This is a genomic window from Natrinema pellirubrum DSM 15624, from assembly GCF_000230735.2.
Classification (GTDB): Archaea; Halobacteriota; Halobacteria; order Halobacteriales; family Natrialbaceae; genus Natrinema; species Natrinema pellirubrum.
Genome location: NC_019962.1, coordinates 503,541 through 614,476, shown reverse-complemented (window position 1 = coordinate 614,476; position 110,936 = coordinate 503,541). Strand labels below are relative to the sequence as shown.

106 protein-coding genes and 4 pseudogenes (2 of these 110 cut by a window edge) are annotated in these 110,936 nt (G+C 66.5%); 52 read left to right on the top strand and 58 right to left on the bottom strand.

Translation table 11 applies throughout. The annotated features are described in order from the left end of the window. Nucleotides 1-2,996: the 3' portion of a UvrD-helicase domain-containing protein gene (locus NATPE_RS03010; RefSeq protein ID WP_006180806.1), read on the top strand. It extends 763 nt beyond the left edge of the window; only the last 2,996 of its 3,759 coding nucleotides appear in the window; the start codon falls outside the window, past its left edge; its stop codon occupies nucleotides 2,994-2,996. 27 nt (nucleotides 2,997-3,023) lie between these two features. On the opposite strand, the gene folP is transcribed toward NATPE_RS03010, so the two are convergent. Continuing rightward, on the bottom strand, nucleotides 3,024-5,543 hold the full coding sequence (gene folP, locus NATPE_RS03005; RefSeq protein ID WP_006180805.1) for a dihydropteroate synthase: 2,520 nt from the start codon (nucleotides 5,541-5,543) through the stop codon (nucleotides 3,024-3,026). 192 nt (nucleotides 5,544-5,735) lie between these two features. Here folP and NATPE_RS03000 point away from each other — a divergent pair, with 192 nt between their 5' ends. Further along, entirely contained in the window at nucleotides 5,736-6,107 is a 372-nt protein-coding gene (locus tag NATPE_RS03000) for a cupin domain-containing protein (RefSeq protein WP_006180803.1), read from the top strand. A 61-nt stretch (nucleotides 6,108-6,168) separates the two neighbouring features. Here the strand turns inward: NATPE_RS03000 and NATPE_RS02995 are convergent, their stop codons facing one another. Together NATPE_RS02995 and NATPE_RS02990 are read right to left on the bottom strand one after the other, a co-directional pair. Then, entirely contained in the window at nucleotides 6,169-6,411 is a 243-nt protein-coding gene (locus NATPE_RS02995) for a hypothetical protein (protein WP_006180802.1), read from the bottom strand. A 186-nt stretch (nucleotides 6,412-6,597) separates the two neighbouring features. Further along, nucleotides 6,598-7,377: an ABC transporter ATP-binding protein gene (locus NATPE_RS02990; RefSeq protein ID WP_006180801.1), complete on the bottom strand. Its 780-nt coding sequence runs from the start codon at nucleotides 7,375-7,377 to the stop codon at nucleotides 6,598-6,600. 212 nt (nucleotides 7,378-7,589) lie between these two features. On the opposite strand from NATPE_RS02990, the gene NATPE_RS02985 reads away from it, so the two are divergent. Then, nucleotides 7,590-9,260, top strand: coding sequence for a hypothetical protein (locus tag NATPE_RS02985; protein WP_006180800.1), 1,671 nt, complete (start codon nucleotides 7,590-7,592; stop codon nucleotides 9,258-9,260). Between the two features lie 90 nt (nucleotides 9,261-9,350). Continuing rightward, the gene (locus tag NATPE_RS02980) at nucleotides 9,351-10,151 is read left to right on the top strand and encodes an alpha/beta fold hydrolase (protein WP_049804868.1); all 801 of its coding nucleotides are present in this window, start codon (nucleotides 9,351-9,353) and stop codon (nucleotides 10,149-10,151) included. A gap of 19 nt (nucleotides 10,152-10,170) precedes the next feature. On the opposite strand, the gene carB is transcribed toward NATPE_RS02980, so the two are convergent. Then, the gene (carB, locus tag NATPE_RS02975; protein WP_006180798.1) at nucleotides 10,171-13,347 is read right to left on the bottom strand and encodes a carbamoyl-phosphate synthase large subunit; all 3,177 of its coding nucleotides are present in this window, start codon (nucleotides 13,345-13,347) and stop codon (nucleotides 10,171-10,173) included. 266 nt (nucleotides 13,348-13,613) lie between these two features. Between carB and NATPE_RS02970 the strand changes: the two genes are divergently transcribed. After that, nucleotides 13,614-16,004, top strand: coding sequence for a hybrid sensor histidine kinase/response regulator (locus NATPE_RS02970; protein WP_006180797.1), 2,391 nt, complete (start codon nucleotides 13,614-13,616; stop codon nucleotides 16,002-16,004). Here NATPE_RS02970 and NATPE_RS02965 read toward each other — a convergent pair. The 4 genes from NATPE_RS02965 to NATPE_RS02950 all read right to left on the bottom strand — a co-directional run bounded on the left by NATPE_RS02965 (nucleotide 15,999) and on the right by NATPE_RS02950 (nucleotide 19,146). After that, nucleotides 15,999-16,535: a DUF5815 family protein gene (locus NATPE_RS02965; protein WP_006180796.1), complete on the bottom strand. Its 537-nt coding sequence runs from the start codon at nucleotides 16,533-16,535 to the stop codon at nucleotides 15,999-16,001. The genes NATPE_RS02970 and NATPE_RS02965 overlap by 6 nt on opposite strands. Before the next feature lie 487 nt (nucleotides 16,536-17,022). After that, entirely contained in the window at nucleotides 17,023-17,433 is a 411-nt protein-coding gene (locus NATPE_RS02960) for a DUF7124 domain-containing protein (protein WP_006180795.1), read from the bottom strand. 74 nt (nucleotides 17,434-17,507) lie between these two features. Continuing rightward, on the bottom strand, nucleotides 17,508-17,756 hold the full coding sequence (locus NATPE_RS02955) for a hypothetical protein (protein ID WP_015298729.1): 249 nt from the start codon (nucleotides 17,754-17,756) through the stop codon (nucleotides 17,508-17,510). Between the two features lie 151 nt (nucleotides 17,757-17,907). Further along, complete coding sequence (locus NATPE_RS02950; RefSeq protein ID WP_006180793.1) at nucleotides 17,908-19,146, bottom strand: NAD(P)/FAD-dependent oxidoreductase; 1,239 nt, start codon at nucleotides 19,144-19,146, stop codon at nucleotides 17,908-17,910. A gap of 238 nt (nucleotides 19,147-19,384) precedes the next feature. Between NATPE_RS02950 and NATPE_RS02945 the strand changes: the two genes are divergently transcribed. Beyond that, on the top strand, nucleotides 19,385-19,963 hold the full coding sequence (locus NATPE_RS02945) for a DUF6149 family protein (RefSeq protein ID WP_006180792.1): 579 nt from the start codon (nucleotides 19,385-19,387) through the stop codon (nucleotides 19,961-19,963). A 99-nt stretch (nucleotides 19,964-20,062) separates the two neighbouring features. Further along, complete coding sequence (locus NATPE_RS02940) at nucleotides 20,063-21,328, top strand: MFS transporter (RefSeq protein WP_006180791.1); 1,266 nt, start codon at nucleotides 20,063-20,065, stop codon at nucleotides 21,326-21,328. 65 nt (nucleotides 21,329-21,393) lie between these two features. Here NATPE_RS02940 and NATPE_RS02935 read toward each other — a convergent pair whose 3' ends face one another. The 3 genes from NATPE_RS02935 to NATPE_RS02925 all read right to left on the bottom strand — a co-directional run bounded on the left by NATPE_RS02935 (nucleotide 21,394) and on the right by NATPE_RS02925 (nucleotide 25,789). Further along, on the bottom strand, nucleotides 21,394-22,734 hold the full coding sequence (locus NATPE_RS02935; RefSeq protein WP_006180790.1) for an ABC transporter substrate-binding protein: 1,341 nt from the start codon (nucleotides 22,732-22,734) through the stop codon (nucleotides 21,394-21,396). A gap of 229 nt (nucleotides 22,735-22,963) precedes the next feature. Next, the gene (locus NATPE_RS02930) at nucleotides 22,964-24,301 is read right to left on the bottom strand and encodes an ABC transporter substrate-binding protein (RefSeq protein ID WP_015298728.1); all 1,338 of its coding nucleotides are present in this window, start codon (nucleotides 24,299-24,301) and stop codon (nucleotides 22,964-22,966) included. 234 nt (nucleotides 24,302-24,535) lie between these two features. Next, nucleotides 24,536-25,789, bottom strand: a complete 1,254-nt coding sequence (locus NATPE_RS02925) for an ABC transporter substrate-binding protein (protein WP_006180788.1) — start codon at nucleotides 25,787-25,789, stop codon at nucleotides 24,536-24,538. 357 nt (nucleotides 25,790-26,146) lie between these two features. On the opposite strand from NATPE_RS02925, the gene NATPE_RS02920 reads away from it, so the two are divergent. The 4 genes from NATPE_RS02920 (at nucleotide 26,147) to NATPE_RS02900 (ending at nucleotide 33,219) form a co-directional block, all read left to right on the top strand. Further along, complete coding sequence (locus tag NATPE_RS02920; RefSeq protein ID WP_006180787.1) at nucleotides 26,147-29,203, top strand: methyl-accepting chemotaxis protein; 3,057 nt, start codon at nucleotides 26,147-26,149, stop codon at nucleotides 29,201-29,203. A gap of 112 nt (nucleotides 29,204-29,315) precedes the next feature. Then, nucleotides 29,316-30,203, top strand: a complete 888-nt coding sequence (locus NATPE_RS02915; protein WP_006180786.1) for a homoserine kinase — start codon at nucleotides 29,316-29,318, stop codon at nucleotides 30,201-30,203. Between the two features lie 380 nt (nucleotides 30,204-30,583). Then, a protein-coding gene (locus NATPE_RS20945) for an IS630 family transposase (protein ID WP_086009782.1) occupies nucleotides 30,584-31,584 on the top strand; the annotation gives its coding sequence in 2 pieces (ribosomal slippage) (nucleotides 30,584-31,073 and nucleotides 31,073-31,584; 1,002 coding nt in all). 141 nt (nucleotides 31,585-31,725) lie between these two features. Then, entirely contained in the window at nucleotides 31,726-33,219 is a 1,494-nt protein-coding gene (locus NATPE_RS02900) for a DUF7289 family protein (RefSeq protein WP_006180782.1), read from the top strand. A gap of 39 nt (nucleotides 33,220-33,258) precedes the next feature. On the opposite strand, the gene pdxS is transcribed toward NATPE_RS02900, so the two are convergent. Continuing rightward, complete coding sequence (gene pdxS, locus NATPE_RS02895) at nucleotides 33,259-34,167, bottom strand: pyridoxal 5'-phosphate synthase lyase subunit PdxS (RefSeq protein ID WP_006180781.1); 909 nt, start codon at nucleotides 34,165-34,167, stop codon at nucleotides 33,259-33,261. Nucleotides 34,168-34,406: 239 nt separating this feature from the next. Here pdxS and NATPE_RS02890 point away from each other — a divergent pair, with 239 nt between their 5' ends. Beyond that, nucleotides 34,407-35,114 carry a DUF1405 domain-containing protein gene (locus NATPE_RS02890; RefSeq protein ID WP_006180780.1) on the top strand — a complete coding sequence of 236 codons (708 nt, stop codon included), beginning with the start codon at nucleotides 34,407-34,409 and terminating at the stop codon, nucleotides 35,112-35,114. A gap of 53 nt (nucleotides 35,115-35,167) precedes the next feature. Here NATPE_RS02890 and NATPE_RS02885 read toward each other — a convergent pair whose 3' ends face one another. From NATPE_RS02885 to NATPE_RS02855, 7 genes are all read right to left on the bottom strand, one after another. After that, nucleotides 35,168-37,870, bottom strand: coding sequence for a valine--tRNA ligase (locus tag NATPE_RS02885; RefSeq protein ID WP_006180779.1), 2,703 nt, complete (start codon nucleotides 37,868-37,870; stop codon nucleotides 35,168-35,170). 300 nt (nucleotides 37,871-38,170) lie between these two features. Beyond that, nucleotides 38,171-39,070, bottom strand: a complete 900-nt coding sequence (locus NATPE_RS02880) for an HFX_2341 family transcriptional regulator (RefSeq protein ID WP_006180778.1) — start codon at nucleotides 39,068-39,070, stop codon at nucleotides 38,171-38,173. Between the two features lie 113 nt (nucleotides 39,071-39,183). Continuing rightward, nucleotides 39,184-39,606: an FxLYD domain-containing protein gene (locus NATPE_RS22090; protein WP_152422571.1), complete on the bottom strand. Its 423-nt coding sequence runs from the start codon at nucleotides 39,604-39,606 to the stop codon at nucleotides 39,184-39,186. 174 nt (nucleotides 39,607-39,780) lie between these two features. Next, entirely contained in the window at nucleotides 39,781-40,008 is a 228-nt protein-coding gene (locus tag NATPE_RS02870) for a DUF7860 family protein (RefSeq protein WP_006180776.1), read from the bottom strand. 49 nt (nucleotides 40,009-40,057) lie between these two features. Further along, nucleotides 40,058-40,693, bottom strand: coding sequence for a hypothetical protein (locus NATPE_RS02865; RefSeq protein ID WP_006180775.1), 636 nt, complete (start codon nucleotides 40,691-40,693; stop codon nucleotides 40,058-40,060). A gap of 47 nt (nucleotides 40,694-40,740) precedes the next feature. Further along, on the bottom strand, nucleotides 40,741-42,219 hold the full coding sequence (locus NATPE_RS02860) for a sodium:solute symporter family protein (RefSeq protein WP_006180774.1): 1,479 nt from the start codon (nucleotides 42,217-42,219) through the stop codon (nucleotides 40,741-40,743). Further along, nucleotides 42,216-42,503 carry a DUF3311 domain-containing protein gene (locus NATPE_RS02855; protein ID WP_006180773.1) on the bottom strand — a complete coding sequence of 96 codons (288 nt, stop codon included), beginning with the start codon at nucleotides 42,501-42,503 and terminating at the stop codon, nucleotides 42,216-42,218. The genes NATPE_RS02860 and NATPE_RS02855 overlap by 4 nt, the downstream gene beginning before the upstream one ends. A gap of 176 nt (nucleotides 42,504-42,679) precedes the next feature. Between NATPE_RS02855 and NATPE_RS02850 the strand changes: the two genes are divergently transcribed. From NATPE_RS02850 to NATPE_RS22535, 5 genes are all read left to right on the top strand, one after another. Beyond that, complete coding sequence (locus NATPE_RS02850) at nucleotides 42,680-43,501, top strand: ArsR/SmtB family transcription factor (protein ID WP_006180772.1); 822 nt, start codon at nucleotides 42,680-42,682, stop codon at nucleotides 43,499-43,501. Nucleotides 43,502-43,608: 107 nt separating this feature from the next. Beyond that, nucleotides 43,609-44,271: a helix-turn-helix domain-containing protein gene (locus NATPE_RS02845; protein ID WP_006180771.1), complete on the top strand. Its 663-nt coding sequence runs from the start codon at nucleotides 43,609-43,611 to the stop codon at nucleotides 44,269-44,271. Nucleotides 44,272-44,339: 68 nt separating this feature from the next. Further along, nucleotides 44,340-44,696: a DUF7344 domain-containing protein gene (locus NATPE_RS02840; protein ID WP_006180770.1), complete on the top strand. Its 357-nt coding sequence runs from the start codon at nucleotides 44,340-44,342 to the stop codon at nucleotides 44,694-44,696. A 185-nt stretch (nucleotides 44,697-44,881) separates the two neighbouring features. Further along, nucleotides 44,882-46,318 carry a DNA primase DnaG gene (gene dnaG, locus NATPE_RS02835; RefSeq protein WP_006180769.1) on the top strand — a complete coding sequence of 479 codons (1,437 nt, stop codon included), beginning with the start codon at nucleotides 44,882-44,884 and terminating at the stop codon, nucleotides 46,316-46,318. A 130-nt stretch (nucleotides 46,319-46,448) separates the two neighbouring features. Next, entirely contained in the window at nucleotides 46,449-46,622 is a 174-nt protein-coding gene (locus NATPE_RS22535) for a hypothetical protein (protein ID WP_015298724.1), read from the top strand. Nucleotides 46,623-46,652: 30 nt separating this feature from the next. On the opposite strand, the gene NATPE_RS02830 is transcribed toward NATPE_RS22535, so the two are convergent. Then, nucleotides 46,653-47,978, bottom strand: coding sequence for a DUF92 domain-containing protein (locus tag NATPE_RS02830; protein ID WP_049804867.1), 1,326 nt, complete (start codon nucleotides 47,976-47,978; stop codon nucleotides 46,653-46,655). Nucleotides 47,979-48,138: 160 nt separating this feature from the next. On the opposite strand from NATPE_RS02830, the gene NATPE_RS02825 reads away from it, so the two are divergent. Next, a complete protein-coding gene (locus tag NATPE_RS02825) occupies nucleotides 48,139-48,744 on the top strand; it encodes an undecaprenyl diphosphate synthase family protein (protein ID WP_006180767.1) in 606 nt (201 codons plus the stop codon). A 7-nt stretch (nucleotides 48,745-48,751) separates the two neighbouring features. On the opposite strand, the gene NATPE_RS02820 is transcribed toward NATPE_RS02825, so the two are convergent. After that, nucleotides 48,752-49,126: a DUF7344 domain-containing protein gene (locus NATPE_RS02820; RefSeq protein ID WP_006180766.1), complete on the bottom strand. Its 375-nt coding sequence runs from the start codon at nucleotides 49,124-49,126 to the stop codon at nucleotides 48,752-48,754. A gap of 83 nt (nucleotides 49,127-49,209) precedes the next feature. Beyond that, nucleotides 49,210-50,142: a polyprenyl diphosphate synthase gene (gene uppS, locus NATPE_RS02815; protein WP_006180765.1), complete on the bottom strand. Its 933-nt coding sequence runs from the start codon at nucleotides 50,140-50,142 to the stop codon at nucleotides 49,210-49,212. 166 nt (nucleotides 50,143-50,308) lie between these two features. Between uppS and NATPE_RS02810 the strand changes: the two genes are divergently transcribed. The 4 genes from NATPE_RS02810 to hemA all read left to right on the top strand — a co-directional run bounded on the left by NATPE_RS02810 (nucleotide 50,309) and on the right by hemA (nucleotide 54,066). Next, a complete protein-coding gene (locus NATPE_RS02810; RefSeq protein ID WP_006180764.1) occupies nucleotides 50,309-50,725 on the top strand; it encodes a DUF5778 family protein in 417 nt (138 codons plus the stop codon). Nucleotides 50,726-50,978: 253 nt separating this feature from the next. Next, nucleotides 50,979-52,061 carry a siroheme decarboxylase subunit beta gene (gene ahbB / locus NATPE_RS02805; RefSeq protein WP_006180763.1) on the top strand — a complete coding sequence of 361 codons (1,083 nt, stop codon included), beginning with the start codon at nucleotides 50,979-50,981 and terminating at the stop codon, nucleotides 52,059-52,061. Between the two features lie 29 nt (nucleotides 52,062-52,090). Continuing rightward, nucleotides 52,091-52,744 carry a precorrin-2 dehydrogenase/sirohydrochlorin ferrochelatase family protein gene (locus NATPE_RS02800; protein WP_015298723.1) on the top strand — a complete coding sequence of 218 codons (654 nt, stop codon included), beginning with the start codon at nucleotides 52,091-52,093 and terminating at the stop codon, nucleotides 52,742-52,744. Then, nucleotides 52,744-54,066, top strand: a complete 1,323-nt coding sequence (hemA, locus tag NATPE_RS02795) for a glutamyl-tRNA reductase (protein WP_006180761.1) — start codon at nucleotides 52,744-52,746, stop codon at nucleotides 54,064-54,066. The genes NATPE_RS02800 and hemA overlap by 1 nt, the downstream gene beginning before the upstream one ends. Before the next feature lie 182 nt (nucleotides 54,067-54,248). On the opposite strand, the pseudogene NATPE_RS02790 reads toward hemA, so the two are convergent. After that, a pseudogene (locus NATPE_RS02790) lies at nucleotides 54,249-54,578 on the bottom strand (hypothetical protein). A 142-nt stretch (nucleotides 54,579-54,720) separates the two neighbouring features. On the opposite strand from NATPE_RS02790, the gene NATPE_RS02785 reads away from it, so the two are divergent. Next, entirely contained in the window at nucleotides 54,721-54,981 is a 261-nt protein-coding gene (locus NATPE_RS02785; protein WP_006180758.1) for a glutathione S-transferase N-terminal domain-containing protein, read from the top strand. Between the two features lie 22 nt (nucleotides 54,982-55,003). On the opposite strand, the gene NATPE_RS02780 is transcribed toward NATPE_RS02785, so the two are convergent. From NATPE_RS02780 to NATPE_RS02760, 5 genes are all read right to left on the bottom strand, one after another. After that, nucleotides 55,004-55,198, bottom strand: a complete 195-nt coding sequence (locus tag NATPE_RS02780; protein ID WP_006180757.1) for a hypothetical protein — start codon at nucleotides 55,196-55,198, stop codon at nucleotides 55,004-55,006. Nucleotides 55,199-55,289: 91 nt separating this feature from the next. Beyond that, a complete protein-coding gene (locus NATPE_RS02775; RefSeq protein WP_006180756.1) occupies nucleotides 55,290-55,925 on the bottom strand; it encodes an HAD family hydrolase in 636 nt (211 codons plus the stop codon). Nucleotides 55,926-56,072: 147 nt separating this feature from the next. After that, nucleotides 56,073-57,056: an ABC transporter substrate-binding protein gene (locus NATPE_RS02770; RefSeq protein WP_006180755.1), complete on the bottom strand. Its 984-nt coding sequence runs from the start codon at nucleotides 57,054-57,056 to the stop codon at nucleotides 56,073-56,075. Continuing rightward, on the bottom strand, nucleotides 57,053-58,072 hold the full coding sequence (locus NATPE_RS02765) for an ABC transporter substrate-binding protein (protein ID WP_006180754.1): 1,020 nt from the start codon (nucleotides 58,070-58,072) through the stop codon (nucleotides 57,053-57,055). The genes NATPE_RS02770 and NATPE_RS02765 overlap by 4 nt, the downstream gene beginning before the upstream one ends. Nucleotides 58,073-58,081: 9 nt before the next feature. Then, a complete protein-coding gene (locus NATPE_RS02760; RefSeq protein ID WP_006180753.1) occupies nucleotides 58,082-58,975 on the bottom strand; it encodes an ABC transporter substrate-binding protein in 894 nt (297 codons plus the stop codon). Nucleotides 58,976-59,058: 83 nt separating this feature from the next. On the opposite strand from NATPE_RS02760, the gene NATPE_RS02755 reads away from it, so the two are divergent. Together NATPE_RS02755 and NATPE_RS02750 are read left to right on the top strand one after the other, a co-directional pair. After that, nucleotides 59,059-59,430, top strand: coding sequence for a cupin domain-containing protein (locus NATPE_RS02755; protein ID WP_006180752.1), 372 nt, complete (start codon nucleotides 59,059-59,061; stop codon nucleotides 59,428-59,430). A gap of 1 nt (nucleotide 59,431) precedes the next feature. Further along, nucleotides 59,432-59,860 (top strand): VOC family protein, encoded by a 429-nt coding sequence (locus NATPE_RS02750; RefSeq protein WP_006180751.1) that lies wholly within the window; start codon nucleotides 59,432-59,434, stop codon nucleotides 59,858-59,860. A 47-nt stretch (nucleotides 59,861-59,907) separates the two neighbouring features. Here NATPE_RS02750 and NATPE_RS02745 read toward each other — a convergent pair whose 3' ends face one another. The 4 genes from NATPE_RS02745 to NATPE_RS02730 all read right to left on the bottom strand — a co-directional run bounded on the left by NATPE_RS02745 (nucleotide 59,908) and on the right by NATPE_RS02730 (nucleotide 62,175). Further along, nucleotides 59,908-60,468 carry an HTH domain-containing protein gene (locus NATPE_RS02745; RefSeq protein WP_015298722.1) on the bottom strand — a complete coding sequence of 187 codons (561 nt, stop codon included), beginning with the start codon at nucleotides 60,466-60,468 and terminating at the stop codon, nucleotides 59,908-59,910. 294 nt (nucleotides 60,469-60,762) lie between these two features. Next, the gene (gene lwrS / locus NATPE_RS02740) at nucleotides 60,763-61,155 is read right to left on the bottom strand and encodes an LWR-salt protein (RefSeq protein ID WP_006180749.1); all 393 of its coding nucleotides are present in this window, start codon (nucleotides 61,153-61,155) and stop codon (nucleotides 60,763-60,765) included. Nucleotides 61,156-61,162: 7 nt separating this feature from the next. Further along, entirely contained in the window at nucleotides 61,163-61,444 is a 282-nt protein-coding gene (locus tag NATPE_RS02735) for a 4a-hydroxytetrahydrobiopterin dehydratase (protein ID WP_006180748.1), read from the bottom strand. Nucleotides 61,445-61,515: 71 nt separating this feature from the next. Next, nucleotides 61,516-62,175: a helix-turn-helix domain-containing protein gene (locus NATPE_RS02730; RefSeq protein ID WP_006180747.1), complete on the bottom strand. Its 660-nt coding sequence runs from the start codon at nucleotides 62,173-62,175 to the stop codon at nucleotides 61,516-61,518. A 167-nt stretch (nucleotides 62,176-62,342) separates the two neighbouring features. Here NATPE_RS02730 and NATPE_RS02725 point away from each other — a divergent pair, with 167 nt between their 5' ends. Further along, nucleotides 62,343-62,750, top strand: a complete 408-nt coding sequence (locus NATPE_RS02725; RefSeq protein ID WP_006180746.1) for a hypothetical protein — start codon at nucleotides 62,343-62,345, stop codon at nucleotides 62,748-62,750. A 139-nt stretch (nucleotides 62,751-62,889) separates the two neighbouring features. On the opposite strand, the gene NATPE_RS02720 is transcribed toward NATPE_RS02725, so the two are convergent. Next, nucleotides 62,890-63,312: a hypothetical protein gene (locus NATPE_RS02720; RefSeq protein ID WP_015298721.1), complete on the bottom strand. Its 423-nt coding sequence runs from the start codon at nucleotides 63,310-63,312 to the stop codon at nucleotides 62,890-62,892. A gap of 168 nt (nucleotides 63,313-63,480) precedes the next feature. Between NATPE_RS02720 and NATPE_RS02715 the strand changes: the two genes are divergently transcribed. Then, nucleotides 63,481-64,839: a TIGR00341 family protein gene (locus NATPE_RS02715; protein WP_015298720.1), complete on the top strand. Its 1,359-nt coding sequence runs from the start codon at nucleotides 63,481-63,483 to the stop codon at nucleotides 64,837-64,839. A gap of 173 nt (nucleotides 64,840-65,012) precedes the next feature. Here NATPE_RS02715 and NATPE_RS02710 read toward each other — a convergent pair whose 3' ends face one another. Next, nucleotides 65,013-66,449 carry an MATE family efflux transporter gene (locus tag NATPE_RS02710; protein WP_006180742.1) on the bottom strand — a complete coding sequence of 479 codons (1,437 nt, stop codon included), beginning with the start codon at nucleotides 66,447-66,449 and terminating at the stop codon, nucleotides 65,013-65,015. An 88-nt stretch (nucleotides 66,450-66,537) separates the two neighbouring features. After that, nucleotides 66,538-67,629, bottom strand: a complete 1,092-nt coding sequence (locus NATPE_RS02705; RefSeq protein ID WP_006180741.1) for a geranylgeranyl reductase family protein — start codon at nucleotides 67,627-67,629, stop codon at nucleotides 66,538-66,540. A 241-nt stretch (nucleotides 67,630-67,870) separates the two neighbouring features. On the opposite strand from NATPE_RS02705, the gene NATPE_RS02700 reads away from it, so the two are divergent. The 3 genes from NATPE_RS02700 to NATPE_RS02690 all read left to right on the top strand — a co-directional run bounded on the left by NATPE_RS02700 (nucleotide 67,871) and on the right by NATPE_RS02690 (nucleotide 71,777). Next, on the top strand, nucleotides 67,871-69,877 hold the full coding sequence (locus NATPE_RS02700; protein WP_006180740.1) for an SLC13 family permease: 2,007 nt from the start codon (nucleotides 67,871-67,873) through the stop codon (nucleotides 69,875-69,877). A gap of 83 nt (nucleotides 69,878-69,960) precedes the next feature. Then, complete coding sequence (locus tag NATPE_RS02695) at nucleotides 69,961-70,785, top strand: cyclase family protein (protein WP_006180739.1); 825 nt, start codon at nucleotides 69,961-69,963, stop codon at nucleotides 70,783-70,785. Next, complete coding sequence (locus NATPE_RS02690) at nucleotides 70,782-71,777, top strand: fumarylacetoacetate hydrolase family protein (protein ID WP_006180738.1); 996 nt, start codon at nucleotides 70,782-70,784, stop codon at nucleotides 71,775-71,777. The genes NATPE_RS02695 and NATPE_RS02690 overlap by 4 nt, the downstream gene beginning before the upstream one ends. A gap of 14 nt (nucleotides 71,778-71,791) precedes the next feature. On the opposite strand, the gene NATPE_RS02685 is transcribed toward NATPE_RS02690, so the two are convergent. Next, nucleotides 71,792-72,154, bottom strand: coding sequence for a hypothetical protein (locus NATPE_RS02685; RefSeq protein WP_006180737.1), 363 nt, complete (start codon nucleotides 72,152-72,154; stop codon nucleotides 71,792-71,794). 43 nt (nucleotides 72,155-72,197) lie between these two features. After that, the gene (locus NATPE_RS02680; protein ID WP_006180736.1) at nucleotides 72,198-74,729 is read right to left on the bottom strand and encodes an efflux RND transporter permease subunit; all 2,532 of its coding nucleotides are present in this window, start codon (nucleotides 74,727-74,729) and stop codon (nucleotides 72,198-72,200) included. Nucleotides 74,730-74,840: 111 nt separating this feature from the next. On the opposite strand from NATPE_RS02680, the gene NATPE_RS02675 reads away from it, so the two are divergent. Continuing rightward, nucleotides 74,841-76,232 (top strand): cryptochrome/photolyase family protein, encoded by a 1,392-nt coding sequence (locus NATPE_RS02675; protein WP_006180735.1) that lies wholly within the window; start codon nucleotides 74,841-74,843, stop codon nucleotides 76,230-76,232. Between the two features lies 1 nt (nucleotide 76,233). Here NATPE_RS02675 and NATPE_RS02670 read toward each other — a convergent pair whose 3' ends face one another. The 5 genes from NATPE_RS02670 to NATPE_RS02650 are packed head-to-tail and all read right to left on the bottom strand — an operon-like array spanning nucleotide 76,234 to nucleotide 79,203. Beyond that, nucleotides 76,234-76,803, bottom strand: a complete 570-nt coding sequence (locus tag NATPE_RS02670) for a GTP-dependent dephospho-CoA kinase family protein (protein ID WP_006180734.1) — start codon at nucleotides 76,801-76,803, stop codon at nucleotides 76,234-76,236. Nucleotides 76,804-76,806: 3 nt separating this feature from the next. Then, entirely contained in the window at nucleotides 76,807-77,004 is a 198-nt protein-coding gene (gene spt4 / locus NATPE_RS02665) for a transcription elongation factor subunit Spt4 (RefSeq protein WP_006180733.1), read from the bottom strand. Between the two features lie 2 nt (nucleotides 77,005-77,006). Continuing rightward, the gene (locus NATPE_RS02660) at nucleotides 77,007-77,576 is read right to left on the bottom strand and encodes a DNA-directed RNA polymerase (RefSeq protein WP_006180732.1); all 570 of its coding nucleotides are present in this window, start codon (nucleotides 77,574-77,576) and stop codon (nucleotides 77,007-77,009) included. After that, the gene (locus NATPE_RS02655; RefSeq protein WP_006180731.1) at nucleotides 77,577-77,969 is read right to left on the bottom strand and encodes a PIN domain-containing protein; all 393 of its coding nucleotides are present in this window, start codon (nucleotides 77,967-77,969) and stop codon (nucleotides 77,577-77,579) included. A 1-nt stretch (nucleotide 77,970) separates the two neighbouring features. After that, entirely contained in the window at nucleotides 77,971-79,203 is a 1,233-nt protein-coding gene (locus NATPE_RS02650) for a translation initiation factor IF-2 subunit gamma (RefSeq protein WP_006180730.1), read from the bottom strand. 165 nt (nucleotides 79,204-79,368) lie between these two features. Between NATPE_RS02650 and NATPE_RS02645 the strand changes: the two genes are divergently transcribed. Further along, on the top strand, nucleotides 79,369-80,373 hold the full coding sequence (locus NATPE_RS02645) for a DUF5787 family protein (RefSeq protein WP_006180729.1): 1,005 nt from the start codon (nucleotides 79,369-79,371) through the stop codon (nucleotides 80,371-80,373). A 46-nt stretch (nucleotides 80,374-80,419) separates the two neighbouring features. On the opposite strand, the gene NATPE_RS02640 is transcribed toward NATPE_RS02645, so the two are convergent. From NATPE_RS02640 to NATPE_RS23195, 4 genes and pseudogenes are all read right to left on the bottom strand, one after another. Continuing rightward, nucleotides 80,420-81,244 carry an MBL fold metallo-hydrolase gene (locus NATPE_RS02640; protein WP_006180728.1) on the bottom strand — a complete coding sequence of 275 codons (825 nt, stop codon included), beginning with the start codon at nucleotides 81,242-81,244 and terminating at the stop codon, nucleotides 80,420-80,422. 69 nt (nucleotides 81,245-81,313) lie between these two features. After that, complete coding sequence (locus NATPE_RS02635) at nucleotides 81,314-81,643, bottom strand: hypothetical protein (protein ID WP_006180727.1); 330 nt, start codon at nucleotides 81,641-81,643, stop codon at nucleotides 81,314-81,316. Nucleotides 81,644-81,695: 52 nt separating this feature from the next. Beyond that, nucleotides 81,696-81,956 (bottom strand): annotated as a pseudogene (locus NATPE_RS02630) (DUF2237 family protein); the annotation flags it as partial. A gap of 73 nt (nucleotides 81,957-82,029) precedes the next feature. Next, entirely contained in the window at nucleotides 82,030-82,164 is a 135-nt protein-coding gene (locus tag NATPE_RS23195) for a hypothetical protein (protein WP_006180725.1), read from the bottom strand. 58 nt (nucleotides 82,165-82,222) lie between these two features. On the opposite strand from NATPE_RS23195, the gene NATPE_RS02625 reads away from it, so the two are divergent. Continuing rightward, nucleotides 82,223-83,464, top strand: a complete 1,242-nt coding sequence (locus NATPE_RS02625; protein WP_015298719.1) for an RNA-guided endonuclease TnpB family protein — start codon at nucleotides 82,223-82,225, stop codon at nucleotides 83,462-83,464. 57 nt (nucleotides 83,465-83,521) lie between these two features. Here the strand turns inward: NATPE_RS02625 and NATPE_RS20940 are convergent. Further along, nucleotides 83,522-83,659 (bottom strand): annotated as a pseudogene (locus tag NATPE_RS20940) (DUF2237 family protein); the annotation flags it as partial. Between the two features lie 308 nt (nucleotides 83,660-83,967). After that, nucleotides 83,968-85,374, bottom strand: a complete 1,407-nt coding sequence (locus NATPE_RS02620; RefSeq protein WP_006180138.1) for an ATP-binding protein — start codon at nucleotides 85,372-85,374, stop codon at nucleotides 83,968-83,970. Nucleotides 85,375-85,516: 142 nt separating this feature from the next. On the opposite strand from NATPE_RS02620, the gene NATPE_RS02615 reads away from it, so the two are divergent. Then, on the top strand, nucleotides 85,517-85,888 hold the full coding sequence (locus NATPE_RS02615) for a universal stress protein (protein ID WP_006180139.1): 372 nt from the start codon (nucleotides 85,517-85,519) through the stop codon (nucleotides 85,886-85,888). A gap of 2 nt (nucleotides 85,889-85,890) precedes the next feature. Then, the gene (locus NATPE_RS02610) at nucleotides 85,891-86,466 is read left to right on the top strand and encodes a GNAT family N-acetyltransferase (protein ID WP_006180140.1); all 576 of its coding nucleotides are present in this window, start codon (nucleotides 85,891-85,893) and stop codon (nucleotides 86,464-86,466) included. Nucleotides 86,467-86,567: 101 nt separating this feature from the next. Here the strand turns inward: NATPE_RS02610 and NATPE_RS02605 are convergent, their stop codons facing one another. After that, entirely contained in the window at nucleotides 86,568-87,026 is a 459-nt protein-coding gene (locus tag NATPE_RS02605; protein ID WP_006180141.1) for a universal stress protein, read from the bottom strand. Between the two features lie 113 nt (nucleotides 87,027-87,139). Here NATPE_RS02605 and NATPE_RS02600 point away from each other — a divergent pair, with 113 nt between their 5' ends. Together NATPE_RS02600 and NATPE_RS02595 are read left to right on the top strand one after the other, a co-directional pair. Continuing rightward, nucleotides 87,140-87,601: a universal stress protein gene (locus NATPE_RS02600; RefSeq protein WP_006180142.1), complete on the top strand. Its 462-nt coding sequence runs from the start codon at nucleotides 87,140-87,142 to the stop codon at nucleotides 87,599-87,601. A 78-nt stretch (nucleotides 87,602-87,679) separates the two neighbouring features. After that, complete coding sequence (locus tag NATPE_RS02595; protein WP_006180143.1) at nucleotides 87,680-88,951, top strand: DHH family phosphoesterase; 1,272 nt, start codon at nucleotides 87,680-87,682, stop codon at nucleotides 88,949-88,951. Nucleotides 88,952-89,322: 371 nt separating this feature from the next. Here the strand turns inward: NATPE_RS02595 and NATPE_RS02590 are convergent, their stop codons facing one another. The 4 genes from NATPE_RS02590 to NATPE_RS02575 form a co-directional block, all read right to left on the bottom strand. Beyond that, a complete protein-coding gene (locus NATPE_RS02590) occupies nucleotides 89,323-90,018 on the bottom strand; it encodes a hypothetical protein (RefSeq protein ID WP_006180144.1) in 696 nt (231 codons plus the stop codon). Between the two features lie 82 nt (nucleotides 90,019-90,100). Beyond that, entirely contained in the window at nucleotides 90,101-90,529 is a 429-nt protein-coding gene (locus NATPE_RS02585; protein ID WP_006180145.1) for a DUF5807 family protein, read from the bottom strand. Between the two features lie 95 nt (nucleotides 90,530-90,624). After that, nucleotides 90,625-91,062 (bottom strand): DUF7112 family protein, encoded by a 438-nt coding sequence (locus NATPE_RS02580; RefSeq protein ID WP_015298718.1) that lies wholly within the window; start codon nucleotides 91,060-91,062, stop codon nucleotides 90,625-90,627. A 21-nt stretch (nucleotides 91,063-91,083) separates the two neighbouring features. Next, nucleotides 91,084-91,479 (bottom strand): 30S ribosomal protein S6e, encoded by a 396-nt coding sequence (locus tag NATPE_RS02575; RefSeq protein WP_006647866.1) that lies wholly within the window; start codon nucleotides 91,477-91,479, stop codon nucleotides 91,084-91,086. A gap of 332 nt (nucleotides 91,480-91,811) precedes the next feature. On the opposite strand from NATPE_RS02575, the gene NATPE_RS02570 reads away from it, so the two are divergent. The 3 genes from NATPE_RS02570 to NATPE_RS02560 all read left to right on the top strand — a co-directional run bounded on the left by NATPE_RS02570 (nucleotide 91,812) and on the right by NATPE_RS02560 (nucleotide 92,962). Further along, nucleotides 91,812-92,090 carry a hypothetical protein gene (locus tag NATPE_RS02570; RefSeq protein WP_006180148.1) on the top strand — a complete coding sequence of 93 codons (279 nt, stop codon included), beginning with the start codon at nucleotides 91,812-91,814 and terminating at the stop codon, nucleotides 92,088-92,090. A gap of 53 nt (nucleotides 92,091-92,143) precedes the next feature. Beyond that, nucleotides 92,144-92,488 carry a hypothetical protein gene (locus NATPE_RS02565; protein WP_006180149.1) on the top strand — a complete coding sequence of 115 codons (345 nt, stop codon included), beginning with the start codon at nucleotides 92,144-92,146 and terminating at the stop codon, nucleotides 92,486-92,488. A gap of 69 nt (nucleotides 92,489-92,557) precedes the next feature. Beyond that, nucleotides 92,558-92,962 carry an SHOCT domain-containing protein gene (locus NATPE_RS02560; RefSeq protein ID WP_006180150.1) on the top strand — a complete coding sequence of 135 codons (405 nt, stop codon included), beginning with the start codon at nucleotides 92,558-92,560 and terminating at the stop codon, nucleotides 92,960-92,962. A 24-nt stretch (nucleotides 92,963-92,986) separates the two neighbouring features. Here NATPE_RS02560 and NATPE_RS02555 read toward each other — a convergent pair whose 3' ends face one another. Beyond that, a complete protein-coding gene (locus NATPE_RS02555) occupies nucleotides 92,987-94,342 on the bottom strand; it encodes an APC family permease (RefSeq protein WP_049804849.1) in 1,356 nt (451 codons plus the stop codon). 108 nt (nucleotides 94,343-94,450) lie between these two features. On the opposite strand from NATPE_RS02555, the gene NATPE_RS02550 reads away from it, so the two are divergent. The 3 genes from NATPE_RS02550 (at nucleotide 94,451) to NATPE_RS02540 (ending at nucleotide 98,419) form a co-directional block, all read left to right on the top strand. After that, nucleotides 94,451-95,266, top strand: a complete 816-nt coding sequence (locus NATPE_RS02550; RefSeq protein WP_015298633.1) for an IS5-like element ISNpe14 family transposase — start codon at nucleotides 94,451-94,453, stop codon at nucleotides 95,264-95,266. Nucleotides 95,267-95,876: 610 nt separating this feature from the next. Continuing rightward, a complete protein-coding gene (locus NATPE_RS02545) occupies nucleotides 95,877-97,250 on the top strand; it encodes an aspartate aminotransferase family protein (RefSeq protein ID WP_006180152.1) in 1,374 nt (457 codons plus the stop codon). Then, the gene (locus NATPE_RS02540; protein ID WP_006180153.1) at nucleotides 97,250-98,419 is read left to right on the top strand and encodes an acyl-CoA dehydrogenase family protein; all 1,170 of its coding nucleotides are present in this window, start codon (nucleotides 97,250-97,252) and stop codon (nucleotides 98,417-98,419) included. The genes NATPE_RS02545 and NATPE_RS02540 overlap by 1 nt, the downstream gene beginning before the upstream one ends. A gap of 110 nt (nucleotides 98,420-98,529) precedes the next feature. On the opposite strand, the gene NATPE_RS02535 is transcribed toward NATPE_RS02540, so the two are convergent. Further along, complete coding sequence (locus tag NATPE_RS02535; RefSeq protein WP_006180154.1) at nucleotides 98,530-99,048, bottom strand: Lrp/AsnC family transcriptional regulator; 519 nt, start codon at nucleotides 99,046-99,048, stop codon at nucleotides 98,530-98,532. Nucleotides 99,049-99,172: 124 nt separating this feature from the next. On the opposite strand from NATPE_RS02535, the gene NATPE_RS02530 reads away from it, so the two are divergent. Both NATPE_RS02530 and NATPE_RS02525 read left to right on the top strand, forming a co-directional pair. Continuing rightward, nucleotides 99,173-100,411 carry an MBL fold metallo-hydrolase gene (locus tag NATPE_RS02530; RefSeq protein WP_006180155.1) on the top strand — a complete coding sequence of 413 codons (1,239 nt, stop codon included), beginning with the start codon at nucleotides 99,173-99,175 and terminating at the stop codon, nucleotides 100,409-100,411. A gap of 85 nt (nucleotides 100,412-100,496) precedes the next feature. Then, entirely contained in the window at nucleotides 100,497-100,937 is a 441-nt protein-coding gene (locus tag NATPE_RS02525) for a hypothetical protein (RefSeq protein ID WP_006180156.1), read from the top strand. A 3-nt stretch (nucleotides 100,938-100,940) separates the two neighbouring features. On the opposite strand, the gene NATPE_RS02520 is transcribed toward NATPE_RS02525, so the two are convergent. Together NATPE_RS02520 and NATPE_RS02515 are read right to left on the bottom strand one after the other, a co-directional pair. Further along, nucleotides 100,941-101,864, bottom strand: a complete 924-nt coding sequence (locus NATPE_RS02520; protein ID WP_006180157.1) for an LLM class oxidoreductase — start codon at nucleotides 101,862-101,864, stop codon at nucleotides 100,941-100,943. Nucleotides 101,865-102,042: 178 nt separating this feature from the next. After that, nucleotides 102,043-104,016 (bottom strand): aconitate hydratase, encoded by a 1,974-nt coding sequence (locus NATPE_RS02515; protein ID WP_006180158.1) that lies wholly within the window; start codon nucleotides 104,014-104,016, stop codon nucleotides 102,043-102,045. Between the two features lie 299 nt (nucleotides 104,017-104,315). Between NATPE_RS02515 and NATPE_RS02510 the strand changes: the two are divergent. The 7 genes and pseudogenes from NATPE_RS02510 to NATPE_RS02480 all read left to right on the top strand — a co-directional run. Beyond that, nucleotides 104,316-104,801, top strand: a pseudogene (locus NATPE_RS02510) (deoxyuridine 5'-triphosphate nucleotidohydrolase); the annotation flags it as partial. Nucleotides 104,802-104,843: 42 nt separating this feature from the next. After that, nucleotides 104,844-105,398, top strand: coding sequence for a hypothetical protein (locus NATPE_RS02505; protein ID WP_006180160.1), 555 nt, complete (start codon nucleotides 104,844-104,846; stop codon nucleotides 105,396-105,398). Nucleotides 105,399-105,478: 80 nt separating this feature from the next. Then, on the top strand, nucleotides 105,479-105,943 hold the full coding sequence (locus NATPE_RS02500) for a hypothetical protein (protein ID WP_015298716.1): 465 nt from the start codon (nucleotides 105,479-105,481) through the stop codon (nucleotides 105,941-105,943). Between the two features lie 90 nt (nucleotides 105,944-106,033). Beyond that, nucleotides 106,034-106,468 carry a hypothetical protein gene (locus tag NATPE_RS02495; RefSeq protein WP_015298715.1) on the top strand — a complete coding sequence of 145 codons (435 nt, stop codon included), beginning with the start codon at nucleotides 106,034-106,036 and terminating at the stop codon, nucleotides 106,466-106,468. 69 nt (nucleotides 106,469-106,537) lie between these two features. Beyond that, nucleotides 106,538-108,844, top strand: coding sequence for a sensor histidine kinase (locus tag NATPE_RS02490; RefSeq protein WP_006180163.1), 2,307 nt, complete (start codon nucleotides 106,538-106,540; stop codon nucleotides 108,842-108,844). 63 nt (nucleotides 108,845-108,907) lie between these two features. Continuing rightward, nucleotides 108,908-109,807: a phosphogluconate dehydrogenase (NAD(+)-dependent, decarboxylating) gene (gene gnd, locus NATPE_RS02485; protein WP_006180164.1), complete on the top strand. Its 900-nt coding sequence runs from the start codon at nucleotides 108,908-108,910 to the stop codon at nucleotides 109,805-109,807. A gap of 152 nt (nucleotides 109,808-109,959) precedes the next feature. Next, entirely contained in the window at nucleotides 109,960-110,238 is a 279-nt protein-coding gene (locus NATPE_RS02480; RefSeq protein ID WP_006180165.1) for a HalOD1 output domain-containing protein, read from the top strand. Nucleotides 110,239-110,528: 290 nt separating this feature from the next. Here the strand turns inward: NATPE_RS02480 and NATPE_RS02475 are convergent, their stop codons facing one another. Beyond that, a protein-coding gene (locus tag NATPE_RS02475) for an IS1595-like element ISNpe22 family transposase (protein WP_006180166.1) crosses the window boundary here: on the bottom strand, nucleotides 110,529-110,936 show its 3' end. The gene runs 477 nt beyond the window's last position; 408 of the gene's 885 nt are visible here — the last part of the coding sequence; its start codon lies beyond the right edge, outside the window — the gene reads right to left on this strand; the stop codon is at nucleotides 110,529-110,531.

The window sequence follows — 110,936 nt, the reverse complement described above, 5'->3', positions numbered from 1 at the left end:
TGGTCGACTACGGCAAGCTCATCGAGTACTGCCGCGAGAAGATCGCCGAAGCACCCGACGCCTTCCGGGCGGAGGACGTGGTTCGCGACATCGATCGCTATCTGCGGGCGCTCCAGACCTGCGTGACGAACGCGATCGGGACGCTCGACCTCGCAGAGCCGACCACGAAACACCTCCCGCGGGCGCTGTTTGGCAACGAAATCTGGGGGTCGGCCACGGAACGGCTCGAGCAGACGCCTTTCGGCCGGCTCAAACACTACGTCGAGTTCCTCCGGCTGGCCCGCCACTACACCGACGTCTACGCGGACTATCACGACCACCTCGAGGCCGAGCGGGCGCTGGACTTCGACGAGCTGGTGCGGACAGCGACGACGCTGCTCGAGGACGACGCCGTCGCCCCGGAGATCACCGGCCAGTGGACGCAGGTCTACTGCGACGAGTTCCAAGATACCGACGCGACCCAGTTTTCGTTACTGACCGAACTCACCGACGGCCCCGACCGGCCCGACCTGCTCGCGATCGGCGACAAGGACCAGGCTATCTACGGCTGGCGCGGCACCGACCGCGAGGGGCTCGACCGGCTGGCGACGACCGCGGACGATCACCGCGGGATCGAACTCGAACTCAACTTCCGCTCGCGACAGGAGATCCTCGCGCTGACAAACGCCTGTGACTACGCCCACCAGTCCTCGAAGACGCTGCGCGAACACGGCCGAACCGAGGGGACCTACGACGAGGCCGACCCGCCGGATCGCGTCGTCAAAATCGAGAGCGACGAGATTCCCCAGTCGACGCCGGAACAGGTCGCGACGACGGTCTCGCGACTTCTCAATGGAGAGGCGGAAAACGTCCCGCAGCGATCGCTGGGCGATCTCGCGGTCATCGTCCGAACCAACCGCCACGCGCAGGCGGTGGCTGACGAACTCCGGTCGCTGCGGATCCCCTACGAGGTGTCGGGCTCGCCGCGAGGCGAGGTCTCGCCCGGCCTGCGGACGGCGCTGTCGTACCTCCGAGTGCTGGTCGACCCGGGCGCGGACGCCCACCTCCGGCGCGTGTTACTCTATCGGTACCGGTTCTCCGAGAGCGATCTGGCGACGCTCCAGCGACGGGACGGGTCGCTGTACGACGCCGTGACCGAGGCAGATCCGACGACGCTCGCTCTCGAGGCACCCGACCGACTCGAGACGGTCCGGGACCACCTCGCGATCCTCGAGGAGTACCGCGACGTCTATCCGCTGTCGGGGTTCGTGCGGCGGTTCAGGGACGTGACCCGGCTCGAGTGGTTCTGTACGGGCAAGGAGCGATCGGAGTTCGACCGCATCGAGCGGTTCGTCGAGGCCTACGAGTCCGATGGGGTCGTCCAGTCGCTCTCGGGGGAGTTCGTGGACGCGCTCGCGGCGACGCTACGAAGCGGCGGGGGCGACCGTACCCGGGGGAGCCACTCGGCGGACTGCGTCGACGTGATGACGGTCCATCAGGCCAAGGGACTGGAGTTCGACACCGTCCTCGTCCCCTTCCTCTCGGACGAGGAGTGGTGCGTCGAGGGCGACTACGCCGACCGCGCCCGGGACCGCCTGCTGGCGGCGACGCTCGACGACGACGTCGACTCGCCGCTGACGGCCGATCTGGCCGCCGACTCGGTCGCCGAGGAGTGGCGAGTCCTCCACGTCGCGCTCACCCGCGCTGCGAACCACCTGTTCCTCTTCGGGGCCGAGTACGAGTACGACCCGGCCGACGGGCTCGCGGCCGCGACCGCCGACGCCTGCCTGGCCGACGAGATCGCGTGGTCGGTGACCGGCCGGCGGATGGATCTCTGGTCGTCGCTGACCGAGAGCGTCGAGCGGGTCCGGGAGGCCTACCCCGAAACCGTGGTCGATCGCACCGACGAGATCGCCGCCTCGGCCGGCGAGACCCCCGGCACGATCACCTACTACGCCGGCTACGGCGACCGCCCCGTCGAACCCCTCGAGACCCGCGAGGCGATCGAGACGGTCCACCGACTGGGCCGACAGCTTCGGGACGGATCGTTGCTGCCCGCCGCCGACGCCACGAGCCACGGCGGCCTCGAGGCGGGGGGCAGCGACCGGCCGGTACCGAGCGGGCGCCGCCCGTCCGCGCTGACGACCGACACCGTCCGGTTCCCCGTCGAGACGCTCGCGACCGCGACCGAGCTGCCCGTCGCGATGCGACACAGCTACTCCGCGATGGACACCCACGAGACCTGTCCGCGCAAACACTATCTCGATCACGTCGTTCGGGCGTTCGACGATCCGCCGGCGACGGCGGAGCCGGCGGACAGGACAGTAGACGACACGGAGGGGACCGCGACGGAAACCGACGACGCGGCCTCTCGGCTCGTCGGCACTGTCTTCCACGACGTCGCCGAGGAAGCGTTCCACCGCGAGTACGAGGGTTGCGAGGCCTGGCGCGAGGCCGCCGTCCGCCAGCTCACCGCGCGGGATCTGCTCGCGTACCGCGAGCCCGTCCTCGCCTGTATCGATCGGTACTTCGCGGCGACCGCGCCCGCATACGACCGGCCGGTCGCCGACTGGGAACCCCTGGCCGCGGAACTCCCGTTTTCGCTCGAGGACGTCGCGGACGTGACCGGGGACGTGGTCGGCTACGTCGACTCGGTCCGGCGGCTCCCCGACGGCGGACTGACCGTGCTGGACTACAAGGCCACCGCCGAGCGGATCGCCCCCGAGGACGCCGTCCAGTTGGCGCTGTATCTGCGGGCCTGCGAGCGGCGGTTCGACGAGCCGATCGCCGCGGTCGGCTACGTCTACGTCGGCGACGTCGACGGCCCCCGCGTCGACCTGTTCGATCCCGACGAGCTACCGGCCTGGGAGTCGGTCCTCGAGACGCTCGCGGCGGTCGACGAGCCCTCGTTCACGGAGACGACACCGGGCGACCACTGCCGGCACTGTCCGCACCGGTCGCTGGGCTGTGGACCGGACGAGTGGACGCCGGATACGGGTGTTTCGGACGACGACTGAGGCTCGGACGGGCGGAAAAAGTAGCTCTTACGACCGCCAGTCGAACTGCTCCGGATCGTGCGCGGCCAGCGCCGTCCGGACCGCGGCGACGTTTTCGGTTACGTCGTGGACCCGGACGATGTCGGCCCCGCGATCCGCCGCGAGCGCCGTCGCCGCGACGGTCGCCTCGAGTCGCTCGCCGCCCTCACGGCCGACTTTGGCGAACATGGATTTGTGAGAGTGCCCGAAGAGGACGGGACAGCCAAGCGCCCGAAACTCGTCGATCCGGTCGAGCAGTTCGAAGTTCTCGGCGGCGGACTTGCCGAAGCCGATGCCGGGATCGACGATGATCTGCTCGCGGTCGAGACCCGCCTTCTCCGCGAGCAACACGCGTTCGGAAAGCTGGTCGATCACGTCCGCGACGACGTCGTCGTAGTCGACGTCGCGGTCGGGGACGACCGGCGCGTCGATGCTGTGCATCACGACTAGCCCCGCGTCGTGGTCGGCGGCGACGAACCGCATCTCGGGGTCCTCGAGCCCCGACACGTCGTTGACGATGTCCGCGCCGGCCTCGAGGGCCGCGTCGGCGACCGCGGCGCGGCGCGTGTCGACGGAGATCCGGGCATCGAGATCGGCGATCCGCTCGATGACGGGCACCACGCGCTCGAGTTCCTCGTCGACCGAAACCGGATCCGCACCGGGACGGGTCGACTCGCCGCCGATGTCGATGATGTCGACGTCGTTCGCGACCATCGCCTCGGCGCGGTCGACGGCGTCCTCGAGGGCGTCGTACTCGCCGCCGTCGTGGAAGCTGTCGGGTGTGACGTTCAGGATGCCCATGACGGCTGTCCGGTCGTCCCAGGGGGATCGGTGGCCCGCGTCGTCGCCTCGGGAGTCGTCCGCGGGACGGATCGTCGTCCGCGACTCGTCGCTCGCGTCGATCTCGAGGGTCGCTCGCAGTTCGCCGGCCACGTCGGCCAGCCCGTGGGGCCGCGAGCGGGCCTCGAGGGCCTCGACGAGGGACTCGAACTGCGCTATGGTTCCCATCAGGACGGCGTCGACGGCCTCGTCGTCGCGCTCGAGGCCCGACAGGGCACACTCGCCGCCCAGCCGCAGCAGTTCCTCCTTGAGGACCGTCGCCTGTCGATCCCGCAGGGCCGTCCTGACGACTCGGTGGACGGCGTCGCCGTCCAGTCGCTCGACGTCGCCCGCCGCGACGTTGGCCTCCGCGAGGGCGGCGCGGGCGTCCGAACGGTCCCGAATCCGTTTGGGGACGTCAATGCGGGTCCATCGGGAGCGGGCCTCTGCGACCGCGAACAGCGACCCGGTCACGAGGACGCAGTCGTCGCCGTCGGCGTCGGCCAGCGCGGTCGCCAGCGCGTCCTGAACGGCAGCCTCGGTCCGGACGCGGCCGACACCGGCGTCGGCGAACGCCTCGGCGAGGACCGCCGGCTCCTCGGCTCGGTCCAGCGTCGGCTCGGTCGTCACGATCGAGGCCGGCGTCGGCAGGGCGGCGGCCATCTCGCGGTGGTCCTTGTCGTGCATCGCGCCGAAGACGAGATGGAGGTCGTCGTAGTCGTACGTCTCGAGCGTCGTCGCGAGCCCCTCGCAGGCACCGGGGTTGTGCGCGCCGTCGAGGACCACCAGCGGCTCGGTGTCCATCACCTCGAACCGGCCCGGCCAGTGGGCGCTGCGCAGGCCGCGGGCGAGGTCGGTTTCGGAGACGTCACCGATCTGGCGGGCGAGGGCGGCCGCGATACCGGCGTTGACGGCCTGATGCTCGCCCAGCAGCGGAATTTCGGTCTCGAGGTCCCAGTCGTCGGCGTCGATCGAAACGGCGGCTTCGGTGTGGTTGGTCCGGCCGTCGTAGGCGACGCGAACGTCCGGCGCGGTGGGGTCCGACTCCCCCGCGGGTGAGGGGCCGACGGTGACCACGTCGCCGGCGACCTCGCGGACCGCCGCGAGCGCGTCCCCGGTCGTACCGGTCACGAGCGGGGCCTCGCTCGGCGCGACGTGGGCCTTGTCGCGGGCGATCTCCCCGACGGTGTCGCCGAGGATCCCCGTGTGTTCCAGCGTGACGCTCGTGACCGCGCTGGCGACCGGATCGACGACGCTGGTGGCGTCGTACTTCCCGCCGATGCCGACCTCGAGAACGGCGACATCGACGTCCTCGCGGCCGAACTGCCACAGCGCCATGGCGGTCATCGTCTCGAAGAAGGTCGGCGACTCGCCGTCGGCACCGCGGGTCGTCACGTACTCGCGAACGGCGTCGACGAACTCGCAGACGGCCGACTGAGGCATCTTCCGGCCGTCGACGCGGACGCGTTCGCGGAGGTCCTCGAGGTGGGGCGAGGTGTAGAGGCCGACGGAGTAGCCGGCCTCCCGCAGCGTGCGCTCGACCATTCGGGCCGTGCTTCCCTTCCCGTTGGAGCCGGCGATCTGGACGCAGTCGACGTCGTCGTGGGGGGTCCCGAAGTGGGCGAGTAGCCGGGCCGTCGACTCGGTGCCCGGCTTCGGGCGGAACCGACGCAGATCGAATAAGAAGTCCGCCGCCTCGTGATACTCCATACGAAACCACAGCACCCGGTCGTTTTAGAGTATTCCGTTCGCGGACCGCTCGCGTCGCCTCGAGGCGGCCGTTCCCGGCTTCCCGTGCGCTCCCCAGGACGGGCCAATATGTTCGGGGGAAGACCGACCCCGCCGGCCCGTCTCTCCTCCGGTACGGAATTAGGCGGACCTAGATCCGCCGAGGATTCAGCCATGCCAGCAACCGATTTCGACGCCGAACGGGCGTACGACGAGGAGCAGTTCAGCGCACAGCCAGTGTTCAAAAACGACCGGATCAAGGTCGTCTGTGGCTACTTCGAGCCCGGACAGTTCATCCCGGTCCACGCGCCGGGCAGCGACGTGACGATCTGTGTCCGGTCGGGTACGGGCGTCGTCCGCGAGGGCGAGACCGAACACGCGGTCGAACCCGACGATATCGTCGTCGTGGAAGCCGACGTCGACCGGGGGATTCGAGCGAGCGAGGACGAACGGCTCGAGGCCCTGCTGGTCACGAGCCCGCCGCCGACCGACGCCGAACACGACCCCGTCCGCGAGGGGTTGCGACGCGGCGTTTTCGATCCGTAGCGCGGCCGTCGTCGTGACGGCGACTCGCCTCCGGTCGGGACTCGAGGGGGCGACGAACGGCTCACGTGCCCTGCAGCCCGGTCGGCGGGCGGAAGAACAGTCCATCGAGCAGGGCCAGTAAGGCGATGGCAACGCCACCGAGGAGCGTCGCCTCGGTGGGGAGATCGAGGACCTGTCCGACGAGCGCCGCGACCGTCAGCGCCGTCGGGATCAGTCCGAGCAGGCAATCGTATCGGTCGATCGTCGAGAGGCGGTCAACGATGCGAGCAACCGTGTCGAATCCAGTGATGTCTCTCCGTACCATCGATTCTCACCTCCGAACGAACGTACGACTGCCGAATACTAAAATATGCGGGAAACGAGAGCCACAGAACACCCCGCAGCCCTGCTACGACAGCCTCAGCCAGTCTCGTGTGTCTTCCTCTCCCCCGACTCCATCGTGACGGCACGGGGGGCGGTCGATCGGTCCGTCGCCGATCGACCCGCTCGATCACTCCGCGGACGGTTCGGCCGCCACCTCGTCGTCGTGGTCGCGGGTGATATCGAGGAAGGCGTCCTCGAGACTACGGGCGTCGCCGGTTTCGGCGCGGGTCTTGAGCCGTTCGGGGTCGTCCTCGGCGACGAGTTCGCCGTCGTGGAGGACGCCGATCGTATCGGCCAGCTCGTCGACGACCGGGAGGATGTGCGTCGAGAGGAAGATGGTCATCTCGTGGTCGGCGAGATCGGCGATGGTGTCGCGCATCGTTCGGGCCGCGCGGGGGTCGAGCCCGCTCGTCGGCTCGTCGAGGAAGGCGACGTCGGGCTCGTGTAACACCGCCTGGATGACGCCGACCTTCTGGCGCATCCCCTTCGAGTAGTCCTCGATGCGCTTGTTCGCGTCTTCGAGCAGGTCGAACCGCTCGAGCAGCGACTCGATGCGCTCGCTGGCCTCGTCGTCGGGCAGATCGCGCAGCCCGGCGGCGTACTCGAGCTGTTCCCGGCCGGTGAGTTCGTCGTAAACCGGCGGTTCCTCGGGCAGGTAGCCGATGTGGGGGGTGACTGACTCGCGGTCGACGATCGAGTGGCCGGCGACGCTGGCCGTTCCTGCGGTCGGCCGCGTCAGCGTCGTCAGCATCCGCATCGTGGTCGTCTTCCCCGCGCCGTTGGGGCCGAGAAAGCCGTAAACGGTCCCGCGCTCGACTTGCATCGTCAGATCGTCGACCGCCGTCGTGTTGCCGTACCGTTTCGTCAGGCCATCGGTCTCGATAGCGAGGGCGTCGACAGGGCTCATAGATGTCTTTTCGTACCGCTATAGTTAAATGTGTGTCATAAGTGTCGGTCGTCAACGGCCGCGGGCGACCGCCTCGAGTCGGAGCTGATTCGGCCGACCGGGCGACGCCGCAGTGATGACAAAGACCGAATATTTTACTGAATGCGTTACGCAGACCTGACTATGAGCCCTGTCCATCCCCGCACGCTGCGATCGACTCGAGGTGATCGCTGATGGGACAAGCCGCTATCGCCCGTACGATCACCGAAACGGAGTTCCGGCGGACCGCTCGCGCTATCGTGGGCAACCGGACGCGGTTGTTTCTGATCGCGATCGCCCTGCTGATCGCGCTCGGCCCGATTACGGCAGTCGGGGTCCTCTTCCTGCCGGAGTTGGGCGAACGTGCCGCCGCCGGCTCGCTGTCGGCGTCCGGCACCACAACGATCACGGAGTTTGTCACCGGTGGAACCGCGCTTCTCTGGCTGTTTCTGGTCGTCATGGCCGTCATGCGGGCGGTCACGACGACCGCTGACGTCGATAAGCCGGCCTTTCTCCTGTTGTCGACGTCGGTCCGCAACGCCGTCGTCGGCCTCGTCGGTGCGGAGATCGCCCGTTTTCTGACCTGGGTACTGCTGCCGGCGGTTGTGTTCGCCGCGGCGTTTGCCTCCGGTGCGGGAACTGTAGTACCCGTTCTGGTCGCGCCGCTTTTCCTAGTGGTGATCATCGCGACCGCCGTCCCGGTCGGGTTCGCCGTCGGCGTCTGGGTTCGCCACCTGATCACCGCCTACGAACCGATCGCTAAGTACCGGACGCTGCTGTTTGCCGCCTTCTGGGTCGCGTACTTCGGTGTGATCATGACCGGGGGAATCAACGAGATCGCGGCGACGCTCTTTCGGCACCTGCAGGCCAGCCCGCTGGGCTGGCCCGGCCACCTCCTTTTGGTCGGCGTCCCCATCATCGATTCGTCGATGGTCGCGATCGGCGGTGCGGCGGTCGGCTCGCTGCTCGTCGTCGGTGCCGCCCTCGCCGTCGGGACGGCCGGCGCACGGACCCACTGGTTCGCCGATGCGGCCCGAACCGAGGACGAACCCGACCCGACCGTCGAACGGGGCGACGACCGGCTCACGGGAGCCCTCTCGGGTGTCCTCACGCGGCCAGTCCGAACCGTAGCCGTGACGGCGATCCGACGGACGAAACGCTCGCCGATCCGGCTCGCGTACGTCGGCTACCCGCTGCTCGGTGCCATCGGGTTCATCCAGCAGATCATCGAGTCCGGGACCGTCCCGTCGTTCATGGTCGCGCTGTTCTGTCTGTACGTCGTCTGGGCGGCCGGCGCGCTGTTCACGCTCAACCCGCTCGGCGATCTCGGGCCGGCACTGCCCGCCGTCGTCACGTCGACGCTCACCGGTCGAGACGCGATCCGCGGCCGGATCGTCGCCGCTGCCCTCGTCGCCGTCCCGTTCGCGGTGGTCGTCCCGCTCGTCCTCGGGGTCGTCAGCCCCCTCTCGCTCGAGCGGACCGGCGTCCTCGTCGCCGGGACCGTCGTCGGGGCGATCGCCACGCCGGCGCTGGCGTCGGGGATCGGCTCGGCGTTCCCCCGGTTTGGCAGCGTCAGCGTGACCAACAACCGCGAGGCGGTGATGCCGAGCAAGACCGCGTTCCTCGTCTACACGCTGGCGATCGCGCTGCCGGCGATCGCGGCCGCCGTCCTCTACCTCGAGGCCCCGGAGACGATCGCCGGCCTGCTTCGAGCCGCCACCGCGTTGACCCCGCTGCCCGAGGTCGAGGTCTCGGCCCGCGCGATCACGATCGGGTCGTGGATCGTGCTGATCGGCGGCCTGCTCGCGCCGCCGATTTCCTACCGCTACGGTGTCGAGCGGTTCGACTGGTACGACTTCGAGTAGGCGATTCCGTTCGCCGGCGTATCACCGCGCCGGCGTCCGTAACCTGCCATCATGCAGGGGTTCTACACGGTCGGCGCACATGGGGAGCGCATGCGAATGAACACCGTGCGCCGCGGGAGCGGCGAGCCGTTACTGCTCGTTCACGGACTGGGCGGGAGCTGGCGAACGTGGACCCCCGTCCTCGAGTCGCTGGCCGCCGAGCGTGAAGTGATCGCCGTCGACCTCCCCGGCCACGGCGAGACGCCGCCGCTGCCCGGCGAATCGTCCGTCGAGACGCTCGCCGACGCCGTCGGCTCGTTTCTGGCGGCGAACGACCTCGAGGGGGTCGACGCCGTCGGCAACTCGATGGGCGGGCGGCTCGTCCTCGAACTGGCGCGGCGGGGCGATATCGGCGCGACGGTCGCGCTCGACCCCGGCGGGTTCTGGGAGGGATGGGAGCGGTACTTCTTCTACGCGACGCTGGCCCCGTCGATCCGGCTCGTTCGGTTGCTCCAGCCCGTGATGGGGCGACTGATGAACAGCGCCGCGGGTCGCACCGCCCTGTTGGCCCAGCTCTCGGCGCGACCCTGGGCGTTGTCCCCCGACGTGGCGCTCGCGGAGATGCGGACCTTCGCGGACTCGCCGTCGTTCGACGAACTCCTGTATCGGTTGGCCTTCGGACCCGGCCAACCGGGCGCCGACGACACGCCGGGACCGGTCGTCCTCGGCTGGGGACGCAAGGACCGCGTCACGCTCCCACGGCAGGCGAAACGAGCCGTGGAGCGGTTCCCCAACGCGCGGGTGTACTGGTTCGAGGACGCCGGGCACTACCCACACTGGGACGCCCCCGACGAGGCGGCACGGTTGATACTCGCGTGTACCGGTGAAACGGCTGAACGGCTTCGAGAATAGACGCCGTCGGCGAGCGGTCTTACTCCGACACGCCCCACTTCGCGGTGCGCTTCGGCCGTTCGGTGACCGACGCGACCTCGAGATCGCCGTCGAACTCGTCGAGCGCTTCGACGTAGGCCTCGGCGCTGGCGACCGTCGAGAGGTAGGGGATCTCCTCTTCAACGGCCATCTCGAGCGAGTCGCGATCGCGGCTGACGACGAAGTCGACCTCGCCCTCGCGGATGGCCGCCGGTACGTCGTCGAACGCCGCGATGTCGAAGTGGTTTTCGAAGCCGTCGACGTCGAGATCGACGACGGCGGTCCCCTCGCTGACGGCGTTGCCGGCCGCCTGCTGGGACTTCCAGTAGGCCGTGCCGAAGTCGCTTGCCGTGCCCATGACCTCGCCGGTAGATTTCATCTCCGGGCCGAGACGCGGGTCCGAGCCCGGCAGGCGGTCGAACGGCAGGACGACCTCCTTGATCGAGGTGTGTTCGGGGATCTGCTCGTCGGCCTCGAGGCTCGAGAGCGTCTCGCCGGCCATGACCTTCGCGGCGAGTTTGGCGATCGGGACGCCGGTCGCCTTCGAGACGAAGGGCACGGTACGCGAGGAGCGCGGGTTCGCTTCCAGCACGTAGACTTCGCCGTCACGAACCGCGAGCTGGACGTTCAGCAGGCCTTTGGTCTTGAGCGCCTCGGCGATGTCCTCGGTGACCTCGCGGACGCGCTCTAAGGTGTCTTCCTCGAGCGAGCGGGGCGGGATCATACACGCGGAGTCGCCGGAGTGGACACCGGCGCTCTCGACGTGTTCCATGATGCCGCCGATGATGACGTTGCGGCCGTCCGAGACGGCGTCGACGTCGAGTTCGACCGCGTCCTCAAGGAAGTCGTCCACGAGGATCGGCTTGTCGGGTGCGACGCGGACCGCCTCCTCGATGTAGGTCTCGAGTTCGTCGTCGTTGTAGACGACGTCCATCGCGCGGCCGCCCAGCACGTAGGAAGGACGCACGAGGACGGGGTAGCCGATGTCGTGGGCCAGCTCGAGGGCCTCTTCCTCCGAGAAGGCGGTACCACCGTCGGGCTGGGAGATACCCATCTCCTCCATCAGGAGGTTGAAGCGGTCGCGGTCCTCCGCGAGGTCCATTGCCTCGACAGACGTGCCCATGACCTCACAGTCGAGGTCGCGGCGTTTGAGTTCGTCCTCGAGGGGTTCGCCGATGTTGACGGAAGTCTGGCCGCCGAACTGGACCATCACGCCGTCGGCACCGGTCGCCTCGGCGACGTCGGCGACCTCCTCGGCCGTGATCGGCTCGAAGAAGAGGCCGTCGGAGGTGTCGTAGTCGGTCGAGACCGTCTCGGGGTTGTTGTTGACGACGTAGGCGTCGATACCGAGTTCACGCAGGGCGCGGACGGCGTGGACCGAACAGTAGTCGAACTCGACGCCCTGCCCGATGCGGATCGGACCGCCGCCGACGACGATCACGCTCTCGATGTCGCGATCGACCTCGAGTTCGCCCGCGGCGGCGTCGCCCAGCAGCGGGCCGGACTCGAACTCGGACTTGCGCGCCGAGTAGTAGTACGGCGTCTCGGCCTCGAACTCGCCGGCGCAGGTGTCGACCTGTTTGTAGGTGCGGCCGGGAACCTCGGTTTCGACGGTGTCGACGTCCGCACCGGCGGCCGAGGCGATCGTCGCGTTGGTGTGGCCGGCGATCGCGGCCTCGGTGAAGTCGCCCTCCTGGGCCGCCAGCGTCGAGTCGGCGATGTTCTTGTAGCGCTCGGTGTACCACTCGAAGATGCCCGTCAGGTCGACGACCTCGTCGACGGTGTAGCCGCGTTCGAACGCCTCGAACATGGCGTACGGGCGGTCGGGCGAGGGGCGCTCGAGGTACTGTTCCTCGAGTTCCGCGTCGCTGACCTCGGCCCAGTCGACGTCGGGTTCGTACTCCGAGGAGCGAAGCGCCTTGAGCAGGCTCTCCTCGAAGGAGCGGCCGATCGCCATCGCCTCGCCGGTCGATTTCATCGCCGTCGTCAGCTCGAAGTCGACGTCATCGAACTTGTCTTTGGGCCACCGGGGCACCTTGGTGACGACGTAGTCGATCGCGGGCTCGAACGCCGCCGTCGTTTCGCCGGTGATCTCGTTGTCGATCTCGTGGAGGCGCTTGCCCAGTGCGACTTTCGCGGTGACGCGGGCGATCGGGTAGCCGGTCGCCTTCGACGCGAGCGCGGAGGAACGGGAGACACGGGGGTTGACCTCGACGACGCGATACTCGCCGCCGGGGGTGCCGTCGTCGTGCCAGGCGAACTGGATGTTACACCCACCTTGGATACCGAGTTCGCGGATAACGTCGAGCGCCGCCGAGCGCATCTCCTGGTGACCCTCGTCGGGGACGATCTGGGACGGCGTGACGACCGTCGACTCCCCGGTGTGGATGCCCATCGGGTCGATGTTCTCCATATTACAGATGATGATACAGGAGTCGTCGGCGTCGCGCATCACTTCGTACTCGTACTCGACCCAGCCGGCGATGGACTCCGTGATGAGGACCTCGCTGTTCCGGGAGAGACGCAGGCCCTTGCGGACGCGGCGCAGCAGTTCGTCCATCTCGTGGACGACACCGGAGCCGGAGCCCCCCAGCGTGTAGGTCGTGCGGGCGATGACCGGCAGTCCGCCGACCTCGTCGACGGCGGCCTCGACGCGCTCTTTCAGGTCGGCCTCAGTCATCTCCGAGACTTCTTCGTCCGCCTCGAGCGAGATGGTCGTCGAGGCGGGAACCGGCTGGCCGATCTTCTCCATGCGCTGGCGGAAGAGGTCGCGGTCCTCCGTCGCGTAGATCGTATCCAGCGGCGTCCCCATGATCTCGACGTCGTACTCCTCTAAGACGCCCTCCTCGGCGAGTTCGGCGGTGACGTTCAGGCCGGTCTGGCCGCCCAGCCCGGCGATGACGCCGTCGGGGTTTTCCTTGCGGATGATCTCGGCGATGGCGTCAGTGGTGATCGGCTCGATGTAGACCTCGTCGGCCATCTCCGGGTCGGTCATGATCGTCGCCGGATTCGAGTTGACGAGGACGACGCGAGCGCCCTCCTCCTGGAGCGCCCGGCAGGCCTGTGCGCCCGAGTAGTCGAATTCGGCGGCCTGTCCGATCTGGATCGGGCCGCTGCCGATCAACAGGATCGTGCGGCCGTCGCCCGTCTCGGCGTCGGTGGCGGTGTCCGTACTCATTTGTCTTGTCGAATCGGAGTTCGCACATCGTAATAAGCCCCACGATACAGTACGAATCTCGAAATCGATTTTCGAAATTCGAACCCACGGCGTCGGACGGGTACCGGAGACACCGGTTTCGGGTTTCGACGACCGATCTCCGCCGGTTAAGCGTGAACTACGTGCGTCATTCGCTCCCCGGCACCGTTCCCGTTATCGGCGGTTATGACCACATATGTCGGCCGAATTTCTTATCACGGCCCGTTTCCTTGCTTCGGAGCAATCAGATGGTTAGGCCCGGCTCGGATCAGTTCTCTCGACCGACGACCGTTATCTACGCCGATCCATCCCCCGGACGCCGACGACGGACGGTCGACGCCCTCGAGTCGGCAGCGAACACACTCACGGTCGTCCCCGTTGCGACGCCGACCGCGCTCCGCGACGCGCTCGCGGGGGCGTCCGAGCGCACCTGTGTCGTCACCGAACGCGACCTCGGCGAGACGAGCGCGATGACGCTGTACGACCAGGTCGCGGCCGGCGAGGAGCCACCCGTGCCGTTCGTCCTCTACACCGGCGACGGCGACGAACTGCTCGCGAGCGACGCCATCGGGGCCGGACTGGCCGGCTACGTTCCGAGAGGTCACGAGGATTCGCTCGAGCGATTGCTCGCACAGATCCGACGGGCCGTCGAGGAGGCGGAACGCGACGAGACGCCGACCGATCCCCGGTCGGACGGTGCCGTCGAAACCGAGCGGGACCGGTTTCGCTCGCTGTTCGAGAACATCCCCGATCCGGTCGTGTTGACGGTTCGTGACGACGGCAATCGAATTCTCGATGTCAATCCGGCGTTCGAGGAGATGTTCGGCTACGACCGGGAGACGCTCGTCGGAACGTCGGTCGAGGATCGGCTCGTCCCCGACGGCTCGGAGTCGGTCGACGCCTACGGGGAAAGCGGCCCGGGCGGGAGCGTGACCACCATCGACGAGCGGGTGACCGCGGAGGGCCCCCGGGAGTTCCTGCTTCGCGTGTTCGCGGTCGATCTCGGCGACGAGATCCACGAGTACGCGATCTACACCGACATCGCCGCACAGAAGCGCCGGGAGCGTGACCTCGAGCGGTATCGGACGCTCGTCGACACCGTCGGCGATCCGATGTTCGTCCTCGACGCGGACGGGCGGATCGAGATGGTCAACGAAGCGATGGCGGCCGTCCTCGGAACGACGCGTTCGGACCTCGTCGGGGATCACCCGAGCGATTACATGACCGACGAGGACGTCGAACGGGCGACGGCGACCCTCCGTGAGATCCTTGCCGACGAGGATCGGACGTGGGAGACCTACGAGATGCAGTTCGAGCCCGTCGACGGCGACCCGTTGCTCGTCGAGAACAACGTCGCGCCGCTGGTCGACGAAGGCGGGACGTTCACCGGCAGCGTCGGCGTGATCCGCGACATCAGCGATCGCAAGGAACGCGAGCGACGCATCCAGCGCCTCCACGAGGGCACCCGTCGCCTGATGGCGGCCGAACGCACCGACGAGGTCGCTCGCGTCGCGACCGAAATCGCCCGCGACGCGCTGTCGCTCGAACTCAACTCCGTCTACCTGTACGAAGAGGAGCCGGTCGTCCGTTCCGCGCCGGCATGCGACGCGACCGCGGGGACCGATTCCACCACCGAATCACGGGACGAACACGGCGTTCTCGTCCCGGCCGCGGCGACCGACGAGACGGAAGCCCTCCTCGGGACGGTACCGGCACTCGGCCCCGACAGCATCGCCTGGGACGCCTTCACGGCCGGGGAAACGCTCGTCCACGGCGACGTCCGCCGTGCCGATAACGTTCGCAACCCCGAGACGTCGATGCGGAGCGAGATCCACATCCCGCTGGGCGACGCGGGGATCTTCATCGCCGGTTCGACGACGCCCAACGATTTCGACGCCGAGACGGTCACCCTCGCGCGCATCCTCGCGGCCAACGTCGAGGCCGCACTCGAGCGGGCCCGTCGCGAGGCCGAACTCGCCGCGCGGACGGCCGAACTCGAGCGCCAGAACGATCGCCTGGACGCCTTCGCCAGCACCGTCTCCCACGACCTGCGGAACCCGCTGACCCTCGCGGCGGGCCACCTCGAGAACCTCGAGGCCCACGTCGATAGCGAGGGCGAACGCTACCGCGAGGAGATCGACTGGGCGCTCGAACGGATGAACACGCTCATCGAGAACGTTCTCACACTGGCTCGAAGCGGCCAGCGCCTAACCAAGACGGACGCGGTCGATCTCGACGAGATCGTCGAGCGGGCACACCGGACCGTCGATCCCGACCTCGACCTCGTCCACGAGGACTCGCTACCGACGGTCGAGGCCGATCCGGAGCGGCTGCTCGTCTGCTTCGAGAACGCCTTCCGCAACGCCCGCGAACACGTCGGCGAGGATGTGACGGTCACGGTCGAGCGGACTGCCGACGGGTTCGCGATCGCCGACGACGGTCCCGGCGTCCCGCCAGCCGAACGGACGGACATCCTCGAGTCCGGCTACAGCACCGATCCGGACGGGACCGGCTTCGGGCTGGCGATCGTCTCCGAGGCGATCGAGGCCCACGGCTGGTCAATTACGGTCGAGGAAAGCGCGGCAGGCGGGCTCCGACTGGCGGTCTCGTTCGAGGACGGAGACATGGCCGATCTATAACGCGCGGTCGTGTTCGCTCTCGAACTCCCGTTCCCGCCGGTACTGCTCGACGAAGGCCTCGACGTCGAACTCGAGCATCTGGGACTCGAACTCGGAGACTGCGGCGTCGTCGTCGGCGTGGCTGATCGCGTGTTCCATGAGTTCGACGACGAGTTCGACGACGACCTCGTGGAGCCGGCGGGCGTCGAAGTCGGTGACCCAGACGAGCGTGTAGCCGACCGCACCGTCGTCGCTGGCGTCGTGGACGACGACCGCCTCGGGGAACTCCTCCAGGACGACCCCCAGCAGGTGGGGGGTGCCGAACTCCTCGAACTCGTCGTCGGTGTCGATCGTCTCCCGCAGGACCGTCACCAGCGATTCGGGAACGAACCGAGAGGGCGGGTGGACGTCCGTGACGACCGCGTGGCTGTCACCGCAGGGACAGTCGTACTCGCGCATCCCCAGGTCGATCTCGTGGGGGTCGAGGTGGGTCCCGCAGGGTAACTCGAGCCGATCGCCGCCGTCCGCACCCGCAGCGCCGGGGCCTGCCATTGCCCGTCGTTCGGCCGGAGCGGGCTTAAGGGCGACGACTCGGGACCGATGCGTTCGCGCTTCCCGGACGCCGATCGCCGTGGCGCGCGCTGTCGGCTGCTCGAGCAAAAGCGAGAGCAGGCAACGACACTGCGCGAGGGATGAGCGAACGCAGTGAGCGAATCGGCTGGGGAGGACGAGGAAATTCCCTGTTGCCACGATAGCAGGGCGTATCGCTTTCGTGGACTATAGTAGAAAGAGCCATTTGTGCGTAAATGACACTGGCTGATCAGAAAAGACAGCGTCCTGCTATCGTGGCAATACTGAGAGCCACACCCACCCCAGCCGATTCGTTCGCTTCCGTAAGTCGCTCACTTATCCCTCGCGCAGTGTCACCGGCCGCCTTCGCTAGCGCTCAGTCGGCCGCCAGTACGCGCCACCGCGGATCACCGTCTAATCGTATGCTGTACTGTGTCGAAAACGGGTAACCAGGCGATCCGACCCGTCACTAGGGCCAGTCGTCGCGGACCTCTTCGGCGTCGTCGTCCTCGTCGTCGGCGCTCGAGGCGATGATCCAGTCGGCCGCCTCCGCAGCGTCCTCGACCGCCAGATACTCCCAGTCGACCTCCTCGGCCAATTGCTCGTCCTCCTCGCTGGCCCCGACGTAGACGTAGCGTCCGGTGTCGAACTGGTCTTTGACGCCCTCAAGGCTCTCGGCTTTGCCCCGGGGTCCGGAGAAGAAGTCCTGTCGGATGCGGTTCTTCCGGGTGAAGTTCGTGACGACGTAGGTCGGTTTCTCGGAAACGACGCCGATGTACTCGGTCCACCCTCTGGCGTCTTCGAACACGCGCTCGGGCGAGGCGAGTTCCTTGAGCGCCTCGAGTTCGAACGCCAGTGTCATGTCGCTGTCGCCGTTCATGCGTCATCGAAAGCGCGCACACGGGAAAACGACTTCGATACCACCCACGGTGCGGGAGGCGGAGCCCCGGTGGCTCAGACCCGTTCGACGCGGTAGTAGTCCGTAAAGACGAGTACCTCACCCGGCTCGAGGTCGGTCTCGGCGGCCGAAACGGGGCGGTCCTCGGTGACGGCGCGATAGATGGCGTCCAGCGTCTCCGTCTCGAACTGATCGACGTGACGGACTGTCGCGTCCGCCGGCACGGACGGGACTCGCTCGAGTCGCACAGCAGCGGACTCGGGACGTACTGATCGGGACTGGAGTTCACTGGTCGCCATGTTCATTGTTACCAAATGTACTCGTCTGTGTTAAGCGTTCCGCTTCCGGCAGTGGCGGCGGCGAGACGGGAGAACAGTTCGTCGTCGCGGAGACGCCGGTCTCTCGGTTCGATTCGTCGAAAAGCGCCGCGAACGGATCGGAAAACGGAGGTGGCCGCTACTGCTCCTGCGTGGGGGCGAGTTCGTCGAGGTCGACGGACTGCTCTAAGAGGACCTCGGCCTGATCAGCGACGACGCGCTGTTCGCGCATCAGCTGTTTGAACTTGCTCTGGGGCGAGAGGTCACCGATGAGGACGCCGCCGACGATCTTGCCGTCCTTGAAGGCGATGCGTCGCCACTCGGTGTCGCTGTATTTGCGCTCGGCGTGTTCGTCGCCGCGTGTCGGATGACCGAAGGAGAGGAACGGGAAGTCGAAGTGCGTAATGGAGTACGACGAAACCCACTGGAAGCCCTCTTCCTCGGCGTCGGCGGCCATGTTGATGGCGGCGACCCGGCCCTGTTCCTTGGCCGAGCCCCACGAGCCGTTCTGGGCCTGCTCGCCCAGCAGGACGTCGTGGAACTGCGTGAGGTCGCCGGCCGCATAGACGTCGTCGACGTTGGTCTGCATGTACTCGTCGACGACGATCCCGTTGTCCTGCTCGATGCCGGCTCCACGGAGGAATTCGGTGTTGAACGACAGGCCGATAGCGACGCCGGCGAAGTCACACTCGTAGCGGTCGCCGTTGGGGTCGACCGCGGCGGTGACGCGGCCGTCGTCGTCGACCTCGAAGCGGTCGACGCCGCTGTCGAAGACCGGTTCGACGCCGACGTCGCGCATGCCCTCGTGCATGATCTCGGCACCCTCGGCCGAGAGGGCGTAGCGCCACCAGCGGTCGCCCCGCATCAGGTAGTCGGCCTCGATCCCCTGTGCGCCACAGACCGCGGCGAAGTCGATCCCGAGCAGGCCCGCACCGACGATGACGCCCCTGTCGGCCTCGTCGGCGTGGTTGCGGATGCCGCGAGCGTCCTCGAAGGTCCAGAAGTGATGGATTCCGTCGGCGTCGCTGTTCTCGACGGGCAGTTGGGTCGGCGTTCCGCCGGTCGCCACGAGCAGCTTGTCGTAGGGGATCTCCCCGCTGTCGTGAGTGTGGACGACCTTCCCCTCCGTGTCGACGCTCGTGACGTGGGTATTGAGCGAGAGGTCGATGTCGCGGTCCTCGTACCAGTCCTCGTCGTGGATCGAGATCGGGGCTTCGGGGAGTTTGCCCTTCGCGTGTTCCTTGATGAGAATCCGGTTATACAGTGGCTCCCCCTCATCGGTGATGACGGTAATCTTCGCGTCCGGGTCCTCTTCCCGGAGGGTCTCGGCGGCCGAACTGCCCGAGATCCCGTCACCGATGATGACGTACTGAGTCATATCCCGATGGTTCGTAATCCGGGTTAAAGTGGGTTGCTATCTCGTCTATTTTGCCGGACGACAGTGTCTGACACTACGAGCGTAAACTGAACGCCGAATATATTCACCAGAGTTTACTGATCTCGAGCGTTCCGGCACCATTTCTCGAGCATGCAACGATTGCTGGCATCGCCGACGATCGCGGACCCTAACAGTGTTGTCCGAACCGTTCTTTAGGATATCCCCCCAACCGTCGGGCATGAAACTGCGACAGAACGCGAAACACTTCGCCTATCGCAAGGCCCTCGAGACGCCCGGGATCCGCTCGGTCGCCAACTCGGGGCTGGTTCGGCTCCACACCAAGATCTTCACCGGGAAGGCCGACCCGGCCCGCGCCGAGGAACGGAAAGCCCACCTCGACGGCCTCTTCGACGCGACGATGGATGCCTACCTACGGGCGCTCCAGGAGGGGTACTCCGAAGCCGAGGCCCGCGAGATCACCCATATCCAGGCCAACTTCGACTTCTACAACCACGGCTGGACCGAGATGATGGAGTTTCCGGCCGACGAACTCGAGGCCCACTACGACCGCTACGGCGAGTTCTTCGAGCGCTGGGACGTGACCATCGACGAGCCGCTGGGCCAGTTCGCCCCGCCGGAGGGACTGCCCGAGGCACCGTCGACCCCCGAACGGCTCGACGATCCCGATCACCCACACGCCGAGGGCGGGTTCGCCGACGACGTCTACGTCGAGACCGACGACGGCGAGCTGATCATCGGCGGGCAGGACGAGCCCGAGGACGTCGACGTCTCGCAGGTCGTCACGGACGAGGACTGAGAGAGGCATCGACGCTGTTCGTGTGCTTCTCCCGGTCGGCGGCAGCCGGTTCCCACACGGCTAAGTAGCCGGAGCGTTCCGGTTCGGGCAACGGCTATCATGGCACTCGAGGGCAACGACCGATCGATCGCGGCGTTTACGATGGCCGGCCACGCGCTGGTTCACTGGTTCGAAACCTCGATTCCGATCTTTCTGGTCGTCTGGCTGACCGAGTTCGACGCGGGCGTGAGCCTGTTCGGAATCGTCGTCGCGCTTGGCTATGCCCCCTTCGGGATCGGCGCGTTGCCCGGCGGCGTCCTCGCGGACCGATACGGCACGAAGCGGCTCATCGTCGCCTGTCTGGCCGGGATGAGCGCCGCCTTCCTCGTCCTCTCGCTGGCGACGTCGATCTACGCGATCGCCGTCGGCCTCGTCCTGTGGGGCGTCGCCGCCAGCGTCTATCACCCCGCCGGCCTCGCGCTGATCAGCACCGGCGTCGAGGAACGGGGCACCGTCTTCGCCTGGCACGGCATCGCGGGCAACACCGGCATCGCGCTCGGCCCCTTCGTCGCCGCGACCCTGCTGATCGTCCTCGAGTGGCAACTCGTCGCCGCCTTGCTCGCCGTGCCGGGCGTCCTCGCGGTCCTGTACGGGCTCAGTGCGGAGTTCGACCCCACCGCGGCCGTCGCCGACGACGTCGATGCCGGCCCCGACGACGCGCTGTCGCTGTCGGAATTTTTCGCGGACTCGCGGGCGCTGTTCGCCAGCGCCTTCGCATTGATCTTCGCCATCGTCGCCGTCGAGGGGCTGTACTACCGTGGGATGCTCACCTACCTCCCGGAGATTCTCCACGGGTTGCCGGCCATCGAGGGACTGGTCGTCCCCGCCGGCCTCGAGGGGATCGAGCCCGCGGACTACATCTACGTCGGCCTGTTGGTCGTCGGGATGGGCGGCCAGTACGCCGGCGGGAAACTGACCGATCGGCTCGAGCCGGCCCGCGGTCTGCTGGCGATTTTCGGCGTCCTCGCGGCGCTGGCGCTGGCGTTCGTTCCCGTGACCGGACTGGGACTGCTCCCCGTCGCCGCGCTCTGTGGCGCGTTCGGGTTCTTTCTCTTTGCGATCCAGCCGTTCTACCAGAACGCCGTCGCGGTGTACACGCCGCCGGACACCCGCGGGCTCTCCTACGGCTATACCTACCTCGGGGAGTTCGGGATCGGCGCTGCGAGCATCGCCGTCGGCGGGTTCGTCCTCGGCGAGGCCTCGCTGGCGGCGTTTTTCGGCGTGATCGCGACCTTCGCCCTCGCCGGGGCCGGCCTCTCGGTGGCGTTGCTCGCCGGTCTCGGTCGATTCACCGGGGCCGAACGCCCCGCCGGGGCGAAGGAGTAGCCGACACTGGGCGCCCACGCGGCGAGAAGAGAAACGCGGTCGCCGCCGCTCGCTCGAGCGGAAGCTTACGCGAGCCAGGTTGGTGTCTGGTACTCCGCCGTCGCTCGGTCCTCCGGCCAGATGATCTCCTGTGATCCCTCGCCGTCCTCGGTTTCCTGCCACTGGAAGTAGACCGGATCCGGATCGGAGCTGTTGTACCGGAGATCGTGCGTATGCTCGTGATCCTGACCGTAGAACTCGACCGTCCCGGCGCTGCCGGTAAACGAAACCTCTTCGATATACGAGACAAGTTCGTCGGCGTCGAACGTCCCCGTATTCTCGACGGCGTCGGCGAACAGGGCGACCGCGTCGTACGTGTGATAGCCGGTGTACACCGGGCTCGAGCCGTTGTAGGTGTCCTGATACGCGTTCACGAACGGCTGTGTCTTGTCGGTTCGCGTACTCTGTGCCGTTGCGCTGCTTTGACCGACCCCGAACCGACAGGCCTCGTTCGTCGCCTCGTAGTACGAGGGGAGCTGCATCGGCACGTGGATGCCGCCGAACGCGAACGGGCGCGGTTGGGGCGTGACCCAATCCAGAAGTGCGTCGGTTCCGGTATGAGCCGTCGTAATGAACGCCGCGTCCGCCCCGGCAGCCTCGACCTCGTCGTAGATCGCCGTGAAGTCCTCCGTCGCGGGCGGATACTGCTCTTCCATGACGACGTCGACGCCCGCGTCCGGGAGCTGGTTCTGATAGACCTTCCACGGCTCCTCGGTCCAGTCGTAGTCCTCGACGAGGACGGCGACGGAGTTCCAGCCGATATCGTCGGCCTTGTCGGTCAGGAAGTCGACCTGCATCTGGCCGAGGTCGTGGTTGTTGTTCGGCCCAACCCGGAAATGATACTTGTACTTCTCGTACTGCTCGCTGATGCGCTGGCTTACCGCCGTCGTCGCCGCACCGGAGGTGAGATGAACCGTCTCCTGTTCGGCGATGTCTTCGATGATGTTCATCAGCGCCTCGCTGGCGAAGACGCCGATCGTTACGTCCACGCCCTCCTCGAGGATGAGCCGCTGGTACTGTCGCCGGGCCTCGGATGGACTCCCGTTCGTATCGCCGACGACCAGTTCGACGTCTCGCCCATCGATCCCGTCGTTGTCATTGAGTTCGTCGACCGCCACCGTTGCCCCGCGTTCCATCGACCGGCCGATCTGATCGCTGTCCGGATCGGGTGCGAGCAATCCAATCCTGACCGGTCCCTCGGTAGCGCTTCCGCCGACGATCGATTCGTACGTGCCGAGACAGCCCGCAAGCGATGCGCCGGCGGCAACTCCACCCGTCGCTCTCAAGAGCCGTCGGCGGTCGAGTGCCCGAGAACGCGACGTCGAGTGGTCGTTCGATTCGGTACCGTGTCCCTTGCTCCCATTCATCTTGACAACCGTTTCTCCTTGGGTTTCTTAGTGTTTTCGCATAGTTACAATCAGAATATTACTTATTGAATGACACGTGTCGAGACGCATAGCAGCTCGTGCCGGGCCGCACCACCGGGCCGTCGCTACTCGTCGAGACTGGTGGAAACGACGGCAGTCGTCGTGAGGACCGACCGCTATCGGATGAAACCAGCGCCGAAACGGCGGCAAACGGGAGAACTCGAGCGGGTTACAACCAGTCCGGCTGTTCGTACTCGTCGCCGTCGGCCGCGTGTTCGTCGGGCCAGATGACCGTCTGCTCGCCCTCGCCGTCGTCGGTCTCCTGCCACTGGAAGTAGACGGGATGGACGTTGCCCTCGCCGTAAATGACGTCGTGGGGGTGTGGGTCGTCCTGGCCGTGGAACTCGATGGTGCCGGTGGTACCGGTAAACGAGGTTTCCTCGAGCGGCCCGACCAGATCCTTCGACGCGACGGTCTCGCCGCGCGTGGCCGCATCCGCGAACACCTTGACCGCGTCGTACGCGATGTAGCCGGTGTAGACCGGACTCGTCCCGCCGTGTTTGGACTGGTACGTGGAGACGAAATCCTGCGTTTTGGACGTGATCTCCGCGGTGGACACTGCACTGGCGTAGCCGACGGCGTACTCACAGGCCCCATTGGTCTCCTCGTAGTACGAGGGGAGTTGCATCGGAACGTGGATACCGCCGAACGCGAACTCACGTTCGGCCGGTCGCCAGTCCTGCAAGGCCGCAGTACCGGTGTGGGCCGTCGAGATGAACGCCGCGTCCGCCCCCGACGCCTCGACGTCATCGTAGATGTCGGAGAAGTCCTCGGTCGCCGGCGGATACCGCTCCCACGTGGCGACGTCGATGTCGGTGTCCGGGAACTGGCTCTGGTAGAACGCCCACAGGCCGTCGGTCCAGTCGTAGTCTTCCGCGAGAACGGCGATGGAGTCCCAGCCCATGCTCTCGCTTTTCTCGGTCAGGAAGTCGATCTGTGCCTGTGCGAGGTTGGTCCCGTTGATCGGCCCGACTCGGAAGTGGTACTTGTACTTGTCGTAGTCCGAGCCGACGTTCTCGCTGGCCGTCGTCGTCGCGGAGCCGGCCGTGAGATGAATCGTCTCCTGTTCGGCGATCTCGTCCATCAGCGGCTCGAGGACCTCGGTCGTCGAGATGCCGACGGTGACGTCGACGTCCTCCTCGAGGATGAGCCGCTGGTACTGGCGACGACCTTCCGTCGGACTCGCGTTCGTGTCGCCGACGACCATCTCGACGTCTCGGCCATTGATCCCGTCGTTCTCGTTGAGTTCGTCGACGGCGATCCGAGCGCCCTGCACGATCGAGCGGCCGGTCGAATCGCTGTCCGGATCCGGTGCCAGCACGCCGATCCGAACCGGCTCGGCCTCGTCGTTTCCGACGATCGAGCCATACGTCCCGAGACAGCCCGCAAGCGATGCACCAGCGGCGATCCCGCCCGTCGCCCTCAAGAACCGTCGGCGGTCGACCCTCGGAGAACGAGACGTCGTTCGGTCGTTCGATTCCCCACCACGTCCCTTGTACGCATTCATCCTGACGATCGTTTCAACCTCTGTTTCTTAGTGTTTTCGAATATTACAATCAACATATTGAAAATATTATGTAATGTGCTACTTGGCGAGTGGCTCGTATCAGCCGCCACCGTCGCCGCGCAGTCACTGCTCAGGGATGAAACGAGGACTGCAGTCGGCAATCACCACGTCTGGTGGCTGGGTCACCGCCGGCAGTCGCGAGAGAGCGATAGGCAGTTGCCTGCCGAATTCCCCTCAGAACCAGTCGGGTTCGACGTAGTCGGTCGTCGAGTAGGTGTCGGGCCAGATCGTCCGCTGAACGCCCTCGCCGTCGTCGTTTTCCCGCCACTGGAAGTACAGCGGATGGACGTTGTCCTCCCCGTAGATGACGTCGTGGGCGTGTTCGTGGTCCGCATCGTGGAACTCGATCGTTCCGGTCGTTCCGGTAAAGGAGGTCGATTCGAGCGCACCAACCAGTTCGTCGGAATCGAACGTACCGGCCCGTTCGGCCGCATCGGCGAAGAGTTTGATCGCGTCGAACGCAATATAGCCGGTGTAAACGGGAGCGTCCCCTCCGTTTCTGTTCTGATATTCCTGAACGAACGGCTGGGTCTTGTCGGTGGTTTCAGCGGTCGGTGTCGCGAAGGCGTAGCCGGCCGCGTAACGGCACGCACCATTGACCTTCTCGTAGTACGAAGACAGTTGCATCGGCACGTGAATCCCGCCGAAGGCAAACGGCCGCTCCGCCGGTCCCCAATCCATGACGGCCTGGGTTCCGGTGTGGGCTGCCGAAACGATCGCTGCGTCGGCACCGGACCGCTCGACTTCGTCGTAGATGCCTGAGAAGTCCTCAGTTGCCGGCGGGTATCGTTGTTGCATCGCCACGTCGACGTCTACGTCACCGAGTCGGTTTCGGTACACCCGCCACAGCCTCTCAGTCCAGTCGTAGTCCTCCACGAGAATCGCAACGGAGTCCCACCCGATTTCGGCCCCCATATCGTCGAGGAAGTCGATCTGGGTTTCGGCGAGGTTGACGTCGTTGATCGGGCCGGCACGGAAGTGATACTTGTACTCCTCGTATTGCTCGTTGACCAACTGACTCGCCCCCGACGTCGCAGAACCGACTGTGAGATGCGGAACCTTTTGCTCGGCGATATCGTCCATCAACGCCATCAGCACCTCGGTCGTGGCAATACCGATAGTCGCGTCTACCTTCTCCTCGAGGATCAGTCGCTGGTACTGGCGGCGCGCCTCGAGCGGACTTCCGTTCGTATCACCGAGGACCAGTTCGACATCCCGCCCGTCGATGCCTCCGTTGTCGTTGAGTTGCGCACGGGCGATCGCAGCACCGGAAACGATCGATTGCCCCGTCGGATTGCTATCCGGGTCGGGTGCCAGCACGCCGATCCGAACCGGCTCGACCTCCTCATCGCCGACGATCGATCCGGCAGTCTCGAGACAGCCCGCAAGCGAGAGTCCGGCGACACCGCCGGCCGTCGTTTTCAGCACGCGGCGGCGGTTCGGCCCACGTGCTGGCGTATCGGTTGGAGCGCGCCCGCCGTTCCGACGGCCGCAGCTATCTTCAGCCATATTGAACGGTCGTTTCGACCTCCGTTTCTTAACGTTTGCGAAGCTACCGATCTCGAAAGTATAGCATTGTGACTCGTCGAGAGCGGCAGGAGAGACATTCGTTCCAGCCACCGATACGGTTCGAAACACTTTATTTTACTATATTGGGCCAGAAGAATTGGACAAGGGAGAGGATTTCGACTATGCGTATGACGATGTGGAGAAACGACGCCATTATCAGCTTCGATAACCACGCCTGACAATTTATGTACCGACGAAATCACGCGTGATCTATCCATGGATTTCGCTCGACGACTGGTGCCGACAGCTATCCGACGGCGGTACGCCGTCAAGTTCGGAATCGCGCTGTTGATTCTCGGACTCTCCGTCGGTCTCATCGGATACGCTGCAACGGGGGCAATTACCAACCAGGTGGAGGATCGGGTGCAGAACGACCACGCGTCTGCAGCGGGACAGGAAGCACAGAGCCTGCAGATGTGGAACGAGCAGAACGAACACACGATCAGTACGATCGCCAGATCGGACGTCGTCGCAACTGACGATACGGACGCGATCCAACAGCGGTTCCTCGACTGGGAGGAACACCTAGACGCCGACACGTTCGACATCTCCTACGTCGATACCAGCAACGACACGGTCACGGCAAGCACCAACGCGGAGCTTCGTGGGACGACCGCAACCGAGATGGACAACGTCGACGCGAGCGCCTACGAGGAGGCGACCACGAACGTTCCGTGGGTCTCCGACGCCTACCTCGCTGAGGGCGACCTCGGCGAGGAGACGACGGTGATCACGTACGTCCAGTACTCGCCCGAAACCGAGGATCGAGCGATCGTCTACACCGCCGACCTCGAGGCCTACGCGAACCAGCTCCAAGACGACGAGGGGGTCACGACGATGGTTGTCGACGGTGACGACGAGATCATGCTCGACAACGCCGGCTACGGCGGCAACCACTCGACGCTGGGGACCGCCTACGCCGGCAACGGTAGCCTGTTAGAGTCCGCACGGACCGAGGGTGCGACGACCCAGCAGATCGATAGTTCCACACTCACCTTCGATAACGACGCCTACGGGTTCGGATCGGACGGCTACGACGAGTACGTCACGAGTTCCGCACGCGTGTTCGGCACCGACTGGGTCGTCGTGACCCACGAGCCCGCCGATCAGGCCTTCGGGTTCGTCAACGCGGTCAACCAGTACGGGATCTACGCGACGATCCTCGGCGTCCTCATGATCGGCATGGTGGGTGCCGTCCTCGGCCGGAACACCGCCGTCTCCATCGACCGACTGACCGACAAGGCCGGCCAGATGGAGGAGGGCAACCTCGACGTCGACCTCGAGACGAAACGGATCGACAACATCGGCCGGCTCTACAACGGCTTCGACTCGATGCGTGACGCCCTTCGCGAACAGATCCGCGAGGCCGAAGCCGCCCGCGAGGAGGCCGAACAGGAGCGCGAACGCGTCAAAGAGATCAACGACCACCTCGAGGAGAAGGCCGCCGAATACTGTGCGGTCATGGGCGACGCCGCCGACGGCGATCTCACCGCCCGGGCAGACGCCGACAGCGACAACGAGCAGATGCAACAGATCGGCGAGGACTTCAACGAGATGCTCGACGAGATCGAGCAGACCATCGCCGAACTCAACCGGTTCGCGACCGACGTCGCGACTGCCTCCGAACAGGTGACCGCCTCGAGCGAGGAGGTCCGCTCGGCCTCCCAGCAGGTCACCGAATCGATTCAGGAGATTTCCGACGGTGCGGACCGACAGAACGAGTCGCTACAGTCGGTCAACCAGGAGATGAGCGGCCTCTCGACGACGACCGAGGAGATCGCCGCCTCCTCGAACGAGGTCGCCGACATCGCCGAACGGACCGTCAACACCGGACAGGAAGGGCAGGAAGCCGCCCAAGAGGCGATCGCCGCCATGGAAGAGATCGAGACCGAGTCCGAGTCGGCCGTCAGCGAGATCCGCCGGCTCGAGGAGGAGGTCCAGCAGATCGACGAACTGATCAACACCATTTCCGAGATCGCCCGCCAGACCAACATGCTGGCGCTGAACGCCAACATCGAGGCCTCCCGCTCCGCGGGCGGCAGCAGCGACGATGAAGGGTTCTCCGTCGTCGCCAAGGAAGTCAAGGCACTCTCGGAAGACGTCGCCGAGGCCGCCAACGAGGCCGAGGACCGCCTCGAGGCGATCCGCGATCGGACCGAGCAGTCCGCGGCCGAGGTCGAGGGCACGAGTAGCGACATCGAGAACGCCAGCCGGCAGGTCCAGGAGGCAGTCAGCGCGCTCGAGGAGATCGCCGACCTCGCCAAGGAGACCAACGTCGGTGTCCAGGAGATCTCCGCGGCGACCGAAGAGCAGGCGGCTTCCACACAGGAAGTCGTCGCGATGGTCGACGACGCGGCCACGATCTCCGAGGAGACGACCTCCGAGGCCGAAAACGTCGCTGCCGCCGCCGAGGAACAGACCACTGCACTGACCGAGGTCACCAAGTCCGCCTCGAGTCTCTCCGAACAGGCTTCGCAGCTCTCGGAAGCGCTCGACCGATTCGACACCGAGATCGACCTCGCGGACGTCGAACTCGAGTCGGCGTTCGACGTCGATACGGAACTTGGCGAGACCGAATCCGAGTACGCGGTCGACGACGCGGCCGACGAACAGGAACAGGGGATTACCTTCGATACCGACGCCGACGACGCCGAGACGGCGGCAAGTCCCGGCATCGGTGACGACGACGCGCCCGCGGCCGACGCCGAGCCGACGGACGACGACAACGACGGGGACGCCCTCGAGGCGACGCAATCGAGCGCCGACGAAACGGACGCCGAGCCCGCGACCGCGCTCGAGGACGCCGACACCCCCGAGGAGATCGGTGCCGAGGAGATTCTCGGCATCGAGGACGAAGCGGCGGCGGAGCCGCTGACGGACGCCGACGAAGCGACCGCGACCGACGATGTGGATCCGCTGGCCGACGACGAGTCAGCCGAGCCGCTCGGCGGCGACACCGAAACGGATCCGCTCGCGGACGACGGCGAGACGGACGACCCGCTGGCCGACGCCGACGAACCGGATCCGCTGGCCGACGACGGTGAGCCGGACGACCCGCTGGCCGACGACACGGAATCGGCGACCGAGGGCGAACCCGCGGCCGACGAGAGTCCCGGATTCGAAGTCGACGAGGAAGCCGACAGCGACGATGCGGCCGCCGAACCGCTCGAGCCGGTCGACGACGCCGATACCGACGAAGGAGACGCTGCCGACAGCGAAACCGACGACGACAACGACGACGTCTTCACGTTCGGCACGACCGACGACGAGTAACGACGATCGATCGGCGGCTCCGGACCGGAACCGCTCGAGGTGACGATGGCAGCCGCCGCGGCTGTCGTCGTCGTTCGCTACCTTTTTGACTGCAGTCTGGAAAGGAATCGGCATGCTCACCGTGCGGGCCCCCGCGACGAGTGCGAACCTCGGGAGCGGCTTCGACGTCTTCGGCGTCGCTCTCGGGACGCCCGCCGACGTCGTCCGGGTCGAACGCGCACCGGAAACGACGATCTCGGTCACCGGTGCCGGCAGCGAGTACATCCCGGAAGACCCCGAGAAGAACACCGTCGGTGCGGTTGCGAAGGCGCTCGACGCCCCCGCTCGCATCCGAATCGACAAGGGGGTCCGTCCCTCGTCGGGGCTGGGGTCGTCGGCCGCGAGCGCGGCCGCCGCGGCCGTCGCCCTGAACGCCCTGTACGACCGCGGTCGCTCCCGGGAGGAACTCGTGCCGATCGCCGCCGAGGGCGAGGCGCTCGTCTCCGGCGAGGCCCACGCGGACAACGTCGCACCCTCGCTACTGGGCGGGTTTACCGTCGTCACCGACGACGGGGTCACGCAGGTCGACGCCTCGGTCCCCGTCGTCGTCTGCCTCCCCGATATCTCCGTCTCCACGCGCGATGCGCGCGGCGTGGTCCCCGAGTCGGCGACGATGGACGAACTCGTCGATACCGTCGGCAACGCCGCCACGCTGGCCGTCGGCATGAGCCGGAACGATCCCGATCTCGTCGGCACGGGGATGGCCGACACGGTCGTCACGCCCGAGCGCACCAAACTCATCGACGGCTACGACCGGGTTCGGGAGGCCGCCCTCGAGGCGGGCGCGACCGGCGTCACCGTCAGCGGAGCCGGCCCCGGGATTCTGGCGGTCTGTCACCGGCAGAATCAGCGGGCGATCGCCTCGGCGATGGTCGACGCCTTCGACGCCGCCGGCGTCGAGAGTCGGGCCTACCAGACGGCTGTCAGCCAGGGGGCGACGCTGTACCGGGACGGCTCGTAGCTCGGCGATGGGAACCCGAACCGACGCGGTACTTGCGTCGATCTCGCTGGCCGGGTTCGTGATCGCGTTCGCTCACGTCGGCTCCCCGCTCTCGATATCCTGTTTTGTACTCGGCTGTGTCGGGACGCTCGGTTTCGAGCTGGTGGCGTTCCAGTACTACGGGACGGTCCGGGCGTACTGGGAACGCAGGCCGGTCCAGCTCGCGGCGCTCGCGCTGTCGTTCGGTATCGTCGGGCTCGGCGTCGCGTTCGCACCGACAGCCGTCTTCTCGGCGGGGATCGGAACGCTAGTGACGTACCTGCTGTTCCTGTTCGCCGTCGTCATATCGCGTGCTATAGTAGTCGTTAGAATTTTCAGCCCAGAGTGTGTACGCGTAGGCAATGGATCACCTCGACGAGATCCCCGTCGAAGACCTCCAAGACGCGCTCGACAACGTCGAGGGGAACAAACCGACACAGCGGCTGTTAGCTGCGATTGCGTACAAAAACGGCGTTACGCAAACTGAGCTTGCCGAGTGGTACGGTACCGGCCGTCGAACCATCTACAGCTGGCTGATGCGACTGGATACGGACGAACCGCTCGAGCAAGCTGTGGTTGATGCTAAGCGAACCGGGAGAAAGCGAAAGCTCTCGGATAGACAGCAAGAAGAGTTCGAGCAGACTGTGCACGAGCCACCGACCGAGGTCGGCTACGACGCGCCGGCGTGGACGCCGGCGCTCGTCCAGCAGTTTCTCGAAGAAACCTACGGCGTCGAGTACTCCTATCCGAGTTGCCGGCGGTTGCTGAAAGAAGCGGGGCTCAGCTATCAGAAACCCCGCCGTTCAGCCGCTGAAGCCGATGAAGACGAGCAAGAAGAATTTCACGAGGAGTTCAAAAAAAGCGGCGGGAGATGGACGCCACCGTAGTCTGTATCGATCAGACCAAGAAATCCGTCCAGGTCGAGCCGCGTGCCGCGTGGTTTCCGCGCGGCACGCGCCCAAGCGTCGACCTCTCCGGACAGCGCGACTGGACGTGTCTGTTGGGCGCGATCACCGAGGACGGTGATCGCTTCTTCTCCCGGTTCGAAGAGTACGTCACCGCCGACCACGCGAAACATTTCATCTTAGCATTATGTGAAGAGTTCGAGGATGACTTGCTCGTGGTGCTGGATGGTGCGCCGTACTTCCAGGCGTCGGCCGTCACGGACCTGGCGGCCCGTGACGACCTCGCCTTCGTGACGCTGCCAGCGTATTCGCCGGAGCTCAACCCGGTCGAAGAATGCTGGCGACAGCTACAACAGGCACTCAGCAACCGATTCTTCGACTCACTCAACGAGTTAACAACGGCGATCGACACCGCTCTCGACCAACTCTCTGTTCCAAAAGTGAGCAATTATTTCTAACGCCTACTATAGGTAGTCGACCGCTCCGGGCAGTTCGTCGAATCGAACCGCCGTAACGACCGTCTACCACCTGGTAGGCCGCCGATTACGGATCGGAACTCGACTGATAACTATCCGTGACTGTCAGGAATCGATGCCCGTATGCGGGGGGAGTTCGACGCGCCGCGGAGCGGGGGATCACTGAGGATCGAGCGGGATGCCGAAACGTCGTCCGGCGTCCCGACGGATCGGGGTCGAGGACAGACACACCTGCTCGGCTACGTGTTGCTCGTCGGTATCGTCGTCGTCGGATCCGGCGCGGTCCTGTTGTTCGGCGGTTCCGGCCTCGAGGCATCCGAATCGGCCGTCGAGATCGAACACGCCGAGCGCTCGCTGGTCGAGTTCACGCACGCAACCCGGACCGCGGCCGAAGCGGGCGGTGATCGGGTGCCGGTGACGATCGAGGGGCTCGATCGCGGAACGCTCGAGACGCGAGCGGACGCCGGCCGCCTGCGGATCGTCCGCGAGGACGGTTCGGGGACCGAGGTGTTGTACGACGAACCGCTCGGAGCGGTCACGTACGCCAACGGCGACACCGAGATCGCGTCCCAGGGTGGCGGCGTGTGGCGGTCCGACGGGGATGGGACCGTCGCCGTCTCCGCGCCGCCGCTCGAGTACCGGGACGGATCGCTGTGGTTCCCCGTCGTTCGGGTCGGCGAGACGCGGACTCGCGGGAACGCCATCGACGGCGTCGTGAACCGGACGGGACCGCCGACACGCGTCGGCAGGGGCGACGACGGGGCAGAGAGCGGCGACGTACGGCTCGAGGTCGAGAGCGCCTACTGCGAGGGCTGGCAGCGCGAGATCGAATCGACGTTCTCCGGCGGAGTCACCGAGCGGTGTTCGGCGGGACGGACCGACCGCGTTCGGTTCGAACTGACCGACCCGCCCGACATCGGCGGTATCGATACCGCCATCGCCGCACACGAGGTCGACATCCACCGAAACGCGCCGCCGATCGAGGGTGATGTCGACGCGGCCAGCGTCGACGACGATCGGGTCAACGGGAGCGTTTCCGGGACGGACTACGACTATCCGTCGGTCGATAGCTACGTCTCCGACCGCGTCGCGGCGTGTGAACGAACGGGGTTCGAGGAGTCCGACGACGTCCTCGAGGGCGGTCGCTACTGCGTCGAGACGCTCGAGGACGGGCACACGTTCGATACGTCCGACGGGGAGATCGAGGTCGTGGTCCGGGACGGGATCGACGTCCGGGGCGACGATCTCCGTCACGTGGGCGAGAACGACCTAACTCTCCTCGTGGACGGGCCGGTTTCCGTCGGCGGAAACGCCGTCGTCGGGAACGACTCCGACCCGGGCCGAACGCAGTTGCTCGTCTCCGACGATGGAAATGTCACGACCGCCAGAGGGACCCCGACGGTCGCGGGACTGGTCTACGCGCCGGACTCGAGCGTCTCGCTGCAGGGAAACCCGACGGTCCGGGGCGGCATCGTCGCCGAGCGCGTCGCGGTCGGCAACGTCAGACCCGGTGGAGTCGCGTACGACGAGCGGATCGACGCCGCGGAAGTCGCCGTCACTGGACCGCGGCTCCGGCGTCTCGGCGTGACCGCCTACGAGGTATCGCTCGAGGAGTAACCGAAAAACGAGCGGTCGACGAAACCGAGTCGATGCCGATCAGACGCCGCGGTCCTGCAGTTTCTCTTCCTCGGGAAGGTCGGCGTTCGCGTCGCCTTTCATTCCCTTGCCGAGGTTCTTCGAGATGTCGGCCAGTCGCTCGGGGTCGTCCCAGTTGTTCGTCGCCTCGACGATCGCCTCGGCCATCGCGGGCGGGTTCTCCGCGCCGAAGATCCCGCTGCCGACGAAGATGCCGTCGCACTCGTGGTGCATCATCAGGGCGGCGTCGGCCGGCGTCGCGATGCCGCCGGCGGCGAAGTTCACCACTGGAAGCCGACCCAGTTCGGCGGTCTCGTGGACCAGTTCCGCGGGCGCTTCGATCTCGCGGGCGTAGGCCTCGCGTTCCTCGTGGGTCATCCCTTCGAGTTCGCGGATCGCGCCCTTGATCGTCCGCTGGTGGTGGACAGCCTGGTTGACGTCGCCGGTACCGGCTTCGCCTTTGGTGCGGATCATCGCCGCGCCCTCGTTGACCCGGCGCAGTGCCTCGCCGAGGTTGCGCGCGCCACAGACGAAGGGCGCAGTGAAGTCACGCTTGTCGATGTGGTAGGCGTCGTCCGCCGGGGTCAGGACCTCCGACTCGTCGATCATGTCGACACCGATCGCCTCGAGGATCTGTGCCTCCTTGGTGTGGCCGATCCGGGACTTACCCATCACCGGGATCGAGACCTCGTCGACGATCGCCTCGACGTCGGCGGGGTCGGCCATCCGGGCGACGCCGCCGCGTTTGCGGATGTCGGCCGGAACGGCCTCGAGGGCCATCACGGCGACCGCGCCGGCGTCCTCGGCGATTCGGGCCTGTTCTTCGTTGACGACGTCCATGATGACGCCGCCCTTCTGCATCCGCGCGAACCCGCGCTTGACGAGATCGGTCCCGCGTCGTAGTTCTTCGAGATCGGCTGGTTCCGACATACTGCGCGCTTAGGAGTCGTCGCACTTACGCGTGTTCTTTGGGAACGGTCCGGCCGCGGACCTCGAGATCGTTTGCCTCGCCCGGCGGTCGATCGCCGCCGTTGCGCCGTCGGCCGTCGGATCGCTCGCGAGACGTTCCCGAGGCCGGCTGCGGTCACGGACCCGACCAATGCTCGAGGCAGCGCGTGCCGGTTCGGAGACCGCTACTGTTTTGCGGGTGCCGTCCGTCGCGCCGGACGATGACCGCGTCGACCCGGACGGCGGAGCGCGAACGTGGCGACGAGGAGTCGCTCCCGGCCTATCTCGCGCCGGTCCCGAGAGCGCTCGAGGACCTCGGCCTGCGCTTTGCGTGGCTGGTCGTAGCGATCAACCTCGCGGGGACGGCCTTTGGCTTCTGGTACTACTCGGGACAGTTCGCCGGGACCGCAACCGCGCTGTGGCCCTGGGTGCCCGACAGCCCGCTCGCGACGCTGTTTATCGCGCTGGCGATCGCCGCCTGGAAACTGGGTCGCGAGCAGCCGTGGCTGACCGCGCTCGCCTTTTTCGGCAACGTCGTGTTGGGCCTGTGGACGCCGTACACGCTGCTTGCCTTTGCCGACTCCTACGCGTCCCTCCCCGTCTGGATGTATCACTTCCTCTTCTGGAGTCACCTCGCGATGGTCGTTCAGGCCTTCGTCCTCCACCGGATCAGCGACTTCCCGGTGTGGGCCGTCGGCGTCGCCGCCGTCTGGTACTGGAGCAACCTGATCGTCGACTACTTCGTCCCGATCGTCGGCGAGCCCCACCACACGATCATCCCCGTCGAGCGCGCGAAGGCGATGTTTCTCGAGGCCGACGCGCTGGGCGTGATCGCCGCCGGCGAGGTCACGTTCGTCCTGCTGGCGCTGTTTCTCGCGCTCGCGATCCGGGTGCAAAAACTCGAGCGATCGCGGGCCGCGAACGGGTAGCAGTCGCGAACGGCGCTCGCATCCGCGAAACGACGAATCGGGAGACGGCGGTGCTACTCGAGGATAACGACCGCCGACTCGGTCTCGATCATCTCGCCCTCGCCGGAGTAGGTCCGCTCGAGTTCGACTTCGAAGAGGTCGTCCTCGAGTTCCTCGCCGGCGACGCGCAGCACGCGACCCTCTCGCGGCTCATCGCCGCTCGAGTTGTCCGCGGAGCGTGGCTCCGCGCCATCGTCGATCTCGTACTCGCCGCTCTCGATACCGCTGTCGATCTCGCCGACCTTCGAGCCGAACTTCGGCCCGAGCGTGGAGTAGTCGAGGTCGATCGCGGCGACCTCGGTCGAGATTTCGGGCTCGTCCTCGAGCAGCGTGAGATCCCGCACGTGCATCACGTTCCGGATCGCGTCCTCGAAGCCGTCGACCGGGCCGTAGACCGACACCGACTCGAGGTCGGCGTTCAGCGGGAGCTGGTTCTCGCTTTTGTAGCGGCGCAGCGCGGAGATAACCTCCATCGCGGTCTCGCCGGCCTCGAGGTCGGCCTCGTACCCCTGCGGGTCGGGCCAGTCGCGGACGTGGATGCTGCTGTCCTCGAGGGCCGCGGGATCGTCGCTGTAGACGGCCTGCCAGATCTCCTCGGTCGCGTGGGGGAGGAACGGCGCCCACAGCTCGAGGAAGGTCCGGTGGGCCGTCCGTAGCGCGTACTGGGTCGAGGGGTTGTCCTCGCGGGTCTTGGCGATCTCGAGGTAGTCGTCACAGAACGTGTTCCAGAAGAACGTTCGCAGGCGGTCGCGGGCCTTCGCGAACTCGTAGTCCTCGAAGTGGGCCGTGAGATCCGCGACGGCGTCGTCCAGTTCGGCCAGCAGCCAGCGGTCGATCGCCTCGAGGTTGGCGGGTTCGTCAGGCTCGCGCGGTGCGAGGGTGTCGACGAGCTTCGAGGCGTTCCAGAGCTTCCGGAGGAGTTTCTCGCCCGCGGTCAGGTCCTTCTCCTGGTACGGGAAGTCGTCGCCGACGGCGGCGCTTGCGGCCCAGAACCGGACTGCGTCGACGGGATACTCCGCCAGGACCTCGTCAGGGGCGACGATGTTTCCTCTCGATTTCGACATCTTCTCGCGGTTCTCGTCCAAGACGTGGCCGTTGATCATCGTCGCGTCGAAGGGCACCTCGCCGGTGTGTTCGTAGCACTTGACGATGGTGTGGAACAGCCAGAAGGAGATGATGTCGTGGCCCTGCGGACGGAGATCGAAGGGGTAGAGTTCGGGGTTGTCCATGGTGAACGCCCCGCTGTCGGCGTCCCAGTCCCAGCCCGCGTTGATCAGTGGCGTCAGCGAGGAGGTCGCCCACGTGTCGAAGACGTCGTCTTCCGGAACGAAGTCGTCGGCCCCGCACTCGGGACAGCTATCGACCGGGGGCTCGTCGGAGAGCGGATCGACCGGAAGGTCTTCCTTCTCGGCCATGACCTCGTGGTCGCAGTCGGCGCAGTACCAGACCGGGAACGGGATCCCCGAGTCGCGCTGGCGCGAGATCAGCCAGTCCCACTCGAGGCCCTCGATCCAGTGCTGGTAGCGAGAGAACATCTTCTCCGGGTACCAGTCCATCTCCCGGCCGGCCTCGAGGTACTCTTCCTTGTGATCCAGGATCTCGACGTACCACTGCTTGGAGACGCGGTACTCGACGGCGGTGTCACAGCGTTCGTGGACCTGAACCGCGTGGGTGATCTCCCAGCGGTCCCTGAGAGAGCCCTCGTCCTCGAGGTCCTCGACGATTGCCTCGCGGGCCTCCTCGGTTGACATGCCCTCGTAGTCGCCGGCGAGGTCGGTCATCGTCGCGGACTCGTCGATGGCGACACGAAGCGGCAGGTCGTGGGCCTGGTACCACTCGATGTCGTTCTGGTCGCCGAAGGTACAACACATCACGACGCCGCTGCCTTTCTCCATGTCGACGCGCTCGTCCTCGATGATCGGCACCTCGTGGCCGAAGATCGGGATGCGAGCGGTCTCGCCGATCAGGTCCTGGTTCTCCTCGTCGTCGGGGTGGACGAAGACGGAGACACAAGCCGGGATCAGCTCGGGTCGTGTCGTCGAGATGATGAATTCTTCGCGGGGGGCGTCGTCGCCGACCAATTCGAACGCGATGTCGTTGAAGTGCGAGCCCCGCTCGTCGTCTTCCATCTCGACCTGCGAGATGGCCGTCTCGCACTCGGGACACCAGATCGCGGGCGCCTTCTTCCGGTACTCGCGGCCCTTCTCGTAGAGGTCGAGGAAGGACAGCTGGGAGATCCGCTGGACGCGCGGTTCGATCGTCTTGTAGGTGTTGTTCCAATCGATCGAGGTCCCGAGGTTCTGCATCTTCTCCGTGAACTCGGCCTCGTACTCCGTACAGACCTCGCGGCAGAGTTCCTGAAACTCCCGGCGCTCGTAGTCCTGATGGCGAATGTCCAGCTCCTTCTCGGTCAGGCGCTCGCTCGCGATCCCGTTGTCGTCGTAGCCGAAGGGAAAGAGGACGTCGCCGTCGGCCATCCGCTGGAATCGCGCGGCGAAGTCCTGCAGGGTCGAGCCGTAGAGGTGGCCCATGTGCAGGCTGCCCGAGACCGTCGGCGGCGGCGTGTCGATCGCATAGACCGTGTTGGGGTCGCGCTTCTCATCGCCGTCGTAGGCGTAGACGTCCGAATCGACCCAGCGCTCCTGCCAGCGCGACTCGACCGCCTCGGGGTCGTAGCCGCCCTCGAGGCTCGGCTCGTCGGTCCGGTCCGTACTCATGCTCTCACCGCCCGTCGCGGGCGTCGGCGTTCCATCGTCGAACTGTCGGATTGGCTATCGTGCATAAAGCGGTCGTTGCTCGGTGAATGCTGGTCGGCGACAATACATCCGTCGAAACGGGGTGGGAGGCGGGGGCTAGGACGCCCCTACGAAAACGGTGTCGCGCGCCCCTTCACGGCGGCCGAACGCGACCGCGACGGAGACTGGCATGTCCGTCACTTCGGCCGGCGATCCTGATAGCACTTTCGTCGTCGACTCGAGCGTCCGACCGAGTCGACGGCGACCCCGTCCGCGGTCGGCTCAGTTCTCGCCGTCGTCGGAGTGGGCGCGCACCCACAGTTCGCCGATCCGGGAGAGTCGCGTCCGGTAGGACTTGCCGTGTTCCTCGCGCTCGATGTAGCCCTTGCCGCCCGGCCCCAGCCGGTCGACGTTGTAGATGACCTTCGAGCGGAAGCTGTCGGTGTATTCCTCGTTGAGTTCACGGGCCAGCGACTCCGCGAGTTCCGAGACGGAGTCGAACTCGCCGTCCTCGCCGAGCTTGTACAGGATGAGTTCCTCGAAGGGTTTGACGTTCGAGAAGGAAGCGACCGGTAACTCGACGATGTGTTTGCCATCGATCTCCTTCGCGCCGATCGTCGTCCCGCGCTCGTCGAACTCGGCCAACAGGTTCCGTGCGCTCTCGAGTCGCGTCTGGATCCGGTCGTCTTCGGGATCGTCGTCCTCGCGAAGGTCCTCGAGCAGGGCGATCTGCTCGCGCAACTCCTCGGCGAGTTCCGTCTCGAGGTACTTCTCGGGGGCGGTGTAGTAGGTGTGGATCCCCTCGCGGTCCTCCTCCCGTTCGACCATCAGCGAGTGGGCGGCGTTAGCGAAGGCGAAACTCACCGTCCGGGGCATCGCGGCGACGTTGACCCAGACCTCGTTGCCGGCGTCCAGTTCCGCAGTAATGAGTTCGTAGGCCTGCTCGAAGGCGTCGTCGTAGTCGTAGACGTCCTCGAGGACGAACCGATCGGTGTCGGCCCCCAGCAGGTTCTTGAAATCGGTCTCGAGTTTCTGAGAGAGGTGCCGGGAGTACTCGACGTTGGCCTCGCTCCCGACCGCGCCCTCGAGCAGAATGACGCTGTCGACGTCGATCTGATCGCGGACCAGCGGCGCGATCAGCCGGTCGTAGTCGAAGCCGACCGGGACGATGTGGGTTTGCATACGTGGTACGTAGCAATGCTATTTATAAAAGTGCAGTCTTTAGATCATCGGTCTACACCCGGTGATTCCGATTTTCTACCGGTCGAGACGTTCTGAGATCGTATTCGGAGAGTCTATAGCGATGTCCCCGCCCGGATCTCGTAATCCGTAATCGCAGCTGCATCCTCTCCCATACCCGTATACTGCACGCTAAAGGCCCATGTCTCCCCTGCTCCGAGATTATTCACGTTGTCGAGGAAACTATCCGCTAAGGTATCCCCTTCATAGAATTTTACTTCGACTTCCGCATAGGAGAGTTCACTCCCGCTCACGTTTTCAGCTTCTCCGTCAACTGAAACGGTTTCTGCCATTCCTCCCTCATTTTCTCGGACCAATTCGTGATTCAGCAATTCTACGTCATTTGAGGAGCCATTATTACCGTTCCCGTTACCGTTGCCATTTCCGCCCTCAAAATCACCTTCGTCGCCTGAGCAACCAGCTAATCCTACTGCGCCGATCACACCTGCTGTCGTCGTTAAATAGGTTCTTCTATCCATTTCTCTTTCACATGGCAACCAATCCCTATTATACTTTATGACATTTCTATACGGAAGTAATATTGATTTATTTTAATTTTTGAATTGAGTATATAGCAGAACAACTAGTCTCGAGCCCATCTGTTTATGAGTGAAACGCAGTTAGGTGTCTAACTAATCTGCAGAAGATGACCGTTATTCGACGAGCGGCATGATGATCCCGAACACGAACGGCGACGCGAATCCGATCGCGAAGCCGACGAGCGCCATCGCGAACAGCAGGGAGTTCTCCCACTGCGGGAGCGAGCCAAAGAGGGCGTGGCCGACCAGTTCGGTTCCCGTGCCGACGACAAAGAGCGCGAGGCCGACAAAAAAGCCGGTCTTCGTCAGTTTCGAATAGTTCCGACCGCCGTAGTGTGCCATGGTTGGGTGATCACGCCCCGATCACCTAATTATTACGACAGAGCGACGGTCAGTCGCCGTCGGACTCGAGGTCGAGCCCCCGGAACAGGTCGACGATCGCCTCCCGGTCGCGGGCCGGATCGACGTCGAGGGCGGCCGCCAGCAGGTCCGACTCGGGGGCCTCGAGCGGGAGGAGGCCGCCGGCCAGCGTGTAGGACTCGCCGTCGGGCCAGACCGCAGCGTGGACCTCGGCGTCGATGGTCACGGAGTCGTCATCGGGCGTCCCGCCGTCGGTCGCCGCGTTCGAATCGATCGGGTACGCGGCCTCGAGGACCGTCAGGTGGCCGATGGCCCCGTCGGGCCGGTCGATGTACTCGTTTGCGCGTTCCGCGCCGACCTTGATCCCGTCGTCGGCGAGTGTCTCGACGACGCCGTCACGGGCCTTCGGGGCGGCCAGCTCGAGGGCGTCGCCGGGATCGAGCCCGATCGCCGAGAGGGAGGGGGTAATCTCGAGGTCGACGGTGAACAGCGACCGAGCCGGCACGTCGCCGTCGGTGCGGAGCCGCTCGAGGGCGTCGGCGGTCGGCCGGTGTTCGAAGACGGCCGTCTCGGCGGTGATCGTCGCCAGCGAGAGGCTCCGGTCGTCGGTCCGGCCGCCGACGTGGTGCCAGTCGTCGGCCACTGCGGGCGGCAGATCGATAGCCATCGCCGACGGGTACGACGGCGGGGCGGTTCAGCGTGGCGGTTCGGCGGTCAGTCCGCACCCAGCCGATCGAAGTAGATCGCGCGGCGCTCCTCGGCTGCCGGCGACGTGACCAGTGAGACGGCGACGGTAACGACGAGGCCCAGCCCCATCCCGACGATGCCGGCCGTCCAACCGGCGTAGGAGCCGGGGACGACGGCGAGGAAGAGACTCGAGAGGTAAAAGCCCTGACTGGCGAGGATGCCGGCGGTGATACCGGCCCGGGTGATCGACCGCCAGTAGAGCGCGAGCAGGACCGGCAGCGCGAGCTGGGCGAAGCCGCTGAAGGCCGCTTCGCCGAGTTCGAACAGGCCGGCCGGTCGGAGCAGGCTGCCGAGAAACGCCGCGGTCGCGAAGAGGACGACACCGCCGCGGGCGATCAGGTCTTCCCGGCGGTCGGAGAGATCCCGTTCGACGAAGGGGCGGTAGAGATCCCGCGTGAAGTACGACGAGCCCGACAGCAACATTGAGTCCGAAGAGGACATCATCGCGGCCATCGCGCCGGCGATGACCAAGGCGGCGAACCACGTCGGCGTGTACTCCGCGAGGACCAGTGGCAGGACGTTCGCGCCCTCGGGGACCGCGACCGCGAGGCCGGCGGCCCAGGCTCCGAGCATGAACGAGGGGACGAAAAGCAGGACACAGAGGACCGGCCACAGCGCGAAGGTGCGCTTGAGGACGGTTTTCGAGCCCGCGGCGAAGAAGCGCTGGTTGACCTGCGGGAACATCGCGACGCCGAAGCCGATCGTGATCGCCGTCGAAAGGATCCAGTTGACGGTGTAGTAGTCGCTACCTAGCGAGAGGAAGCCGGCGGTGTCCGGGTTCGACGCCAGCGCCTCGGTCGCGGCGCCGGGGCCGCCGACGGCCGACAGCACCCACAGCAGCGCGACCCAGGTGGTCACGAGCATGAAGACGCCCTGCAGCGTGTCGGTCCAGGCGATCCCGCGCATCCCGGCGGCGACGACGTAGAGGATCATGAACGCGGTGATCAGGCCGGCCCCCGCGGCGTAGGAGATTGCGCCCTCGGTCAGCGCCTCGAGGGCGGTGCCGGCCCCGACCTGTTGGAGCATGACGTAGGGGAAGAGCCACAGCAGGCTGACGCCGGCGACGAGCCCGCGCAGGTACGGCGAGCCGAAACGGTCGCCGAGCATCTCGCCGAGGGTCACGTAGCCGTATCGCTGCCCGAGCAGCCACTGCTTGTAGCCGATCACGTACCAGAGGATGGCGAAAATGATCCCGTCCATCAGCCCCATGACGAGGATCCACTCGGGGCCCTGTGCGTAGGCGACGTTCGGGCCGGCGAAGAAGGTAAACGCCGACAGCAGCGTCGCGAACGTCGTAAAGAGCAGGACGACGGTTCCGAGGGTTCGGCTCGCCAGATAGAAGTCCTCGGCGGTGCGGTCGGTCAGCCGGTAGGCGACCAGCCCGACGGCGAGGGCCAACAGCAGGTAGCCGACGATGATAGACAACTGGATGGTGACGGCGTTCATCGGAACTCACCTCCAGTTTCGGTCCCGGCCTCGCGGGCGGGATCGGCTCCGTCGGGCGACGCCTCGCTCGAGCCGTCAGCGGCCGTTTCGATGCCGAGGCCCCAGGCCCGCTGGGCGAACAGCCAGAAGGCGACCGACGCGAGACACATCCAACCGACGTGCCACCAGAGCCAGACCGGCAGTCCGGCGACGACGGTCGAGGAGCCCCACAGGAACCACGGCACGGTCAGTCCGGCGAGGACGACCGCGGCCGCGAGCCACGGCAACAGTTCAGTCCGGCGCATGTCGGATCGTTCGTCCCGACATGGGTAGTCCTTTCCCTTCGAACCCCGATATCGAAGAAATATATTCATCGATAGGGCATCACCACCATGTCCTGCGGTTTCCGGTAGGTGAAATCGGTCTTTCACCGAGGAAAAAGAGTATATGTGTTTGTCATCGAATAGGAATCGACACCTGTATGGCTCGTCTGTTTCCCTTTCGCTCCGAAACGAACGCCGAGGAAGGCACCCCCCGCGTCGTCGATCTCGAGGGGGAGGATGCCGACGCGGTCTTCGCCGCGCTCTCGTCGACGACGGCACGACGGATCTATGCGCATCTAGACGGCGAGCCGGCGACGCCGAGCGATATCGCCGAGGCGGTCGATTCCTCGATCCAGAACGTCCGCTATCACCTCGAGAAACTCGAGGACGCGGGGCTGGTCGAAATCGTCGATACGTGGTATTCCTCGCGGGGCAACGAGATGAGCGTCTACGCGACGACCGACGGGCCCCTGATCGTGACCAGCGACGAGTCCCGCGCGACGCGGCTCAAGGAGGCGCTCTCGCGGCTGCTGGGCGGCGTCGGCGTGCTGGCCGGCGGGAGCCTGCTGGTCCAGTACGCGGCGACGCGGTGGCTCGGACCCACGGACGGGCAGCCGACGGACGATAGCGGGGCACAGCCCGTCGGGGCGGACGGTGGGGCCGACGACGGCTCGAGCCCGAAATCGACCGAGGACGAGAACGATATGGGGACGACAGACGTTGACGAAAACGGCAACGGAACCGCCGGCGATGGGGGTGCGGACGGTGCCGACGGCGATGCGGGTGCGGACGGTGCCGACGGTGAACTGCTCGAGAACGCCACGGACAACGAGACGGTCGGCAACGTTGCCGACGGCGGCGCGGAAGTGGCGGATGCGGTCTTCGGAACCGTTCCGCCGGGACTGCTGTTTTTCCTCGGCGGGTTGACCGTGCTGCTCGCGGTCGCGGCCTACTGGTACTGGTACCGACCGGCGTACTGAGTCTCGAGATCCCGTCGTGACCACCGGTCGACGGCGACTCGCTGACAACCGTCCGCAGCCGCGTCTTCGTCGGCGGCGTCTTATGATGCCCCCGGCGTATCGGCGGTATGAGCCTCATCGCCAAGTTCTCGATCAAGTCGGACGACTTCGCGCTCAACCACGCGCTGACCGCCGCCCCGGAGATGGTGGTCGCGATCGAGCAGGTCGTCGCGACGATGGAAGACAGGATCATGCCGTACTTCTGGGTCAGCGGCGGGGACCACGCGGCGTTCGAAGCGGCGTTTCGCGACGACGACTCGGTCACGAATATCGCGGCCGTCGACGAAGCCGACGACGCGAAACTGTATCGCGGCGAGTGGACGCGAAACGTAGAGACGATCGTCTACGCCTACGTCGAACTCGGAGCGACGATCCTGCGGGCGACCGGAAAGGCGGCGAGCTGGGACCTGCGGATGCGGTTCGACGACCGGGAGAGCCTCTCGCGGTTTCGGACCTACTGCGACGACCACGACATCACCGCCGACCTCGAGCGGATCACGGAACAGGAACAGCCGATGGCCAGCGCCCGGTACGGCCTCACGCCAAAGCAACGCGAGACGCTCGTGACCGCGCTCGAGGTGGGCTACTACGAGGTCCCGCAGGCGGTCACGATGGACGAGCTAGCCGACCGGATGGGCGTCTCCCAGCAGGCACTCTCGAAGCGGTTCCGGGGCGCGTACGAGAACCTCATCGCGAGTACGCTGACGGTCGGGGACGCCGACAAGGGGTAGTCGATCGTCACCGGACGGGTTGTGCATACAACCCGCCACCTCTTCCGTCCGGGGACGGTTTATAATGTATGGTTGGGCCGAAAGACGCACACGACACCGCGAACGACGCGTTCGACGTTCTCTCACACCACCGTCGTCGCTATGCGCTGCAGTGTCTCCGGGAGTACGAGACGCCGCTGGCGCTCGCCGATCTGGCCGACGAGGTCGCCGTCAGGGAACACGACCGTCCGCTGCCGGAGATTTCGGCCGAGGCAGTCAAGCGGATCTACGTCTCGCTCTATCACACGCACGTCCCGAAGTTGGCGGACGCCGACTACGTCCGCTACAGTCAGGAGCGAGATGAGGTCGCGCTCCTGGATCACGTGGCGCGACTCGAGCAACGCCGGCGCTATCTCGTGGCCGAGCGATCGACCACGAACGGGTAGTGCAGCCAGCGGTGACCGCGCCCTCGCGGGATCACACGAGACGAGTCACGGAGTGTCCGACCGGGAGCCGGGATGCAAGGCTGGCACGGGTCAACAGCTATTTGCCGTTCACGAACGAAATCGTATATAAATCGGTCTCTGTACGCGTTTCCCGCGTCACCGCCCCTCACGGGGACAGATCTCCCATGGAAGACACCTCGAAATACCTCATTCACGCGGACGTGACGGCCGACGGGGTCGTCGAACGCAGCGACGTCGTCGGTGCCATCTTCGGCCAGACGGAGGGCCTGCTCGGCGACGACCTCGACCTTCGCGACCTCCGCCAGTCCGGCAAAGTCGGCCGTATCGACGTCGAAATCACGAGTACCGGCGGCCAGTCACACGGCCAAGTAACCATCGCGACGAGCCTCGACAAAGTCGAAACCGCGACCCTCGCGGCCGCCCTCGAGACGATCTCCCGGGTCGGTCCCTGTCGGGCCGACCTCGAGATCCGCGAGATCGAAGACGTCCGGGCGGCAAAGCGAAAGGAAGTCGTCGACCGGGCGAAGGAACTGCTCCGGACGGGCTTCGACGATACGATCATGTCCTCCGACGAGATCCTCGCGGAGGTCCGCCAGCAGGTCCGTGTCGAGGACATCACCGAGTACGAGGGGCTGCCCGCGGGTCCTCGGGTGACGGACAGCGATGCCATCATCGTCGTCGAGGGACGGGCAGACGTCCTCACGCTGTTGAAATACGGCATCAAAAACGCCATCGCCGTCGAGGGGACGAACGTCCCCGACGCGGTCGCCGAACTCACCCGCCACCGTACCGTCACGGCCTTCCTCGACGGCGACCGCGGCGGCGATCTGATCCTCGAGGAACTCGCACAGGTCGGCGACATCGACTACGTGGCCTTCGCCCCGGCCGAGGGCTCCGTCGAGGACCTGGACCATCACGAACTGTTCGCCGCCCTCCGGAACAAGGTCCCCTACGACACCGTCGCCGAACTGAACGAACCCCGGGAGGCGGTCGCCGCGACCGACGGCAGTGCGACGCCGTCCCCGCCGCCGTCGGACGCCGGACCCGACGCGACCGACCGTCGAGAGACGACGGCTACGACCGAGACCGGGGCCGGCGACGGGGCGACCGCCGCCGATGCCGACCCGACGCAGCCGGCGAAAGCGAAGACCGAACGGACGGCCACGACCCGATCGGCGGGCGAGTCCGAACCGAACCGAACCGGTACGGAGTCGTCCCCGGCGTCCGGCGGTGACCGAACGGCCGCTGACGAGGCCGAATCGGACGACGACCGCTCACCGGAAACCGTCTACGGCCACGCAGCCGCCGTCATCCGTGCGGAGACCGACCGCGTTCGGTTCCTCGACGGCGACGGGGAGACGATCGACGAGGTCCACGCTGGCGACGCCTACGACGCCCTCGAGGACCTCGAGCCGGTGCCGACGACGGTCGTCCTCGACGACGCCTTGGGACAGCGGCTGCTCGATCTGGCGGCCGACCGCGGCGTCGACCGGATCATCGCCCGCTCGCTCGGGGCGTTTACCAAGCGACCGACGGCCGTCCGGATCCACGCGATCGACGAGATCGCCGAGCGACCGCCGGAGACGAATAAGAGCCACTGAACCGGTTTTCGTACTGATTGCAGAAGAGTCGTGGGTCGGGTAGACAGTGCTTGCAGTGGCTCCGACGGCGTTCTCACCGGTCGGGAGCGGTCCGAACCGTTGATAGGCGGCGAGTGCCGAGCGGCCGGTAATGGCACCACCCGCGACCGCCGCGCTCGCGCTGCTCGGCGTCTGGATTCTCGTGACCCTGTGGGCGACGACGACCGCCGCCGGAGGGCAAGCGCGGGCCGACGATCGATTCGGTCTCGAGGAACAGTCCGAACAGTCACTCGAGGAGCCGTCGTTCTCGACTGCGGACGACTGACTCGTGTGCCGGTTTTCGTCCACGCCAACGTCAGCCGAGGAGGGGAACGACCAGCACCAGCGCGGCGCTTGCAAGCGCGCCGGACAGCGTCGCGAGGAAGTTCACGCTCTGATTGCCCAGCAGCGGCCCCTCGAGGGTCGCCCCGAGGAGGCTGTCGACGGTCATCCCGACGACGCCGGCCACGACGACGATCGCCCCGCCGACGAGGTCGATCTCGGGGAAGACGCCGGCGGTGATGGCGGCGACGACGGTCGCGCCCGTGAGACCGGCGAGTTCGCCCTGCCAGGTGACGCCGCCGTCGGTGCCGGGCTCGACCGGCTCGAGCGTCGTGATTAGCCGGGGGCGATCGAAGACGCTGCCGATCTCGCTCGAGAGGGTGTCGCTCATTGCGGTCGCGATCGACCCGGCGAACGCGAAGAGAAATAGCCCTGGTTCGTGGGGGAGCAATCCGGCGTCGCTGGCCGCGTAGCCGAGGACGGCAACGAGCGCGACCGCGGCGTTGCCCAGGACGTTGCCGCTGCCGCGGGCCCCGTTGTTGTCCTCGGCGACGCCGAGTTCCGTCTTGCGGTCGTACCGGAACTTCGTCGAGAGGCCGCCGATGGCGAAAAAGGAAACGAGGACGGCGACCCAGCCGTACCCGCCGAGGACGATCGTCAGCAAGACGAGCAAGACGCCGGTGAGCATCCCGGCGATCGAGGCCGTCTCGAGGGCGTAGGAGGCGTAGCCGAGCGCGACCGTGACCGCGAGCGCGACGACGATCTCGAGGCGGCCGATCGAGGGGCCGAGTTCGGCGAGCAGCCACAGCAGGAGGCCAACCGAGAGGACGACGATCGGGTCGTCGGACCGCAACAGCATGTCCCGGAGCAACGCGCCGAGAACGGCACCGCTCGCGGCCAGAAAGACGACGACCGGCAGCGCCGCGGCGACGGGATCGCCGGCGAGAGCCCGCGTCCCCGCCAGTCCGGCGACGGCGGCCAGGCTCCCCGCGAGACAGAAACCGGCGACGCGAACGACGTCGTTGTCCGTCCGGAGCCTGACGAGTTGCTCGCCGAGATTCCCGTAGCCGACCAGCAGGATCGTCCCGACGAAGACGGCGACCGACATCGACGCCGCGGTCGCGATGAGCCCGAGGGCGACCCCCGCGAGGACGAACGTGATCAGACCGTACAGCCGCGCGTCCTCGTAGTCGCCCGGGTAGGCGAGCAGGTCGAACAGCGACCCCTCGGGGACGAGGTAGGCCCCGAGCAGGACGACGCCCGCGACGGCGGCTCCTGCCTGCGGACCGAAGAGCGGCACGGCGAGCGAGAGCGTACAGAGCGCCGCGAACACGCCGGCTCGCCGAACGGGTGCTGTCACGATATCGGTCCCTTTCTGTGGCGGTTACTTCAACCTTCGTGAACCCGCTCGAGGCGGGTATTACCGCACTCAGCGGCCCCACTCCGGACGAATCGGCCGGCGGTCGAACGACCGGTCCGAACCCGTAACCGGTATAGCAGCCGCCGAGAAAATCGCCGGTGTGGGACTGTACGAACGGTACCTCGCCTTTCGGATCCGGCGTCACGACGGCGACCCGCCCGATCACGTCGCGCTCGTGATCACCGAGCGCGATCTCCTAGAACGGGGAGCCTACGAGACGCTGACCGATTTCTTCGAGTGGGCCACGGAGTATGCATCGCGGATTACGGTCTACGTGAGCGTCCTCGACGAGGCCGCGGTGCCGGCCCTGCAACGGGAACTCGAGACGATCGACGCGCCGCGGCCGGTCGCGGTTCGGGGTCCGGGCGATCGGGCCCGGGCCGACGCGCCGATCCGAATCGGGATCGGGCTCGGCGGGAAACACGAGTTCACCAGCGCGGTCCGAACGCTGGCCGAACGGGTCGACGCGGGCGAGTTAGCGCCCGACGAGATCGACGACGACAGCGTCGAGGACCACCTGATCTTCCCGTCGGAGCCGGACCTGGTGATCAAGACCGGAGCCGAACGGCTCTCGGATTTCATGATCTGGCAGTCGGTCTACTCGGAACTGTACTTCACCGACGTGAACTGGCGGAACTTCCGCAAGCGGGACTTCCTCCGGGCGGTCCGAGAGTACTGTAACCGGTCGCGGCGGTTCGGCCGCTGATCGCGGGTTACGGGGACGCGTTCGGCCCCGATCGGCCGGGCAGCGACGGGTCCGTGAACGGATCCGCGGCCACGACGACCGGGCGCTCGAGACGGATTCGACCGGTCTCACCGTCGTACTCGAGAACGTCCGCACCCACGAGTTTCGGGAGGACGGCGTGGACGAGCGACGCTTCAACGGTCCGCTCGTCGGCGCCGTCCCGGTCGGCGACGACGGCGGCCAATTCGGTGACCGAAACCGGTGGTTCGGCCGCCGATAGCGCGTGCAAGGCGAGACGCGTCCGCGGGTTCGCGAGGAGCGTGTACGCCTCGTCGAGCGGGACGTTCGTCAGCCGAACGAACCGTTCGACGTCGACTGGAGGGGCGGTGTTCGGAGTCGGCATCACGACTACTACTGCCATAATGACAGTGAAATGTCTTCTGGTGGCTGAAGGAGTCGTTACCGGTGGGACGAGAACCGGTGCGGTCAGTCCGCGGCCTGACTACCCGAGTCACCGGCCTCGAGATCGTCGGCGTCGGGCCGCTCGGCGGAGGGCAGCGAGTCGCGGAACCGATCGACGATCGCCCGGGCCTCGGCGAGTTCCGTCTCGCTGACGGCACCGAACAGGGCCAGCGCGCGCCGGGCGCGGGTCCGCCGCCACGACTCCGCGCGGTGTTCGTAGGTGCGGATCCCCCGCAGGAAGTCGGCCTTGGAGAACTCCGGCCAGTAGGGTGTACAGAAGAAGACGGCCGCCTCGTTGCCGTTGGCGTGCCAGGGCAGGAAGTTCGAGGTGCGCTCTTCGCCGGCTGGTCGAATTATCAGGTCGACGTCCCGGATCGGCCGGTCGTATAGCCGTCGTTCGATGTCCTCGATGTCGATCTCCTCGGGGTCGAGGTCGCCCGCCTCCACGTCCGCGGCGACTCCGCGGGTGGCCTCGAGCAGTCGCGAGCGACCGCCGTACGCAAGCGCGATGTTGAGCGTGAACCGGTCGTAGTCGTGCGTGCGGCGTTCGGCGTATTCGACGGCGTGTTGGACCCGCTCGGGGAGCATGTCCGTCTCGCCGATTACGCGAATGCAGACCTCGTTGTCGTGGACGCGGTCGGCGTCCGCGAACTCGTGGAGTTTCTCACACAGCAGGTCGAACAGTGCCTCGTTTTGCTCGTCGGGACGGTCGAAGTTCTCCGTCGAGAACGTGTACAGCGTCAACTCCTCGACGCCGATGTCCTGACACCACTCGAGGACGCGTTCGGTCGTCTCGGCCCCTGCGCGGTGGCCCTCGTGGGCGTCGCCGCCCCGCTTGCGGGCGTACCGCCGGTTGCCGTCTTGAATGACGGCGACGTGGGTCGGCGCACCCGACACTTCGCGGGCGAGCAACCGCTCGTACGCCGCGTCGACGCGTTTTCGGAGCCACCGCTTCATTACTCGAAGGAAGGTCACCGACGCCTATGTGTCTTGCGTGTCATTCTCCGAGCGCGAAACCGGTTTGATACCGTGTGTCGAGATGGGTAAAATCCCGCCGAACGACGGGTCGATCAGCCCGTCCGAACCGTGACGGCTTTGGGCCCGGCCCCTCACGGTTCTGACAATGGCAGACGCGAACCAACAGCCGATCGACGAGGACCTCTACCAGCGGACCAAGGCACTGCTCGAGCCCGGCGAGATCGATCTCAACGGGGCGATCGTCCACACCGACTACGACGGCCAGGAGGACGTCAAGATGATGCAGGCGACGATCGACGTCGGCGACATCATCGCCGAACAGTCCGGCTACGACCCGACGGACTGTTTCGTCCACTCGGGCAACGACGACCCCGACTTCTCCTCGAACCAGCACCAGGGTCTGACGCTGGCGGACGAGGAGTTCGTCTGGGAGTGTCAGCAACTGCTGCGCGAGGGTAGCTTCGACATCGTCATCTACTACCGGGCCACGGCCGACCACGAAGCCATCCTCGAGGGGATCCGCGAGTTGGGGTTCGACGTGACCGGCGTCGAAGGCGAGTAACGCAGATCGTCGCGTGTGACCGACAGCCGGTGCCCGAACCGCTGTCGGTCGGCCGACGTGTTCGGGGTGCAGGACGATGCCGGCCGTCGTGCCCGCAAAGCGGGTCAGACGGATATTTCGAGTCGACGACCCGCTTCATACCGACCGATACCGCACTACTGGAGTGAACCGTCGGCAGGAGACTGCCGGCCGTGTGGACGGCTGGATCCGAGGTTCCACTCCGCTTATACACCGTCAGTCCCGAGGGGTTCGTATGACCACGGACGTCGATCTCACGGAGCGCGAGCGGGCGGTCGTCAACGCCTATCAGGGCGGGTTCCCCGTCGTGGAACGACCGTTCGAACCGGCGGCAGCCGCCATGCGCGACCACGGGGTCGACATTACGGCCACCGAGCTGCTCGAGACGATCCGCGACCTCGACGACCGGGGCGTTCTCTCGCGGTTCGGGCCGCTCGTCAACGCCCAGGAGATCGGCGGCGCGGCGACGCTGGTCGCCATGCACGCCCCCGAGGACCGGTTCGACGAGATCGTCGAGACGGTCAACGACCACCGCGAGGTGGCCCACAACTACGAGCGCGAACACCCCCACCTCAACGTCTGGTTCGTCGTCAGCGTCGCAGACGAGGACCGCGTCGAAACCGTCCTCGACGAGATCGAGGCCGAAACGGGACAGGAGACGTACAATCTGCCGAAAAAGCGGGAGTTCCGCGTCGAGGCCAAGTTCTACGTCGACGGCCCGCTGGACGGCGACGGGGATATCGAGGCAGCCGGCATCGACCGCTCGGATCTGGGGCCCGCGATCGAGCCGACCGACGCGGCGACGCTTGCCCCGGCCGAACGCGACCTCGTGATCGAGGTCCAGGGCGGCATGCCCCTGACGGCGACGCCCTACGCCGACGTCGCCGACGCGATCGGGCAGGACCGCGAGTGGGTCCTCGAGACGATCAAACGGTTCGACCGCGAGGGCAAGATCCGCCGGATCGGTGTCGTGCCGAATCACTACGCCCTGGGGTACACGGAAAACGGCATGACGGTCTGGAACGTCCCCGATGAAATCGTCCCCGAGGTCGGCCCCGAAATCGCCGCGCTTCCGTTCGTGACACACTGTTACCGGCGGCCGCGTCACGAGGGCGTCTGGCCGTACAACTTCTTCGCGATGACTCACGGCCGTAGCGAGGCCGAAAGCCAGCAGCGAGTCGAACAGGTTCGGGAACGGATGGAGGAGTACTGGGACGTAACGGCCAACGACTGGGATACCTTGCACTCAACGCAGATCTTGAAGAAGACCGGCATACGAATGGCGGAACGAGCCGATGCGAACACGAGAGAGCAGTAGCGCCGACCGCCTGACACATATCGCCTACGATGATACCGCTTTTGCACGATTTCACGAACGAGACGGTGCTGATCTTCGGCGGCGGTCCCGTCGGGTCCCGAAAGGCCCGGCGGTTCGCCCGCGAGGCACGGGTGATCGTCGTCAGCCCGGCCTTCGCCGATCGCGAGTTCGGCGGGGCCGAACGGGTCCGAGCCGCGCCCGACCCCGCGGACGTCCCGGCGTGGCTCGAGCGGATCGAGCCCGCGCTGGTCGTCGCCGCGACCGACGACGCGGCGGTCAACGAGGCCGTCGCCGACGCGGCCCGCGAGCGGGGGGCGTTGGTCAACCGTGCCGATCGCTCGGGGGAACGCGACGTCGGCAGCGTCGTCGTCCCCGCGACCGTCCGCGAGGACCCGGTGACCGTCGCCGTCGCGACCGGCGGCACCGCGCCCGCACTGAGCAAGTACCTTCGTGAAGAACTCGAGGAGACGCTTTCGGGGGCCGGCGAGATGGCACGGGTCTGTGGCGAGTTGCGGGCGGAACTCAAGGCCCGCGACGTGCCGGCGGAGCGCCGCCGGGCGATCGTCACCGACGTCGTCAATTCCCCGGACCTTTGGACAGCTTTACGTACGGGTACTTCCAACTGTGCCCAAGTGATCGAGGACGTGCTCGGCGAGGAACACTCAGGGGGTGATCGAACGTGATGTCGACCGGAGTCGTCACTGCGGCGCGAGTGACACACGGAAGCGGTAGCGTCGACCAGCTCGCCGCTGCCAGTCCCGACGGCCAGTCAAGCGCCGTTGAGGAGCTGCTGGCCGTTCCCGACGTCGAGGAGGCATACGTCCTCTCGACGTGCAACCGGGTCGAAGCCTACGTCGTCGGGCCGGACCACGCCGTCGGTCGAGCCGCCCTCGAGGAGTTCTTCGCCGGCGTCGCGGACGAGGCAGTCGTCGTGACCGACCACGACGAGAGCTTACGCCATCTCATGCGTGTCGCCGCCGGCCTCGAGTCGGTGATCCTCGGCGAGGACCAGATCATCGGGCAGGTCCGGACCGCCTACGAGGATTCGCGCGACGCCGGCGGCATCGGCTCGATGCTCGAGGCCGGCGTCACGAAGGCGATCCACGTCGGCGAACGCGCCCGCACCGAGACCGCGATCAACGAGGGCGTCGTCTCGCTTGGCTCGGCCGCGACCCGCCGGGCCGCCGAGGAGATCGCGCTCGAGGACGCGACCGCGCTGGTCGTCGGGGCCGGCGAGATGGGGCAACTCGCCGCGCGGAGTCTCGCGGCCGCCGACGTCGCGGAAGTCGTCATCGCCAACCGGACCGTCGCCCACGCCGACCACCTCGTCGACGACCTCGAGGCCGACACCGACGCCGAGGCTGCGCCGCTCGAGGCGCTCGATTCCGTCGCCTCGCGCGCCGACGTCGTCGTCACGGCGACCGGCAGCGAGGAGCCGGTCCTCGAACCCCGCCATCTCGAGGGCCCGAGCGAGCAGGTCGTCGTCGATCTGGGCCAGCCCAGAGACGTTGCCCCGGCGGCCGACGACCTGTCGTCCGTTCGGGTCTTCGATCTGGACGACCTCGAGTCGATTACTGCGGAGACACGCGACAAACGCACCGACGCCGCTCGCGAGGTCGAGGCGATCGTCGATCGGGAGTTCGATCTCCTGACCGAACAGTACAAGCGCGCCCGCGCCGACGAGGCCATCGCGGCGATGTACGAGGCCGCCGAGCGGATGAAGGACCGAGAGGTCGAGACCGCCCTCTCGCATCTCGAGGAGCCGTCGGAGCAACACCGCGAGGTCCTCGAGTCGATGGCCGACTCGCTGATCAACCAACTGCTCGCCGCGCCGACCAAGAGCCTGCGAGAGGCCGCGGCCGAGGACGACTGGAGTACGATCCACACCGCCTTGCAGCTGTTCGATCCGGAGTTCGGCGAGAACGACGGTCCGATCGCTCCCCCCTCGATCGCTCCCAACACCGGGAGCGGCGAGGCGAGCATCGGCGCAACCGACGACGATTGACCGGTACCGTTCTCGAGGAGCCGATCAACCGTCGAGAGCCGCGGGGCCGTCGTGATAGGAACCGCTGAAACCACTGATCGCAACGCTGTCGTGCAATCGGATGTACATTGACTGTCAGTGGCGACTATCGAAGCGTCGTGAGCCGGAAAACCCTACCCGGGTCCGCGGGGTGTCGCGACTGCTTATCGCTGTGCTGAGCCGTACTCGACGTGAACCGTCGGAACGCTCGCGGAGTCGGCGGCCTCGTTGCCGTTCCAGTCGACGAGTCGAACGTTCGCCATCTATCCCGAAAACCGGAACCGCTGGACGCCGACATCGATCGCCCCCTCGGCGACGCCGCCGGAGACGACGGTCCCCTCGGCCACAGGGTCGTCGGCCAGCATCTCGAGGTCGCCGTCGACCGAGATCTCGAAGTTCGATGGAACGCCCCGTCCGACGATCGTGACGAGGTTCGGAAGTGTCTGGGTGGCGTCCGCGGCTGTACTGTTCTGTACCGGAGTGTCGCGTGCCATGGCTCGATAACGCGAGGGTCCCGGCATAAGCTTTCCTGTCGAAATAATGGTAAGATGGCGTGAATACGACGGTTAGGTGACCGGTCGACGCCGGCGGCTGCCCGGCCAACGTTGATGCCGATCCGTGTGGTCGGACCGACGAATGCTCGAACTCTATCAGGCGGAGGACTGCCCGCATAGCGCGACGGTTCGGGAGACGTTGACGGAACTCGGCGTCTCGTACGTGATTCACAACCCCCGTCGGCCCGGAAGCGACGGCGAGGTTCTCAACGAATGGGCCCACGAGGCCATGACGGATCTCGGTGGCAAGGACGCCATCCCCTTTCTCGTCGACACCGACCGGCAAGAACAGCGCTACGAGAGCGACGAGATCGTCGACTATCTCGAGGAGTACTACGGGTAGCGACGGCCGGCGGTTCGATACATCAGTCGCTCGAGGGAGTCAGGTCGCGAGCCAGAACCGTCCCGAGTCCGTCGGGCGTCGTCGGTCGGACGAGCGACTCGCTCGAGTCGATCGTGTGGCCCGTTTCGACGTAGTGGTCGATCGCCGCTCGAGAGCGGTCGCGCTGGTCGGAGTCGGCGGCGGCCGTGTGCCAGTCGCAGTCGAGACAGTACTTCATCGTGACTCCGAATCCGACTGGACTCCTGAAGCCCTTTCGGTGAGGCGGTGGGTCGTCCATCGCTCTCGAAGCGGCCGAACGACGAGGCCGGTCAGTACAGTTCGTCGAAGGACGTGACCCGGTGGTCCCCGAGAACGCAGCGGCCCCGTTGCTCGTGGCCGACGCGCTCGACGTGGATGGCGTCGAGGCCGGCGTTCCAGGCCGCACCCACGTCACAGGCCCCGTCGCCCGCGAGGACGCCGCGGTGGCCGTTGTGGCCGACGCCGAGGTCGTTCATCACCCGCTCGACGGGGGTCGGATCCGGCTTCCAGCCGGTCTCCTCGGTACAGCACAGCCGCGCGTCGAACCAGTCGTGGATGTCGAGGTGATCCAGGACGGGCTCGGTGAGAAACTCCTGGCAGTGTGTGACCAGCCCGACCGGCACCTCGAGATCGCCGACGACGGCGGCGTCTTCGTGGAGGTAGGTCCGTTCGGCCCGCTCGATCGGGTCCTCCTCCTCGTGGAAGGCCGTCCAGAACGCGTCGGGATCGACCCCCCACGCCTCGAGTTGGCGGTCCCGGGAGCCGGTCAGGCCGTTCCAGATGATCTCTGCCTGCCGATCGGAAAACTCGCGACCGAGCCGGTCGCCGACCCGGTCGAAGACCCCCCGCGTGTAGGACCACTCGACGTCGACGAGGGTCCCGTCGAGATCGAGCAACCAGAAGTCGTAGTCGTGGTCGAGGGTCATTCGGACACAAATGTAGCGGCTACCGGAGTAAATGCCTGTCGCCCGAACGCGGGTCCAGCCCGGTCTCGGACGGTCTCCTGTCCGTCATCGCCGGGAGGACCGCGACCGCCCTGCGGTCCCACCGGGAAATCGGGACGACAAAGCGTCTCAGTCCGCCGTCGGTCGCGCCCGGTCGGCGTACTCTGCCACCAGTTGCTCGTCGTCGGGCCGGAACTCGTCGGTCCACGCGGCGTCGGGGTCGATCTCGCCCTCGAGCAGCGCCGTCTCGGACAGCGTCTCGCCGAGTCGCTGCCAGCGGTCGGGGTCCTGTGCCCCCCAGCCGTGGTCGCGGACGTACGGCGTGAACTGCAGCCGGTTGGCGGCGGTCTCGAATTTCAACCGCTCGATCGCTCGATTGCGCTCGAGGGTAGCGTTCCGGTCGACGAGGACGTCGATCGCCCGTTCGGGGTCGCGGGTCGCGTCGGCCCAACCGCGGGCGGTCGCCCGGAGGAACGATCGGAGCCGTCCGGGGTGGTCGGCCGCGAACTCGGGACTCGTGACCAGCGTCATTCCGTAGATATCGAGGAACTCACCGATCGGCAGTTCGTCGGGCGTCCGGTCGTGTTCGCGGCCGATCTCGATCCCGTTCGTGACGACGCCGACCGCCGCGTCGACGGTCCCGTCGATCACCTTGTGCTGGACGCGGTGGTGGGTGTGAGGATCGACCTCGAGCAGGTCGACCTCGTCGCGGATCCCCGCGTCCTCGAGCAACTGTGCCGTGAGGATCCGGGTCTTCGTCGCGGATGGCGCGACGGTCCGGCCGGCCAGCTGTTCGGGCTCGGAGAGGGGCTCGCCGAAGACGTCGCGCAAGGTGTAGACGGCCGCGGGCGTCTTCTGGGTCACCGCGGCGATCGCCCGCGGCTCGAACCCCTCGCTCCGTTTCGCCAGGACGGCGCTGGCCCCGGCCAGTGCGATATCGGCGTCGCCCTGGGCCGCGCGTTCGGCCGCGTACGGCGAGCCGTGGCCCTCGACGAACTCGACGGCGAGCCCCTCGGCCTCGTAGTGGCCCGCCTCGCGGGCGAGGAAATACGGCGCTTGGAAGCCGTTGGGCTCCCAGTTGAGTTGGAAGGCGAGCGGAGCGGGTCCGCTCATGCTTCCACCTCGAGGTCGAGCCGGAACAGCCCGTCGGGGAGTTCCGCGACGCCGAGGGCGTCCGCGCCGGCGACTCCTTTCAGTCGGTCGAACAGCCGTTCCATCCCGTCGACGGTGCCCTCGTCCCAGTCGCGGACGACCATCTCGCGCCACCGGTCCCGCACGGCTCGGACGACGGCGGGATCGTCCTCGTACATGAGCCGCTCGCCGATCTCGTCCCAAAGGTCGTCGTCGCGTTGCAACCGGTCGACCGCGTCGCGATACGCGCCTTGGAACCCACGAACTGCATCGGGGTGAGCCGCGAGGTAGTCCTCGCTCGTCAGGAACGTCGAGACGGGAATCGGTCGATCCTCACCGCCGGCATCGGCGTCCGCGAGCCGGTCGACCACCCGCGACATCGGGAGGACCTCGCGATACGGCCCGGTTTCGACGATTTCGGGAATTATCTGCCAGAACTGGAGGACGCCGTCGACCTCGCCGTCCTCGAGCAGCCGGGTGAGTTCGACCTTCGAGCCGGCCTCGACCGGGGTGGCCGTCTCGTCGGGATCGAAGCCGTGGAACTCGCGGCAGGCCGCCCGGACGAGGATCCAGTTCTTGTCGAGGCGTCTGACGACGCCGATCCGGTGGCCCGAGAGGGCATCGAGCCCGTCGATCGGGGAGTCCTCGGGGACGACGAGGCCGCCGACCGTCCGGCCGTAGGGATGGAAGGCGACGATCGGCGCGCCCGCGGTGCGCTCCCGCGCCGTCGAGACGTAGTCGATATCGATCAGGTCGGCGTCGCCCTCCTGCAGTTTCGCCTCGACGGTCTCGCGGCCCTCGTCCAGTTCGTCCGAGACCAGTTGCAGGTCGAGGTGGAACCCATGGTCGTGATCGTAGCCGAACCGCTTGATCGTATAGAGCAGGTACCGCGGGCTACCGTTGTGTTCGAACCGGGCCCGCAGAACGGGTCGGTCGCCGGGGTCGCCCTGATACTCGTCGATTGCCGCCTGTTGGGTACTGATGTCGATGTCGGTCATGGCTGGAACTCACAGCGACGCGACGATGTCGTCGATCGTCGCCTCCTCGTCGATCAGGCCGCGCGCTCGCATCCACTCGAGGTGACCGTCGAGTTCGTCGGGGTCGACCGGGTCGGGTACTTCGTAGCGTGGGACGGTGAGATCCTCGCGAACCGCGTCCATGTCCACATCGTCGAACAGGTCGGGCGCGACCGCGGCGTCGGCCGCGAGCAACTCGAGGTAGGTCTCGCGGTAGGCCTCCGGGCGCGCGTTGACGTCCTCGACCGCGCGGCCGTAGGCCCGGAGGAACGCCTCGAGGACGTCCCGATCGATGCTCTCGTCGCCGACGATTCCCATGTGGTTGTCGTACTCGAGCAGCCGCTGGAAGCCGAGGTGGTCGGCGAGGGTGGTGTGTGGGTCGATGAGTGTCACGGCGTCGACCCGTCCCTCGTAAAGCGCCTGTAGCCGGTCGGTCGGCATTCCGCAGCCGACGAGGTCGATCTCGTCGGGCTCGAGGTGGTCCTCGAGGGCCTTCCGTGCGGTGTACTCTTGCCCCGTTCGCAGGTTGACGCCGACCGGGACGTTCGCGAGGTCGGCCGGGGACTCGATATCGGAGTCGGGACGGGTCACGACGGTGTAGGGAAGGTTCGCGAACGTTCCGTTGGCGACGATTCGGCCGTCGTCCATCTCCCACGTCCGGCGGATGCTCTCCCACTTACAGATGGGGTAGAGATCCACGTCGTACGCCCCGGTCAGCGTCTCCTCGGCGGGGATGTACTTGACGGAGACGTCGCGCCGGTCCCGTTCGACCAATTCGACCGCGAGCCCCTCCTCGCGGAAGTATCCCGCCTCGGCGGCTACCTTCTGTGGGAGCATGAACGAGAACGGGAGGTGGAACAGTCGGACCGATTTCTGTGCTAGCATGGGACACCCCACACCGAAGAGGGGCTTAAAGGGTTTTCATGATACGTTTATCAGTGTCGGCGTGGGGAGTGGTCCCTGTTCCCATGGAACGAGTTTCGACGACCGACGCGGCGTCCGAGGAGGTCGCCGACGGGGTGTCGCTGGCGGATCTCCAGGCGGGCGAACGGGCGAGCATGGTCTACTGGCGGATCGAACCGGGGGCGACGCTGCCCTCGCACACGCACGCGAACGAACAGATCGGGTTCGTCCTCGAGGGGGAACTCGTCGCCGTCGTCGACGGCGAGGAGTACCCGCTCCGGGCCGGCGACGCGTACCTGTTCCACCCCCACGAGCGCCACGGTGCGGAGAACCGAACCGACGAGGCGGCCGTCGGCATCGGCGTCCTCGCGCCGCCCCGAGAGGAGCCAGCGTGGCGACGAACCCCGTCGCGATCGCGGGTCGAACCGGAGTCGTAGCATGGACGCCGTCGATCACATCAACGTCGACGTCGACGCGCTCGAGCCCTGCTACGAGTTCTACCGGGAGACGCTCGGCCTGGAGGTAGTCAGACCGCCCGACGACTTTCAGGGCGATCACGCGATGTTCCGGGCCGGCGAGACGGTCGTCACGCTGGCCGCAACCGGCCGTGCCGAGAACTGGGATCAGACGGGCCTCGATCACCCCCTCGACAAGGCCCATCTGGCGTTCGAGACCGACCGCGCGGACTACGACGCGTTGCTGGACCGACTCGAGGGCCAGTTCCCGAACCAGGGACCCTACGACTGGGGCGAGTTCGAGGGGTTCTATTTCCTCGATCCCGACGGGAACCTGCTCGAGGTCATCACCTACGAGCCGCCCGCGGGCGAGCGAACACGACCGCTGTTGACCCACGACGACGTGGCGTAGTCCCGAGTCGGCGGTCCGGGCTGGCTCGAGTGTCGCCCGGCCGTCGGTTACTGTTGCCCTTCAAGCGGAGACGGACCGTCGATCCGAGACGCACGCACCGGTTCGTCGAACGCCCGCGTCTCGACCGCGGTGAGCCACTCGTCGACGGTGTAGGTCCGTTCGTCGCCGGTGTAGGAGAGTTCCGTACACGGGAGGACGGCCCGCAGCGTCTCGCCGTCGCCCGCGTACTCGTAGAGCGCCAGCGCCACCAGCGGGACGCGGACCCGTTCGTGCGATTCGACGTCGACGCCGAACGGCGAGCGTGGGACCGTTCGGCGGCGAAACCCCGGCTCGAGGCAGTAGTCGTGTCGGTCCGCCCAGCGTTCGAACTCGGCGACGAGTTCGTCGCGGGTCCGCATCGGTCCCGTCGCGTGCTGGGACGGCCACTGGTCGATTCGCAACTCGTCGAGGTAGCCCCGATCGCGAAGCGTCCGAAGCCGCTCGGTGACCGCAGCGATCCGTTCGGAGACGGCGGCCGGGACGCTCGAGCGGACGTAACAGTCGATCCCGATCGCTCCGCCCGTATCGGGGTCGGCGATCAGTGACACGGCGGGCTCACGGTCGGACATCGTCACCTCCGGTCGGTCCGACGGCTGCTGCGCCGATGCGTCCTTCGACGGCGAGAACGTCCGCCGGCCCGAGCGTTCGTCCGGGGCCTGTCCAGCCGCCGCGGACGGAACGCACGACACGTCGCGCCCCTCGTGAGCCGCGTCTCTCCCGAACCGCCGATCGGTGTTCGCTCGCGATCATCACCAACAGCGGCCACAAGCGAGTATATAAAGATAGGCGAAGGGTGTTACCAACACCCATTATCTGCGGGTCCCGAGACCCCGTTCCCGTGACGCGATCATCGCCATCGACTGTCAGTCGCCATCGGTCACGCGGATGCTCGAGCCCAGATACTTCGAGAGCGCGTCGTCGACGTCGTCGGCCTTGAACGCCTCGAGATCGGCCGCGATCGCTTCCTTTAGCGCGTCGAGGTACGCCTCGTCGGTCTGGAGTTCGCGGAAGTCGACGGCGTCGACGGTCCGTTCGGGAACGCCCAGCCACTCCGCGGCGAGCCGGCGGGCGTAGTCGTCGTCGCCGACCGCGCCGCGCCAGAGCGTGTTCCGGAAGAACAGCCACCCCTCCGTCCCCGGTTTGGGTGCATCCCGATAGAGCGTCACCGTCGTCTCGGCGCTGTCGGGCTCGAGCGAGACGGCCGCCCGAGCGGGCTCTATGCGGACGCGAACGCGGAAGACGTAGCGGGCGTCCACGGCCGGTTCAGTCCCCGCGTTCGGCCTCAATCAGTTCCGCCATCTCGATGTCGTCCCCGGTGATGCCGCCTTCCTCGTGGGAGGTCAATCGGATCTCGAGTTCGGCGTAGCGGATGATGATTTCGGGGTGGTGGAACTGGGCCTCGGCGATCTCACCGACCATCTGGGCGAAGTTGACCCCGCGGAGGTAGTCGTCGAACTCGTAGATCCGAACGATCTCGTCCCCCTCGCGGTCCCAGCCGTCGGGGAGTTCCGCCTCGATCTCGTCGTCGGAAAGCAGATCAGCCATGTGGAGCCGAACGCAAGCCAGTCAAATAACGATTGTGCCGCGTTCGTCCCTGAGGGCGGCGGGGTCGGCGGTCAATCGAACCGCGACCCCTCGCCGGCCGGCTGGAGTTCGGCGTCGACCAGCGTCTCGTAGGCCCGGCGGAACCGCTCGGAGAGCGCCTGATGCGAGATCCCTAGCTCGTCGGCCAACTCCTCCATCGACACCCCGCGCGGGATCTCGAAGTAGCCGTACTCGAGCGCGGCCTCTAAGGCCTCCTGTTGTTCGGGCGTGAGTCGCGTCGCGTGGCCGCCGGTATCGGTCACGTCGGTCACGCGCCGGAGTTCGACGTTGATTCCCCGATCGAGCAGCCGCTCGTAGGCCTCACAGAGCGTCTCGCGGTCCCGGTAGCGGACCGTCACCTGCCACCAGCCGTCGCTGGCCCGGGCCTCGAGCAGGGAACCGCCATCCACTAGCAGATCCTCCCAGAGGCGGGTCGTCCCCGCGTCGTCGGCGAACGTCACGTCGTACAGGAGCCGGGAATCGGTTTCGACGAGCAGTTCGGCGGCCGCGACCGACGGGTCCGCGTCGAAGGCGGCGTCGACCGTCTCGCGATCCACGTCGGCCACCCACAGCGAGGGGCGGGTCTTCGATACCGAGGACTCGAGTTCGAACGTGGCCGCCGGCGCGCGCTCGAAGGCGGTGGCAAGCGCCGTTTCCGCGGCCGGCAGCCGGAGATCGGCTATCGTCGACATCGAGCGTCGTACACCGTCGGTGCCTAAAAACCGCTGTCGCGACGAACCTGACTGTCGCGCTGGCTGATACCGCCGTTTCCGTCGCGGACGAATCCCCTCGCGGCGACCCTCGAGGGCCGGAACTGGCCGGCCGGGTTCTCAAGGCCACCGCCCGACGACGACCGCCCATGACCACCGATCTCGACGCCACGACCGACTTCGCGGAACTGGCCGCCCGCGTCCGCACCCAGTCCCAGCGAGCGCCAGACACCGATACCGATCGCGTGACCGTCCGCTCGCTCGAGGCCGTCCGCGCCGACACGCTCGAGACCCTACTCGAGGCCGCCGAGAGCGAACACCTCGAGCCAGGGGCGCTCGTAGTCGTCTGCTCGCGGGCCAACGCCGACCTGTGTATCGACCGCGAGTCCGGGATCGACGACGTCGGCGACCTCGAGTCAGTCCTAGGCTGTGGCGTGCGCGTCGAGGGCGAGTTGCCCGACGACACCATCCTCGTCGTCCATCCCGACGCCGTCGACGGCGAGGATCTGCTCGAGCCCGAAGCGATCGCCTGCGGGATCGTCGGGACGGACGAGTAGGGGGCACTGCACGCTCCCGTGCGGGTGCGGGCCGCAACCCGATTGCGACTAGGGGAACGTAACGATATCGATAGCCCCGGTATTCGGTGAACGGATACGCTGGTCACACAGACTGCTGTCTGTGACCCCTGCATCGGGCTCAACGAGCGGGTAGATCACACGGCGTCTCAGGATAGTCGTTACAGTTTCTGGAGTCCAAATGAATTCCATCGTTCTCACACTGAACCGAAACCCACTGGCAGGCACCACCTTCCTTGTCCAGCGCGAGTTCGGTCCACTCCGCTCGGTCGAACACTTTCGCGGACACGGAATACGCACTCTTTGCGTCAGTATCCCATGGACAATCGATAATCCGAGTCGAGACGGTGTCCGAGGGCGAGTCGATCGAAACCGTCTCGTCGTAGACGATATTGCCGTCCTTCTTGATGCGGATGTCGACCTCTCTCGATTTCGCATCGAAGTTTTCGAGGCGAACCCCGCCGAGTCGGACCCTCGAGTCGAACACACCGCACCCGCTAAGCAACATCGTCCCGGATATCGCCAATAGTTCTCTTCGTTCCATACTAGATCACACTAATCGAAGGAAATAATTACTTCGAGGCCATCCGTATTCTTCTGGTTTAGATTGTACTCTTCCGATCGGGTGTCAGTTCGAACTGAGATGCCTGCGGGAATCGAACCCGTCCACTGCCGACCCGAATACTATCCACGACACCAGTGTGGCCACAGTATGCGCTATCTCGAGATCACGGTCCCCGAGGGGAAGCGACGGGCCGTTCTCGACGTCCTCGAGGACGAGGGGTTCGACTACGTCGTCAGCGACGAGACCAGCGGCCGAGGGGAGGCGGCCGTCGTTCGGTTTCCGGTCCCGACCCAGGCCGTCGAACCGCTGCTCGATCGGCTCGAGCGGGCCGGCATCGGCGACGAGGTCAGCGTCGTCGTGATCAACGCCGAAACGGTCGTCTCCGAGGAGTTCGCGACGCTTCGCGAGCGATACAGCCGCGGCGGTCAGACGGGCTCGCGTACCTCGCGGCAGGTACTCCGGACGAAGGCGGACGAACTCACGCCGCCCTTCGCGATCTATACGGTCATGCTACTGATCAGCGCGGTCGTCGCCACCGCGGGGCTGCTGGCCGATTCGCCGGCGGTCGTGATCGGGGCGATGGTCATCGCGCCGCTTCTGGGGCCCGCGCTGGCCGCCAACGTCGGCATCGTGACCGGCGACGGCCGGCTCAAACGGACTGGCTTCACCTATCAGATCGCCGGCGTAACGATGGTCGTCGTCGCCTCGATCGCCCTCGCGATGCTGGCTCGGCTGGCTGGCCTCGAGCCCGCCGGGGTCGACATCGTCGTCGCCACCGAACTCGAGGAGCGGGTCGCACCGAACCTGTTCTCGCTGGCGGTCGCGCTGGGAGCGGGGATCGCCGGCATCCTGAGTCTCACGCGGGGCTTTTCGGAGGCCATCGTCGGCGTGATGATCGCCGCGGCGCTGATCCCGCCGTCGGCCGCGGTCGGGATCACGGTTGCCTGGGGGATGTCCGGCGCGGCGACCGGAGCCGCCGCCCTCGTGGTCGTCAACCTCCTGTCGATCAATCTCGCCGCGCTGGCGACGCTGTGGATCGCCGGCTACCGTCCGCAGGGACTGTTCGAAGTGTCGCCGACGCGGACACCGACCTACACGTATGCAGTGATCTTCGGGGTCGGACTGTTGGTACTCGCCGCGCCGCTGGCAAGCGTCACGCTGCTTGACTTTCACACGACGGAACTTGAGTCCGCTGCCGAGGACGAGGTCGACGCCGTCCTCGCACAGCCCCGCTACGACGGGCTCGAGAGCGACGATGTCGTAGTCGAACTCGACGGTGACTACCCGATTCAGTCGGTCGACCGGGTCGTCGTGACGGTCTCCGAGCGCGAACCCGGCCCGGAATCGGGCCTCGCCGATCGACTCTACGAGGCGATCAGGCCCCACAGCGATGGGTCGCTGGTCGTCGAAGTCCAGTACGTCGTCGCCGAGGAGCGGGGTGAGGATGGAAACGGGGACGGGGACGGGGACGGGGACACGGCGTTGCGGACCGCGAACGATCGCTGATACGGGCTGCTGTCCCGATCCCGGTGGGATCGCGACCGTCCTGCGGCCCCACTGGCGACGACGGAAACCGTATAAGGCGACTCGACAGCCGATCGGGGATCTCGTCGTCTTCCCGGGTCACGCTCGACCGCGTCGGTTCGATTCCCGCGGCGGGTTCGCGTCGACGCTCGCCGTCAGCCGGGCTCCGACGACGGCCGGTACCGCCGGCTCACCGCCTTCCAGCGCCCGCTACGGAACAGCCAGTAGTTGATTCCGCCGGGGACGCTCGTCTCGAGGAAGAGTGCGAGGTAGAGCCCGCCGACGGCAAGCGGCGTGACGAGTCCGAGCGCGGCCGCGGGGAGCGCGAAGGCGTACCGGCCAAGCAGCGAGGCGACGAACGGCCAGCGGGTGTCGCCGGCACCGAGCAAGGCCCCGGCAGCCGCTCCGTCGAGCCCGTAGCCGACCGAACTGACCGCGCCGACGGCGACGAAGACCGCGGCCTGGGTGACTGCTGCGGGATCGCTCACGAACAGCCCCGCGATCGGCCGCGCGAAGACCACGACCAGCGCCCCCGCGACGGCGTAGATCACCGTCGAGAGCCGGATGATCGCCGCGCCATAGGCCCCCGCCTCCGCTTCCTCGCCCGCACCGAGGTGTTGGCCGACGAGCGAACTCGCGGCCAGCGACAGCCCCCAGTTGACGCTGTTGATCAGGGCCCGCACCCGCCGGCCGACCTCGAGCGCCGTCACGACGACCGGGCCGAAGGAGGCGGCGATCCACAACAGCGGGAAGACGACCGCCCCCTGCGCGAGTCGGCGGCCGATCTCCGGCAGGGAAATCTCGATCAGTTGGCGCAACAGCGTCGGCTCGAACCACGGCCCGGATCGGGTGATCGGGACGGGGCTTGGCTCCATCCCGAGCCGGCCGTAGGAGCGCCCGAGCATCCCCCACGTGAGGACGACCGTCACGAACCCGCTGGCGAGGGTCGTCCCGATGGCCGCGCCCGCGGCACCGAGGCCGAAGCCGAAGATCAACAGCCCACTGAGGACGACGTTGAGGACCGCGCCGCCGGCACGGGCGACCATCTCGGTGAACGTGTCGCCGACGCCGGTATAGGTCCGGCTGGCGATCAGGTTCAGCAGTTCGAAGACCACCGCGGGCGCGACGTAGACGAGGTAGATCCGCCCGTGGACGAGCGCGTCCGGCCCGGAGCCGAGCAGGGCGATTAGGGGGCCGGGGACGGCGAGGAACAGGACCGCGATCGGGGTCGCCAGCGCGGTCGCGAGGACGACGCTCTGGTTGACCGCCACCGACGCGCGGTCGGTCGCCTCGCCGCCGTAGTTCTGCGAGACGAGCGTGACGGTCCCGCCCGCGACCCCGAGTCCCAGCAGCGTGACGATCTGCCAGTAGCCGAGCGCGAAGGCCAGCCCCGCCGTGCCGGCCGTCCCGACGGCGGCCCCGACCATCGCGAGGTCGGCCGTCTGCTTGGACATGATCGCGAAGCCGGTGACGATCCGCGGCCAGGCCAACTCCATCGTCGGGCGAAACCGCTCCCCGTCGATGATACCGGCTCGCTCCAAGAGTCCGGCGACGACCTCGATCGCGGCCGCCCGCCACTGCTGGCCCGTCATCGCTCCCCCGTTGCGTGACCGACGCCTTCGGTCTGTCGGCTCCGGCACTCGAGGCGGCCTTTCCTCCCGCGTGGAGCCCGCGAAGCGCCTACCCGCGCAGCCGCGAGAGCATCGCTTTCAGGTGAGTCGGCGACACCAGCGAGGTCGGCCGGTCCATGTGGACGCCGATCTCGCCCGACAGCGCGCCCAGTCCCAGCCGCTGGACGGGTTCGGGCAGCGAGTATGCGCGTCGGATCCAGTGCCCGAGTCGCTGTTCGCGCGCCAAGTCGTCGCGCCAGGCCCGTTCGTAGGCCGCCAGCGTGGTCGGCCGGTCGGGGTCGATCTCGCGGGCGGCGTGATCGGCGCTGGTCATGCTATAGAGGATGCCGCCGCCGGTGAAGGGCTTGGTCTGGGCGGCCGCATCCCCGATGAGGAACGCCCGTCGGGACGTCACCCGATCGGGCGGCCCGACCGGAATCGCGCCCGAACAACGATGGGAGACGTCGATCTCGTAGCCGTCGATCAGCTCTTCGAAGTGCTTGGTGACCTGCACGCCCGGCGGGGCGGCCAGCCCGTACTCGACGCCGGCCTCGCCGCGGGGAATGCGCCACGCGAAGAACGTCGGCGGCGTGAGATGGACGTCGACGAAGTCCTGGTGATCGTCCTCCTCCGAAAAGGCGAGGACGCCGTGGAGGAACTCACCGGGCTGTGGGAGGCCGAGTTCGTCCCGCACCCGCGAGCGCGGCCCGTCACAGCCCGCGACCATCTTCGCCTCGACCTCGAGGCGGCCGTCGGGGCCGCTGGCGACGATCGCGACCCGGTCGCGGCGTTCGGTGACGCCGGTGACGGTGTGGTTCTCGCGGACGTCTGCGCCCGCCTCGCGGGCCAACTCGGCGAGGTGGCGGTCGAGTCCGACACGGTCGATGACGTTCGACGCGACGGTGTCCTTGTAGAAGGGGTAGGCGTCGCTGCCGGGTCCGCCGACGTGAAAGCGCGCGCCGTAGATCTCGTTCTGAAAGAGGTCCTCGCGGGCCCCCTCGCCGGTGAACTCCCAGACATCCGTACTCACGTGGCCCGAGCAGGCGAGCGGCTCGCCGATCGTCCCCTGCTCGAGGGCGAGGACGTCGTAGCCTTCCTCGGCGGCCCGGCGGGCGAACCGCGCCCCCGGCGGGCCGACGCCGACGACGACGAAATCGTACATGCTCGGGACGTTCACGCCGGACGGTAAATAGGTTCTCGAGATTCGCTCGCTGCCGTCGGACACGTTCGAAACGTCCCGGCCGTCGACCGACGCCGACGATGGTCGGGACCGGTGACTGACAGTCGATAAACGGATACAGTTTTGTGAGTTGTCCGATCTCACACGATATGAACGCGACGCAAGCGCCGACTCCGACCGAGAGACGGGCGATGGCCCGGGGCGAACGCGAGCTGATCGCACCGTGATCCCCGCGGACCTCTCGACCGGTGCGCTGGTCGTCTTCGGCCTCATCGCCGTCGCGCTCGTCCTGTTCGTGACCGAGGCGATCCCCACCGACGTGACCGCGATCGGGATCATCGTCTCGCTGGCGGCCCTCGAGCCGATGACCGGCGTCGGTCCCAGAGCGGCCATCTCCGGGTTCGCCAACACCGCGACGGTGACGATCGTCGCCATGTACATGCTCAGTGCGGCGATTCAGGGAACGGGCGTGGTCCAACGTCTCGGCGTCTATCTCGCGACGATCACGAACGGCAGCGAGAAGCGGGCACTGCTGGCGACGATCTGTACGACCGGTCCGCTCGCGGGCTTTATCAACAACACGCCGATCGTGGCGATCTTCGTCCCGATGATCACCGACCTCGCGGAGAAGACCGGGATCTCCCCGTCGAAGCTCCTCCTGCCGCTGTCGTACGCGGCGATTCTGGGCGGCACGCTGACGCTGATCGGCACGTCGACGAACCTGCTGGCCAGCGAGTTCGCCGTCGAACTGCTCGGCCGCGAGCCGATCGGCATGTTCGAGTTCTCCGCGCTCGGCGTCGTGATTCTACTGGTCGGGCTCGCATACCTCGCGACCGTCGGTCGGTGGCTGACGCCCGCACGGATCCCGGTCGACGCCGACCTCGTCGAGGAGTTCGAACTCGAGGACCACCTCGCGACGGTCCGGGTGCGGGCCGATTCGGCACCGGTCGGGCGGACGGTCGACGACCTCGAGGCACGCGCGGACGCGGACGTCCGCGTTCTCCAGCTCCGCCGGGCGGGCGACGGGAGTGACGGCGAAACCGCGTCGGCGGACCGCGTCCTCGAGTACGACGGCGATCGGGAGGCGACCCTCGAGGCGGGACCCGAGGCGTCGACCCCCGGCCAGCGCTCCGGCGACGGCCGGACGCAACTCGAGGCGGACGCGGCGTCGATCCCCGCTGATGGCGAGTCGTTCGTCGCGGCCGCGACCGACGAGCGGATCCGCGAGGGAGACCTGCTCACGGTCCACGGGAGCCTGCAGGCGATCAACCGATTCGTCGAGGCCCAGCGGGTACACCAGCTGGCCCGGGAGTCGGTGACCGAGGAGACGTTCGAGGAGGCCCCGAGCGAGGACGTCCTCGCGAAGGCCGTCGTTCCCGAGTCGTCGGCGTTCGCCGGCGAGCGCCTCGGCGAGACGGCCCTCCGGGAGTTCTTCGGGACGACCGTGCTGGCGGTCCGCCGGGGCGGCGACCTCCTCCGAACGGACCTCGCGGACGTCCGACTCGCCCCCGGCGACCTCCTCCTGCTCCAGACTTCCGACGACGCGATCGACCACTTCACCACGTCGAACGACCTGCTCGTCGTCGACGACGCCGTCGATCGGCTGGCGGACGCCGACCTCGAGGACGTCGCGCCGCTGTCGCCGAAAACGCCGATCGCGATCGGGATCATGGCCGGCGTTATCGGCGCGGCCGCGCTGGGGCTGCTCTCGATCGTGATCGCGGCCTTCGCCGGCGTCTTCCTGATGGTCGTCAGCGGCTGTCTCTCGATCGATGACGCCTACGACGCCGTCTCGTGGAACGTCGTCTTCCTGCTGGCGGGGGTCATCCCGCTGGGGATCGCCCTCGAGGCCACCGGCGGTTCGGCGGTCATCGCGACCGGGTTGGTATCGGCGGCCACCTACCTGCCGCTCGTGGCGGTATTGCTGCTGTTTACCGTCGTCACGGGGCTGCTCGCGAACGTCATCACGCCCGTCGCGACGGTCGTGCTGATGATCCCGATCGCGGTCGACGCGGCGACGAGTCTCGGCGCTGCGCCGTTTTCGTTTCTTCTCGCAGTGCTGTTTGCCTCCGCGACGTCGTTCATGACGCCGGTCGGCTACCAGACGAACCTGATGGTCTACGGGCCCGGCGGCTACGAGTTCACCGACTTCCTGCGTGTCGGCGGCCCGCTCCAGTTGTTGCTGGCGGTCGTCACGACCGTCGGTATTACGCTCATCTGGGGACTCTGATCGCCGGCGGTCGCGACCGTCGGCCTCGACCAGAGAGTCGCTTGTGAGTCAGTTTCAAATGGGTTCCCCCAGTCGTGGCTATCATGAGCGAACTGTTGACATTCGACGAGGCCGAACTAATCGATCTCAGCATCGGTCTCGAGGACGGAGCGCCGAGCGAGCCGACGCCGCCGGCGATCGACGCATTCGATCACAAGGCGGGCGCGAAGCGACTCGCCGAAAACCTGCAGGAACAGGGGTACGACGTCGAACCCGCGGACTTCCCCGAGGGGATGGGGCTGGCGTGGGAGGACCTCGCAGTGATCCCCCACGCCGGCACCCACCTCGACGCGCCGTGGCACTACGGCCCCGAGGTCGACGGCGAGCCCGCGAAGACGATCGACGAGATCCCCCTCGAGTGGTGTCGCGGGTCGGCCGTCGTGCTGGATTTCCGGTCCATGGATCCCGGTGAGGAGATCGGGGTCGCGGACCTCGAGGCCGCCCTCGACGACCTCGATCACGAGCTCTCACCGGGCGAGATCGTCCTGCTCCAGACCGGGGCCGACGAGCTGTGGGGCCAGCCCGAGTATCTGACCGAGTTCCCCGGGATGAGCGCCGAGGGGACCAAATATCTCGTCGAGCAGGGAATCAAGGTGATCGGCACCGACGCCTACGGCTTCGACAAGCCATTCGCGGCGATGGGCGAGAGCTACGTCGAATCAGGCGACGAGGACGAACTGTGGCCGGCCCACTTCGCCGGCCGCGAAGTCGAGTACTGCCAGATCGAGAAGATGGCCAACCTCGACGCGCTGCCGCGCAAGACCGACATCCCCCTTGTCGCGTTCCCCATCAAAATCGAGAACGGGAGCGCGGGCTGGGTGCGGCCGGTCGCCCTTATCGGGGACGAGACGGGAGGTGATACCACATGAAACTCGCAACGTTCGAAGTCGACACGCCCGTCGGTCCGGTCGAACGCATCGGTGCCGTCGACGAGTCCAGTGAGTCCGGCGACAGCGCGGCCGGTGACGCGACTCTCGTCGATCTCACCGCGGCCTACGGCGCGGCCCTCGAGTCCGAGGGCGAGCCGGCACCCGCTGATCTAGCCCACACACACGTCCCGCCGGAGATGACCGCCTTCCTCGAGCGCGGCGACCGGGCGATCGCGGATGCCCGCGAGGCCCTCGCGTACGCGGCCGAGACCGATGCCGAGCGCGGCCCCGACGGCGCGAAACTCCGGTACGAACCCGGCGCGTACCGGCTGCTCGCGCCGCTGCCGCGTCCCAACTCGCTGCGCGATTGCATGGCCATCGAGGAACACGTCCAAAACAGTATGGACGGCGAGATCGCCGACGTCTGGTACGAACTGCCGGTCTACTACAAGGGCAACGCCGACAGCGTCGTCGCGCCCGGCGAGACGATCCAGTGGCCCGACTACTCACAGATCATGGACTACGAACTCGAGATCGCGGCGGTGATCGGGGAGCGCGGCCGGGACATCTCCGCTGAAGAAGCCGAGGACCACATCGCCGGCTACACCGTCTTCAACGACTTCAGCGCCCGCGACATCCAGGGCAAGGAGATGGAGGGGCGGCTCGGTCCCGCGAAGGGCAAGGACTTCGCGAACGGGCTGGGCCCCTACTTCGTCCCGCGCGAGGACATCGACGTCCTCTCGGCACCGATGACCGCCCGGATCGACGGCGAGGTCTGGTCCGAAGGAACGGTCGACGAGATGTACCACTCCTTCGCCGAGATCATCGAACACATCTCCCAGTCCGAGACGCTCCACCCCGGCGACGTCATCGGCAGCGGTACCGTCGGCGAGGGCTGTGGGCTCGAGCTGGGACAGTGGCTCGAGGACGGCGACACCGTCGAACTCGGCGTCGAAGGGATCGGTACCCTCGAACACACGGTCGTCGAGTAGCGCGGTCCGCGGCGCTACCCGGCGTCGCGCTCGCTCTCGGCCGCCGCGGCGCTCGAGGTGAGCAGGAACCCGACGACGCCGAGATAGGCGACGAAGAACTGGAGACTCACGTCGCCCGTCGTGAACTGCTGGCTGACGGCGACGGGACCGACACCGAGCCCGAACAGCCCGATCCCGTAGCCGAGCCGATCCGTCGAGCGGTCGAACGCGGGGAACTCGGAGACCAGTAGCCGACGGTACGCGACGGCAAAATAGCCCCAGCCGGCGTACAGCGCGACTGTGGCGGCGACTAGAAACCAGTTCGACCCGAACGCGACACGGAGGGTGCCGCCGGCGGCCAGCCCGATTCCGAACCCGGCGGGGAGCGCTCTGTTCATGGTTCGTCTCGTTGCCCGAGTGACAAAAACGCGCCCGTCGCCGTCAGTCGTCGCCGGTGCGTGCCGCCGACGGTTCCGCACCCGCCGCGACGCGGGTCACGTCGGCGTAGCGCGCCCACAGCGCGAGCATGCTCGGGAGGACCAACACGCTCACCAGGAACGAGGTGACGAGCGCGAGGACGACCAGCAGGCCGAGGCTCTGGAGTTGCGGATGCGGGTGCAAGAGCAGCGCCAGGAACGCCGCCGAGGAGGTGAGCGTACTCCCGAGCAACGCCCCGCCGGTCCCGACGACGGCCGCCTCGAGCGCGTCGTAGACGCCGCCGTGTCGCCCGAGTTCCTGTGCGAAGCGATCGCTGAGGTGGATGTTGTAGTCGATCCCCAGCCCGATGACCAGACTCATCAGGAGGGCAGTCAGCAGCGTCAGGGGGACCTCGAGCAGAGACATGCTCCCGATGACGAGGCCGGCGACCAGCGCGATCGGGACGACGGTCACGGCCCCCAGCGTCGCGCTGCCCTCGCTCAGTCGGTAGATGCCGATCAGGGCGACCGCGATCACGCCGAGCGCGAGGACCAACACGTAGAGGATTCCGTCGGTGACTTCGCCCAGTTCGGCCTGGGTGACCGCCGCCGGGCCGGCCGCAGTGGCGGTCAGATCCCCGTCGCCGTCCTCGATCGTCGCGGCCACCGCCTGCATGTCGTCGGCACGCTCGTCGTAGGTGTCGCCGCGGTCGACGGTGACGAGTATGCGGAGCGAGCGATACTCCCCATCGTCGGTGCGCTCGATCACCTGCCCCGCCTCCGCGGGGGCGACCTCGAAGAGGTGATCGTAGACCGACTCGAGGTTCCGATCGGGCACCCCATCGCCGTCCGCGTCGGCCGAGTCGACCGTCGCGGCGAAGGAGTCGTTCTCCGCGGCGGTCGCTTCGATGACCGAGAGCGGCGAGCGGACCGACTCGACGCCCTGCTGGTCGAAGGCGACGCCGGTTTCGCGGGCGGTATCGCCCCCCTCAGCGACCCGTTGCAAGGTCCCGTCGGCGGTCACGTCCCCCTCGATGAGGACGGCCGAGCGGCCGACGCTGTCGTCGCTGGAGCGATACTGATCGGTCACATACAGCTGGTTCTCGACGAACTCGGACTCCTCCCAGGCCATCGGGCCCGGCAGTTCGGTCTTCCAGTCGGCGACCGACTCGGTCCGCTGCTGGAAGCTCTCCTGTTCGAGCGCGGGCCAGGCCACCGCGCCGGCGGTCCCCGCAACGAGCGCGACGACGATGACGACCGGGGCCGCCCGCTTCGCGAGGGTGACGCTGCCGCCGAGGACGCGGCCCAGATAGCTGCCGTAGCCGAGCGGTTGCTTGTGCCGATCGACGCCGACACGCTCGAGGAGGCCGTCGATACTGATCTTCAACGCGGGAACGAGCGTGACGAAGATGACGAGCGCCGAGAACACGCCGAGCGTGATCCCGATCGCCATATCTCGGATCGAGGTCACCGGGTTGACGACGTTCGAGAGGAAGCCGATCGACGTCGTCACGGTGACCAGCGCGAGCGCGACTGCGACCGAGCGGAGCGACCGCGTCATCGGCGGGCGGATCCCTTCGTCGTTACCCCGCTGTTCCCGGTAGCGCATGAAGACGTGGAACCCGAAGTCGATGCTGAGCCCGGCGATCAGCACCGGCCCGATGATCATCGTCACCCCGGCCGAGATCCCGAGCCAGCCCAGGATGCCGAACATCCATAGAATGGAGACGACGACGCCGATCATCCCGACGACGACATCGACGAGGTCGCGGTAGGTGAACGCGAGAATTCCGAGGATCAACGCCAGCGCGACCGGCAGGATCAGCGTCGTCGTGTTCGACGCCATCCGCTGGTTGAGATCGGCGACCGCGTGTTCGCCGAGGGTGAAGTAGTTCGGCTCGTCGCGATCGTCGGCCGCCTCGTAGAGGGCCCGCTGTGCGTCGCTTGGCACTCCCGACGAGCCGTCCGCCCCGTCGGTCTCGAACCGGAAGATCATCCGGTGGCTCTCGGCGGTCGTACTTCCGGGGTCGTAGCGCTGTGGCAGCAAGGAGAGCGCGCCCGACTCGGGCGTCAGCGACTCCGAAAGCAGCGCCGCGTACTCGTCGTCGTCGGTCGACTCGAGGGCGGCGATCTGTTCGGCGCGGGTCGCGTTGGGATCCTCGGCGGCCCGCGCCCCGACGATGTTTGCGACACCGGTGACCCCGCCGTCGTCGGCGAGCGAGGCCGATACCGAATCGTTGTCCAGCACCGTTTGCTGGTACTCGAGGGAGTCGATCAATGCAGCCTTCGAGAGGGCGTTGCCGTCCTCGTGGCGGACGTAGACCGGCGCGACGGAAACGTTCGACTCGTCGTCCGGATCGCCGTAGTTCTCGGCGATGTAGTCGGCCTTCTGTGCGGGCGTCGTCTCGCCGACGTCGCTGCTGCTGGCCTGATTGGACGTATCGATGTTCCCGATCCCGGCGACCGCGCCGGCGGTCAGCAGTAACAATACGACGATCACGATCCGGTTGTGCGTCGTGATCGCGTCGATACACCTGTCGAGTGCGTCACGGACCATTTCGTTCCCCTCTCTGTCGGGAACCCGTATAAACCGAAAATCACGGTTTCCGAGCCTGAAGTTCTGGCCGCCACGCGGAGGACATTACACCCTCGGGTCGCTAGCACCACCATGCTTCTGTACTGGCACCGGCGCGATCGACGGACGGCCGACGATCGGGGACTGGCCGCCGCGGTCGATGCCGCGGACGGACCCGTCCTCCCCGTCTACGTGTTCGATCCCGCGGTCACCGACCGGCTCGGTGCGCGCAAACGCGCGTTCGTCGACCGGACCGTCCGGGCGCTCCGAGCGCGGTATCGCGACCTCGAGAGCGACCTCCTCGTGCGATCGGGAGCGGCGCCCGACGTCCTCGCCGATCTCTGCGATGAGTACGACGTCGACCGCGTCGTTACGACGGAGTGCTACGACCCGGTCCGCCGGGACCGAACGGCCGCCGTCGATGCCGCGCTCGCGGTCCCCCTCGAGACCCACGTAGATACGGTCTTGGTCGATCCGCGAACGCTCGAACCGTCGTACCCGACCCACAGTCAGTTTCACGCGGACTGGCAGGAGCGGCCGAAGCCGGCCCCAGCACCCGAGCCCGACCCGGACGCGCTCGCCGACGTCACCGCCGACGAACCGATCGCGATCGCGGATAGCGACATCGATCTCCCCGAGGCGGGGACCGAGGCCGCCCGCGATCGCCTCGCATCCTTCCGCGACACCGGACTGCGGCACTACGCCGACACCCGGGACGATCTCGCGGCCGCGGTCGAGCGCCCGCTCGAGGCCGTCTCACGGCTCTCACCGTATCTGGCCGCCGGTGCGATCGGAATCCGCGAGGTCTGGGAAACCGTCACGGATGTCCGGGACGGCGTCGACGGCGACGAGCGGCGCAACGTCGACAAGTACGCGTTCGAACTCACGTGGCGAGAACTGTACTACCACCTGCTCGCCCACACTCCCGATCTGGCGACGGCAAACTACAAGCAGTTCCCGAACGAGATCGCGTGGCGAAACGACGAGGCCGAGTTCCGGGCGTGGAAACGCGGCGAGACGGGGTATCCACTCGTCGACGCCGGAATGCGCCAGCTCGACCGGGAAGGGTACATCCACAACCGGCCGCGACAGGTCGTCGCGAGCTTCCTGACGAAACACCTCCTGATAGACTGGCGACGCGGCGCGGCCCACTTCCGGGAGCGGCTAGTCGATCACGATCCCGCGGTCAACCCCGGGAACTGGCAGTGGGTCGCTTCGACGGGGACCGACTCGGTCGACGTTCGGATCTTCGATCCCGTCGCACAGGCCGCCAAGTACGACGACACCGGGGCGTTCGTCCGCGAGTACGTCCCCGAACTGGCCGACGCGCCCGCCGAGGCGATCGTGGAGTGGCCGACGCTCCCCGCCGAGCGGCGGGCGGCACTCGCGCCCGACTATCCGGCACCGATCGTCCACAGAGACGACGCCTACGAACGGGCCCAGCGGGTCTTCGAACGGGCGCTCGGAAAACGAGACGACGGCTGATTCAACCCTCGAGCAACTCCCAGAACCGTTCGGTGTCGCCCTCGAAGCGCTCGAGCAGGTCGCGCATCTCGGCGCGGTGGTCGTCGGTAACGGTCACGTGGACCATCCCCTCGTCGGGCTGGCCGTAGACGACGCTTGCGCCCTCGGGCGCGGCGACGATCGCCGGCAGCGCGACGAGGTCCTCCTCACCGTCGACCAGAATCGTGGTCGGGTCGCCGGTCGAGAGCGCGCGCCGGAGCGCCCGGACGACCGGCACGCCCAGTTCGGCGGGGGGGTTTCGGACCTCGATGCTCGCGCCCTCGGTGACCGCCTCGCGGATTTCGGCGTCGACCTCGGTACGTTTGGTCCGGCCGTCGACGAGGGCCACGTCGGGCCGGCGGCCCGCCTGCAGGAGGTGATAGGTGACGACGTCGCCGACGGCGATCAGGGGGCCGTCGACGCCCTCGAGGAGCCGGTCGGCGTCGGTCTCGATCGGGCCCATCGGCTCTTTGAGTTCGTGGCGCAAGGCGTCGGGCAGGACCAGCAGCTGGTCGTCGTCGGCGAACGCGTCGTCTGTGTCGTCGCGAGTCACGCGTCAGCGAACCTTCAGGGCGTACGCGCCCGGTTCGGTGATCTGCATCTCCGTCGCGATCTCGCTGTCCTCGGGGTGGGCGATGATGACGTAGCCCGCCCAGTCCTCGGTCAGCGAGGAGGAGTTGCAGGCGTCACACGTCTCGTTGTCGGGTTCGTTGACCCGGTGACACTCGCGACAGACGAGCCGATCGGATGCCATGGTTATTCACCTGCCGTGGCTTCGCGTTTCTCGTGTTCGTCCTCGAGCCAGGCGTGTTTGCCGAGGCCGGGCTGTTTCGCGGTGAGCCCGATCTTCGAGTCTCGGGGGTTGCGTTCGTCGATGCTCTTGGTGACGATGCGGGCGCGGACGGCGTCGTCGACGCCGAGCGCGCGGTCGGACTCGTTCGATGAGAGTCGCTGGTTCTCGCCGTCGAAGGCGAGATACTCGTCGCTGATCTGCGAGACGTGGAGCAGGCCGTCGACGGGGCCGATGCCGACGAAGGCACCGAACTCGACGACTTCGACGACGGTGCCGTCGACGACTTCCTGCATCTGTGGATCGAAGGTGACGGCGTCGAACTCGGCCTCGTAGTAGACGCCTGGCCGATTCGGCAGCACCGTTCCCTCACCGATATCGTGGACCTCCGTGACGGAGACGACGCTGCCCACCTCCTCGTCCATGCGCCCCTCGAGTTTGTCCTGGAGCAGTCGTTTGACTCGATCCGGCGAAACGTCGCCGAGTTCTTCCGGCGGTACTTCTACCGTGTCCTTCAGTCTAACCCGTTTGTACATCTATGGTTGAGTGATCGCTAACTTGTTTCTCCCGCGTAATGCAATTACCGGTCTCCCCGCTTCGAGGACCCGGTCGCGCAGCGGGCGGTCGTTCGTGACGACGTAGTCGACGTTGCCCTCGCGGGCGAGTTCGACCAGTGCGTCGTCGGCGTACGATGCCTCCGTGTCGACGGCGAGACAGCGCTCGGTCGCCAAGTCGTGGCCGACGGTCGCGGCCGTTCCCTCCTGCCCGCCCTTCTCGGAAAGTCGCCGGAGTTCCTCGAGGACGGCCTGTGGGATCGTCGCCTCGTAGTCGTCCAACAGCCGCTCGAGTTCCTCGAACAGCCGCACGTCGAGTTCGACCGGCATCATGAGCGCGCTCGTGTCGAGGGCGACCCGCGTCGACTGTCCCATCTCAGTCCGTCAGGGTACCGAGACCGATCAGCCGCCAGCGCGCGCCGATGCGGCGGTTGATCGCGATTTTCGTCCCCGGTTCGGCGGCGACGGGCCGCTTGAGTCGGACCTCGCACTCGCCCTCGCGGGCGCTGGTGACCGAGCCGACGGTCGTCGCCGTGCCGACGGTCATCATCAGCGGTTCGCCGGTGCTGATCTCGTCGACCGTCTCGCCCTGGTCCGCGCCGACGACCCGCTCGAGCAGGTCGACCTCCATCGTGAACTCGTTCCAGGTCGGCGGGAGCGTCCCCGGCGGCCCGGCCATCCGGCCGGCCAGCGCGTCGCCTTTGGTCAGCGAAGGGTCGAGCCCGGTCCCGACGCCGAGCAGGCCACCCGGCGTGACGGTGTCGACGGTCTCGCCGCCGGCCTGCAGCGAGCGGATCGTCGTCTCGATGGGGACGTATTCAGTCTGGCCGCCCTCCTCAACCTCGCGGCCGGGGCGAATCTCGATCTCGTCGCCGACCTCGAGTTCGCCCGCGACGAGGCTGCCCCCGAGGACGCCGCCGGCGAGGTCCTTCGCGGACGTACCGGGTTTGTTGATGTCGAAACTGCGGGCGACGTGCATCCGGGGATCGGCGTCGGGATCCCGATCGGGGGTGGGGATCTCCTCCTCGATCGCCTGGATCAGCAGATCGAGGTTGACCTCCTGGCCCGCGGAGACGGGAACGATCGGGGCGTCCTCGGCGACGGTGCCCGCGACGAACTCCTTGATCTGGTCGTAGTTGTTCCGGGCGGTCTCCGCATCGACGAGGTCGACCTTGTTCTGGGCGATGACGATGTTGTCGATCCCGATAATGTCCAGCGCCATCAGGTGTTCCTCCGTCTGGGGCTGGGGGACGGGTTCGTTGGCGCTGACGACCAGCACCGCGCCGTCCATCAGGGACGCGCCGGACAGCATCGTCGCCATCAGGGTCTCGTGCCCCGGGGCGTCGACGAACGAGACGGTCCGCAGCGGCTCGCTCTCGGAGCCGTCCGGACACTCCTCCTCGACGGTGTAACACTCGGGTTCATCCAGGCCGTCGCAGTGACGGAACGTGGCGTCGGCATAGCCGAGCCTGATCGAGATTCCGCGTTTCATCTCCTCGCTGTGTTGGTCCGTCCACGAGCCGCTGAGCGCTTGCACCAGCGTCGTCTTGCCGTGGTCGACGTGACCGACGAGCCCGATGTTCACCTCCGGTTGTCGATTTCCTACCATAAGACGATGAGTAATCTTGGGTAGTGATTCCCCTGTGCGACTGATAAAGGTTGCGAGCTATCCCGTCGATTTCGAGGTCGACGGAACCGAGAGAATATCACCCGTGCTGTCGTTCCACACCGGCGATCCCGACGACTTATCTCCCGTCCGCCCCTCACACGTACCGTGTCCGAGTTCGCGTTCGAACTCGAGTTGTGTGCCCGCCTCGAGGGGCGCCGCGAGGGAATCGTCGCTCGCCAGCTCGGGGGCAGCGTCGCCGATCCCGGCGGCCGGATCCTCGACGTACTCTGCGTCGAACCCGGCTCCGAGTTCGACGACCGCGTCGAACTCACCAGTGAGACGATCCCCGACGCCGCGATCGAGTCGGCGGTCGGCACCGGGCGGGCTCGCTACTGGAAGGACGCCTTCGACTGCCACCCCGAGCGCGCCCGCAACGCCACCGAGCAGGCCCTCGAGATCGGCTTCTTCGAACGCGACCGTGAGGCCAGCGCGACCAGCAACCGGGAGTACGTCCGGCAGGTCACCCGCTACCCCGACTGGTACGACCGCATCGTCGGGATCGAGAACAAGCCCGATCTGGGCCGGCCGGGCGACCTCGAGATGCAACTGCGGACCGACGTGAGCCTCGCCCTGCTGGACGAGGCGATCCTCGCGACAGAGAGCTACGTCACGCGCGCGCACCTGAACCGCATCCCCGACGCGGTCGGCGTCTGGCGAATCCACCGCGACGAGGGTGCGGCGGGGGAGGGCCTCGAGATCGAAGTGGTCCGCGAGCCGACCCCGCTCACACCCGACGAGCCCGGGATCGAGCCCCTCGCCGCCCACCCGGGGCGAACGGAGATCGAGGTCGTCTCGCCCGATGCGAAGGCGCGGGCGCGCCGCCGGCTCGCCGAACGGGCCTACGGCAAGGGCTGGCGAACGTACGGGTTTCCGAACTGCGGCGCGTGTCGCCCGACCGACGCGAGCGGCGCGACGCTACCGTACTGCGCGTGGAACGGTCGGGTCGTCGACGCCAACACGGAGTGCGGCCCGGACTGTCCGGGCCACGAGCCGGGGTCGGCGGCCGAGATCGCGATCGACCTCGAGGCCGAACGCGACCGGCGGACCCCGTGGACGGCCGATCCCGACGGCAAACGGCGGCGACAGTCGGGACTCGATCGGTTCGGCTGACGGCTCGGCCGCCGCTCGAGCGCCGGACGGACACGTTCCCCCGGATCTACAGCTCGTAGACCTCGCCGTCAACCGCAAGCGGCTCTGCGAAGGCCTCCTCGGCGGGGTAGAAGTGCGCGAGATGCACCAGCCGCGTCCGGTCGGCGTTCAACTCCCCGGCCAGCGCGAGCGCGCCCTCACGGGTCATGTGTTTCGTCCCGAACGTCCGAGCGACGCCGTCGGCGTCCTCGTGACGGCCGCCCAGCGGGTGGTAGTCGGCCAGACTCGCTGGGACGATGCCGTCGGCCAGCAGGAGGTCGGCGTCGGCGAGGACGTCCCGGGACGCCTCGGGAACGTCGTAGCTCGTATCGCCCGTGATCGACAGCTTCGCACCCGTCACGGGGTCCTCGACGGAGAGGCCGTAACAGACCAGCGGCGGGTGGTCGACCGGCACCAGCGTCACGTCGAGCCCGCAGATCCGGACCGTCTCGAGCGGCGACGTCGGGACGACCGTGAGCGGATCGAGATAGTGGTAGTCGTCGTCGACGGTCTCGGCGACGCTCTTTCCCGTCTTGGGGTCGGTCTCGTCGGCGGCGTAGACCTCGAGGGAGTCCAGCACGCGGAAGACGTTGCCCAGTCCGTCGAGGTGGTCGAAGTGGATATGGGTGATGACGGCGGCATCGGGAAGCGACACCTCGTCCCGGAGGAACTGATACCGGAAGTCGGGGCTGAAGTCGATCAGCAGCGACTCGTCGACGCGCTCGTTCTCGACGTGGACCGAAAAGCGCGTGCGCTCGACGCCGCGCGCTCGAGCCGCCGCGCAGGTGTCACAGTCACAGCCGACGGTGGGCGTCCCGGTCGTGTCGCCGGTCCCGAGCAGGGTCACCCGCATCGTCAGTTCGTCCCTCCGAGGGCGTGTCGGCGGGGCGGTTCGACGCGGTTGCGACCACCGGCTCGTCGCCTACACATACGATTTGCCTTTCTCGAGCGCCGTCCGGATGAACGGGTGGTCGGCGTTCGCCTCGACTCGCTCGGCCGGCAGGACGTGTACCTCGAAGACGACGCCGTGTTCGGCCCCCACGGTTTCGGCCAGCGCCTCGAGTCGCCGCTCGCGTTCCGGGTCCGCTTCCTCGAGGACCAGCAGTACCTCGACCGACGCGTGGACGCCGCGATCGTCGCCCCGGGCGGCGTCGCCGAAGACGACGAGGTCGCGGATCGCCTCGTCGTGGTCGTCCTGTGCCCGGGCCGCGAACGTCGCCGCGGCGTCTCCCGCTGGGGCGTCATCGCTCATAGGTGCCCCTTGACAGCCGTCGCATAAAGGGTATTCCCCGCGGGTCCGATCCCTACTCCGTCGCGGCGGTGTCGTCGCCGCCGTCGTACTCGTGTTCGCGCAACAGGTCTGGCTCGACATCGCGCAGGACCGCCTCGTGGGTCGCCTCGAGGACGACCGGCGGGGCGCAGTCGGCCTCCTCAGCCTCGACCCAGCGGGCGAGACAGAGACACCAGCGATCGCCGGCCTCGAGCCCGGGGAATTCGAACTCCGGTCTCGGCGTGGTGAGATCGTTGCCCCGCGCTCGACTGAAGCGGAGGAACTCCTCGGTCATCTTGCTGTAGCGAGGAAACCCCGCCCCTTGGGGCGGGGAGGAATCGCGTTCGTTCGTGTCTCAATTCGCCCTGTTATGGCTCCCCGGTGTCCAACGCTTCGACACCTTCGAGCATCAGCCCCTTCCAAGTGTAGCCGCGCTTGTCTTTGATCGCTTTCAGTCGCTCGTACTGTTCGTCGTCTACCTCGAATCTGATTTCTGTACCCATACATACGTGTACTATCCGTGTGGTTTATGTGGGTTGCGGTCGTAGCCTGTACTGTCGAATGGTCGCTGAAACTACCGCCACGAAAACGCTCGAAGCTACTCTCGCGCCACCCACTACGGGCAAAGAGCAACGCCTCGAGCGCACTGTGGCGACTTACCGCCGCGCCCTTGAGGATGCCTTCGAGAGTGGCGCGGATACGCAGAACGCAGTCAACGAGATCGTCACGCCGTACACGCTCACGTCCTACGCCAAAGACGCCCTCAAGAACTACGTCCCGCAACTCCGCCGGACGTACAACGCCTCGGAACTCGAGGACGACCACCCGGTTCGATTCACGAACCGTGGCTTTCGAATCGATCACTCCGGCGAGCGTGCGTACGAGTTCTGTTGGCGCGTTCCACAGGCTGGACGTGGCAACGCGTTCTGGATTCCACTTCGAATTAACCCCGAGCAGGAATCGCTGTGGTTCGATCTGCTCAACGGCGACGTGTCGGTCGGTGAGTTCCGACTGCAACAGTACCGAACGAACTGGGTGCTGCACGTCACCGTCGAGTACGACGTAGCCGAACCAGAGACGCCGGACGATCCGACTCGAATCGGTTTCGATATTGGCGAGTCTAAGCTTCTGACGGGCTGTGCCTGTCAGAACGACACTCCGACCCAACCATACATCTACGACGGCGGCCGTGCGCGGGCACTCCGCAAGGAGATGTACACGACCCTCAAGCGCCTGCAGGAACGTGACGCCGCCCAGTGGCGGATCGACGAACGTTTCGACCACTACCAGAACGCGCTCACGGATATCGTCGAGAAGGCGTCTCGCGAAGCCGTCGAGTACGCCGAGTCTTTCGAGGACCCGGTAATCGTACTCGAGGACTTGTCGTACATCCGCGAGAACTTGGACTACGGGAAGTACATGAACCGACGCTTGCACTCGTGGGCGTTCGCTCGCCTCACCGACCGCATCAAGGACAAGGCTCTCGAAGCCGGTATTCCGGTCGGGTTCGTGAACCCACGCTACACGAGCCAGACCTGCCACGAGTGCGGGCACATCGGAAGTCGTGGGTCGCAAGCCGAGTTCAAGTGTACGAACGCGGAGTGTTGGGTCACGGAGTATCAGGCAGATATCAACGCGGCCGCGAACATCGCCGGTCGCTTTGACCCGTGGGGAGAGAGTGTTCCTTGGAAATCGGAACGCGATGACTCGCCTCGGGATGGGAGCCGTTGTGACACGGCCACAGGACACCGCACGCCGAGTCGGCAATCCCGACAGACGACGCTTGCGGCCTTCGGGTCCTGAAACCTCCAACGCGAGTCTTCCCTTGTAGGAAGCCCCGCCGTTTACGGCGGGCGAGGATGTCACCACGGCACAGAGTTCGTGGCGGCCCCGATCGGACTCGACCCGGCGACAGCAGCCGTCCCGCAGGAATCCCGTCATCGGGTCGGTACAGCAGGGCTCGAGTTCGGCGCCGTACACGTTCCGGTCGTCAGGCATGGCTGCGGCAAGGAGAGGCGGCTAGAAAAGCGTGGTGACGGGTCGCCACCGGTCAAGCGGTGCCGACCCGACCGCTACCCCCGCGGAGCGCCCTGTATCCCGCGTAGGCCGCGGTCGCCGTCGGCGGCTACTAACGCCTGTATTGGCACGGCGAGCGGCCGATCTCGGAGCGGTCAGTCGTACCTGAGTCGAGCGCTCGGCCGGCCGTAATCCGGTCCGCACGACCGAGCCGTCGCTACCGGAACTCGAGACCTCGATTGCGCAAACCGATCGAGAGAACCGTACCGGGCCCAGTGCCGAATCGCCCGTCAGTGATCGTGATCGTGGTCGTGGTCGTGCGAGTGGCCGCCGTCGCTGGCCTTGTCGAGGTCTCCGCCGGCGACTAAGGCGTCGTGGTCGCCCTCCATCATGTCCATGTTCTTTAACGTGTCCCGCTCCTCGAACTCCTCGACGGCGTTCAGGAGGTCCTGCTGGGTCAGCGTCGTTCGGTCCTCGGTCAGGGCCTCGAGGACTGCCTCCCGGAGGACCATCCGGAGGTCGCTGCCGGTCAGTCCCTCAGTGACATCGGCGATGAGTTGGGGGTCGAACTCGTCGATGTCCATCGTCCGGGTGATGAGTCCGAGGATGTCCGCCCGCATGCCCTGGTCGGGTTTGGGGAAGTTGATGATCTCGTCGAAGCGCCGCCAGGCGGCGTCGTCCAGTTGGTCGGGGTGGTTGGTCGCCCCGATGAGCAAGACGTCGTCCTCGATGAGCGAGATGTTGTCGATGCTCTTGAGGAGGGTGTTGACCGCTCGCTTCAGCGCGGCATGTTCGTCGCTGCGGCGGGTCTTGGCGACGAAGTCGAACTCGTCGATAAAGAGGATACACGGCGAGAGTCGCTTGGCGACCTCGAAGGTCTTATCGACGTTTTTCGCCGTCTCTCCCAAGTATTGCGAGGTAATCATCGAGAGCTTGACCTCGACGAACGGCAGGTCCATGTCCTGTGCGAGCGCCTGTGCGGTCGAGGTCTTCCCGGTCCCCGGCGGGCCGACGAACAGGAGCTTCCCGATCTCGCGCAGACCGATGTCGGCGAGGTAGTCGCGGTGTTCGATCGCCTTCGAGATCTTGTTGAGTTCGTTCTGTTGGTCGTCGGTCAGCACGAGGTCGTCCAGCGACATGTCGACCTCCTCGGGCGCGCGGACTTCCACGAGGTCCAACATTTCCTCGTCTTCCTCCTCGTCGAAGTACTCGTTCAGGAGGCCGTCGATCCAGACCCGATCGGCCTGGATCGGCCGGTTGCGCTCCCGGGCTGCCTCGTGGGAAACGTCGAAATCGTAGTCGTCGTGGCGCTCGAAGTGTTTCGCCAGCGTCGGGTTCTCCAGCAGGCGCTCCGCGTCGACGCGTTCGGCGAACCACTCCTCGGCCATGTCCCGTTGAGCGAGGGTGATCGTCCCCGAGAACTCGTCGCGCTCGGTGAACATCAGGTCGGAAATGGCTTCCCACGGCCGGTCGACATCGGTCGCCTCGCGGGCGGTCGTGGTCGTGACCGAGAGCGGGCGATCGATCCCCGCGGGTTTGCGGCTCGAGCCCCCGTCGTCCCCGTCCTCATCGACGCCACCGGTCCAGTAGACCCGGCGAAACGCCGGCGGGAGATCGTTCTCGTCTAACGTCCGGTCGTCCGAATACACGCTCGTCGTGAGCAGGAACTCCACGACATCGAGCGCTGCATCACTCATTCGGTCAACGTATTCACTACACGCTCTTAACAGCGTCGTCCTGCACAACGTCTGCGATTGGCTGGCTCGCGAACGGTCGGCTCGACGCGATTCGGGGGCAAATGGCACAACCGTTTTCGTGTATCGGCTCACAGTCACGTGTATGAACGTGTTGCTGGGTCTGGGCGGCAGCGACGAGTCGGTGAAGACGCTGCGACGGACCATCGAGCGAACGACCGACGTCGGCGACGACCTGACCGTCGCCATCGTCGACAAACCCGAGTCGAAGCGATCGCAAGACGAAATGTGCCAGCAGGCCCGCGAGGCCCTCGACGAGGCTGGCCTCGAGGACAGGCCCGTCGAGAAACTCGAGGGCGATCCGGGCAGCGCGCTCGTCGATTACGCCGAACAGGGCGAGTACGATCAGCTGGTCATCGGCGGCGGGACGCTGAGTCCGATGGGGAAGATACAGCTCGGGCCGATCACCGAGTTCGTCCTGTTGAACGCCCCCACGACGGTCAAGTTGGTGCGATAACGATGTCGGGTTCGCGTCAGTACCCGGACGACCCGTCCGGACCGTTTCCCGCGCCGCCGACGACGATCGAGGACCGCGAGGACCGCCCCATCGAGATCCGCGCCGTCGGCTCGTTCGCCGAGGGCGCGCTCGAGGACGTCGTCGAGATGTACCTCGCGTTCGATCCCGCCGATCGGGCACAGGGGATCCCACCGACCGGCGAGAGCCGCATCCGCAACTGGCTCGAGACGATCGGCGAGGACAGCGTCAACGTCGTCGCTTCCCACGATGGCGACGCCGTCGGCCACGCGATGTTGGTCCCCGACACCGACGATCCGTCGGCGATCGAGGACAACGCCGAAATCGAGTGGGAGCTGGCGATCTTCGTCCTGCAGGCCTATCAGCAGGCCGGGATCGGCACCGTGTTGCTCGAGAATCTGCTGGGTCATGCGGTCGAGATCGGGATCGAACGCGTCTGGCTGACCGTCGAGCGCTGGAACAACCCGGCGATCGCCCTCTACGAACGAGTCGGATTCGAGTCGACGGGTACCGAGAGCTTCGAACAGGAGATGGCGATCCTGCTCGATCCCGAGGGCTAACACGGTCTACTGTAACGAGTTACCGGAGAGACCGCAGGGTAGTCGCAGTCCCATCGGCAATGACTTGCAGTTGCTCGTGTGGAACGGAACGGCCGCCGTCGCTACACCGACAGCACGGGCTGGCTCGCGTAGGAGAGAACGTACTCGGCTGCCTTCTCGAGGACCTCCGCCTCGGTGCCAGTAACCGGTTCCCGGGGGAGGACGACGAAGTCGGCGTCGACGGCGTCGGCCGTGTCGAGGACGACGTTGCCCGGATGGCGGGTCTTGCGCGTCTGCGAGAAGCCGTCGTCGACGGAGGTCGCGAGGTCGACGCCGGCGTCGTCGGCGATCCGCCGGACGTCGTCGAAGAACTCCTGTGTCGTCTCCGCGACGTCGGTCTCGTCGACCGTCCCGGCGTCCAACCCGCGGACGACCCCGCGTCCGAGGACGAACAGCGCGTGGACGCTGGCGTCGTAGCGGTCCGCGACCGCGACGGCGTACTCGACGGCGGTGGCTGACTCCTCGCTCCCGTCGACCGTCACCAGGACGGTGTCGACGGTAACCGGCTCGCTGGCGTCCATACGCGGCAGTGGGTGGGCCGGCATGAAAAAGCCATCCCACCGCGGCGGCACCGGGACGCCCGTTCGCCCCGTCGAACGGGGAGGTTTAAGCGTTCCCGACCGAAACCCCCGCTATGTTCGATACCGTCGTGGTCGCGACCGACGGCTCCGACAGCGTCACGCGAGCGGTCGACGTCGCGCTCGATCTCGCCGCCCGCTTCGAGGCCGACGTCCACGCCCTCTCGGTAGTCGACGCGAGCGAAGTCGACGCCTCGCCCCAGCAGCTCCGGGACGAACTCCGCACCGCGCTCGAGACGACCGCCGACGCGGCACTGGCCACCGTCGAGGACCGGGCCGACAGGGGGGTAACGACCGCGATCCGCGACGGCCGGCCTGCCGCCGAGATCTGCGAATACGCTCGCGAAGTCGACGCCGACGCCGTCGCGACCGGGACCCGCGGTCGCCACGGCGAGAACCGGCTCCTGCTCGGCAGCGTCGCCGAGCGGGTCGTCCGTACTTCACCTGTGCCCGTCCTGACCGTCCGCCAGCTCGAGCCGACCGGCGACGACGGGGGCGAGTCGGCGGTCGACGCCTGACCCCGTCCGGCGACTGGAGCCGCCTCCTGCGCTCCCGAGACCGGCGGTTACTTCCCCGCCGGTCACCCACGGGGAACCATGTACGACGAACTCATCGAGAGCGGCGATCTCCCGCTCTCGCGGAAATCGGTCCTCCCAGGAACCGGCTTCTTCCTGCCCGACGAACTCGAGGAGGACCTCGAAGAACAGCAGGCCGCGGCCGCCCTCGAGGGGGCTGAGGTCGCGGTCGTTGCGGACCCGGACGCCGACGGACTGGCCTGCGTGGCCCTGCTTCGCGAGGCCTACGACGACGTCCGAAACGTACCCGAACCGGAGGATTCCGTGGCCGGGGCCGGGGACGACGGTGACGAACCGGTCGCCGACGCGACCGACGACGTCGACGAGGCGGAGCCCCCCGTCGCGGCCGGCGAGGACGACGACCCGCTCGAGGAGCCCGAGCCGACGCCCCACGGCGTCGCGTTGATTCCAGCCAGTCCCCACGACGTCGAGGACGCACTCGCTCGCGTCGCCGAGTACGGCGACGAGGGGATCGACCTGTTTGTCTGTGACCTCGCGCCGGACAAATACGAGTATGTCGAGTCGGAACTCGACGCGGCCCTCGAGACGGCCGACCGGGTCTCGTGGTACGATCACCACCAGTGGGGCGATGACGTCGCGGCGGCGGTCCGCGAGGCCGGCGTCGACCTCGTGATCGGTGACTCCGACGAGGAGTGTTCCGCCGACGTGGTCTATCGCTCGCTCGAGTACGAGTTCGACCCGATGTACGAGGAACTCGCGGCGGTCACGCGGGACCACGACCTCTGGCTGCGGGAGGACCCCCGCAGCGACGATCTGGCGGACTACGCCTACTGGACCGACCCCGCCGAATACGTCGAGGTCGTCCGCGAGTACGGCGCCGACCTGCCCGCGTGGGTCGAGGACTACATCGCCGAGCGCCGCGTCGAGAAGGAGGCGCTGATCGATCGCGCGGTCGGGCGCGCGGAGTACCGCGAGATCGGCGGCTACACCGTCGGCGTGACCTACGGCCGCTGTTCGCAAAACGAGGTCGCGGAGGCGATGCGCGAGGCGGGGGCCGACGCCTCGGTGATCGTCAAGCCCGCCGGCTCGGCCTCGATCCGGGGCACCGACGAGTTCGACCGCTGTCACGAGGTCGCAGGGAAGGTAAACGGCGGCGGCCACCCGAAGGCTGCCGGCTGCAAGCCCGACATCTACGACGACATGCTCGACTTCGCGAACCACTGGACGACCCGCGGCGCGGTGACCAAGCAGGTCATCCTCGACGCGTTCCGCGAGGTCGTCGACGAGACGACCGAGGACGACGAGAGCGATAGCGACGAAAGCGAGAACTGATCAGTTCGAAGAGCGCTCATACCGTTTTTCTCTTGCTAACAAGAGTGAAGCCAGCGACGTATCACTCCACCCTGACCGAACAGTATGCGGTGGCGCACGCTGGGGCGCGGTGAGTCACCGACGAACCGCGGCCAGACTCCGTGCGAGGGATGAGCGAGCGATCTCGGAGCGAGCGTTAGCGCGGGACCGGAGGTCCCGCGAACCATGCGAACGGGTGCTACGCACCCGTGAGCAGCAATCGGTTGGGGAGGGTGTGGCCCCTCCGTGGTGCCACGATAGCAAGAGAGTCGTGCCAATACCACCGGAGAACACACTCAATCCATCGAAATAGGGGACATCACGATTCTGTCACTGCTGGCTCGAGAACTCGCTTACCCTCGAGACGCGACGTATCGCAGTACGAGCTGCAACACGTGGACGAAAACGCCGGCGACGGCGATGTAGACGCCGATCGTCTGGAGCGTGACCGACGCCGTCCGCTGGTCCCGAACGTTCCAGATCTCCCAGCCGAGTTGCAGCAGGAATCCCAGAAAGATCAGGGCGAAGCCAGCGAGCAACGCCGGCGTGTAGAACGTCCCGACGGCGATGGCGACGAGCCCACCGATGAAGGCGTAGTTGGCGTAGGAACCCCAGTGATCGAAGTCACTCGAGCGGGCGTAGACGTAGGCGGCGATGAGTGCCGTCAGCACCGCGACGACGACAGCTGTCACGGTGAGGACCGTCAGTTGGGACTCCCGCGGCACGAACCGAAGTGCGCCGGCCCCGAAGACCCCGAAGGCCAGTTGGAGGATCACCATTCCGAGGACCGCGATCCCGGTGTTGCCGCCGGCAACGCCGCGCTCGGCGACCAGTTGGCCGGCCATAATCGCCGCGCCGTAGGCGATCGCGCCGACGATCGGGAACGAAAAAAGGACGTCGTTGAGCGCCGCCAGCGGCGTCGTCGCCAGCGCGTACATCACCGCGATGTTGATCGCCAGCAGGAGGCTCGCGCCGCCGATCACCCGCGCGTCCCGACTCGAGAGACCGAACCCGCGGCGAGTCCCGGTCGGGGTTTCGGTCGCACTCATGGGCTCGCTACGTCGCTGGGCCGCAAAAGCCTGCGGCCTACTCCTGAGACGATATCGCGGCCGTTCGAAGCGTCGCGAGCGGCTACGCCTCGGTGACGTTCCAGCGGTCGGAAAACGCCGTCCCACAGGTACACTGGGCGTAGGCGTGGATCACGTCGCCGTCGGCGTAGATGCCGCCGACCTCCTCGTTTTGCTCCTCCGCGAAGGCGAAGACGAACTGGGTCTCGTGGTCGCCATCCTCGCCCGCGTCCGGACATTGCGCACCCGCGAGGTCGTCGTCGATCTCCCCTTCGGTACTCATCGCGGACTTAGCGAACTCCATCGCCCCGGTGCCGGTCGCCGCCTGGAACGCGTTGCGGCCTCGCTCGCCGTCGACGACGATCAGCGTCCCGTCCGCGACGGGATCACCGAACTGCTCGAGGCGGTCGTCCGAGACGAACGAATCGGCCAGAAACAGCGCCACGTCCTCGGGGCGCTCGCCGGCGAGGAACTCCGCGCGTTGGTCAGTCATGGCCCCGGATTCGCGCTCGAGGTGGAAAAAGGACCGTATTCGCGGTTCGCCGCGCCATCGGTCGGCGACAGCCACGGCAGGCCGATCGCGCGTGGCTACCCGTCCTCGAGGTCCTTCGCGATCTCGCTGAGGCTGTCGCTTGGCGGTTCGCGGGCGTCGTAAAAGACTGTCTCGCCGGGCGCGCGACAGCCGTAGAGGAACTCGGGTTCGACGACGTCGATCAGCACCGAGCCGCCGAGGGGAACGTCGTGATCGTCGACCCACTCGGGAAGGCGGTCGGTCGCGCCGCTGGGATCGCGGGCACTGTCCGGCGTCTCGTAGACGCCCGGCACCGACAGCTCGTCGCCGGTCAGTGCGCGCTCGATCTGTGCGAACAGTTCCTCACCCTCGAGGACGAGCCGGACGACCTCGTCGGTCGGAAAGGCGTCGCGGTCGTCGGCCGGCACCTCGAGTTTGACCCCGGTGGCCGTCTCCGTACACGTCGCACGGACCGTCCGCACCGAGGGATGATCGCTCGAAATTCTATCTGACATGGAAAACGGATGGCGAGGGCGTTACTCGTCGTCGCCGTCGCCGAGGAGTTCGTCGACATCGCTGCTACCGCGCTCGGAGATCGAGGCGTTGATCTGGGCGACGGCGTCGGAGACCTCGCGGCCGCGGACGGTGATCCGGCGGCGCTCGCCGTCACGGGACGGCTTGTAGCCGGTCTGTCGACCGTTCATCAGCACTTCCTTCAGGTTCGAACCGGCGACCTCGTCGTTGAGCGGGCGGCCGGCCTCGTCGGAGCCGCCGGTGATCTCGAGCGTGTAGCCGTCGAGCCCGACGGCACCGCCGTCGACTTCCTCGCCGATCGACTTGCCGATGAACCGGTTCGCGTCCTGTTCCTCCGCCTCGAGCTGGTAGGACGACCCGGAATCGGGGTCGCCGACAACGACAGTGAAACTTGCCATGCCCGACGGAAGACGGCCGTCGCTCAAAAGATCATCGATCGTCACCGAACTTTTGCTCTGCGGGCGCGGCACAGCCGCGCCCTCGGCAAAACTTCGATGAAAAGCACTCCTCCCTCCGTTCCGAGCGCTCCGCGCTCTCCACATCGGTCGTCGGCCCGCTCGCTCGCCCTGCGGGCTCGCTCGCGGTCAGTACCGGGTAGCTGCCTGCCTTCCCCCGGGTCCGACAGCTCTCGCAGCGCTCGAGCCGTCCTCCCGGCCACCGAACCGTCTTCGACGCTTTTCCCGCCCGTTCCGCTCGAACAGTCAAGTAGCTGCAACGCCTACCTCGAGCCGTGTTCATCGATCCGGGGCGACTCGAGGATCGCCTGCGCGAGGAGTTCGGCGGCACGATGGGCCAATCACGGGTCGTCGTCCGGCAGGCCGTCGACCTCGCGGACGCCGGGAAATACGAATCGGACGTCGGGACCGCACTGACCAACGAGATCGTCCTCGAGGAGTTGGCCGACGCCCCCGAGGGAACCCCACCGGAGCGGTGGAACTGGTGGATCGGCTCGCTCGAGCTTGCATACGGCGGCTACGGCCGGTTCGATATTCGCCAGTATCGGAAATAGCGATCAGCAACGAAGAGTAACACCGATTGTCCTCCGGGCCGTAGGGGACCCCGATGAACGAACTGTCGCGACCGGTCTGGCCGGCGTACCCGCTGTCGGTACTCGTCGCCGGCCTCGGCCACTGTTATCTCGGCCGATGGAAACGCGGCGGGATCTGGTTCCTCTGTTACGGCCTCGCGCTCGTGTTCCTGAGCGCGCGAACCGTCTCGGGTGCGCTCAGCCTCGAGGAACCGTTCGTGGTGACGGCGCTGCAGTTCGACGCCGTGAGTTACACCGACGTCGCCGTCCCGCTGACGATCCTGCTGGTCTGTCTGCTCGATGTCTATCTCATCGGGCTGGCCGAACGGACCACCCTCCCGCCGGCCGGGGCGGACGACCGCCGCTCGAACAGTTCCTGACGACCCCGCCGGCGACGGCGGCCTGGGGTGGCCCCGCGTGTTTTTGTGCCCGTCGACCGAACGACGACTATGGGACGTCTCAGTTCCGTCCTGCTCAAAGGGCTCGGCGCGGTCGTCCTCGCAGTCGTCGTACTGAGCGTCGTCGCCACGATCGTCGGCATCGCCCTCTCGGTGATCGCGGCCGTCCTCTCGCTGGTGCTGACGCTTGCCGTCCTGTCGCTGGTCGTCCTGGCCGCCGTCGGTCTGTTCTCGTTGGTCGGCGCGGACTCGAGCGCCGGGAGCGACGCGGACACGCCGGCCGAAACCCGGCCCGATCCAGAGGAACGCGTTCGCTCCCGGTACGTCGACGGCGACCTCGACGACGAGGAGTTCGAACGGGAACTCGAGCGGGTTCTCGGCGAGGAGACGGTCGGCGTCGACGACGTCGAGGCCGACCGATCGCGTCGTCGGCACCGAGAACGAGAGCGGCGGTGATGGAGCCACGGATCGGCGCGGCCGTTATTCGTCTAGGGCTTCGATTCTGCGCACCACTTCGTCGGCCGTTTCGACCGACCCGTCGCCGGAGACCGCGTATAGGACGAGTCCGAGGACACACCAGCCGAGGACGATGAGCCACTCGTAGGGCCACAACAGCGCCGACTGGCCGCCCGGAAGATAGAGCGTGATGAAAATCGCCGTTGCCACGAACCCGAGAATACCGACGACGGGGCCACCGGGGACCTCGTACGGACGATTCATCTCGGGTTCACGGTAGCGCAGCACCAGAAACGAGACGACGACGAGGAACCAGGCGACGACGATCCCGAGGCCGCCTGCGTTGACGATCCACGTAAGCATCTGTTCGCCGAAAAACGGCGCGAGCGCGGACAGGCCGCCGACCAACAGGATCGCGTTGCTCGGCGTGTTGTGTTTCGGGTGGACTTTCGAAAGGGGTTCCGGGAGCATCCCCGACTCCGAGAGTGCAAAGAGCGCTCGACTCCCGCCGATGATGAACGCGTTCCAGCTCGTGAGGATTCCCGCGACGCCCGCGAGAGCCATGAGTTGACCGGCGGTCGAACTGTCGTACAGTTCGGCCATCGCCGCCGCCGCAGGGAGCGAACTATCGACGAGGGCACTCCCGGAGAGCGCGCGACTCGAGCCCCAGATGACGGCCATGTAGAACAGAGCGGCCAACCCGACGGCGAGGATGATCAGCAGTCCCAGCGTCCGCGCCGGAATGTCGGCTTCTTCGGCGGATTGTGGAATAACGTCGAAGCCGACGAACATAAACGGGGTCATCAATACGACGGTGAAGATGCCAGCGGTCCCGGCGCCGAACGAGCTATCGGGCGACGGTTGCCCGTTGGTAACTGCCCCGCCGATCAGGATGAGGCCGGCGAGCGCGATGATGACGGTCATGATGATCTGGAACTGCGCGGCGACCCGGATCCCGATATAGTTCAGGTACGTGATGCCGAGCGTGCCGAATACGCCGACGAGGATCCACGTCGCGTACACCGGTTCGCCGGCGACGTCCCAGAGCGGGACCGCATTGAACCCGGGGACGATAAACGCCATCGCGGACGGGAGCGCGACCGCTTCGAACGCGGCGACGGTAACGTACCCGAAGACGATCGCCCAGGTGCAAACGAACGACCCGGCCGGTCCGAGGGCGCGGAGGCTATAGACGTGTTCGCCCCCGACTAACGGCATCGCAGCGGCGAGTTCGCTGTAAATGATCGCGACGATACCGACGACGACGGCCCCGCCGAGAAACGCGACGATCGCTCCCAGCGGGCCCCCATCGTTGATCCAGTCACCGGCGAGGATAATCCATCCCCACCCGATCATCGCTCCGAACGCCAGAATTAGCATCTCTTTGCTTCCGAGTTGCTCTGTTGCAGCGTCGAATAGCACCAGTTTCAGCCTTGTTCTCGGCTGATTTCCGTGAGGCTTGTGGGGAATTGGACGCCGTCTTGCGATATGAGGTCGAAACGGCCGATCATACGGCAGTGTAAGAATCTTGCCAAACAGCACGTGGATAACCCTGACGAACCCGCTGCGCCGGACGGCGCCAGCGGGTTCGCCGAGTGGACTCAGATCGCGTTTATCCTCTTGCATGCGGAACTCGACAAAGATTTCCGAGAGACTGAAGCATGGTTCAATGACTCCAGAGCCATCCGTGAAGAGCTTAACATCGACAAATCGCCGGATCACACCACGCTCTGTCGATGGGAGCAACAGGTCGACATGCGTGAACTCCGCAGCCTGCTCCGCCGCAGTGCGGAGCAGGCTGGCTGGTCGGGAACAGCAGCAATCGACGCCAGTGGCTTCCAGCGAGATCAAACCAGCTATCATTACCGGAATCGTGCTGGCTTCTCGTTTCACAAGCTGAAGACAACGATTTTGGTCGATACAGAGTCACTGGCGATCAAAGACGTTCATTTCACGACGAAGCGCAAGTGGGACGGACACATCGGCTTGCAGGTCTATCGGCGCAACGCCGAAGACCTGCAAGAGTTCCTTGCAGATGCGAACTATTCGTGGTCAGATCTCAGAGAGGAGTGTCGCGCTGGCGCGACACGACCGCTAATCAAACACAGGGAGCACAATGCGCTGAAGAAAGCGCATAACGCTCGGATGGACGAAGATCTGTACCATCAGCGGACACTGAGTGAGACTGCGTTCTCACTGCTGAAGGATGACGGTGAGAAGTTACGCTCTCGGAGCTGGCACGGCCAGTTCCGAGAGCTCACGCGCAAGTGTATCGTGCATAACCTATCGCAGGCGGCGAGTTAGGGCTCGCCGCCTGCTCTCTTTCTCTGGACGTATCCGCCAGAGACATCGCCGTCATCCACGTACGGGTTCTCACAAAGTGACCTAATTCTGATGGTTGCAGAATCAACGAACTGTACTCCTCCCACATCATCCAGATCTCAAAACCATCAGTACAGGAGTTCTAACGCCACCTGCCTGAATGTCAAAGTTTCAATACTGCCGCCGTCTTGCGTTCAACAGAGCATTCCGAGTGCCTTCTCCAGTCCGCTCTGTGTTGTCTCTGACATGGTGTGTCTTGTTACTTCTTAACATGTACCGCATACATACGCCCCTACTTATACCTTCCGGCAGTATTGTATATTTACCAGGAACAGGGAGTCTGTACTGGTAGCTATACAATTTCATCATCTAATATTGTATATTTAGCAGAATCGTTCGGCCGGCGATTACCGGTGAGCGGACATCCACAGGTGGACTCGAGAACAGCCACTCGAAGGGACCGCACAGAACGTCACCATTCCAACCTAATTGGACGAAATATGATATTCTATTCTCTATTGGCTATATTCCTATTCTACTGCACTGAGCTAGGAACCGAACCAAATATATCCAAAGAGTGTGACTAGGGCACATGGCCGTAGGCCCATCGATCGACGAGCTTCACTTCGCGACCGAACCATCGGTCGACGAGGTGCCGGGACCGAACTCACGGAAACTACTGGAACGACAACGGGAGATCGATAGCAACGCAGTGGCGTATCCGCGCCGCGTCCTCATCGCGCTCGAGGAGGCCCGGGGAGCGACGGTTCGGGACGCCGACGGAAACACGTTCCTCGATTTCTTCGCGGGGATCGGCGTCCTGAACGTCGGTCACTCGAACCCCTACGTTCTCGAGGGGACCCAAGAGCAACTCGAGTCGATCGCACACACGATCGACTTCCCGACCGAGGCGCGGGTCGATCTCATCGAGAAACTACGAACGATCGCCCCGGGCGGGTTGGCCGGCTCGAGCAACGTCGTGTTCGGCGGCCCAAGCGGGAGCGACGCGATCGAGGGATCGATCAAACTCGCCAAACACAACACGGGTCGCCACGGGATTTTGGGCTTCGAGGGGGCGTATCACGGGACGACCGCCGGCGCGCTCAGTCTCACCGCGGGCAAGAAGTACAAAAAAGGGTACGGCCCGCTACTGGCGGACGCCGTTCACGTCCCGTATCCGACGCGGGACGCGGGCGCGGGTGGCCGGGACGCGTGTGAGCGGTGTCTCGACGCCGTCAAGCGGAAGTTCGAGGCCCCCTACGGCGGTCACGAAACGCCCGCCGGCATCTGGGTCGAGCCGATCCAGGGCGAGGGGGGCGTCGTCGTCCCCCCGGAGGGCTTTCTTCAGGGGCTTCGCGACATCGCGGACGACAACGATGCGATGCTGATCGTCGACGAGATCCAGACCGGGCTGGGGCGGACCGGCGAGTGGTTCGCGACCGACCACTTCGACGTGACCCCCGACGCGATCACGATGGCGAAGGCACTGGGCGGGACCGGCCTCCCGATCGGGGCGATGCTCTATCACGAGGACTTCGATACGTGGGGGCCCGGCGGCCACGTCGGGACCTTCCGTGGCAACGCGCCGGCGATGGTCGGCGGGCTGCGAGCGATCGAGTACATCGAATCCCACGACCTGCTGTCACACGCGACGGCGCTCGAACAGTATCTCCGCGATCGGCTCGACGAGGTCGCGGAGACGACGTCGGAACTGGTGGACGTGCGAGGCAAGGGGCTCTTCGTCGGCGCGGAGTTCGTCGACGCCGACGGCGCACCCGGCGCCGATGTCGTCGAAACGATCCAGACCCGCTGTTACGAGAACGGACTCCTCGTCTGGAACGCCGGCCGACACGGGAACGTCTTGCGGCTGATCCCGCCACTCGTCCTCACCCGCGAACAGGCGGAAGTCGGGATGGACATCCTCTGTAACGCGATTCGAGCGAGTACCACCGAGGGACGGAACTGATGTTCGACTTCCTCGATCTCGAGTCGGAACTGACGGACGAAGAGCGCCTGATCCGGGACACGGCACGCGAGTTCGTCGACGATCGGGTGCGCCCGACCATCGGCGACCACTTCGAGAACGGCACCTTCCCCACCGACCTCATTCCGGAGATGGGCGAAATGGGGTTTTACGCACCCAATCTCGATGGCTATGGCTCGCCGAACGTCTCCGAGACGGCCTACGGCCTGTTGATGCGGGAACTCGAGGCCTGTGACTCGGGGCTGCGCTCGATGGCCTCGGTCCAGGGTGCGCTCGTGATGTACCCGATCCACACCTACGGTTCAGACGCACAGAAGGAAGAGTGGCTGCCGAAGCTCGGCAACGGCGAGGCCGTCGGCTGTTTCGGGCTGACCGAACCCGAACACGGCTCGAACCCGTCGGCGATGGAGACCCGTGCCGAAGCGGACGGCGACGGCTACGTCCTCAACGGCTCCAAAACCTGGATCACGAACTCACCGATCGCCGACGTGGCGATCGTCTGGGCGCGTGACAACTCGGCCGAGGACGACCCCGTTCGCGGGTTCCTCGTCGAGACCGACCGCGACGGCGTCACGACCAACGAGATCGACGACAAGCTCTCGTTGCGAGCCTCCATCACGGGCGAGATCGGCCTGAACGACGTCCACGTGCCCGAAGAGAACGTCCTCCCGGGCGTTTCCGGAATGAAAGGGCCGCTGTCCTGTCTCACACAGGCTCGCTTCGGCATCGCCTGGGGTGCGGTCGGTGCCGCTCGGGACTGTTTCGAGACGGCGCGGGCGTACGCGAAAGATCGCGACCAGTTCGGCGGTCCGATCGGTCGATTCCAGCTCCAGCAGCGCAAGCTCGCGGAGATGGGCACCCAGATCACGCTCGCCCAGTTGCTCGTCACCCGTCTCACCGAGCTGAAAACACGCGACGAGATGCGTCCCCAGCACGTCTCGATGGCCAAACGCAACAACGTGCGGATGGCGCGCAATCAGTCGCGGATCGCCCGCGAGATGCTCGGCGGCAACGGCATCACCACCGACTACTCGCCGATGCGACACATGGCCAACCTCGAGACGGTCTACACCTACGAGGGGACCCACGACATCCACACGCTCGTCCTCGGCGAGGAGTTCACCGGCATCCCCGTCTATAGTAGCCGCTGAAACGATTGACACACTGATCGCACCGCTGTCGTGTGAGCAGGTGTGTCTTGACTGTCAGTGGTTACGATACGAATGAGCGATCGGAACGCGTCGCGGGGACACCGCCGTCGCTATTCGGTCTCGTCCGAGAGACCGTGTGCCTCGAGAAACGATGCCTGATCGTAGTCGCGCAGGGTGCCGATCCCCTCGCTGGTCTTGATCGTCGAGATGACGAACTTCGAACTCGTCCGGTTGATTTCGTCGATCGATTCGTAGTCCTCGACGAGTCGTTCGACCATATCCCGCGAGGTCAGTCGCCCGATGAGGACGAAGTCGGTGTCTCCCATCGTGAAATACACCTGGTTGATCCCCTCGATATCGGCGAGTTGTTCGCCGACCCGTTCGTGATACCCCTCATCGAACTCCGCCCAGACCTCGGAGATGACGGTCAGCCCCAGGCCGACTTCGTCGAGATCGAGTTCGTACAGATCGTTCGTGATGACGCCCGCTTCTTTGAGATTCTGCAGGCGATAGTGGACCGTCGATTTCGGGATCCCCGTTTCCTCGTGGATGATTTCCGTGTTATCGGTCTCCCGATCGGCGATCGCAAAGAGAATCTTGACGTCCCGCTCGTCGAGTGTGTTGTTCATCCGTGCGTTCGTTTGACGTACCCGAGCCTATTCTCTTTCGGTGATCAGTCCGTCGGGCCGATCGCGAGTATGCGGCCGGGGGTAACCGATGGCGTCAAACGGTCCGGACCGTTACCGCTCGGTAATGGACGTACGGTTTCTCGGCGGTGCCGGCGAGATCGGTCGGAGCGCGCTCTGTATCGACGAGAGGCTCGTTCTCGATTTCGGAATGGACTCGGGGAACCCACCGTCGTTTCCGATCGGCGACGTCGACCCCGAAGCCGTCGTCGTCAGCCACGGCCACCTCGATCACGTCGGTTCGGTACCGGCACTGCTGTCCGGCGACGCCCGCCCCGAGATCCACTGGACGCCGCCGACCTACGACCTCACCATGGTCCTCGCTCGGGACACGCTGAAGCTCCACGGCGGCAGCTACGACTGCCCGTTCACCGAGGCGGAACTCGCCCGCGTCGCCGAAGTCTCCGAGACCCACGGCTACGAGGAATCCTTCGAGGCCGCGGGCTACGAGGTCACGTTCTTCGACGCCGGCCACGTCCCCGGCAGCGCCCACGTGTTGGTCGACGATGGCAACACGCGGCTGCTCTACACCGGCGACTTCCACACCGAAGACCAGCGGCTGCTCGCCGGCACGACTGCCCGGCCCGACGCCGACGTCGTCGTCTGTGAGAGTACGTACTCGGACGTGACCCGACCGCCCCGCGAAGAGATCGAACGGGAGTTCGTCGAGAGCCTCCGGACGACGATCTGGGAGGGCGGGACCGTCGTCGTCCCGGCTTTCGGCATCGGCCGCACGCAGGAAGTGCTGTGTCTCTGCGAGGCGTACGACCTCGAGTGCTACGTCGACGGGATGGGCAAACGCGTCACCGAACTGTTCCTGCGCGAGGCGAACCGCGGCTATCTGCGCGATCCGGACCTGTTGCGCCGGGCAAAGGGCAACGCCCGGTTCGTCGACGGCCGCGACGGCCAGCGGCGACGGATCGCCGAGCAAAACACTGTCATCGTCACCACCAGCGGGATGCTCCACGGCGGCCCCGCGATGACCTACGTCCCCGCCGTTCGCTCGCACCCGACCAACAAGATCGCCATGACCGGCTATCAGGTCGAGGGGACCCCGGGCCGAGACCTGCTCGAGACCGGGAGCGCCGAGATCGACGGCCGGATGCTGCCGGTCAGCGCACAGGTCGAGCAGTACGACTTCTCGGCCCACGCCGACCGCGACGGCCTGCGCGACTTCCTCGCGGCCTACGAGGACACGCGGGTCCTCGTCAATCACGGCGACCGCTGTGCGGCGTTCGCCGCGGAGCTTCGTACTGATGGCTTCGACGCCGCCGCGCCGGAACTCGGCGACCGCTGCGAGTGCTGACGATGTGGCCGAGCCGCCACTCGCAGGAGCCGGTCCGGCACGTTCAACGCCGACCGTTTTGACCGCCGTCCCCGTCGGACCTAGTATGAGCGATCCCGATTCCACGGCCGGCCCCGAGACGGACGTCGACCCCGACGACCTCGAGCTGAGCGACGCCGAACAGGCGGCGCTACACGAACTCCAACTCGGGATCGAACACGTCCATCGCGCCTACGGCACCCTGCTCGAGTTCCACCACGAACTCGGCCACGCGATGGATCGAATGGACGACGCCGAGGACCGGCTGCGCGAGGCCGGCCACGAGGAGTGGGCCGACGCCCTCCGGGACGAGCATCTCCCCGCGGGCGCGATCAGCGACGAGTGGACCTTCGAACTCGTCGAGGAGTTCTCGGGGGAGTTCCTCGAGGCAGTCGACGGCTTCGAGGACGAGGTCAGAACGGAGTTGGCCGACGGGATCGATCACGTGACCGAGCGCCGGCAGAAGCGGCAGTTGCGCGAGCGCGCCGACGACGGTGACGGCGAATAAGACCTACAGGTCGTCGATGATCTCGTCGGCGAACGTCGCCAGTGCGGCCTCGCGGTCGTCGTTTTGAATCCCGATAATCGCGTGATCGAGGCCGTACGTCTCGAGCCGGCGGAAGTAGTCCCGGAACCACTCGATACCGGCCCGAAAGCCCAAGTGGAGCGGCTCGGGGTCGGCCGTTCGGTCGTCGGCCAGTTCGACCCGAACAGCGATCGCGAAGGGCTTGTCGCCGGCGGCCGCGCGCCACTCGGCAAGATAACTCTCGAGGGTCGATTCGGGGAGGTGATAGAACAGCCAGCCGTCGCCGTGGTCGGCGATCCACTCCTGGGACTGGCGGGCGTTGCCGGTCGGCAACAGCGGGATCGTCTCGGTCGTCGGCTTCGGGACGACGTCGAGATCGCCCTCGAGCCGGCCCCACCGGCCCTCGAGTTCGGGGAACTCCTCACGCCAGACCGCCCGGAGGGCGTCGACGGACTCGCGAAACAGCGCGCCACGCTCCTCGCGGTCGACGTCGAAGGCGGGGTACTCGGGGTCGCGGTCGCCGGAGGCGACCCCGAGGACGAGCCGGCCGTCCGACAGCCGGTCGACCGTCGCGGCCGATTTCGCGACGTGGAGCGGATGCCGGAGCGTGAGAACGACGCTCGAAGTCCCGAGCGCGATATCGTCGGTCCGGGCCGCGACATGGGTGAGCCACGGCCAGGTGTCGAACGTCTGACCGGCGTCACCGAACTTCGGCCAGTAGGTCGGCACGTCGCGAGCCCAGAGGCCGTCGAAGCCGACGGCTTCGGCGTATCTCGCGAGTTCGACTTCGGCCTCGATGTCGGGCGTCGATCGGTTCGCGCCGGTCAGGGGAAAGCCGGCACCGAAGGTCAAGCCGTCCGGTTCGAACAGCCGTCGATACCCAGCGTTTTCGTGTCCGTCGGCGGGCATTCGATCGTGCTATCGGGCCGAGCGATATGACGGTGGCGTTGTCCGGTATCGTTGCCGGCATCGGTTGGCAGCCCTCGGCGATGATCGGGTAACGGGAACCGACCGCCGGGAGCGTCGCCACTCGAGGCCGGTAAAAAAGACAGAATTGAGAGTCGCGACCGAGTCGGCGAGCAGCCGATCAGTCGTCGGCGGGCGTCGCGCCGCCCTCGTCGCTCTGGGCCTGTTCTTTCGTCCAGGAGAGCTTGCCGCCGGCCGCGAGGATCGCGCGTTCGCGCTCGGAAGCGTCGAGCGTCGCGGTGTACTCCTCACCGTTGACGCGGACGGTGAACTCCTCCTGTCCGGAGGTGACGGCGTCGTAGACGTCGTCGACGATCTCGACCTCGTCGCCCTGGTCGATGTCGGCGTAGGTGTCCTCGTCGATCGTCAGCGGGACGATCCCGAAGTTGAAGAGGTTCGCGCGGTGGATGCGTGCGAAGCTCTGTGCGAGGACGGCCTCGATGCCGAGGTACATCGGACACATCGCGGCGTGCTCTCGCGAGGAGCCCTGCCCGTAGTTCTCGCCGGCGACGAGGACGCCGCCGTCGGCCTCACGGGCGCGCTCGGCGAACGTGTCGTCGACACGGGAGAGGGTGAACTCGGAGAGCTTGTCGATGTTCGACCGGTACATCAGGATGTCCTGGGTCGCAGGAATGATGTGGTCGGTCGTGATGTTGTCCTCCATCTTGAGGAGGGCCTCGCCCGCGATGTCGGCGTCGAGCTGGTCCTTCAGCGGGACGTCGCCGATGTTCGGGCCCTTGACGAGTTCGTCGTCGGGGGCTTCCTCGGGCGTGATGAGGTCCGTCTTCGAGCCGTCGTACTCGTCGGGCAGCTCGATGCCGGGTGCCTCGAGGTCGCCCTCTTCCTCGGCGAGGTCGCGCGGATCGATGATTTCGCCCTTGATCGCCGCGGCGGCGGCGACCTCCGGCGAGCAGAGGAAGACGTTGTCGTCTTCGATACCCGAGCGGCCCTCGAAGTTGCGGTTGAAGGTCCGCAGCGAGACCGAATCCGAGGAGGGGACGTGGCCGATGCCGATACAGGCACCACACGTCGCCTCGGAGAAGTTGACGCCGGCGGCCATCATCTCCGCGACCCAGCCCTCGCGGGCGAGCATCTCGGAGGCCTGCTTGGAGCCGGGCGCGACGATCATCTCGGTCGTGGAGTTGACCTCGCGGCCCTCGAGCATCTTCGCGGCCGGGAGGACGTCCTCGTAGCCGCCGTTGGTACAGGAGCCAACGATGACCTGTTCGACGGACTGGCCGGCGACCTCACGGACCGGCACGACCTTGTCCGGCATCGAGGGCTGGGCGATCAGCGGCTCGAGGTCGGAGAGGTCGACGACGATCTCGTCGTCGTACTCGGCGTCGTCGTCGGGCTGGAGTCGCTCGTACTCGTCGCCGCGGTTGAGACGCTCGAGGTAGTCTTCGGTCTGCTCGTCGGTCGGGAAGATCGACGAGGTTGCGCCCAGTTCCGTGCCCATGTTGGTGATGGTCATCCGCTCAGGCGCGGTCAGCGACTCGACGCCGGGGCCGGTGTACTCGAGGATCTTGCCGACGCCGCCTTTGACCGTCAGGCGACGGAGCAGTTCCAAGATGACGTCTTTCGCGGTGGCCCACTCGGGGAGTTCGCCCTCGAGGCGGACGTTGACGACTTCGGGCATCTCGATGTAGTAGGGAGCGCCACCCATGGCGACGGTGACGTCGATCCCGCCAGCGCCGATGGCGAGTTCGCCGAGGCCGCCGGGGGTCGGCGTGTGGCTGTCCGAACCCAGCAGGGTCTTGCCGGGGGCCGCGAAGTTCTCGCGGTGGACGTTGTGGCAGATGCCGTTGCCGGGTCGAGAGAAGTAAGCGCCGTATTTGCCGGCCGCAGAACGCAGGAAACGGTGGTCGTCGGTGTTCTTAAAGTCGAACTGATAAGTCTGGTGGTCGCAGTACTGCGCGGCGATTTCGGTCTGGACTTCGTCCAGTCCCATCGCTTCGAACTGGAGCCAGACCATCGTTCCGGTCGTGTCCTGGGTAAGTACCTGGTCGATCTCGATCCCGATCTCCTCGCCGGTCTCGAGTTCGCCCTCGACGAGGTGGTCGTCGAGAATCTTTTCGGTGAGAGTCTGTCCCATAGCACCCAAAAGTCGGCCGTCCGTCCTGATAAATCCAGCGTGTTTCTACCGATGTAGGGCCCAATACCACCTCCCGAATCGGAACGCGATCCGTAAATATTGCCGGTCGGCTGCCCGTTCGTTGAACGCAGTTTCACCAGGACCAGATGCTCCGGCAAGGGGCACGCGACGACGGTCCGGCCGGCACGAACCGGTGGATGGGATCGTGACGGACTGGGTCGCGGCGTGACGGATGCTACCGCACCGTCGGGTCACCGCGAACGGATACGCTTTTCTCGCCGCCGCGGCGTCGAACCAACACGATGTTCCGTTCCGGTGCGTTCGTCGCCGACCACGTTTCGCCGACGACCGACGAGCAGGTCCAGCCCAACGGGGTTGACCTGACCGCCGACGTCGTCTTCGAGCAGTTAGAACCGGGCCGCATCACCCGGGACGGCAAGGAGATCGGCGACCGGATCGCCCGCCCGCTCGAGGAACTCGAGGAGGCCGATCCCGACACCTATTACCTGCCGAAGGGGGCCTACGTCGTCCGGTACGGCGAGCGGATCGCGATCCCGGAGGGCCACATCGGCTTCGTCTACCCCCGGTCGTCGCTCATGCGCAACTCCTGTATGCTCAACACGGCCGTCTGGGACGCCGGCTACGAGGGCCGCGGCGAGGGCCTGTTGCAGGTCCACCACGACATCGAACTCGAGCGCGGGGCGCGGATCGCCCAACTGGTCTTTGCCAGGGCCGACCACGAGGACGTCTACGAGGGGAGCTATCAGGGCGAAAACCTCGAGTGACCGCGGCCGTTTTTGCCGTTCCCCTCGTAGCCGCTCGTACCGATGATGGCGACCACGCACGTGTTCACCGGGCTTGCGGTCGTCGCCCCCGTCGCGTACCACGTTCCCGAGTTCGGGACGGCGCTCGCGCTCGGGGCGATCCTCGGCGGACTGGCTCCCGATCTCGACCTCGCGTTCGCGCATCGGCGGACGTTTCACTTTCCGGTCGCCGGGCTCGCGGCCGCCGTCCCCGCCCTCGCCGTCGCGGCCGTCGCTCCGGCGAGCGCGACGCTTGCGGTCGCCGCGTTCGCGGTCACGGCCTGGCTTCACGCCGCCAGTGACTCGATCGGCGGCGGGCCGGAGATGGACCCGTGGAACGACCGCTCCGACCGCGCGGTCTACGATCACGTGCGCGGCCGCTGGCTCCGGCCGCGGCGCTGGATCCGCTACGACGGCGCGCCGGAAGACGCCGTTCTCGGCGTCGCACTCGCGGTTCCGGCCCTGCTCGTCTTCGAGGGATGGCTCCGCACCGCCGCCGCTGGCGGCCTCGCGGTGTCGCTGCTGTACGCGCTCTGTCGGCGACGGCTGGTCGCGTGGACGCCCGACTGGCTCGAGTGACCGCGGACACGACAGCCGTCGCGACAGTCCGGCGATCCGAAGTCGGAACGCTGATACGCCCGCTGTTCGAGCGATGCCGTATGATCGACGTTCTCGCAGCCAGAACACTTCATCTCGTCTTCGCGGCCCTCTGGGCCGGCAGCGTCTGTTTCGTCGCCGCCGTCGTCTTGCCGCTGGCACGCGACGGCGCGTTCAACACGACCCACCCGCTCGAGGTGATCTCGGGGAAGCTGACCACCGTCTCGCGCGTGAGTTCGCTCGTCCTCTTTCTCTCGGGCGGGCATCTGGCGGGACGGATCTACACCAGCGACACGCTCTTTGGCTCGACGAACGGCCACCTCGTCCTCTCGATGGTCGCGCTCTGGCTGGCGCTGACCGCCCTCGTCGAGATCGGGACGAAGCGACTCGAGACCGGCCTCACCGGCAAGAAGATCCGCGAGCCGGCCCGCGACGCCCTGCCCGTTTTCCGTGCGGCGGCGATCGCAGCCGTCGGCCTGCTGGTGGTTGCGGGGCTGCTGTCGGGCAACGTCGCTAGCTTCCTGTAGCGGCGACTGACGATCGGTTTCCGTCGGAACATCTTCGCAACGAACGTTCTTGCGAAAGATACTTAGTCAGTTACTGTAAGGTACTCGCTAATGATCAGGGGTAAGGACATGGCACTATCACTGCTTGCGGTCGGGACGGCCGCCGTCGCCGGCTACGTACTCAGTTCGGACCGGTCGGCGACCGGCGCCTCGCGATCGAAAGCCGACCTCGGCGCACGGGTCATCGGGCCGGACGAGGTCCCCGACGACGTCACGGTCGTCGACGCCTCGGCGGAACGGCTTGGCCGAATTCCCGGCGCGCGACAGGCGCTCGATCGCGCAGTCCGCAACGGCGCACATGAGGAGTGGGAACATGTCACGCTCGAGCGCGACGGCGCGTGGTCGGTCGTCGACCGGATCCGCCAGTCGCTGCCGTACTACGACGCCGACGATCACGGGTACAACGGGGTCTACGTTCGGTACAACGACCGCATCGTCGTCCTCGATGCGATCGGCTGGGCGCGCCTCGAGGAACCGATCGCGTAGGTTGCTCCCTCGACCCATGGTATCTCGCCACAACATTAATGACCAACGGCACCAACCGTTGGCCAGACCGTGTCCCGAGCCGGCCAGCACGTCGTTTTCGTCGGTAATCCGACGCCGCCGTGTGACCTCGACGCCGCCTTCGACGTGGTCACGGCGGGCGACCGGGCGACGGTCGTCGACTGCCTCGAGACGACGCGCGTCGACTGTGTGATCGTCGACGGGACCGGCAGCGACCGCGTCGAAACCGTCGCCACGGTCCGCGACGTTGCACCGACGGTGCCGATCATTTATACGACGGCGACGCCCGATGGGAGCGCCGCGGCCGCGGCGACGCGAGCCGGCGCGACGGAGTACGTCGTCCGGACGGGCGACCCATCCCTCATCGATCGCATCGAGGCCCTCTCGACCGGCGGGGGAGACAGCCCGATCCGACCGGCCACGGTCGACGCCGCGACCGAATCGCCCGCTTCGGCCGACGTGGGAACCGACCTCACCGCGCGGACGGAAACGGCTGACGGGCAGGCCCCACCGGTCGGGCCTGCGGAGCGCGACGCGATCCTCGGTCGGTTCGACGACGCCGTCATCGTCGTCGATTCGGATCGGCGATTCGTCCACGTCAACGATGCCTTCGCCGATCTCGTGGGTGCTGACCGAGAGGGTCTCGTCGGGCGTTCGGCGGCGTCGATCATCGACGAAGCTGCGTACCGTGACTGGATGGCCGCAGTCGGATCACCGACCCCTGGCGAAACGGTCGAAACCGAACTCCGGCGAGTCGACGGCGGAGTCGTCCACGTCGAGGCCAACGTCACGCCGCTTTCGGCGGCCGGTCCGGAGGATATCGCGTTCGTCTGTGTCGTCCGCGACGTGACCGAACGCCGCCGCCGTACGGACGTCGTCACCGGGTTGCTCGAGACGACCCGCTCGCTGTTTGCCTGTGAGTCACGCGCCGACGTCTCGGAGGTCGTCGTCGAGGCCGCCGAACGCGTCCTCGGGTTCGATCTCGCCACGGTCCGGCTTCACGACGCCGAGACCGACGATCTCGTCCTGACGGCCGTCTCGGAGGCAAGCGGCGATGGAATCCGAAAGCGAACGCGAGTCGGCCTCGGCGAGGGGCCGATGGGAGAGGCGTTTCGCCGGGGCGAACCGGTCCTCATCGAGGACCTCCGGACTAACTCACCACACGAGTACGAACGGTTGCAGGCCGGCATGTGCGTCCCGCTCGGGGACCACGGGTTGCTCAACGTCGGGTCGCCGGTCGTCGACGCGTTCGACGACCAACACGTCCAGCTCGCGCGGCTGCTGACCGCCAGCGCGGCCGCCGCCTTAGAACGGGCCGAACGCGGCGAGGAGTTGCTGCGCCACGAGCAGATCCTCGAGACTGTCGAGGGGATGGTGTACGCCATCGACGGCGACGCTCGCCTGACGCTCGTGACCGACCCGCTCGCCGAGCGGTTGGGCTACGATCGCGACGAACTCGTCGGCGAGCCCGTATCCCGCATCTTCGCCGACGAGTCCTACGACCGCGCGGTCGACCACATCGAGGACCTGCTCTCGGACGCCGACTGTGATAGCGGGGCCTTCGAAGCCACCTACACGACCGCCGACGGGGACCGGTTCCCGGTCGAGATCGAGTGTTCGCTGTTGCCCCACGACGGCGACGACGACGAGTTCCACGGCACCGTCAGCGTCGTCAGGGACATCACCAAGCGCAAGGAACGCGAACAGTACCTGCAGGTCCTCAATCGCGTCCTCCGGCACAACCTCCGGAACGACCTCACCGTCGTCATCGGCTACGCCGAACTCCTCCGCGAACGGCTCGACGACCCGGACCTCGTGGCCGCGGCCGACACGCTCAGAGAGACCGCGGCCGACCTCGCGGGTACCAGCGAGAAGACCCGTGCCATCCAGTACGCGCTCGATCGCGACGGTGACCTCGAGCCGATCGACGTCGCCGCGACCGTCACGGAGACCGTCGAGGGGCTCGACACCGACGGCGCGACCGTCTCCGTCTCGGCGGCCGACGACCCCTCGGCCTGGGCCGACCCCGGGCTGGGACTGGTCGTCGAGAACCTCGTCGAAAACGCCATCCGACACGGGGGTCCGGAGCCGACCGTCGACATCGCCGTGGCACGCGAGGACTGTCGGGTCCGGCTGGCGGTCGCCGACGACGGGCCCGGCATCCCGCCCGCCGAGATCGACGTCGTCACCGGCGAGAGCGACATCACGCAGTTGACCCACAGCAGCGGGCTCGGCCTCTGGCTGGTCCGGTGGATGGTCGACAGCTACGGCGGCAGCGTCTCCTTTAGCGAGTCGGCCCTGGGCGGCAGCCGGGTCGAGATCGCGCTCGAGCCCGCGCCGTCGGCCGACGGGGATTGATCCCGACGCGCCCGCGGACCCGGAACCGCAACCCCTACCACACCGGCCGGCCGACCCCTATCCATGCAACTGGGCGTAATCGGACTCGGCCGAATGGGACAGATCGTCGTCGACCGAACCCTCGCGGCGGGCCACGACGTGGTCGCCTTCGACCTCGACGAGGAAGCCGTCGCGACGGCCGCCGACGCGGGCGCGACCCCCGCCGACTCCATCGACGACCTCCTCGAGCGGCTGGGCGCGGACAAGCGCATCTGGCTGATGGTCCCCGCCGGCGAGGCGGTCGACGTCACCCTCGAGGAACTCGCGCCCCACCTCGACGGCGACGACGTCGTGGTCGACGGCGGCAACTCCTACTTCGAGGACTCGGTGCGCCGCGCGGAGTCCTGCCCCGCGGCCTACCTCGACTGTGGCACCTCCGGCGGCCCCGCCGGTGCGGAACTGGGCTTTTCCCTGATGGTCGGCGGCCCCCAGTGGGCCTACGACGAACTCGAGCCGGTCTTCGACGCCGTCGCGACGGGCCCGGACGGCCACGGCCGGATGGGGCCCGCCGGCTCCGGCCACTACGTCAAGATGATCCACAACGGCGTCGAGTACGCCCTGATGCAGGCCTACGGCGAGGGGTTCGAACTGCTCCACGAGGGCCGGTACGACCTCGACCTCGAATCGGTCGCGTCGGTCTGGAACAACGGCGCGGTGATCCGCTCGTGGCTGCTGGAACTCTGCGAGGAGGCCTTCCGCGAGGAGGGCAGCGATCTCGGCACCGTCGCCGACCGCGTCGAGGGCGGCTCGACCGGCACCTGGACCGTCCAGGAGGCCCTCGAGCAGGAGGTCCCGCTGCCGCTGATCTACACCGCCCTCTCCGAGCGGTTCGGCTCGCGGGCCGACGACGGCCGGTTCTCGCGCCGGCTCGCAAACCGCCTGCGATACGGCTTCGGTCGCCACGAGGTTCCCCGGCGGGAGTGACACTCGAGTCGGCGATGCCACGACCGGGGCACCGCGAGCGGGGCCGTCGCACCGCCGCACACGTGTCTGGCCATCTGACTATCGTTTCGTCCAGAACGGATCGGCTGCAATAGTGGGATATTTTCTTTACCGACGGCCACCCAGCAGGAGTGATGCAATCGCTCGAGACGACAGCCGTTTCTCTCAGTGAAGGCGAGCAGCTCAGTATGGCCGTCATCGACCTCGTCTCCCGACTCGAGGATGCCGATCCAACGGCGCTCGAACCGCTCTACGACGCGATCGATCCCGACCTGCTGGACTCGCTACCCGACGCCGCGGGCTTCGAGAGTCTTGTGTTCGACTATCACGGCTATTCGATCAGGGCCACGGCCGACGACGAGGGAGTTCGAGTCGCGCTCGAGGACTCGGCCGCGCCCGAACGCGGGCGGTGAGCGGATCGAAACGGGACTGGGTATAGTTTTCCTAGCGGGAGCTTCGCTCGAGGGCGCGTCGCGCAGTGGACGGAGCCCTTGGTTCCGGACCAAGAGGTCAGGGGTGAATCATCTCGACGAGAAGGGGTGTCGCCAAGGCGACAGCGCCAGCGTTTCGTATATCAGTGTGTCATAGAATCCGTGTCATGCTCAACAGCTAGTGATTATACAGTAGTCAACTCACTTGTAATCCTCTGAGCTTCGTCAGTCGGAGATTTTAATTAGCGCTCTTGTGTAGCACATTGTTGATTTCAGAGAGTGGCTTTAACGGCGTGTTTGAGCGCTTCTCGTCCGGGTTTGCGGTAGAGTTCTCGTCTGAGTTGGAACGCTCGGAGATACTGTGTGAGACGATCTTTTGAGATGCCTCGATGCGGCGAGAGCCACCGTCGCGCCAGCGACGCGTGGCTCTCGCAGGTGTTCACGTGGACTGCGTCATCGGCGTACTCACCGTCTCCGTGAACGACGTATTCGCGGTCGAATTGCTCGTCTTCTTCAAGCGGATCGTACGCGCTAAATCCGTCGGTATAGACGGTGAGAGGCTCCTGCTGGCGCTCAGCCAGCAGGAGCCGGATCGTCGATTCGTCTGCGGATTTCGCCGGCACAACGTACCGCTGCTCGGTGCTACGATCCACGAGGACGAACACGGGCGGTTTGTCCTG

What these genes read in the sequence shown, in the direction of transcription:
- spt4 (WP_006180733.1), bottom strand. Translation starts at nt 77,004, where the DNA reads ATGGCATCCGATCGGCTCGTCTGTCGCGAGTGTCACCGGGTCAACGAA.
- NATPE_RS22090 (WP_152422571.1), bottom strand. Translation starts at nt 39,606, where the DNA reads ATGGATAGAAGAACCTATTTAACGACGACAGCAGGTGTGATCGGCGCA.
- NATPE_RS02860 (WP_006180774.1), bottom strand. Translation starts at nt 42,219, where the DNA reads ATGAACGCCGTCACCATCCAGTTGTCTATCATCGTCGGCTACCTGCTG.
- NATPE_RS02680 (WP_006180736.1), bottom strand. Translation starts at nt 74,729, where the DNA reads ATGGTCCGTGACGCACTCGACAGGTGTATCGACGCGATCACGACGCAC.
- NATPE_RS02865 (WP_006180775.1), bottom strand. Translation starts at nt 40,693, where the DNA reads ATGGCTATCGATCTGCCGCCCGCAGTGGCCGACGACTGGCACCACGTC.
- NATPE_RS02775 (WP_006180756.1), bottom strand. Translation starts at nt 55,925, where the DNA reads ATGACCCTCGACCACGACTACGACTTCTGGTTGCTCGATCTCGACGGG.
- NATPE_RS02620 (WP_006180138.1), bottom strand. Translation starts at nt 85,374, where the DNA reads ATGAGTGATGCAGCGCTCGATGTCGTGGAGTTCCTGCTCACGACGAGC.
- NATPE_RS02950 (WP_006180793.1), bottom strand. Translation starts at nt 19,146, where the DNA reads ATGACTCAGTACGTCATCATCGGTGACGGGATCTCGGGCAGTTCGGCC.
- NATPE_RS02640 (WP_006180728.1), bottom strand. Translation starts at nt 81,244, where the DNA reads ATGCGGGTGACCCTGCTCGGGACCGGCGACACGACCGGGACGCCCACC.
- NATPE_RS02615 (WP_006180139.1), top strand. Translation starts at nt 85,517, where the DNA reads ATGAACGTGTTGCTGGGTCTGGGCGGCAGCGACGAGTCGGTGAAGACG.
- NATPE_RS02945 (WP_006180792.1), top strand. Translation starts at nt 19,385, where the DNA reads ATGAAACTGCGACAGAACGCGAAACACTTCGCCTATCGCAAGGCCCTC.
- NATPE_RS02920 (WP_006180787.1), top strand. Translation starts at nt 26,147, where the DNA reads ATGGATTTCGCTCGACGACTGGTGCCGACAGCTATCCGACGGCGGTAC.
- NATPE_RS02535 (WP_006180154.1), bottom strand. Translation starts at nt 99,048, where the DNA reads ATGAACAACACACTCGACGAGCGGGACGTCAAGATTCTCTTTGCGATC.
- uppS (WP_006180765.1), bottom strand. Translation starts at nt 50,142, where the DNA reads ATGAAGCGGTGGCTCCGAAAACGCGTCGACGCGGCGTACGAGCGGTTG.
- NATPE_RS02745 (WP_015298722.1), bottom strand. Translation starts at nt 60,468, where the DNA reads ATGTCCGACCGTGAGCCCGCCGTGTCACTGATCGCCGACCCCGATACG.
- NATPE_RS02915 (WP_006180786.1), top strand. Translation starts at nt 29,316, where the DNA reads ATGCTCACCGTGCGGGCCCCCGCGACGAGTGCGAACCTCGGGAGCGGC.
- NATPE_RS02565 (WP_006180149.1), top strand. Translation starts at nt 92,144, where the DNA reads ATGAACGAACTGTCGCGACCGGTCTGGCCGGCGTACCCGCTGTCGGTA.
- dnaG (WP_006180769.1), top strand. Translation starts at nt 44,882, where the DNA reads ATGGAAGACACCTCGAAATACCTCATTCACGCGGACGTGACGGCCGAC.
- NATPE_RS02770 (WP_006180755.1), bottom strand. Translation starts at nt 57,056, where the DNA reads ATGAGCGGACCCGCTCCGCTCGCCTTCCAACTCAACTGGGAGCCCAAC.
- NATPE_RS02500 (WP_015298716.1), top strand. Translation starts at nt 105,479, where the DNA reads ATGATCGACGTTCTCGCAGCCAGAACACTTCATCTCGTCTTCGCGGCC.
- NATPE_RS02550 (WP_015298633.1), top strand. Translation starts at nt 94,451, where the DNA reads ATGAGGTCGAAACGGCCGATCATACGGCAGTGTAAGAATCTTGCCAAA.
- NATPE_RS02820 (WP_006180766.1), bottom strand. Translation starts at nt 49,126, where the DNA reads ATGCCGACTCCGAACACCGCCCCTCCAGTCGACGTCGAACGGTTCGTT.
- ahbB (WP_006180763.1), top strand. Translation starts at nt 50,979, where the DNA reads ATGACCACGGACGTCGATCTCACGGAGCGCGAGCGGGCGGTCGTCAAC.
- gnd (WP_006180164.1), top strand. Translation starts at nt 108,908, where the DNA reads ATGCAACTGGGCGTAATCGGACTCGGCCGAATGGGACAGATCGTCGTC.
- NATPE_RS02505 (WP_006180160.1), top strand. Translation starts at nt 104,844, where the DNA reads ATGATGGCGACCACGCACGTGTTCACCGGGCTTGCGGTCGTCGCCCCC.
- NATPE_RS02595 (WP_006180143.1), top strand. Translation starts at nt 87,680, where the DNA reads ATGTACGACGAACTCATCGAGAGCGGCGATCTCCCGCTCTCGCGGAAA.
- NATPE_RS02590 (WP_006180144.1), bottom strand. Translation starts at nt 90,018, where the DNA reads ATGAGTGCGACCGAAACCCCGACCGGGACTCGCCGCGGGTTCGGTCTC.
- hemA (WP_006180761.1), top strand. Translation starts at nt 52,744, where the DNA reads ATGTCGACCGGAGTCGTCACTGCGGCGCGAGTGACACACGGAAGCGGT.
- NATPE_RS02480 (WP_006180165.1), top strand. Translation starts at nt 109,960, where the DNA reads ATGCAATCGCTCGAGACGACAGCCGTTTCTCTCAGTGAAGGCGAGCAG.
- NATPE_RS02985 (WP_006180800.1), top strand. Translation starts at nt 7,590, where the DNA reads ATGGGACAAGCCGCTATCGCCCGTACGATCACCGAAACGGAGTTCCGG.
- NATPE_RS02695 (WP_006180739.1), top strand. Translation starts at nt 69,961, where the DNA reads ATGAGCGAACTGTTGACATTCGACGAGGCCGAACTAATCGATCTCAGC.
- NATPE_RS02800 (WP_015298723.1), top strand. Translation starts at nt 52,091, where the DNA reads ATGATACCGCTTTTGCACGATTTCACGAACGAGACGGTGCTGATCTTC.
- NATPE_RS02530 (WP_006180155.1), top strand. Translation starts at nt 99,173, where the DNA reads ATGGACGTACGGTTTCTCGGCGGTGCCGGCGAGATCGGTCGGAGCGCG.
- folP (WP_006180805.1), bottom strand. Translation starts at nt 5,543, where the DNA reads ATGGAGTATCACGAGGCGGCGGACTTCTTATTCGATCTGCGTCGGTTC.
- NATPE_RS02970 (WP_006180797.1), top strand. Translation starts at nt 13,614, where the DNA reads ATGGTTAGGCCCGGCTCGGATCAGTTCTCTCGACCGACGACCGTTATC.
- NATPE_RS02685 (WP_006180737.1), bottom strand. Translation starts at nt 72,154, where the DNA reads ATGAACAGAGCGCTCCCCGCCGGGTTCGGAATCGGGCTGGCCGCCGGC.
- NATPE_RS02955 (WP_015298729.1), bottom strand. Translation starts at nt 17,756, where the DNA reads ATGAACATGGCGACCAGTGAACTCCAGTCCCGATCAGTACGTCCCGAG.
- NATPE_RS02690 (WP_006180738.1), top strand. Translation starts at nt 70,782, where the DNA reads ATGAAACTCGCAACGTTCGAAGTCGACACGCCCGTCGGTCCGGTCGAA.
- NATPE_RS02840 (WP_006180770.1), top strand. Translation starts at nt 44,340, where the DNA reads ATGGTTGGGCCGAAAGACGCACACGACACCGCGAACGACGCGTTCGAC.
- NATPE_RS02810 (WP_006180764.1), top strand. Translation starts at nt 50,309, where the DNA reads ATGGCAGACGCGAACCAACAGCCGATCGACGAGGACCTCTACCAGCGG.
- NATPE_RS02540 (WP_006180153.1), top strand. Translation starts at nt 97,250, where the DNA reads ATGTTCGACTTCCTCGATCTCGAGTCGGAACTGACGGACGAAGAGCGC.
- NATPE_RS02675 (WP_006180735.1), top strand. Translation starts at nt 74,841, where the DNA reads ATGCTTCTGTACTGGCACCGGCGCGATCGACGGACGGCCGACGATCGG.
- NATPE_RS02730 (WP_006180747.1), bottom strand. Translation starts at nt 62,175, where the DNA reads ATGTCGACGATAGCCGATCTCCGGCTGCCGGCCGCGGAAACGGCGCTT.
- NATPE_RS23195 (WP_006180725.1), bottom strand. Translation starts at nt 82,164, where the DNA reads ATGGGTACAGAAATCAGATTCGAGGTAGACGACGAACAGTACGAGCGA.
- NATPE_RS02935 (WP_006180790.1), bottom strand. Translation starts at nt 22,734, where the DNA reads ATGAATGGGAGCAAGGGACACGGTACCGAATCGAACGACCACTCGACG.
- NATPE_RS02965 (WP_006180796.1), bottom strand. Translation starts at nt 16,535, where the DNA reads ATGGCAGGCCCCGGCGCTGCGGGTGCGGACGGCGGCGATCGGCTCGAG.
- NATPE_RS02750 (WP_006180751.1), top strand. Translation starts at nt 59,432, where the DNA reads ATGGACGCCGTCGATCACATCAACGTCGACGTCGACGCGCTCGAGCCC.
- NATPE_RS02585 (WP_006180145.1), bottom strand. Translation starts at nt 90,529, where the DNA reads ATGACTGACCAACGCGCGGAGTTCCTCGCCGGCGAGCGCCCCGAGGAC.
- NATPE_RS02850 (WP_006180772.1), top strand. Translation starts at nt 42,680, where the DNA reads ATGGCTCGTCTGTTTCCCTTTCGCTCCGAAACGAACGCCGAGGAAGGC.
- NATPE_RS02990 (WP_006180801.1), bottom strand. Translation starts at nt 7,377, where the DNA reads ATGAGCCCTGTCGACGCCCTCGCTATCGAGACCGATGGCCTGACGAAA.
- NATPE_RS02575 (WP_006647866.1), bottom strand. Translation starts at nt 91,479, where the DNA reads ATGGCAAGTTTCACTGTCGTTGTCGGCGACCCCGATTCCGGGTCGTCC.
- NATPE_RS02980 (WP_049804868.1), top strand. Translation starts at nt 9,351, where the DNA reads ATGCGAATGAACACCGTGCGCCGCGGGAGCGGCGAGCCGTTACTGCTC.
- NATPE_RS02605 (WP_006180141.1), bottom strand. Translation starts at nt 87,026, where the DNA reads ATGGACGCCAGCGAGCCGGTTACCGTCGACACCGTCCTGGTGACGGTC.
- NATPE_RS02515 (WP_006180158.1), bottom strand. Translation starts at nt 104,016, where the DNA reads ATGGGACAGACTCTCACCGAAAAGATTCTCGACGACCACCTCGTCGAG.
- NATPE_RS02735 (WP_006180748.1), bottom strand. Translation starts at nt 61,444, where the DNA reads ATGGCTGATCTGCTTTCCGACGACGAGATCGAGGCGGAACTCCCCGAC.
- NATPE_RS02725 (WP_006180746.1), top strand. Translation starts at nt 62,343, where the DNA reads ATGACCACCGATCTCGACGCCACGACCGACTTCGCGGAACTGGCCGCC.
- NATPE_RS03000 (WP_006180803.1), top strand. Translation starts at nt 5,736, where the DNA reads ATGCCAGCAACCGATTTCGACGCCGAACGGGCGTACGACGAGGAGCAG.
- NATPE_RS02855 (WP_006180773.1), bottom strand. Translation starts at nt 42,503, where the DNA reads ATGCGCCGGACTGAACTGTTGCCGTGGCTCGCGGCCGCGGTCGTCCTC.
- NATPE_RS02525 (WP_006180156.1), top strand. Translation starts at nt 100,497, where the DNA reads ATGAGCGATCCCGATTCCACGGCCGGCCCCGAGACGGACGTCGACCCC.
- NATPE_RS02495 (WP_015298715.1), top strand. Translation starts at nt 106,034, where the DNA reads ATGATCAGGGGTAAGGACATGGCACTATCACTGCTTGCGGTCGGGACG.
- NATPE_RS02900 (WP_006180782.1), top strand. Translation starts at nt 31,726, where the DNA reads ATGCGGGGGGAGTTCGACGCGCCGCGGAGCGGGGGATCACTGAGGATC.
- pdxS (WP_006180781.1), bottom strand. Translation starts at nt 34,167, where the DNA reads ATGTCGGAACCAGCCGATCTCGAAGAACTACGACGCGGGACCGATCTC.
- NATPE_RS02880 (WP_006180778.1), bottom strand. Translation starts at nt 39,070, where the DNA reads ATGCAAACCCACATCGTCCCGGTCGGCTTCGACTACGACCGGCTGATC.
- NATPE_RS02545 (WP_006180152.1), top strand. Translation starts at nt 95,877, where the DNA reads ATGGCCGTAGGCCCATCGATCGACGAGCTTCACTTCGCGACCGAACCA.
- NATPE_RS02940 (WP_006180791.1), top strand. Translation starts at nt 20,063, where the DNA reads ATGGCACTCGAGGGCAACGACCGATCGATCGCGGCGTTTACGATGGCC.
- NATPE_RS02785 (WP_006180758.1), top strand. Translation starts at nt 54,721, where the DNA reads ATGCTCGAACTCTATCAGGCGGAGGACTGCCCGCATAGCGCGACGGTT.
- NATPE_RS02655 (WP_006180731.1), bottom strand. Translation starts at nt 77,969, where the DNA reads ATGGGACAGTCGACGCGGGTCGCCCTCGACACGAGCGCGCTCATGATG.
- NATPE_RS02560 (WP_006180150.1), top strand. Translation starts at nt 92,558, where the DNA reads ATGGGACGTCTCAGTTCCGTCCTGCTCAAAGGGCTCGGCGCGGTCGTC.
- NATPE_RS02715 (WP_015298720.1), top strand. Translation starts at nt 63,481, where the DNA reads ATGCGCTATCTCGAGATCACGGTCCCCGAGGGGAAGCGACGGGCCGTT.
- NATPE_RS02870 (WP_006180776.1), bottom strand. Translation starts at nt 40,008, where the DNA reads ATGGCACACTACGGCGGTCGGAACTATTCGAAACTGACGAAGACCGGC.
- carB (WP_006180798.1), bottom strand. Translation starts at nt 13,347, where the DNA reads ATGAGTACGGACACCGCCACCGACGCCGAGACGGGCGACGGCCGCACG.
- NATPE_RS02555 (WP_049804849.1), bottom strand. Translation starts at nt 94,342, where the DNA reads ATGCTAATTCTGGCGTTCGGAGCGATGATCGGGTGGGGATGGATTATC.
- NATPE_RS02845 (WP_006180771.1), top strand. Translation starts at nt 43,609, where the DNA reads ATGAGCCTCATCGCCAAGTTCTCGATCAAGTCGGACGACTTCGCGCTC.
- NATPE_RS02650 (WP_006180730.1), bottom strand. Translation starts at nt 79,203, where the DNA reads ATGGTAGGAAATCGACAACCGGAGGTGAACATCGGGCTCGTCGGTCAC.
- NATPE_RS02635 (WP_006180727.1), bottom strand. Translation starts at nt 81,643, where the DNA reads ATGAGCGATGACGCCCCAGCGGGAGACGCCGCGGCGACGTTCGCGGCC.
- NATPE_RS22535 (WP_015298724.1), top strand. Translation starts at nt 46,449, where the DNA reads ATGGCACCACCCGCGACCGCCGCGCTCGCGCTGCTCGGCGTCTGGATT.
- NATPE_RS02610 (WP_006180140.1), top strand. Translation starts at nt 85,891, where the DNA reads ATGTCGGGTTCGCGTCAGTACCCGGACGACCCGTCCGGACCGTTTCCC.
- NATPE_RS02660 (WP_006180732.1), bottom strand. Translation starts at nt 77,576, where the DNA reads ATGTACAAACGGGTTAGACTGAAGGACACGGTAGAAGTACCGCCGGAA.
- NATPE_RS02720 (WP_015298721.1), bottom strand. Translation starts at nt 63,312, where the DNA reads ATGGAACGAAGAGAACTATTGGCGATATCCGGGACGATGTTGCTTAGC.
- NATPE_RS02600 (WP_006180142.1), top strand. Translation starts at nt 87,140, where the DNA reads ATGTTCGATACCGTCGTGGTCGCGACCGACGGCTCCGACAGCGTCACG.
- NATPE_RS02755 (WP_006180752.1), top strand. Translation starts at nt 59,059, where the DNA reads ATGGAACGAGTTTCGACGACCGACGCGGCGTCCGAGGAGGTCGCCGAC.
- NATPE_RS02885 (WP_006180779.1), bottom strand. Translation starts at nt 37,870, where the DNA reads ATGAGTACGGACCGGACCGACGAGCCGAGCCTCGAGGGCGGCTACGAC.
- NATPE_RS02710 (WP_006180742.1), bottom strand. Translation starts at nt 66,449, where the DNA reads ATGACGGGCCAGCAGTGGCGGGCGGCCGCGATCGAGGTCGTCGCCGGA.
- NATPE_RS02995 (WP_006180802.1), bottom strand. Translation starts at nt 6,411, where the DNA reads ATGGTACGGAGAGACATCACTGGATTCGACACGGTTGCTCGCATCGTT.
- NATPE_RS02960 (WP_006180795.1), bottom strand. Translation starts at nt 17,433, where the DNA reads ATGAACGGCGACAGCGACATGACACTGGCGTTCGAACTCGAGGCGCTC.
- NATPE_RS02580 (WP_015298718.1), bottom strand. Translation starts at nt 91,062, where the DNA reads ATGTCAGATAGAATTTCGAGCGATCATCCCTCGGTGCGGACGGTCCGT.
- NATPE_RS02705 (WP_006180741.1), bottom strand. Translation starts at nt 67,629, where the DNA reads ATGTACGATTTCGTCGTCGTCGGCGTCGGCCCGCCGGGGGCGCGGTTC.
- NATPE_RS02520 (WP_006180157.1), bottom strand. Translation starts at nt 101,864, where the DNA reads ATGCCCGCCGACGGACACGAAAACGCTGGGTATCGACGGCTGTTCGAA.
- NATPE_RS02760 (WP_006180753.1), bottom strand. Translation starts at nt 58,975, where the DNA reads ATGCTAGCACAGAAATCGGTCCGACTGTTCCACCTCCCGTTCTCGTTC.
- NATPE_RS02625 (WP_015298719.1), top strand. Translation starts at nt 82,223, where the DNA reads ATGGTCGCTGAAACTACCGCCACGAAAACGCTCGAAGCTACTCTCGCG.
- NATPE_RS02930 (WP_015298728.1), bottom strand. Translation starts at nt 24,301, where the DNA reads ATGAATGCGTACAAGGGACGTGGTGGGGAATCGAACGACCGAACGACG.
- NATPE_RS02780 (WP_006180757.1), bottom strand. Translation starts at nt 55,198, where the DNA reads ATGAAGTACTGTCTCGACTGCGACTGGCACACGGCCGCCGCCGACTCC.
- NATPE_RS02890 (WP_006180780.1), top strand. Translation starts at nt 34,407, where the DNA reads ATGACCGCGTCGACCCGGACGGCGGAGCGCGAACGTGGCGACGAGGAG.
- NATPE_RS02765 (WP_006180754.1), bottom strand. Translation starts at nt 58,072, where the DNA reads ATGACCGACATCGACATCAGTACCCAACAGGCGGCAATCGACGAGTAT.